Annotated in this window: 90 protein-coding genes (2 of these 90 running past the window's edge); 71 read left to right on the top strand and 19 right to left on the bottom strand. The window is 68.5% G+C overall.

Annotated features, from left to right (window positions below; genetic code table 11):
- The 12 genes from VHAB30_RS06645 to VHAB30_RS06695 form a co-directional block, all read left to right on the top strand.
- Window positions 1–1067: the 3' end of a filamentous haemagglutinin family protein gene (locus VHAB30_RS06645; protein ID WP_159276245.1), read on the top strand. It extends 12589 nt beyond the left edge of the window; the window shows 1067 of its 13656 coding nt (coding positions 12590–13656); its start codon lies off the left edge, out of view; the stop codon is at window positions 1065–1067.
- 258 nt (window positions 1068–1325) lie between these two features.
- Complete coding sequence (locus VHAB30_RS06650; RefSeq protein ID WP_308789333.1) at window positions 1326–2984, top strand: ShlB/FhaC/HecB family hemolysin secretion/activation protein; 1659 nt, start codon at window positions 1326–1328, stop codon at window positions 2982–2984.
- A gap of 80 nt (window positions 2985–3064) precedes the next feature.
- Window positions 3065–4873, top strand: a complete 1809-nt coding sequence (locus VHAB30_RS06655) for a DUF2341 domain-containing protein (protein WP_159276247.1) — start codon at window positions 3065–3067, stop codon at window positions 4871–4873.
- A gap of 12 nt (window positions 4874–4885) precedes the next feature.
- Window positions 4886–5299 (top strand): ExbD/TolR family protein, encoded by a 414-nt coding sequence (locus tag VHAB30_RS06660; protein WP_062474100.1) that lies wholly within the window; start codon window positions 4886–4888, stop codon window positions 5297–5299.
- A 10-nt stretch (window positions 5300–5309) separates the two neighbouring features.
- Entirely contained in the window at window positions 5310–6053 is a 744-nt protein-coding gene (locus VHAB30_RS06665) for an energy transducer TonB (RefSeq protein WP_223301347.1), read from the top strand.
- Entirely contained in the window at window positions 6050–7906 is a 1857-nt protein-coding gene (locus tag VHAB30_RS06670) for a putative porin (RefSeq protein ID WP_235926474.1), read from the top strand. Before VHAB30_RS06665 ends, VHAB30_RS06670 begins: the two co-directional genes overlap by 4 nt.
- 13 nt (window positions 7907–7919) lie before the next feature.
- Window positions 7920–8645 carry a hypothetical protein gene (locus tag VHAB30_RS06675; protein ID WP_235926476.1) on the top strand — a complete coding sequence of 242 codons (726 nt, stop codon included), beginning with the start codon at window positions 7920–7922 and terminating at the stop codon, window positions 8643–8645.
- On the top strand, window positions 8642–9589 hold the full coding sequence (locus VHAB30_RS06680; protein WP_159276248.1) for a peptidylprolyl isomerase: 948 nt from the start codon (window positions 8642–8644) through the stop codon (window positions 9587–9589). Before VHAB30_RS06675 ends, VHAB30_RS06680 begins: the two co-directional genes overlap by 4 nt.
- Before the next feature lie 35 nt (window positions 9590–9624).
- Window positions 9625–10176 (top strand): YbjN domain-containing protein, encoded by a 552-nt coding sequence (locus tag VHAB30_RS06685; RefSeq protein WP_159276249.1) that lies wholly within the window; start codon window positions 9625–9627, stop codon window positions 10174–10176.
- An 11-nt stretch (window positions 10177–10187) separates the two neighbouring features.
- Entirely contained in the window at window positions 10188–10472 is a 285-nt protein-coding gene (locus tag VHAB30_RS31110; RefSeq protein ID WP_070061194.1) for a hypothetical protein, read from the top strand.
- A gap of 68 nt (window positions 10473–10540) precedes the next feature.
- Window positions 10541–11557 carry a phosphotransferase enzyme family protein gene (locus VHAB30_RS06690; RefSeq protein ID WP_235926484.1) on the top strand — a complete coding sequence of 339 codons (1017 nt, stop codon included), beginning with the start codon at window positions 10541–10543 and terminating at the stop codon, window positions 11555–11557.
- A gap of 105 nt (window positions 11558–11662) precedes the next feature.
- Window positions 11663–12121, top strand: coding sequence for a DUF4124 domain-containing protein (locus VHAB30_RS06695; protein WP_159276251.1), 459 nt, complete (start codon window positions 11663–11665; stop codon window positions 12119–12121).
- Between the two features lie 12 nt (window positions 12122–12133).
- On the opposite strand, the gene VHAB30_RS06700 is transcribed toward VHAB30_RS06695, so the two are convergent.
- On the bottom strand, window positions 12134–12817 hold the full coding sequence (locus VHAB30_RS06700; RefSeq protein ID WP_159276252.1) for a class I SAM-dependent methyltransferase: 684 nt from the start codon (window positions 12815–12817) through the stop codon (window positions 12134–12136).
- 110 nt (window positions 12818–12927) lie between these two features.
- Here VHAB30_RS06700 and VHAB30_RS06705 point away from each other — a divergent pair, with 110 nt between their 5' ends.
- Together VHAB30_RS06705 and VHAB30_RS06710 are read left to right on the top strand one after the other, a co-directional pair.
- Window positions 12928–13383 (top strand): GNAT family N-acetyltransferase, encoded by a 456-nt coding sequence (locus tag VHAB30_RS06705; protein ID WP_159276253.1) that lies wholly within the window; start codon window positions 12928–12930, stop codon window positions 13381–13383.
- Window positions 13384–13402: 19 nt separating this feature from the next.
- A complete protein-coding gene (locus VHAB30_RS06710; protein WP_095947043.1) occupies window positions 13403–13939 on the top strand; it encodes a shikimate kinase in 537 nt (178 codons plus the stop codon).
- 47 nt (window positions 13940–13986) lie between these two features.
- Here the strand turns inward: VHAB30_RS06710 and VHAB30_RS06715 are convergent, their stop codons facing one another.
- Window positions 13987–15186 (bottom strand): MFS transporter, encoded by a 1200-nt coding sequence (locus VHAB30_RS06715; RefSeq protein WP_159276254.1) that lies wholly within the window; start codon window positions 15184–15186, stop codon window positions 13987–13989.
- Between the two features lie 411 nt (window positions 15187–15597).
- On the opposite strand from VHAB30_RS06715, the gene VHAB30_RS06720 reads away from it, so the two are divergent.
- Both VHAB30_RS06720 and VHAB30_RS06725 read left to right on the top strand, forming a co-directional pair.
- Window positions 15598–17007, top strand: coding sequence for a DUF2130 domain-containing protein (locus VHAB30_RS06720; RefSeq protein WP_159276255.1), 1410 nt, complete (start codon window positions 15598–15600; stop codon window positions 17005–17007).
- Window positions 17008–17032: 25 nt separating this feature from the next.
- Window positions 17033–17440 (top strand): GNAT family N-acetyltransferase, encoded by a 408-nt coding sequence (locus VHAB30_RS06725; RefSeq protein WP_062474113.1) that lies wholly within the window; start codon window positions 17033–17035, stop codon window positions 17438–17440.
- 18 nt (window positions 17441–17458) lie between these two features.
- Here the strand turns inward: VHAB30_RS06725 and VHAB30_RS06730 are convergent, their stop codons facing one another.
- Window positions 17459–17983, bottom strand: a complete 525-nt coding sequence (locus VHAB30_RS06730; RefSeq protein WP_062474115.1) for an Lrp/AsnC family transcriptional regulator — start codon at window positions 17981–17983, stop codon at window positions 17459–17461.
- 92 nt (window positions 17984–18075) lie between these two features.
- On the opposite strand from VHAB30_RS06730, the gene VHAB30_RS06735 reads away from it, so the two are divergent.
- From VHAB30_RS06735 to VHAB30_RS06750, 4 genes are all read left to right on the top strand, one after another.
- Window positions 18076–21684: an indolepyruvate ferredoxin oxidoreductase family protein gene (locus VHAB30_RS06735; RefSeq protein WP_159276256.1), complete on the top strand. Its 3609-nt coding sequence runs from the start codon at window positions 18076–18078 to the stop codon at window positions 21682–21684.
- An 86-nt stretch (window positions 21685–21770) separates the two neighbouring features.
- Window positions 21771–22127: a hypothetical protein gene (locus tag VHAB30_RS06740; RefSeq protein ID WP_159276257.1), complete on the top strand. Its 357-nt coding sequence runs from the start codon at window positions 21771–21773 to the stop codon at window positions 22125–22127.
- Window positions 22128–22523: 396 nt separating this feature from the next.
- Window positions 22524–23555 (top strand): Lcl C-terminal domain-containing protein, encoded by a 1032-nt coding sequence (locus VHAB30_RS06745; protein WP_235926829.1) that lies wholly within the window; start codon window positions 22524–22526, stop codon window positions 23553–23555.
- Between the two features lie 225 nt (window positions 23556–23780).
- Entirely contained in the window at window positions 23781–24341 is a 561-nt protein-coding gene (locus VHAB30_RS06750; protein WP_159276259.1) for a dihydrofolate reductase family protein, read from the top strand.
- Window positions 24342–24559: 218 nt separating this feature from the next.
- On the opposite strand, the gene VHAB30_RS06755 is transcribed toward VHAB30_RS06750, so the two are convergent.
- Window positions 24560–25357 (bottom strand): IclR family transcriptional regulator, encoded by a 798-nt coding sequence (locus VHAB30_RS06755; RefSeq protein WP_235926486.1) that lies wholly within the window; start codon window positions 25355–25357, stop codon window positions 24560–24562.
- Window positions 25358–25466: 109 nt separating this feature from the next.
- Between VHAB30_RS06755 and VHAB30_RS06760 the strand changes: the two genes are divergently transcribed.
- The 19 genes from VHAB30_RS06760 (at window position 25467) to VHAB30_RS06845 (ending at window position 41305) form a co-directional block, all read left to right on the top strand.
- Window positions 25467–26624, top strand: a complete 1158-nt coding sequence (locus VHAB30_RS06760) for an acyl-CoA dehydrogenase family protein (RefSeq protein WP_159276261.1) — start codon at window positions 25467–25469, stop codon at window positions 26622–26624.
- Entirely contained in the window at window positions 26621–27760 is a 1140-nt protein-coding gene (locus VHAB30_RS06765) for an acyl-CoA dehydrogenase family protein (RefSeq protein ID WP_159276262.1), read from the top strand. Before VHAB30_RS06760 ends, VHAB30_RS06765 begins: the two co-directional genes overlap by 4 nt.
- Window positions 27761–27796: 36 nt before the next feature.
- Window positions 27797–28765: a Bug family tripartite tricarboxylate transporter substrate binding protein gene (locus tag VHAB30_RS06770; protein WP_159276263.1), complete on the top strand. Its 969-nt coding sequence runs from the start codon at window positions 27797–27799 to the stop codon at window positions 28763–28765.
- Complete coding sequence (locus tag VHAB30_RS06775; RefSeq protein ID WP_159276264.1) at window positions 28765–29982, top strand: CaiB/BaiF CoA transferase family protein; 1218 nt, start codon at window positions 28765–28767, stop codon at window positions 29980–29982. Before VHAB30_RS06770 ends, VHAB30_RS06775 begins: the two co-directional genes overlap by 1 nt.
- Before the next feature lie 210 nt (window positions 29983–30192).
- On the top strand, window positions 30193–30339 hold the full coding sequence (locus tag VHAB30_RS30945; protein ID WP_174250211.1) for a hypothetical protein: 147 nt from the start codon (window positions 30193–30195) through the stop codon (window positions 30337–30339).
- 16 nt (window positions 30340–30355) lie between these two features.
- Window positions 30356–30940 (top strand): A24 family peptidase, encoded by a 585-nt coding sequence (locus tag VHAB30_RS06780; RefSeq protein WP_159276265.1) that lies wholly within the window; start codon window positions 30356–30358, stop codon window positions 30938–30940.
- A 33-nt stretch (window positions 30941–30973) separates the two neighbouring features.
- The gene (cpaB, locus tag VHAB30_RS06785; RefSeq protein WP_159276266.1) at window positions 30974–31813 is read left to right on the top strand and encodes a Flp pilus assembly protein CpaB; all 840 of its coding nucleotides are present in this window, start codon (window positions 30974–30976) and stop codon (window positions 31811–31813) included.
- A gap of 88 nt (window positions 31814–31901) precedes the next feature.
- Window positions 31902–33365 carry a type II and III secretion system protein family protein gene (locus VHAB30_RS06790; protein WP_159278292.1) on the top strand — a complete coding sequence of 488 codons (1464 nt, stop codon included), beginning with the start codon at window positions 31902–31904 and terminating at the stop codon, window positions 33363–33365.
- 11 nt (window positions 33366–33376) lie between these two features.
- Window positions 33377–33670: a hypothetical protein gene (locus tag VHAB30_RS06795; protein ID WP_159276267.1), complete on the top strand. Its 294-nt coding sequence runs from the start codon at window positions 33377–33379 to the stop codon at window positions 33668–33670.
- A gap of 140 nt (window positions 33671–33810) precedes the next feature.
- Window positions 33811–34020 carry a Flp family type IVb pilin gene (locus VHAB30_RS06800; RefSeq protein ID WP_056518492.1) on the top strand — a complete coding sequence of 70 codons (210 nt, stop codon included), beginning with the start codon at window positions 33811–33813 and terminating at the stop codon, window positions 34018–34020.
- A 107-nt stretch (window positions 34021–34127) separates the two neighbouring features.
- Window positions 34128–34307, top strand: a complete 180-nt coding sequence (locus VHAB30_RS06805) for a Flp family type IVb pilin (protein ID WP_159276268.1) — start codon at window positions 34128–34130, stop codon at window positions 34305–34307.
- A 105-nt stretch (window positions 34308–34412) separates the two neighbouring features.
- Window positions 34413–34589, top strand: a complete 177-nt coding sequence (locus tag VHAB30_RS06810) for a Flp family type IVb pilin (RefSeq protein WP_159276269.1) — start codon at window positions 34413–34415, stop codon at window positions 34587–34589.
- A gap of 42 nt (window positions 34590–34631) precedes the next feature.
- Window positions 34632–35903 carry a pilus assembly protein TadG-related protein gene (locus VHAB30_RS06815; RefSeq protein ID WP_159276270.1) on the top strand — a complete coding sequence of 424 codons (1272 nt, stop codon included), beginning with the start codon at window positions 34632–34634 and terminating at the stop codon, window positions 35901–35903.
- Window positions 35904–35908: 5 nt separating this feature from the next.
- Window positions 35909–36367 carry a TadE/TadG family type IV pilus assembly protein gene (locus tag VHAB30_RS06820; RefSeq protein WP_159276271.1) on the top strand — a complete coding sequence of 153 codons (459 nt, stop codon included), beginning with the start codon at window positions 35909–35911 and terminating at the stop codon, window positions 36365–36367.
- Window positions 36364–36792 carry a TadE/TadG family type IV pilus assembly protein gene (locus VHAB30_RS06825; RefSeq protein WP_159276272.1) on the top strand — a complete coding sequence of 143 codons (429 nt, stop codon included), beginning with the start codon at window positions 36364–36366 and terminating at the stop codon, window positions 36790–36792. Before VHAB30_RS06820 ends, VHAB30_RS06825 begins: the two co-directional genes overlap by 4 nt.
- A 19-nt stretch (window positions 36793–36811) precedes the next feature.
- The gene (locus VHAB30_RS06830; RefSeq protein ID WP_159276273.1) at window positions 36812–37963 is read left to right on the top strand and encodes an AAA family ATPase; all 1152 of its coding nucleotides are present in this window, start codon (window positions 36812–36814) and stop codon (window positions 37961–37963) included.
- 42 nt (window positions 37964–38005) lie between these two features.
- Window positions 38006–39376: a CpaF family protein gene (locus VHAB30_RS06835; RefSeq protein WP_159276274.1), complete on the top strand. Its 1371-nt coding sequence runs from the start codon at window positions 38006–38008 to the stop codon at window positions 39374–39376.
- 9 nt (window positions 39377–39385) lie between these two features.
- Window positions 39386–40375, top strand: coding sequence for a type II secretion system F family protein (locus VHAB30_RS06840; RefSeq protein WP_159276275.1), 990 nt, complete (start codon window positions 39386–39388; stop codon window positions 40373–40375).
- Between the two features lie 12 nt (window positions 40376–40387).
- Complete coding sequence (locus VHAB30_RS06845; protein ID WP_159276276.1) at window positions 40388–41305, top strand: type II secretion system F family protein; 918 nt, start codon at window positions 40388–40390, stop codon at window positions 41303–41305.
- 42 nt (window positions 41306–41347) lie between these two features.
- Here VHAB30_RS06845 and VHAB30_RS06850 read toward each other — a convergent pair whose 3' ends face one another.
- From VHAB30_RS06850 to VHAB30_RS06870, 5 genes are all read right to left on the bottom strand, one after another.
- The gene (locus VHAB30_RS06850) at window positions 41348–42043 is read right to left on the bottom strand and encodes a response regulator (protein ID WP_159276277.1); all 696 of its coding nucleotides are present in this window, start codon (window positions 42041–42043) and stop codon (window positions 41348–41350) included.
- Window positions 42044–42075: 32 nt separating this feature from the next.
- Window positions 42076–43761: a sensor histidine kinase gene (locus VHAB30_RS06855; RefSeq protein WP_159276278.1), complete on the bottom strand. Its 1686-nt coding sequence runs from the start codon at window positions 43759–43761 to the stop codon at window positions 42076–42078.
- Window positions 43762–44109: 348 nt separating this feature from the next.
- Entirely contained in the window at window positions 44110–45261 is a 1152-nt protein-coding gene (locus VHAB30_RS06860; protein WP_159276279.1) for a calcium:proton antiporter, read from the bottom strand.
- Between the two features lie 8 nt (window positions 45262–45269).
- A complete protein-coding gene (locus tag VHAB30_RS06865) occupies window positions 45270–45452 on the bottom strand; it encodes a hypothetical protein (protein WP_159276280.1) in 183 nt (60 codons plus the stop codon).
- The gene (locus VHAB30_RS06870) at window positions 45449–45658 is read right to left on the bottom strand and encodes a hypothetical protein (protein WP_159276281.1); all 210 of its coding nucleotides are present in this window, start codon (window positions 45656–45658) and stop codon (window positions 45449–45451) included. Before VHAB30_RS06870 ends, VHAB30_RS06865 begins: the two co-directional genes overlap by 4 nt.
- A gap of 468 nt (window positions 45659–46126) precedes the next feature.
- On the opposite strand from VHAB30_RS06870, the gene VHAB30_RS06875 reads away from it, so the two are divergent.
- The 18 genes from VHAB30_RS06875 (at window position 46127) to VHAB30_RS06960 (ending at window position 72514) form a co-directional block, all read left to right on the top strand.
- The gene (locus VHAB30_RS06875; protein WP_159276282.1) at window positions 46127–46351 is read left to right on the top strand and encodes a hypothetical protein; all 225 of its coding nucleotides are present in this window, start codon (window positions 46127–46129) and stop codon (window positions 46349–46351) included.
- 291 nt (window positions 46352–46642) lie between these two features.
- Window positions 46643–49162 carry a type VI secretion system Vgr family protein gene (locus VHAB30_RS06880; RefSeq protein ID WP_159276283.1) on the top strand — a complete coding sequence of 840 codons (2520 nt, stop codon included), beginning with the start codon at window positions 46643–46645 and terminating at the stop codon, window positions 49160–49162.
- A 107-nt stretch (window positions 49163–49269) separates the two neighbouring features.
- A complete protein-coding gene (locus VHAB30_RS06885) occupies window positions 49270–50274 on the top strand; it encodes a DUF4123 domain-containing protein (RefSeq protein WP_159276284.1) in 1005 nt (334 codons plus the stop codon).
- A 3-nt stretch (window positions 50275–50277) separates the two neighbouring features.
- A complete protein-coding gene (locus tag VHAB30_RS06890) occupies window positions 50278–53574 on the top strand; it encodes a metallophosphoesterase (RefSeq protein WP_159276285.1) in 3297 nt (1098 codons plus the stop codon).
- A gap of 86 nt (window positions 53575–53660) precedes the next feature.
- Window positions 53661–54869, top strand: coding sequence for a hypothetical protein (locus VHAB30_RS06895; RefSeq protein ID WP_159276286.1), 1209 nt, complete (start codon window positions 53661–53663; stop codon window positions 54867–54869).
- Between the two features lie 18 nt (window positions 54870–54887).
- Window positions 54888–56189: a hypothetical protein gene (locus tag VHAB30_RS06900; protein ID WP_159276287.1), complete on the top strand. Its 1302-nt coding sequence runs from the start codon at window positions 54888–54890 to the stop codon at window positions 56187–56189.
- A gap of 89 nt (window positions 56190–56278) precedes the next feature.
- Window positions 56279–59446 (top strand): type VI secretion system Vgr family protein, encoded by a 3168-nt coding sequence (locus VHAB30_RS06905; RefSeq protein ID WP_216850699.1) that lies wholly within the window; start codon window positions 56279–56281, stop codon window positions 59444–59446.
- Window positions 59447–59512: 66 nt separating this feature from the next.
- Entirely contained in the window at window positions 59513–64333 is a 4821-nt protein-coding gene (locus VHAB30_RS06910; RefSeq protein ID WP_159276288.1) for an RHS repeat-associated core domain-containing protein, read from the top strand.
- A gap of 3 nt (window positions 64334–64336) precedes the next feature.
- Window positions 64337–64870 (top strand): SMI1/KNR4 family protein, encoded by a 534-nt coding sequence (locus VHAB30_RS06915; RefSeq protein ID WP_159276289.1) that lies wholly within the window; start codon window positions 64337–64339, stop codon window positions 64868–64870.
- A gap of 292 nt (window positions 64871–65162) precedes the next feature.
- A complete protein-coding gene (locus VHAB30_RS06920; protein ID WP_159276290.1) occupies window positions 65163–65582 on the top strand; it encodes a VOC family protein in 420 nt (139 codons plus the stop codon).
- A 25-nt stretch (window positions 65583–65607) separates the two neighbouring features.
- The gene (locus VHAB30_RS06925) at window positions 65608–65874 is read left to right on the top strand and encodes a hypothetical protein (protein ID WP_159276291.1); all 267 of its coding nucleotides are present in this window, start codon (window positions 65608–65610) and stop codon (window positions 65872–65874) included.
- Window positions 65875–66124: 250 nt separating this feature from the next.
- On the top strand, window positions 66125–66400 hold the full coding sequence (locus VHAB30_RS06930; RefSeq protein WP_159276292.1) for a VOC family protein: 276 nt from the start codon (window positions 66125–66127) through the stop codon (window positions 66398–66400).
- Between the two features lie 44 nt (window positions 66401–66444).
- Window positions 66445–66939 carry a pentapeptide repeat-containing protein gene (locus VHAB30_RS06935; RefSeq protein WP_159276293.1) on the top strand — a complete coding sequence of 165 codons (495 nt, stop codon included), beginning with the start codon at window positions 66445–66447 and terminating at the stop codon, window positions 66937–66939.
- Window positions 66940–67002: 63 nt separating this feature from the next.
- Complete coding sequence (locus tag VHAB30_RS06940; RefSeq protein ID WP_159276294.1) at window positions 67003–67485, top strand: hypothetical protein; 483 nt, start codon at window positions 67003–67005, stop codon at window positions 67483–67485.
- Between the two features lie 164 nt (window positions 67486–67649).
- Entirely contained in the window at window positions 67650–68354 is a 705-nt protein-coding gene (locus tag VHAB30_RS06945; protein WP_159278293.1) for a DUF3348 domain-containing protein, read from the top strand.
- A gap of 24 nt (window positions 68355–68378) precedes the next feature.
- On the top strand, window positions 68379–71201 hold the full coding sequence (locus VHAB30_RS06950; RefSeq protein WP_159276295.1) for a DUF802 domain-containing protein: 2823 nt from the start codon (window positions 68379–68381) through the stop codon (window positions 71199–71201).
- A gap of 1 nt (window position 71202) precedes the next feature.
- Window positions 71203–71865, top strand: coding sequence for an OmpA family protein (locus VHAB30_RS06955; RefSeq protein WP_159276296.1), 663 nt, complete (start codon window positions 71203–71205; stop codon window positions 71863–71865).
- Window positions 71858–72514: a DUF2894 domain-containing protein gene (locus VHAB30_RS06960; protein ID WP_159276297.1), complete on the top strand. Its 657-nt coding sequence runs from the start codon at window positions 71858–71860 to the stop codon at window positions 72512–72514. Before VHAB30_RS06955 ends, VHAB30_RS06960 begins: the two co-directional genes overlap by 8 nt.
- 4 nt (window positions 72515–72518) lie before the next feature.
- Here the strand turns inward: VHAB30_RS06960 and VHAB30_RS06965 are convergent, their stop codons facing one another.
- The 6 genes from VHAB30_RS06965 to alkB all read right to left on the bottom strand — a co-directional run bounded on the left by VHAB30_RS06965 (window position 72519) and on the right by alkB (window position 78055).
- On the bottom strand, window positions 72519–72914 hold the full coding sequence (locus VHAB30_RS06965) for a VOC family protein (RefSeq protein ID WP_159276298.1): 396 nt from the start codon (window positions 72912–72914) through the stop codon (window positions 72519–72521).
- Between the two features lie 42 nt (window positions 72915–72956).
- The gene (locus tag VHAB30_RS06970; RefSeq protein WP_159278294.1) at window positions 72957–73334 is read right to left on the bottom strand and encodes a YkvA family protein; all 378 of its coding nucleotides are present in this window, start codon (window positions 73332–73334) and stop codon (window positions 72957–72959) included.
- Between the two features lie 14 nt (window positions 73335–73348).
- Window positions 73349–73684, bottom strand: a complete 336-nt coding sequence (locus tag VHAB30_RS06975; RefSeq protein WP_062474197.1) for a YnfA family protein — start codon at window positions 73682–73684, stop codon at window positions 73349–73351.
- A 29-nt stretch (window positions 73685–73713) separates the two neighbouring features.
- A complete protein-coding gene (locus VHAB30_RS06980; protein WP_159276299.1) occupies window positions 73714–75396 on the bottom strand; it encodes an alpha/beta fold hydrolase in 1683 nt (560 codons plus the stop codon).
- Window positions 75397–75561: 165 nt separating this feature from the next.
- Window positions 75562–77391 carry an ABC transporter ATP-binding protein gene (locus VHAB30_RS06985; protein ID WP_159276300.1) on the bottom strand — a complete coding sequence of 610 codons (1830 nt, stop codon included), beginning with the start codon at window positions 77389–77391 and terminating at the stop codon, window positions 75562–75564.
- Window positions 77392–77398: 7 nt separating this feature from the next.
- Window positions 77399–78055, bottom strand: a complete 657-nt coding sequence (gene alkB / locus VHAB30_RS06990) for a DNA oxidative demethylase AlkB (RefSeq protein ID WP_159276301.1) — start codon at window positions 78053–78055, stop codon at window positions 77399–77401.
- Window positions 78056–78247: 192 nt separating this feature from the next.
- On the opposite strand from alkB, the gene VHAB30_RS06995 reads away from it, so the two are divergent.
- From VHAB30_RS06995 to VHAB30_RS07060, 14 genes are all read left to right on the top strand, one after another.
- A complete protein-coding gene (locus VHAB30_RS06995) occupies window positions 78248–78907 on the top strand; it encodes an STN domain-containing protein (RefSeq protein WP_159276302.1) in 660 nt (219 codons plus the stop codon).
- A 7-nt stretch (window positions 78908–78914) separates the two neighbouring features.
- Window positions 78915–79469, top strand: coding sequence for an RNA polymerase sigma factor (locus tag VHAB30_RS07000; RefSeq protein ID WP_159276303.1), 555 nt, complete (start codon window positions 78915–78917; stop codon window positions 79467–79469).
- Complete coding sequence (locus tag VHAB30_RS07005; protein WP_159276304.1) at window positions 79469–80479, top strand: FecR family protein; 1011 nt, start codon at window positions 79469–79471, stop codon at window positions 80477–80479. Before VHAB30_RS07000 ends, VHAB30_RS07005 begins: the two co-directional genes overlap by 1 nt.
- A gap of 140 nt (window positions 80480–80619) precedes the next feature.
- On the top strand, window positions 80620–93129 hold the full coding sequence (locus tag VHAB30_RS07010; RefSeq protein ID WP_159276305.1) for a filamentous haemagglutinin family protein: 12510 nt from the start codon (window positions 80620–80622) through the stop codon (window positions 93127–93129).
- 90 nt (window positions 93130–93219) lie between these two features.
- Window positions 93220–93966, top strand: coding sequence for a S1 family peptidase (locus tag VHAB30_RS07015; RefSeq protein WP_159276306.1), 747 nt, complete (start codon window positions 93220–93222; stop codon window positions 93964–93966).
- Between the two features lie 32 nt (window positions 93967–93998).
- Entirely contained in the window at window positions 93999–94463 is a 465-nt protein-coding gene (locus VHAB30_RS07020; RefSeq protein ID WP_159276307.1) for a hypothetical protein, read from the top strand.
- Between the two features lie 64 nt (window positions 94464–94527).
- Entirely contained in the window at window positions 94528–95814 is a 1287-nt protein-coding gene (locus VHAB30_RS07025) for a trypsin-like peptidase domain-containing protein (protein WP_095747650.1), read from the top strand.
- Window positions 95815–95921: 107 nt separating this feature from the next.
- Window positions 95922–96644: a TonB C-terminal domain-containing protein gene (locus tag VHAB30_RS07030; RefSeq protein WP_159276308.1), complete on the top strand. Its 723-nt coding sequence runs from the start codon at window positions 95922–95924 to the stop codon at window positions 96642–96644.
- A gap of 10 nt (window positions 96645–96654) precedes the next feature.
- Complete coding sequence (locus VHAB30_RS07035; RefSeq protein ID WP_159276309.1) at window positions 96655–97200, top strand: RNA polymerase sigma factor; 546 nt, start codon at window positions 96655–96657, stop codon at window positions 97198–97200.
- 73 nt (window positions 97201–97273) lie between these two features.
- The gene (locus VHAB30_RS07040) at window positions 97274–98239 is read left to right on the top strand and encodes a FecR family protein (RefSeq protein WP_159276310.1); all 966 of its coding nucleotides are present in this window, start codon (window positions 97274–97276) and stop codon (window positions 98237–98239) included.
- A gap of 139 nt (window positions 98240–98378) precedes the next feature.
- A complete protein-coding gene (locus VHAB30_RS07045; RefSeq protein WP_159276311.1) occupies window positions 98379–110999 on the top strand; it encodes a filamentous haemagglutinin family protein in 12621 nt (4206 codons plus the stop codon).
- A gap of 13 nt (window positions 111000–111012) precedes the next feature.
- Window positions 111013–111570 carry an RNA polymerase sigma factor gene (locus tag VHAB30_RS07050; RefSeq protein ID WP_095745813.1) on the top strand — a complete coding sequence of 186 codons (558 nt, stop codon included), beginning with the start codon at window positions 111013–111015 and terminating at the stop codon, window positions 111568–111570.
- A gap of 60 nt (window positions 111571–111630) precedes the next feature.
- Window positions 111631–111858, top strand: a complete 228-nt coding sequence (locus VHAB30_RS07055; RefSeq protein ID WP_070061133.1) for a hypothetical protein — start codon at window positions 111631–111633, stop codon at window positions 111856–111858.
- Window positions 111859–111996: 138 nt separating this feature from the next.
- Entirely contained in the window at window positions 111997–113622 is a 1626-nt protein-coding gene (locus tag VHAB30_RS07060) for a phospholipase D family protein (protein WP_159276312.1), read from the top strand.
- A 12-nt stretch (window positions 113623–113634) separates the two neighbouring features.
- On the opposite strand, the gene VHAB30_RS07065 is transcribed toward VHAB30_RS07060, so the two are convergent.
- The 4 genes from VHAB30_RS07065 to VHAB30_RS07080 all read right to left on the bottom strand — a co-directional run.
- Window positions 113635–114141 carry a murein hydrolase activator EnvC family protein gene (locus VHAB30_RS07065; RefSeq protein WP_159276313.1) on the bottom strand — a complete coding sequence of 169 codons (507 nt, stop codon included), beginning with the start codon at window positions 114139–114141 and terminating at the stop codon, window positions 113635–113637.
- Window positions 114142–114254: 113 nt separating this feature from the next.
- Window positions 114255–114743 carry a CreA family protein gene (locus tag VHAB30_RS07070; RefSeq protein WP_062480278.1) on the bottom strand — a complete coding sequence of 163 codons (489 nt, stop codon included), beginning with the start codon at window positions 114741–114743 and terminating at the stop codon, window positions 114255–114257.
- Between the two features lie 11 nt (window positions 114744–114754).
- Window positions 114755–115306 carry an NUDIX hydrolase gene (locus VHAB30_RS07075; RefSeq protein ID WP_062480276.1) on the bottom strand — a complete coding sequence of 184 codons (552 nt, stop codon included), beginning with the start codon at window positions 115304–115306 and terminating at the stop codon, window positions 114755–114757.
- A 20-nt stretch (window positions 115307–115326) separates the two neighbouring features.
- A protein-coding gene (locus VHAB30_RS07080; protein WP_159276314.1) for a fumarylacetoacetate hydrolase family protein crosses the window boundary here: on the bottom strand, window positions 115327–115343 show its 3' portion. 685 nt of this gene lie beyond the right edge of the window; only the last 17 of its 702 coding nucleotides appear in the window; its start codon lies beyond the right edge, outside the window; it ends in the stop codon at window positions 115327–115329.

Consider the following 115343-nt stretch of genomic DNA (forward strand, 5'->3'; position numbering starts at 1 on the left):
GCTACCTGCGCGGGCGCGAGGCCATCGCCACGCTGTTCCCCGCGCAGGGCGCCGACGGCGGCGCGCGCCGCTACCAGGGCGACCTGACCATGTTCAGCAGCGCCAACTACTACGCGAGCAGCTCGGACCCGTTCACCAAGCGCCCGCAGGCCGGCAAGAACTATCTGCGGCGCGACGCCTGGACGGCCGCCGGCCGGCCCAGCGACATCGGCGTGTACGACGCGCTCGACGCCGGCATCCACACCAACTTCGGCGGCAACGTGAACATCCTCGTGCCGGGCGGGCGCACGCTGGTGGGCGTGGACGGCGGCTTCGTGCCGGGCGAGGGCTCGGGCGTGCTGACGCAGGGCGCGGGCGAGGTGCAGATCTACTCGCTGGACAGCATCCTGCTGGGCCAGAGCCGCATCTTCACCACCTTCGGCGGCGGCATCCTGGCCTGGTCGGCGCAGGGCGACATCAACGCCGGTCGCGGCTCGAAGTCGACCGTGGTCTACACGCCGCAGCGGCGCCTGTACGACGACGCCGGCAACGTCAGCCTGTCGCCGACCACGCCCAACACCGGCGCCGGCATCGCCACGCTGAACCCGATCCCCGAGGTGCCGCCGGGCGACATCGACCTGATCGCGCCGCTGGGCACCATCGACGCCGGCGAGGCGGGCATCCGCGTGTCGGGCAACGTGAACCTGGCGGCGCTGCGCGTGGCCAATGCCGAGAACATCCAGGTGCAGGGCAAGTCCACCGGCGTCCCGGTGGTGGCGGCGGTGAACGTGGGCGCGCTCACCAACGCCAGCGCGGCCGCCTCGCAGGCCGCCACCGCGGCGCAGGACGCCGTGCAGCGCGACCGCGCGGCCCAGCGCCAGGCGCTGCCTTCGGTGTTCACCGTGCGCGTGCTCGGCTTCGGCAACGAACCCGCGGGCGGCGAGGGCGGTGGCGGTGGTGCCGGCCGCGAGCGCAGCGGCGCGGCCTACGACCCCAAGGGCGTGGTGCAGGTGCTCGGCGCGGGCGCGCTCACCACCGCGCAGATGCAGTCGCTCACGCCGGGCGAGCAGCGGGGGCTGAAACGCTGAGCGGCTGAACCTTTGCGCTACCCGCGCCGGCGGAAAAAACAGAAGGGCCTCCCATGCGGAGGCCCTTCTTCTTATGTGCGCGAAACCCGCCGCGCCGGACCTCGTGCCGATTTCTTGATGAAGTTTTCGTGACAAACGACAGTCGCCGCGCACGCCGTGCGTCTAGGTATCGGTACGCAGCAGCGACATGAAGGCTCTCCACCATGAGCCGCTGCCACGCGAGCTTCATCCTTGAGAACCGAGCTGTAAATGCATGACATGAAGAAGAACGCCCCACCGACCTGCTGGAGAGCGGTGTGGCTGGCGGTGATGGCGATCGGTGCCCCGGTGGGCGCCTTCGCACAAGCACCTGCCGCTGTCTCCACGCCGGCCGCGACCTCGGCCACCCCACCGGCCGCGGGTGCGCCCGCGGCCACCGAACCGGCCCGCAAGGTCGACATCGCCGAATACATCGTGCGCGGCAACACCGTGCTCGACGCCCGCGCCATCGAGAAGGCGGTCACGCCCTTCCTCGGCCCCGAGCGCACGCTCAAGGACGTGGAGGGCGCGCGCGACGCGCTGCTCGCGGCCTACCAGGCGGCGGGCTACCAGTCGGTGTACGTCGACCTGCCCGAACAGCAGGTCACGCAGGGCGTGGTGTTCCTGCAGGTCAACGAGACCCGCGTGGGCCGCGTGCGCGTGGTGGGCGCCGAGTACAACTCGCCGCTCGACGTGCGCGACCAGGTGCCGGCGCTGAAGGAGGGCGGCGTGCCCGACTTCAACAAGGCCCAGGCCGAGCTCACCGCGCTCAACCGCAGCCCCAAGCGCCAGGTGATGCCGCTGGTGCGCCCCGGCGCGATGCCGGGCACGATGGACGTCGACCTGAAGGTCGAGGACCAGAGCCCGTGGCGCGCCAGCGTGGGCCTGAACAACGACTACAGCGCCGACACGCGCAAGCTGCGCGCCAGCGCCTCGCTGGGCCACGACAACCTCTGGCAGATGGGCCACAGCGCCTCCATCAGCTTCTTCGGCGCGCCGCAGGACCTGAACCAGACGCAGGTGTTCTCGGCCTCGTACAACGCGCCGCTCAAGGGCACGAACTGGAGCCTCGAAGCCAACGCCTTCGTGTCCGACAGCAACGTGGCCACCGTGGGCGGCACCACCGTGCTGGGCAAGGGCCACTCGATCGGCCTGAAGGCCACCTACACGGTGCCCAACACCGGCAACTGGTGGCACGCCTTCAGCGTGGGCGTCGACTTCAAGAACAACAAGGAAGCGCTGACGCTCAAGGGCAGCGGCGACACCGTGCCGCTCAAGTACGCACCGATCACGCTGTCGTACTCGGGCTTCCGCCAGACCGACAAGAGCCAGTACGGCGTGGGCGTGTCGCTGGTGGCGGGCACGAGCAGCTCGTTCAAGTACGGCAGCGACTGGGCGGCCTTCGACTACAAGCGCTACAAGGCCTCGCCCAGCTTCATGGTGCTCAAGACCGACCTCAACGGCGCCCACAGCTTCGAGGGCGGCACGCAGGTGGCCTTCCGCGTCAACGCGCAGATGACCGATTCGCCGCTCGTCTCGAGCGAGCAGATCGCCGCGGGCGGCATGAATTCGGTGCGCGGCTACCTCTCGGCCGAGGCCACCGGCGACTACGGCGTGGTCGGCTCGGTCGAGTTGCGCAGCAAGCCGCTCGCCTTCCTGGGAAGCACCGTCGAGAACTGGCGCGTGTACGCCTTTGCCGACGCCGCGCGGCTGCGCCTGAAGAGCCCGCTGCCCGAGCAGGCCGACCGCTTCTCGCTGTATTCGGTGGGCGTGGGCACGACCTTCAAGGTGGGCACGTATTTCTCGGGCCGCGTCGACATCGGCTATCCGCTGGTCGACGGCCCGCGCACCAAGAAGCACGACACGCAGGTGAATTTCAGCATCACCGCGAGCTACTGACCGAACGAACGACCGACGGCAACAGCCATTCCTCTTTTCGATTTTTTTCTCATTCCACGAGCTTTCCGGAGAACCCTGTCATGCGACGACTTCTTTTCATCGCGCTCACGCTGTTGAGCACGCTCCTGCCGGGCCTGGCCCATGCCTGGTGGCAGGCCGAGTGGGCCTACCGCAAACCCGTCACCATCGACGGCGGCCCGCAGGCCGGCGCCATCGGCAGCGATGCCGGCCGCGTGCCGGTGCTGGTGCGCCTGCACACGGGCAACTTCAAGTTCGAGGGCGTGAGCGAGACCGGCGCCGACCTGCGCTTTGTCGCGGGCGACGACAAGACCGTGCTCAACCACCAGATCGAGCAGTTCGATCCGCTGCTGGGCATCGCGCTGATCTGGGTCGACGTGCCCAACGTCTCGGCCGGCACGCCGCAAAAGCTGTGGATGTACTACGGCAACCCCAAGGCCCCGGCCTCGGGCAACGGCCAGCGCAGCTTCGACCCCGACTACACGCTGGTCTACCACTTCGCCGAAGGCGCAGTGCCGCCGCGCGACACCACCGCCTACGGCAACAACGGCCAGACCGCGGCGGTGCCCGTCGAAGGCACGGTCATCGGCAAGGGCGCCCAGCTCGGCAACGGCGCGCTGATGCTGCCCGCCACGCCCTCGCTGGCCGTGACGGCCGGCGGCACGCTGACCTTCTCGGCCTGGATCAAGCCCGATTCGCTCGGTGCGCGCCAGGCGATCTATGCGCGCCGCGACGGCGCCAGCGAGCTCGTGGTCGGCATCGACCAGGGCGTGCCCTTCGTGCAGGTGAACGGCCAGCGCAGCACGCCCGGCCAGCCGGTGCAGGCCGGCCAGTGGTCGCACCTGGCGGTGAAGGCCGAGGGCGACAGCGTCGCGCTGTATGTGGGCGGCCGTCCGGCCGTGTCGCTGGCCGCGAAGCTGCCCGCGCTGAACACCGCGGCCGCGCTCGGCGCCGATGCACCGGCTGCCGCACCCGCTGCACCGGGCGCTGCACCCGTGGCCGGCTTTGCGCCGTTCACCGGTGCGATCGACGAAGTGCGCCTGTCGAAGGTCGCACGCCCCGACGCGCTGCTGCTGGCCGATGCCGTGTCGCAAGGCGCCGAGTCGCGCCTGGCCGCCTTCGGTCCCGACGAGCAGCAGGCCGGCAAGAGCCACTTCGGCTTCATCCTGGCCGCGATGCCGCTGGACGCGTGGATCGTGGTCGGCCTGCTGGGCCTGATGATGGCGCTGTCGTGGGCCATCATGATCGGCAAGGGCCGCAACTTCGGCGCCACCTCGCGCGCCAACGCCACCTTCATCGAGCACTTCCGCGAAGCCGCCGGTGCGCCGCTGGACCGCCTGGCCACCAACAACACCGTGCCGCAAGAGGTGCGTGCCGATTCCTCGCTGTGGCGCCTGTACGAAGTGGCCATCGAGGAGATGCGTCGTCGCCATGACCGCGGCTACGACCTGAACGCCGTGTCGGCCTCCACCATCGGCGCCATCCGCGCCGCGATGGACGGCGTGATGGTGCGCGAGACCGAGCGCATGTCCAAGCGCATGAACTGGCTGTCGACCACCATCGAAGGCGCGCCGTACGTGGGCCTGTTCGGCACCGTGATCGGCATCATGCTGGTGTTCGTGGTGGCGGCCATGGCCGGCGCCGTGGACATCAACTCGGTGGCGCCCGGCATGGCTGCGGCGCTGCTGTGTACCGCCGCCGGCCTGGGCGTCGCGATCCCCGCGCTGTTCGGCTACAACTGGCTGGCCTCGCGCTCGGACGCCATCGGCGCCGACATGGCCGTGTTCGTCGACGAGTTCGTCACGCGCCTGGCCGAAGAGCAGGGCGAGGGCCGCTCGCTGCCGGTGGCCGTGCAGGCGCGCCGCGCCTGAGGACCGCGCACCATGGCAAACACAGCCGCGAAGTTCGCCGTGCGCAAGCGCACGGGCGGCATCAACATCACGCCCTTCGTCGACGTGCTGCTGGTGGTGCTGGTGATCTTCATCCTCACCAGCAACGCCAGCATCCCGGGCATCAAGGTCGACCTGCCCAAGGCCAGCGCCTCGGTGGCGCTGGAGAAGCCCAAGACCAAGGCCATCACGATCGACAACGCCGGCAACGTGTTCCTGGACGCCTACCCGGTCACGCTGCCCGAGCTCGAAGAGCGCCTGCGCACCGAGAAGGCGCTGTCGCCCGACTTTCCCGTGATCGTGCGCGGCGATGCCAGCGTGCAGTACGCGAAGGTGGTCGACGTGCTCGACCTGCTGCGCCGCATCGAGCTGAACCAGATCGGCCTCGTGACCGGCAAGCAGAAGTGAGGACCGGAGCGTGAACCCTCGCGACCCGATTTCTTCTGCCTTGCCTGCGCCGCGCTCCAGTGGTGCAGGTGGAACGGCCGCGCTGTGGCGCCGCTGGGGCGGGGTGGTCATCGGCCTGGCGATCGTCGTGGCGCTGGCGCTGCTCGTGTGGCGGCTCCTGTCCGACACCGCGAGCCAGAAGCGCGTGGTGGCCGACGCGCCCACGCTGATGCTGCCGCCGCCCCCGCCACCGCCGCCCGAACCCGAGAAGCTGCCCGAGCCCGAGCCGGAAAAGATCAAGCCCGAAGTGGTCGAGCCCGAGCCCAAGCCGGTCGAGCCGCTGGAAGCGCCGAAGGACGACGCGCCGCCCAGCCCCTCGAAAGACCTGGGCGACCCGGTGACCATGGACAGCGCCGGCCAGGCTGGCAACGACGCCTTCGGCATCCAGGCCGGCAGCGGCGGCGGCATGAGCGGCACCGGCGGTGGCGGCGGCCTGGGCAGCGGCTCGTATGCGCGCTACGTGTCGAGCATGTTGCAGCAGGCGCTGTCGCGCGACCCGCGCACGCGCCAGCTGGTGTTCGACGACATCCAGATCGACCTGTGGCTCGGCGCCGACGGCAAGACCACGCGCGCCCAGCTGGTGCGCGGCACCGGCACCGAGGACATCGACGAGGCCGTGCTGGCGCTGGTGCGCGGGCTCGATCGCGTCGACGAACGTCCGCCGGCCTCGATGCGCTTTCCGATGCGCGTGTCGATGAAAGGCCGCCGGCCATGACTTTCCACACCTGTACGGCCGACGCCCGGCCCGACTCCTTTCCTCCAGTGAACGAAGCGATGAACACCCTGCACAACACCCTCCCGCGCCGGGGCGCGATGCCGGCCCTCCGCCAGTGCGCGCTCGCGGCGGCCGTGGCCTCCGCCTTCGTGCTGTCGGCCGGCACCGCCATGGCCCAGACCGCCGCGCCCGCGGGCGAATCCGCCATGGTCAAGCTGATCCGCGGCCTCATTCAAAGCGGCACGCTCGCCAAGGACGTGGGGGAAGCGCTGCTGGCCCAGGCCCAGACCGAAGCCATCGCCGCGCAGCAGGCGCAGCGCCAGGCGGCCGTGTCGGCCACCGCTGCGTCGGCCACCGTCGCGGGCGGCATGCGCCTCGAAGCGGGTGACGTGCGCGTGCCCTACATCTCGCAGACCGTGCGCGACCAGATCCGCGACGAGGTCAAGGCGCAGGTCATGGCCCAGGCCAAGGACGAAGGCTGGGCCGCGCCCAACGAGACGCCCGAGTGGAGCAAGCGCATCCGCTTCGAAGGCGACGTGCGCGTGCGCAACGAATCGCGCAGCTACGCCGGCAACAACAGCGACATCGAGATCAACTGGCCCTCGCTCAACCAGGGCAGCGGCTACGACGTCAACCCGAACACCAACCTGTCGCTGCCGTCGATCCTGAACACGCGCCAGGACCGCCGCAACCTGTTCCGCGCCCGCGCGCGCGTGGGCCTGCTGGCCGACCTGTCGGAGAACACCAAGGCCGGCGTGCGCCTGGCTTCGGGCAGCGACGAGAGCCCCGTCTCCACCACCACCACGCTGGGCGGCGGCCTGGGCAAGAAGAGCGTGTGGCTCGACCAGATGTGGATCTCGCACAAGCCGACCGACTGGCTCACCGTGACCGGCGGTCGGTTTGCCAACCCCTTCATGTCGACCGACCTGCTGTATTCGAGCGACCTGAACTTCGACGGCATTGCTGCGCAGTTCGACAAGAAGCTGGCTGCGAACCGCGACCTGTCGCTGTTCGGCACGCTGGGCCTCATTCCGCTCGAGTACTCGGCGGACGGTTCGCCCACGCGCAGCCAGCGCAAGATGAAGAGCGAGAACAAGTGGCTGCTCGGCGCGCAGGTGGGCGCCGACTGGAAGATCAACGAAGACAACCGCGTGCGCGGCGCGCTGGCGTACTACAACTTCCGCAACGTCAGCGGCCAGGTCTCCGAGCCCTGCGCGCTGTACGCGGGCGCCGACGGCTGCAGCACCGACTGGTCGCGCCCGGCCTTCATGCAGAAGGGCAACACGCTCATGCTGCTGCGCGACATCTCGCTCGACCCGCTCAATCCGGCCGGCACGCCGCAGCCGCAGTACGTGGGCCTGGCCTCGAAGTTCCGCCTGATCGACCTGAACCTGCGCTGGGACACCCAGGTGGCCGGCAACAACCTGCGCCTGGACGCCAACTTCGTGCGCAACACCGCCTACGACGCCAACGACATCTGGAAGCGCGGCGGCATCCGCGGCGCCATCGTGAACAACTTCGGCCCGACCGGCGGCACCACCCAGTCCGACTTCAAGAGCGGCGGCAACGCCTACATGCTGCAGGCCACCTACGGCAAGCCGGCACCGGCCGCACGCGGCGACTGGAACGTGCTCGCGGGCTACAAGCGCATCGAGCCCGACGCCATGCCCGACGGCTACAACGATTCGAGCTTCCACGGCGGCGGCACCAACGCGCGCGGCTACTTCCTGGGCGGCTCGTATGCGATCGACAAGAACATGTGGTTCACCGGCCGCTGGATCTCGACCAAGGAGGTCTACGGCCCGCCGCTGTCGATCGACACCCTGCAGCTCGAATTCAATGCGCGTTTCTAAGAAGGAGTCCGCCGTGTCCCGAACGATCTTCCCGGCGCTGGCCCTGGCCGCGCTGGCCGCCACGGCCGGCGTCGCGCAGGCCCAGCAGCCGCAGGGCCAGAGCATGGAGGAGCGGCTGCGCGCGCAGCTGCGCACCACCACCACCCAGCTGCAGCAGGCGCAGAACGAGCTGGCCGCGCTCAAGGCCGGCCAGCCCGCGGGCAAGGCGCCCGCGGCACCCGGTGCGGCGCCGGCCGCATCCGAGCTCGAGACGCTGAAGAAGGAACTGGCCGCCAGCCAGGCCCAGCTCGCGTCCGAGCGCCACGCGCGCGGCCAGGCCAGCGCCGGCAACGCGCAGCTGCGCGAGCAGGCCCAGGTCGCCAGCGAGAAGGCGGGCGCGCAGATCGCGCAGTTCCGCGGCGCGTACGACGAGCTGCTGAAGATGGCGCGCGCCTCCGAGGCCGAGCGCCAGCGCCTGGCCGGCGAGGCCGCCTTGCAGCGCACCGCGCTCACGCAGTGCGAGGCCAAGAACACGCAGCTGTATGCCGTCGGGCAGGAAGTGCTGCGCGCCTACGAAACCATGGACGTGGGCAGCGTGCTCGCCTCGCGCCAGCCCTTCGCGGCGCAAAGCCGTGTCAAGTACGAACAGATCGCGCAGCAGTACGGCGACAAGCTCTACGAGAGCCGCTTCGACGTGCGCGCCGTGAGCGCGCCGGCGCCTGCGGCCGCTGCATCCGCCACGGAAGGAAAGCCCCAATGAACCCCGCACAAACCACTCCCGCAGCCGGGCTCGGCCGCCGCCTGCGCGCGGCAGCCGGCGTGCTGCTCGTCTCGTCGGTCGGCGTGGCCGCCGCCCAGCAACCCGCTGCGCCCGGCCCCGCCGTGGTCGCACGCATCGGCGAAGTGACCATCGGCCAGGACGAGATCGAGAAGCTGTTGCAGACCCTGCCCGAGACCGAACGCGCCGCCGTCAAGGCCGACCGCGCGAGCCTCGACGGCTGGCTGCGCCAGCGCCTCGTGAGCGAAGCGCTGCTGCGCGATGCCCGCGCCAAGGGCTGGGCCGACCGGCCCGACGTGAAGGCGAAGATCGACGCCGCCACGCGCGAGATCACCGCGCGCATCGTCGCCACCAGCTACCTCGAATCCGTGAGCCAGGTGCCCGCGGGCTTTCCGTCGGACGCCGAGGTGAAGGCCGCCTACGACCAGGGCAAGACCGGCTTCAACCTGCCGGCCGCCTACCGCGTGGCGCAGATCTACCTGGCCACGCCCGAGCGCGACCCGGCCGCCATCGCCAAGGTGCGCGACGAAGCCAACCGCCTCGCCAAGCAGGCCCGCAGCGGCGACTTCGCCGCCGTGGCGCGCGCCAGCTCGCAGGACCGCCGCAGCGCCGAACGTGGCGGCGAGGTCGACACGCTGCCGCTCGCGCGCATCCTCCCTGAGCTGCGCGACACCGTGGCCAAGCTCAAGCAGGGCCAGGTCAGCGAGCCGGTGCAGGCCGAGGCCGGCTTTCACATCGTCAAGCTGCTCGACACCCAGCCCGCGCGCACCGCCACCCTCGAGGAAATGAAGCCGCAACTGCAGGCCGCCCTGCGCCAGCAGCGGCAGCAGCAACTCGTGCAGGCCTACATGGCCCAGCTGGCGCCACCGGCGCAACTGAGCATCGACAGCGCCGCGCTCGACGCCGCGCTCAAGAAAACCAACTGAACCCATTCCCCCTTTTCAGAAAGAAGAACCACACCATGAACACCACCGCCACGACCCCGCAAGCCGACGACCAGGCCGCCACGCCGGCGCCTTTCGACATGCTCGACGCCGTCACGCCCGACCAGGTGTCGGACGCCATCAAGGCCGCCGGCGGCGCCGTCACCGCCATCGAACAGGATGGCGTGGTGCGCCTGCACAGCGCCAGCCACGGCATCGGCTTCCAGGTGCTGTGGGGCAACGCCGTCACCACCACCCAGTACACCGACTTCACCCTGAGCTGCCCGCTGCGCGTGCAGGGCGGCACGCTGCCCGAGGCCGTACTCGCCGCCTGGCACCGCAGCAAGCGTTTTGCGCGCGTGGCGCAGCACGGCGACTTCGTCGTGCTCGAGATGGACGTGGTGGTGGCCGGCGGCGTCAGCCCCGCCTACCTGGCTTTTGCCGTGCGGCTGTGGATGCAGATGATGGGCGAGTTCTTCCTGCACCTGCGCAACTACGGCCCCGCCGCCGAGACGCGCGGCGATGCGGCGAATGCCGACGCCGCTGCAGCTGCCACCGCCGCCGTCCAGGGTGTGCCCGCCGCCGCGTGATGCCACTGCCCATGCGCGCCGCATCCGGCCTGTCCGTGGACGACCACCACCATCCCTCGCACGACTCGCCCACGGGCCGCGCCATCCAGGCCGCGGCGCGCCAGGCCCAACGCGCACGCCGCGCCGAGACCGTGCGGCTGCGCCAGCGCGCCGCGCTGCTCGAGCTGCTGGTGCAGACCATGGCGGAGCTGCACATCTCGATGGCCGAGCTCAATGCGGCGCGCAAGGCGCTGGCGCCGGCTTGGCGGCAGGTGGGGGACGGGGGCGCTTCGCTCGATCGCGATCTGGAGCGTTGACGCCACGCGGTGAGGCGGCGCAGGGTAGGGCAGAATCGCGCGCCCCACGCTCCCGAAAGGCCGCACCCGTGACGACGCCCGCCCGCTCTGCCCAGATCGCACAGACCACGCCCACGGGCGCCGCCATCGCAGAGAAGGTGGCGCAGGCCTACGACTTCGGCGAGGTCCGGTCGTGCGAGCTGCTGCGGCGCAGCTTCAACCATGTCTACGGCCTGCAGTTTGCCGACGGCCGCCACGCCGTCGCGCGCCTGAGCGCCGACCGCCCGCGCGGCGCCCCCAACATCGGCTACGAAACGGCGCTGCTCGTGCACCTGAAGGTCAGGGGCGTGCCGGTGGCCGGTGCGCTGGCGGCACGCGACGGCGCACATGCTGTCGCGATGGACCTGCCCGAGGGCGAGCGTCCGCTGATCCTGTTCGAGCACCTCGACGGCGACGTGCCCGGCGACGTGCTGCCCGACGTCGAAGCCACCGGCCGCGGCCTGGCACTGCTGCACGAAGCCGCGCAGGACTACCACGGCCCCGCGAGCCGCTACGGCCTGGAACTGCCCGACCTGCTGCACGCATCGCTCGAGCGCCTGCACGCCGCGCCCACCATGACCGACGCGCTGCGCCCGGAGTTCAGCGCCATCGCACGCGCGCTCGAAGCCCGCATCGCCGCGATGCCGGCCCTGACGCGCGTTCACGGGCATGGCGATTGCCACGGCATGAACAACTTCGTGACGGAGGGGCTGGACGGCGTGCGCGTCGCCTCGTTCTTCGACTTCGACGACGCGGGCCCCGGCTGGCTGGCCTATGACCTGTGTGTGTACCTGTGGGCGATGCACCCGCGCACCGTGGACGGATCGCTCGACGCGACGTCGCTGGCGCGTTGGCGCAGCTACCTGGCGGGCTACCGCAGCGCGCGCCCGTTGCCCTCGGCGGATGTCGACGCCGTCGCCGCCTTCATGGCGGTGCGGCAGTTCTGGCTCATGGGCGAACACGCGGGCCGCATCGCGGTGTGGGGCACGCAGTCGATGCCGACGAGCTGGCTGCGCACGCAAGTGAAGATGCTGACGGCGTGGGCGGAGTTGCGGACGCCGGAGTGAGGCGCGGGTTAGGATTCTTCGCATGTCGCACCGGTTGCCACTCTTGCATCGACTGGCCCTGACATCCGTTTCTCCTTTCGACCCATCACCTGACAGTGGGCAACCATGAAGATTTCAAATCTGGTTCGCGCTGTGCTTGCGACGCTCACGTGCGTGCTGCTTTCATCGCCGGGGCATGCCGAGATCTACAAGTGGGTCGACGCCAAAGGCCAGACGCACTACACCGAGCGCAAGGCCGATGCAGGCGACGCCAGGACCGAGGAACTGAAAGTCTCCCCGCCACCTGACACGTCGAAGACCTTCACGCCGCCCACCAGCGACTGGCGTCCACGTGACCGGTCCGGCCTCCCCACGTCGACGCAGTCGCCTTGGCCCCCTGGCCCACCCGAACGCAAGGGACCCAAGGCCGTTTCAGACGGCATCGACCACGGCACGAATGCCTCGCGATGTGCGCTGGCCCGGGACATCCTCAGTGGTGCCCGAGCGCGCCGCAACAAGCCCACCGACGCCTACGATCGCGAAGTGGCGCAGAACGACATCAAGGCGTTTTGCAACGCGCGCTGATGGAGATGTCGCTCAGGCGTTGGCGACCCAGCCTCTGAACGCCATGCCCGCATAGAACAAGCGGACGTTGGTGAAGCCTGTGTCATCCAGCAGTGCCTCTTCCTGCGCCGGGCTGAGCAGTGTCAACGTCGAGCCGATCGCGGATGCGGCCTTGCGCGCGTTGTCCGGATCGACACCGGAAGCTGCCGCGAAGGCGACGTAGCGCGAGAGCCACAGCTCTCGCTCCCCGTCCGCCTGGGGAAAGCTGAGATGCGCCATGACGAACGGCGCACCGGGCTTCAGTCGGCGACGAATTTCCCTCAGCGTCGACCTGCGTTCATCGAGCGTCAGGAAGTGCATCGTCAGCAGGCAGGTCGCTGCATCGAACGGGCCTTCAGGTGCGGTGTCGGTGTAGCCGTGGTGCAGCGCGACCCGCTCGGCGAGCGCACCGAGCGTTTCCGCGGCGAGGTCGAGCATGGGCTGCGACGGATCGACGCCGACGAAATGCCATCGGGGATGCGCCTGCGCGAGCACCTTCAACTCCATGCCACCACCGGCGCCGATGACCAGCACGTGGGCCGCATCCGGCGCGCGTTCGGCGACGAGCAGGGCTGCCATCGTCTGCAGGTCGTGCAGGCCTGGCACCAGGCGGGCGGTTTTCTCGGCGTAGTTGTTGGTGGTGGACGACGTGCTGAAGGCGGGCGTGGGCTGGGACATTTCCACAGTCTATGTGGGCGTCGCGCGCTTCGCAGGCGCAGGGCTGCGGGAGAATCCAGTCAGAAGCGGGCCTCGCCCGAACCCGACGTCATTTTGCGGAGACCGCCTGCATGCCCATCCCGTCCCTCAGCGTCCGTCGTGCGGTGTCCGACGACGCCGCACGCATCGATGCGCTCTACGGCCAACTGGTCGCAGACGCGGCGCGCTGCGTGCTGCCCGAACGCCTGCAGGCGTTGTCCGAAGACCCGCGGACGGCGCTTCTTGTTGCGGAGATCGACGGTCAGGTGTGCGCCACGGTGCTGGTCTCGCTGTGCGAAGACGTGATGTACAAGCGGCAGCCGTTCGCGGTCGTTGAGAACGTCGTCGTCGACGCGGCTGCTCGCAACCGAGGGGTTGGGGCCGCGCTGATGCGGGAGGTCGAGGCGTTCTGCGCGGCGAGCGATTGCTCGAAGATCATGTTGCTGAGTTCGGTGGATCGCACGGATGCTCATCGGTTCTTCGAGCGCTGCGGCTTCGATGCCTCGATCAAGCGCGGGCTCGTGAAATATCGACGGTCCTTTGCTTGAAGAGCGACCTCGGGATCGCATGACAACGATCCTTCATCTCGTCGGACCCGGCGGGGCGGGGAAAACCACTGTGGGTCCGTATCTGGCCCGGAGACTGGGCTGGGCGTTCGTCGATCTCGACCAGCACTTCATGTCCCGCGAAGGGAACATCGACGCCGTCATCGAGGCGTCTGGTTACTTGGGCTATGCAAGGCGGAACGTGGCCGTCTATCGGGAGGTTCGATCTGCGTTGACCCGTCCCACCGTTCTCGCGCTTTCGTCCGGATTTCTCACGTATCCGGAAGACGTGGATGCGGGGTATCCCACGTTGCGTTGCGCCATCGAGATCGACGCGCTGACCTCGCTGCTGCTGCCAGCCTTCGAACTCGAGGCATGCGTGGAGGCGATCGTGCGACGCCAGCTTTCGCGGCCGTATTTGCGCGGTGACAGCGCGAGCGAGGAGCGGCGGATACGGGAGCGATTCCCAAAGTTCATGGCGATGCCGTGTGCCCGTTTCCGCAGCGACGCTGCGCCAGACGACGTCGCGTCGCAGATTGAACGATTCATGCGCAGGTGACGGATGCCGCTGCCGAAGAGAGAGCCACGCGGCTCTCTCTTGCCGCCTCAGGCCAGCGTCGATACGTGCTCAGCGCGAGACACCCTCGCCAGCCGCCACGTCATCCCGATCCCCACAACCGTCGCGATCAACCCCACCAGGAACACACTGTCGTGACCGTAGTGGTCGGCAATCAGCCCCGCCATCGGTCCTGTGACGCCGTATGCCAGGTCCTGGAACGCCGCGAAGCCGCCGATGGCCGTTCCGCGCAGGTGGGCGGGCACGCGCTTGACGGCCTCCAGTCCCATGGCGGGGAAGACCATCGAGCACCCCATGCCGGTCAGCAGTGCGCCCACCATCGCCACGACGGGATGGGGCGCGAGCCACAGCAGCGCTTGACCCACGGCCTCGATCGCCAGGGAGACGAGCGCCACTTTGATTCCTCCGATGCGGTCGGGCAAGCGACCCGCCAGCAGGCGCACCAGGACGAAGCCCAGGCCGAAGCATGTCAGTCCGTAGCCGGCACCCTGCCAGCCATGGGCCAGGAAGTAGAGGGGAAAGAACGCGCCCAAGGCCGCAAAGCCGACGCCTTGCAGGCCCACGACCGCGCCTTGCTTCCAGATGAGCCCCAGCACATCCGAGAACGGTGCGCGGCGCCCCTGTGCCGACATGGCGGGCGCGATGGACCACAGCATCGCGCCGCTGACCAGCGGCAAGGCGATGCTGCCCGCCATCAGGCCGGCGAAGCCGAGCCGCTCCAGCAGCCAGAGGCCCAGCGGGCCGCCCACCGCGAAAGCACCGTACATGCCGGTGCCGACGAGCGCCATGACCTGCCCGGAACGCGCGGGGCCCATGGCCGCCATGGCCCAGCCCAGCATGCCGACGAGCGCGAAGCTTTCCCCGAGGCCCAGCACGAGGCGCCCCACCAGAAGAACCAGGTACGCGCCGACACCATGGCCCAGCACGGGCAGCGAGGACGCCCAGCACAGGAGCGAAGCCGCCGCATAGAGGACAAGGCCCCGGAACATGGCGACCTTGCCGCCGCGTTCGTCAGCGAGCCGACCCGCCCAGCCGCGACTCAGGATGGTGGACAAGAAAGCAATGCCGACGCCCAGGCCAGACGCGACGTTGCCCATGCCCAGCGTCTGCGACACGTGGAGCGTCACAGCCGGCATCGACATCGCGACAGACAGGTAAGCGAGAAAAAGCGCGAGGGTCATCCAGACCAACGTGCGCAGGGAAGAAGAGTTTGTTTGGACGTTCGTCATCGAGCGCCGCTCCTTGAGTTTTCAAAGGCGGCACCAGCCGGTCGAATGGGCGGGACGATGAGCACCGAAGCGACCCACGCGCACCGCCAGTCGGCATGCGGGTGCCACTGGTGATGCGTTGGTTGACGTAAACGCTTACGGCTGGATGGAGCTCTGAACAGGTCAGAGTCGATTTTTGCAGCGGCGATTCTAGCAACGTGATCGAGACGGGATCGCTCGCTCGCAGACGTCGGCCTCGGTCTTCAAGCGCTTGCCGCTCACCGGCGCTTCCTGTCCGGCTACAGTCGGATGGCTCCATGTCCCTGACCCTATGAACAGCATCACTTCCCGCGATCCCGCCCGAACGGCGCGGCGCTTCGCTGCACCCCTTCTCCTGTCGACGCCCACCCTGACGATGGAGCGCACATAGCCATGCACGAAATCATCTGCCCCCATTGCAGCAAGGCATTCAAGATCGACGAAGCCGGCTACGCGGACATCCTGAAGCAGGTGCGCGACGGCGATTTCGAGAAGCAGTTGCACGAGCGGCTGGAACTGGCCGAGCGCGACAAGCGCGCCGCCGTCGAACTCGCCCAGACCCGGGCCGCCGGCGAACTGCAGAAGGCCGCCGCCGCCAAGGACGGCGAGATCCAGGAACTCAAGGCGAAGCTCGAGGCCGGCGATGTCGCGCGCAAGCTCGCCGTGAGCGAAGCCCTGGGCGCCGTGGAACGGGAGCGCGACGCGCTCGCCAACGAGCTTGAAAAGGCCAAGCAGGACAAGCTGGCCGCCACCGCGCTCGCCGAGGCACGGCACGTGGGCGAGCTGCAGAAGAGCGCCGCCGCGAAGGACGTGGAAATCCAGGAGCTGAAGGCCCGGCTCGACGCCATCGAGGTGGCGAAGAAGCTCGCGATCAGCGAGGCTGTCAGCGTCGTCGAGAAGGAGCGGGACCAGTGGAAGAGCGGCCTCGAGCGGGCGGAGCTCGAGAAGCAACTCGCCGAGAAGTCGCTCAAGGACAAGTACGAAACACAGATCAAGGACCGCGACGACGCGATCGAGCGGCTGCGCGACATGAAGGCGCGCCTGTCGACCAAGATGGTGGGCGAGACCCTGGAGCAGCACTGCGAGACCGAGTTCAACCGCATCCGGTCGATGGCGTTTCCCCGCGCCTACTTCGAGAAGGACAACGACGCGCGCACGGGCAGCAAGGGCGACTACATCTTCCGCGACGTGGACGAGGCCGGCACCGAGATCGTCTCGATCATGTTCGAGATGAAGAACGAGAACGACCGCACGGCCACGAAGAACCGGAACGAAGACTTCCTGAAGGAACTCGACAAGGACCGCATCGAGAAGGGCTGCGAGTACGCGGTGCTGGTGTCGCTGCTCGAGCCCGACAACGAGCTCTACAACACCGGGATCGTCGATGTGTTCCATCGCTACCCGAAGATGTATGTCGTGCGCCCGCAGTTCTTCCTGCCCATCATCACGCTGCTGCGCAATGCGGCGATGAACTCGCTCAAGTACAAGTCGGAGCTGGCGCTGGTCAAGGCGCAGAACATCGACATCACGAAGTTCGAGACCGAGCTGGAGACCTTCAAGGCCGCCTTCGGCAGGAACTACGACCTGGCCCACGGCCACTTCCAGAAGGCGATCGCGGAGATCGACAAGTCGATCGACCACCTGCAGAAGACGAAGGAAGCGCTGCTCGGCACCGATCGCAACCTGCGCCTTGCGAACGACAAGGCACAGGACGTGACGATCAAGAAGCTGACGCGCGGCAACCCGACGATGGCGGCCAAGTTCGCTGAACTCAAGAAGCTCGGGTCTTCCGAGACGGAATGAGCCTGGGAGCTACGCAAAGAAACTCATGAACAACATCACCATCGACTACCGCCAGGACGTGCCCCTGGACCCGGCCGACGTCGCCCGCGTCTTCGACCGCTCCGGCATCAAGCGCCCCACGAACGATCTCGCCCGGATCGCGCGGATGTTCGCCGCCCCCAGCCTCCTGCTGTCGGCCTGGGTCGACAACGAACTGGTGGGGCTGTCGCGGTCGCTGACCGACCATGCGTACTGCTGCTACCTGTCGGACCTGGCGGTGGACAAGAAGTACCAGGGCCATGGCATCGGCCGGGAACTCGTGCAGCGCACGCAGGCGATCATCGGCGAGGAGGTGTCGTTGATCCTGCTCTCGGCGCCCGACGCGATGTCTTACTACCCGACGCTCGGCTTCGAGCTGGCGCAGAACGCGTACGTCATCCGGCGCAAGCGCTAGAGGCCACTGCGCCACGCCTCACGGCGACCGCCGTGACCCCGCCAGCCCGGCCTTCGCATCCAGCAGGTGCCCGAGCGGCAGCGCCGTTTCCGACTTGATCTCGCGCAGCACGATGCTCGAGCGCACGTGCGTCACACCGGGCAGGCTGAACAGCACCTCGTGCAGGAAGCGCTCGTAGTGCTTCATGTCGGGCACGGTCACGTTGAGGATGTAGTCCGCGGGCCCGGTGGCCGACACGCAACGGATGATCTGCGGGCTTGCGGCCACGGCTTCTTCGAAGCGCTGCACCATCGCTTCGCTGTGGCGGTCGAGGTTCACCTCGGCCACGGCCGACACGTGCAGGCCCACGTGCTCGGGGTCAACGAGCGCGGTGTAGCCGCGGATGACGCCAGCCGCCTCCATGTCCTTGATGCGCTTCCAACAGGGCGTAGGCGACAGGCCCACGGCCTCGGAAATCTGCTGCACGGTCTGCCGCCCGTCATGCTGCAGTGCAGAAAGAATCTTGAGGCAATGCTCGTCAAGAGAAACAGAACCGACGTTCATCGTGATTTTCGAGTGAATTCTTCTTCAAACAAGGGTCTGCGCCAGTGTATTGAAGAAACACTTACTTGGGGGGGCGCAGAACAATTCCGGGCATGAACGCCCCACTTGAAGCGACCGCACTCCGACGGCCCGACTACCAGCTTTCCGACAACCTCTGGGCCGATGCCGGCTCGGTCTTCCTCACCGGCACGCAGGCGCTGATCCGCATCCTGGCGATGCAGAAACAGCGCGATGCGGCACGCGGCCTGCACACGCAGGGCTTCGTGAGCGGCTACCGCGGCTCGCCGCTGGGCATGGTCGACCAGGCCATCTGGAAGGCCGGCGAGCGCTTCAAGAAGACAGGCATCCGCTTCGTGCCCGCCGTGAACGAGGAGCTGGCCGCCACGCAGGTGCTGGGCACGCAGCGTGTCGAATCCGACCCCGAGCGCACCGTCGATGGCGTGTACGCCATGTGGTACGGCAAGGGCCCGGGCGTGGACCGCGCAGGCGACGCGCTCAAGCACGGCAATGCGTATGGCTCGTCGCCGCACGGCGGCGTGCTGGTGGTAGCGGGCGACGACCACGGCTGCGTGTCGTCGTCGATGCCGCACCAGAGCGACCACGCCTTCATGGCCTGGCGCATGCCCGTGATGCAGCCCGCGAGCGTGGCCGAGTACCTGGAGTTCGGCCTGTACGGCTACGAGCTGTCGCGCTACTCGGGCGCGTGGGTCGGCATGGCGGCACTGTCCGAAATCGTGGAGAGCGCGGGCACGGTGGACCTCGATGCGGTGAATGCGCGCGTCGCCGCCTGGGAAGACGCCGACGCCGTGCGCGCCGCCACCGGCCACGCCGCGCCGCCCGACGGCCTGCACTACCGCTGGCCCGACCTGCCGTCGCTGCGCATCGAGTCGCGGCTGGAAGACAAGCTCGCGGCCGTGGCCGCCTTCACACAACGCAACAGCATCGACCGCCACGTCATCGTGAGCCCGCATGCCAAGGTGGGCATCGTCACCTGCGGCAAGGCGCACCACGACCTGATGGAGGTGCTGCGACGGCTCGAGCTTTCGCCCGATCAGCTCGCGCGCGCCGGTGTGCGGCTGTACAAGGTGGGCCTGAGCTTTCCGGTCGAGCAGACGCGCCTCAAGGAATTCGCGCGCGGGCTCGGCGAGATCCTCATCGTGGAAGAGAAGGGCGCGGTGGTCGAGACGCAGCTGCGCGACATCTTCTACAACGCCCCACCCGATGCGCGCCCCGTGCTCGTGGGCAAGCACGACCACGCGGGCCAGCCGCTGGTGTCGGCGCTCGGCGAGCTGCGGCCTTCGCGCCTCATCGAGCTGGTCGCGCACTGGCTGGCCGTGCACTTTCCGGAGAACCACGACCTGGGCGATCACCTGCAGCACGTGCGCGACTTCACGCCGCCCGAGCTGCTGGCCAACGCGAGCGATGCGGTCAAACGCCTGCCGTACTTCTGCGCCGGCTGCCCGCACAACACCAGCACCAAGGTGCCCGAAGGCTCGACGGCGCGCGCGGGCATCGGCTGCCACTTCATGGCCAACTGGATGGACCGCAGCACGGCGGGCCTGATCCAGATGGGCGGCGAGGGCGTCGACTGGATCTCGCACGCGATGTTCACGAAGACGCCACACGTGTTCCAGAACCTGGGCGACGGCACCTACTACCACTCGGGCTACCTCGCGATCCGCCAGGCCGTTGCGGCCAAGGCCACGCTCACCTACAAGATTTTGTTCAACGACGCGGTCGCGATGACCGGTGGGCAGCCGGTCGATGGCGTCATCAGCGTGGACGCGATCGCGCGACAGGTGGAGTCCGAAGGCGTCACCAAGGTGGTGGTCGTGAGCGATGCCATCCACCACTACGACGCCATCAAGAACAAGTTTCCGGCGGGCACCGAGTTCCACGACCGCGCCGCGCTCGACGAGGTACAGCGCCGCCTGCGCGAGATGCCCGGCGTGACCGTGCTCATCTACGAACAGACCTGCGCCGCCGAGAAGCGCCGCCGCCGCAAGAAGGGCGAGCTGGCCGATCCGCCCAAGCGCCTGTTCATCAACGAGGCCGTGTGCGAAGGCTGCGGCGACTGCACCGTGCAAAGCAACTGCGTGGCCGTGCTGCCGCACGAAACGCCGATGGGCCGCAAGCGCAAGATCGACCAGACCAGCTGCAACAAGGACTACTCCTGCGCCAAGGGCTTCTGCCCCAGCTTCGTGGGTGTCACCGGCGGCAAGCTGCGCCGCAAGAGCGGGGCGCTGGCGGCCGGGCGCGATGCCTTCCTGCACCGCGTGGGCGCGCTCGCGCATCCCGCGCCGCATGCGTGGACTGGCCCCTACGACCTGCTCGTGACCGGCGTGGGCGGCACGGGCGTGGTGACGGTGGGCGCGGTCATCGCGATGGCCGCGCACCTCGAGGCCAAGTCGGCCAGCGTGCTCGACTTCATGGGCTTCGCGCAGAAGGGCGGCTCGGTACTGAGCTTCGTGCGGCTGGCCGACACGCCCGAGCGGCTGAACCAGGTGCGCATCGACACGCAGCAGGCCGATGCCATCCTCGCGTGCGACGTGGTGGTGGGCGCCTCGGCCGACGCGCTGCAGACCGTGCGGCACGGGCGCACGCGCGTGCTCGCCAACATCCACGAGATTCCCGTGGCCGAGTCGCTGCGCAACCCCGATGCCGACCTGCATGTCGACCTGCTGCTGGAGAAGATGCGCTTCGTCGCGGGCGAGGAACAGGTCGAGACCTTCGATGCGCAGAGCCTGGCCGAGGAGTTCCTGGGCGACACGCTGGCCGCGAACATCGTGGCCACCGGCTATGCGTGGCAGCGCGGCCTCGTGCCGCTGAGCCTCGAGGCGCTCATGCACGCGATCGAGCTCAACGGCGTGGCCGTGGCGGCGAACCAGTCGGCGTTCTCGCTCGGGCGGCTCGCGGCCGGCGACCCCGCGGCACTCGACCAGCTGCGCGCGGCACCGGTCGAGGCGGCGGCGCACCAGGTGGACGACCGCCCGCTGGAAACGCTGCTCGCCGATGCGCGCCGCCATCTCACCGGCTACCAGAACGCCGGGTGGGCCGCGCGCTTCGAGCAGCGCATTCGCGCACTGCAGGCGGTCGAGTCCGCGTTGCCGGGCGGCGACGCGAGCCTGCCCTTCACGCGCAACGCGGCGCGCAGCCTCTTGAAGCTCATGAGCTACAAGGACGAGTACGAGGTCGCGCGCCTGTACACCGATGGTGCGTTCCTGCAGAAGCTCCACGACCAGTTCGAAGGCGACCTGAAGCTCGAGTTCCATATGGCGCCGCCGCTGCTCTCGCGGCCCGCGCACGGGCAGGCACCCGCCAAGGTGCGTCTCGGTGGATGGATGCTGCCGGCGATGAAGTGGCTGGCCCACGGCAAGCGCCTGCGCGGCACGCCCTTCGACCTGTTCGGCCACACGGCGGAGCGCCGCACCGAGCGCGCGTTGATCGATCACTTCGACCGCCTGCTGCAGGAGATGGTCACCGCGCTGACCCCCGACAACCAGCCGACCGCCGCACGCATCGCGGCGCTGCCGCTGTCGGTGCGTGGCTTTGGCCATGTGAAGCTGGCGAACCTGGATTCGGCGCGCCTGCGCGAGGCCGAGCTGCTGCACCGCTTTGCGCCGTCGCGCTACGCAAAGCCGGTGGACGCGCCCGGCGCCGGGCAGATTCGGGGCATCGCCATCGTGGCCAGCGCCCGGTAGTGGGCGCGGGTGGCGCGCGTGAGTTGCTCGGCTACGATCATTGCCGAAGCACTCACGCCCGCCACACCCCGACGATCACAGGACCCATGCGCGCCTTCCTCTACTACGCCCTGATGCTCCTGCTCGGATATGCCTGGTACAGGTACGGACAGAACCTGCTGCGCAAGGGCTATCGCGATGAGAAGGGTGAACTCACCCAGGGGCTCGTCGGGCCCGTCGGATTCCTGCTGACCGCTGGCGTGACCTGCTACCTCTTCTTCGCCATGCTGCGCGCCCTGGTGCGGGGCGAGGTGCCCTGTGTCGGAAAGGGCTGCGTGGGGCAGGTCTACACACTGGCGGCGCATGCGGGCGACTACTGGGCCAACATGTTCTTCCTGGCGTGGTGCGTGCTGGGCCTGGGCTATGCGATGTACGTGACGCTCAGGATCTGGTTCCGGGCTTAGCGCGCGGTGCGCACAGTCGGCTCCCGCGCCATCATCTGACTGGGTACCATCGGCCACGACCGGCCGTTCGCCGGGGGAGGGTTGGGCCGACGATGTTGAAGATGCTCGCAGCAGCTGAAGGACGTTTGCTTGGGTAGCACGCGAATCCCTTTCCACACCACCACGATCCGCGCGCCCGCAGTGGCGGTTCGCGCGGCAGCCGCAGCGGTCGTCCTGCTGGGGCTGGCCGCCGCGCCCGCCGCTGCGCAGTCGCCACCGGCCACGGCCGGACCGACCACAGTGAAGGTACCGCCCACCGGCGCGCGCACGTGCCTGGGCTTGCAGCAAGACGGCAGATCCGCCCCTCAGTCCTGCACGGACGCGGGACCGCTGGCCTTGATCCCCAAGCAAGACGGCATGTTGCGCGCGGGCCCACCCCACTACGAGGCGGTGGCCGGCCAACCCTTGACCTCGTGCGTGCGCGACCGGGTGTCCGGGCTGGTCTGGGAGGGCAAGCCCGACAGCGGCAAGCTGGCGTGGATGAGGACACAGGCCGGTCCGCCAGGCACCGGCAAGCTGATCGACAGCTACGGTCCGCACAACGAGCCAGCGCCCGGCAGCCGGGCCAACACCGACGCCTATTCCTACTACGGCGACGGGCGGCCGGGCGATGCCATGGCCTATGTGGCGCAGGTGAACGCGATGCGCCTGTGCGGCTTCACCGATTGGCGCCTGCCCACGGTGGCCGAGCTGTACGGCCTGATCGATCTGGGGGAGCTGATCAACGAACGGACGGGGCGGTGGCCCGCCGAGCAGGCCGCCGTCGATGCGCGATGGCTGCCCAACACCATGCCGGGCCACTACCTGAGCTCCGAGCCGGACGACCAGACCCGCATCTGGTGCGTGAGCTTCAAGCTCGGGTTCGTCTACAGCTGCAACCGCAGGATGGAGAGAAAGCCGCAGCCGTTGTTCATTCGCCTGGTGCGCGGCCCCGAAGTGCCCGAGACGGGCCGCTGGCGCGAAGTGCCCGACGAGCGCGGCGTGCCCGGCGGCGTGGTCGAAGACCGCCACACCGGCCTGGCGTGGCGCCGCTGCGACGAGCCGCAGGTATGGAACGGCCAGCGCTGCACCGGGACGGCCGGGCGCTACCGCTATGTGCAAGCCCTGCAGCACGCCGCCACACAACCGGGTTGGCGCCTGCCCACCATCAAGGAGGTGAACAGCCTCGCGGAGCGCTGGTTCAAGAAGCTCGACATCCCCGCCGCCGATTTCCCGGCGTCCGGCACGCAGCCGCTGCGCGAAGGGTATCGGTCCTCCACCGTCTGCACCGCCGGCCCCGCGACGCGGGAGGCCCGTGCATGGATCGGCGGATGGGTGCTGGGGGGTGGGGGCGATATCTCTTGCGAGGCGCAGCCCATGCCCCTCGGGGTCCGGCTCGTGCGCGAGTGATGTGCGATGCGCATCTGTCTCGACGCCATACCGTGAAGCTGTGGCACCGGGTCAAGGACGGCAAGCTCGCGCCTCGCTGCCCGTCGTTCCTGGCGTTTCTGTACTTCCTCTTTGGCGAGGCATCAGCTACCGTCTGACGCGGCCTGCTTGCGGCCACGAGCGGTCATTCAGGGTGCCGCCCCGCGCTCCGAAAGCAGCAGGCCGCCCAACCCGGAGGAGACTCGCATGGGACTTCTGACCTTCAGCCTCAACGTCACCCTGGACGGCTGCGTCGACCACCAGGAGGGCATCGCCGACGACGAGACGCACGCCTTCTTCACCCGCCTCATGGACGAGGGTGGGGCGATACTGTGGGGCCGCACCACCTACGAGATGATGGAGAGCTACTGGCCGGCGGTCGCCCGCGGCGATGTGGAGGCGCCGCCGGCGGTGCGCGAATGGGCGGCCAAGCTGGAGATCAAGCCGAAGTACGTCGTGTCGTCGACGCGAACGGACTTCCCGTGGAGCCACAGCCACCACATCGCCGGCGACTTGCGCTCGGGCGTGCAAAAGCTCAAGGACGCGACCCCAGCCGGCGTGCTCCTCGGCAGCGGCAAGCTCGCGACCGCGCTGGACCGTCTGGATCTGATCGACGAGTACAGGTTCCTCGTTCACCCCAGGATCGCCGGCCACGGCCCGACCCTGTACCAGGGCGGGCTGCCTCACACGCGACGGCTGGAGCTGGTCTCGGCGAAGCCGTTCGGCAACGGCGCGGTCGCCATGCATTACCGGCGCGCGCGTGGCTGACAGCCAGCCACGCCCCCGGGCCAACGGAAACAGCACGGTCGTCACCGAGCAGTGCTCCAGCGCGAGGATCACCCTCACACGACGGACCGCGCCCAGCGCAAAGAAGGTGGTCTGCTCGCGAAATGGCTGGGTGTAGGCCGCGCAAAAGGTCAGGGCGAAGCGAGGGGTGGGGAAGAAGTTCTCGGGTACTTTCGCACGGTCCCGCAATCCACGCCCCCTCACCGCAACCCCGACTGCCGATCCGCCGCCTCCACCAGCTGCATCAACCCCGGCCCGATGGTGTCCAGCAGCTGCGCCTTCTTCCAGCGGAACCCCGGCACCGCGCAGTTGAACAGCAGCCGGCGCGGCCCGTAGCGGATGCGTGCGGCGGCGCCTGCGGCGAGCACGCCAAAGCCTGAATCGCCGAGGTTGATGGCGAAGCCGCGCTTGCCGTAGTGCGCCACGCTCTCGCGCACGCCTTCGAGGCAGCGCGCGTGTTCTTCGGGCCGCTCGTGCTTCACGCGGGCCAGGAACTCCTGGCGCTCACCCGCAGGCAGCTGCGCCAGCCACGCACGCCCCATGGCGGTTTCGACGATGCCGCGCACGGCGCCGACACCGGGGCGCTTGAGGGTGCCGCCTTCGTGGGCGCACGTTTCTAGGTAGACCACGTCGAGGTCGCTGGTCACGCCGACCGACACCGCGCCCTCGACGCGGTCGGCCAGTTGCTGCATGGACGGGCGCAGCAGGGCCAGCATCGGCGTGTTGATGACGTAGGGGTAGCACAGCGCCACGGCAGCGGGGCCGATGAAGTAGCGGTCCAGGCGTTCGTCGTGGTCCAGGAAACCCATGGTCAGCAAGGTGCGGCACAGGCGCGAGACGGTGGAGCGCGACAGGCCCAGCTTGGCGGCGAACTCGCTGTTGGCGTGCGCGCGCGGGTCGCCCACGAAGGTCTGCAGGATGAGCAGGCCCTTGGCCAGGGTGCCGGCGATGTACGGGTCTTCGTCCCGCACCCGGCGCAGGTCGTCGGAATGCTTCATGGGCTGGCGGCGATTCTGGACAGGGCGGGGCATGGGAGTGAATTGCAGTTTCAATGATTGAAATTCAGTGCCGGCAATTGTGGACCTGCTTCCTACAGTCGCGGCCACCATGATCCGAGACACTCCCCACTTCGAGGCCCTGCGGGCCGACATCCGCGCCTTCGTTCGCGAACGCTGGCATCCGCTGGAAGAGCAGGTCAGCCGCGACAACGACATCCCGCCCGACGTGGTCGACGAGCTGCGGCGCAAGGGCTACTTCGGCTGGAGCATTCCCGAGGCGTACGGCGGCCTGGGCCTCACGACCGAAGAGCTGGTGCTGTGCGCCATGGAGCTGTCGCAGTCGTCGGTGGCGCTGCGCGCCCGCGTGGGCACCAACACGGGCATCGGCTCCGAAGCGCTGGTGGCCGACGGCACCGAGGCGCAGAAGCAGCGCTGGCTGCCACGCATGGCCACGGGCGAGCTCACCGGCTGCCTGGCGCTGACGGAGCCCGAGGCCGGCTCGGAGGCGAGCAACGTGCAGAGCACCGCGCGCCGCGAGGGCGACCACTACGTGCTCAACGGCAGCAAGCGCTTCATCACCAACGCGCCGGTGGCCGATGTGTTCACCGTCATCGCCCGCACCGAAGACGGCTCGAAGGGCAGCAAGGGCGTGTCGGCGTTCCTGGTCGAGCGCGGGCCGGGCCTGACCACGGGCGCGCCCTATCGCATGATGGGCCAGGCCGGCTCCTTCGTGTCGGACGTGCACTTCGACGAGTGCCGCGTGCATGCCGACCAGCTCATCGGTGGGCGCGAGAGCATGGGCTTCCAGACGGTGATGAAGGTGCTCAACAAGCAGCGCCTGCATCTGGCAGCGCTGTGCACGGGCCCGGCCATCCGCATGCTGGACCTGGCCATGGCGCACACGAGCAGCCGCCATCAGTTCGGCCAGGCCGTGGCCGACTTCCAGCTGGTGCAGGCCATGATCGCCGACAGCCGCACCGAGATCTACGCGGCGCGTTCGATGATCCTCGAGGCGGCGCGTGCGCGCGATCGCGGCGAAGACGTGGCCATGTCGGCGTCGATGTGCAAGTACTTCGCGTCGGAGATGTGCGGCCGCGTGGCCGACCGCGCGGTGCAGATGTTCGGCGGCTCGGGCTACGTGGCCGACTTCAGCCCCATCGAGCGCTACTACCGCGACGTGCGCCTGTTCCGCCTGTACGAGGGCACGAGCCAGATCCACCAACTGAACATCGCCAAGCTGGCATTGCGCGAGGCGGGGGCGCGATGAACGTGCGCACGGACCTCGTCGCACGGGTGCGCGACTTCGTCGAGCGGCATTGCATCCCGCTCGAATCGAATGCCCATGTGCACGACCCGCGGGCGATGGATGCGGCGCTGTCGCAGCTGCGCCCGGTCGCGCGCGAGCTGGGCCTGTACCTGCCGCAGATGCCGGTGGAGGAGGGCAGGCTGGGCCTGTCGTGGGTCGAGCGCGCGGCGGTGTTCGAGGAGGCCGGCCGCAGCTACCTGGGCCCGGCCGCGCTCAACTGTGCCGCGCCCGACCAGCCCAACATGATCAGCCTGCTGCGCCAGGGCACGCCCGCGCAGCGGCAGCGCTACCTGCGGCCCTTGGCCGAGGGCCGCATCCGCTCGTGCTTCGCGATGACCGAGCCGGCGCCCGGCGCGGGCTCCGACCCGTCGATGCTGCGCACCACCGCGCGGCGCGAGGGTGATGGCTGGGTCATCGACGGCCACAAGTGGTTCATCACCGGTGCGGTGGGCGCGGCCTTCTGCATCGTGCTGGCGCAGACGGAAGAGGGGCCCACGCAGTTCATCGTGGACATGGACCACCCGGGCCTTTCGCTGGTGCGCGCCATCCGCGCCATCGACCCCTTCGCCGTGGGCGGCCATGGCGAGCTGCGCTTCACTGCCTGCCGCGTGGGCGCCGACGCGGTGCTGGGCGAGGTGGGCTCGGGCTTCGTGGCGGCGCAGCAGCGGCTGGAGCCCGCGCGGCTGTCGCACTGCCTGCGGCTCATGGGCCGCGCGCGGCGCGCGCTCGAGATCGCGCAGGCCTATGTGAGCGAGCGCACCTCGTTCGGTGATCGGCTGGCCGACCTGCAGCAGGTCCAGGCGATGGTGGCTGACTGCCACATCGACCTGCATGCCAGCCGGCTCATGAGCCTGGACTGCGCGCGCCGCATGGACGAGGGCCTGTCGGCGAAGACCGAGTCGGCGATGACGAAGGTCTTCGTGTCCGAAGCCCTGAACCGCGTGGCCGACCGCGCGGCGCAGATGTGCGGTGCGCTGGGCATGTCGGAAGACGCACCCATCGCCCTCATCGTGCGCGAGCTGCGGCCCTTCCGTATCTACGACGGCGCCTCCGAGCTGCACCGCGCCACGCTCGGTCGCCGCTTCCTCTCGCACTGAAACGCTGAACACACACAGAGAAACTGGAGACTGACGATGACGTCCTTGACCAAAACACTTTCGCACCTGACCGCAGGCTTCGTACTCAGCCTGGCCGGCTCGCTGGCGATGGCCGCTTTCCCCGACCGCCCCGTGAAGCTGGTGGTGCCGTTCCCCGCCGGCGGCAGCACCGACCTGGTGGCGCGCGAGGTGGCGCTGGAGCTGGGCCATGCGCTGGGCCAGCCGGTCATCGTGGAGAACAAGCCTGGCGCCGGCAGCCTCATCGGCTCGGAGCTCGTGGTCAAGTCGGCGCCCGACGGCTACACGCTGCTCATGGCGGGCCTGACCAACATCTTCCTGCCCTACGTGCACAAGGGCCTCACCTGGAACCCGGTGGACGACTTCGTGCCCGTGGGCCTGGTGGCCGACCTGCCCAACGTGATCGCGGTCAACGCGAAGACGCCGTACCAGAAGCTGCCCGAGCTCATTGCCGCCGACAAGGCCAAGCCCGGCCAACTCGCCTTTGGCTCCGCCGGCCCGAGCACGCCCTCGCACCTGGTGTGCGAAATGATCAACCACCAAGCCGGCATCAAGATGCAGCACGTGCCCTACAAGGGGAACGCGCCGGCGGTGAACGACCTGATCGCCGGCCACATCCCGGTGATGTGCAACAACCTCGGCGGCACGCTGCCCTACATGAGCAGCGGGCAGATCCGCATCCTGGCGCAGACCGGCCGCACGCGCTCGCCCTCGGCGCCCGACGTGCCCACCTTCGCCGAGCTGGGCCTGCAGGGCTTCGACAGCGGCCTGTGGGTCGGCATCGTCGCGCCCAAGGGCACGTCCGATGCCGTCATGCGTCCGCTGCGGGCGGCATTGGCCAAGGCCTTGCCCGCGGTGAAGGACAAGCTGGCCAAGCTGGGCGCGGCCGCGCTCGATCCGTCGCTGCCCGCCTACGGCCAACGCATCGCCGCCGACCGCAAGCTGTGGGACCCGGTGCTCAAGCGCGTCGACCTGAAGGGCAACTGATGGGCCAGCCTGCCGACCACGCACCCCTGCACGGCGTGCGCATTCTCGACATGGCGACCGTGCTCGCCGCGCCGTTCTCGGCCACGCTGTGCGGCGACATGGGCGCCGACGTCGTCAAGCTCGAACTGCCGGGCGGCGGTGATCCGCTGCGCGGGCTCACGCCGGTGCACGAGGGCCATCCGCTGTTCTGGAAGACCGCGAACCGCGGCAAGAAGGGCATCTCGCTGGACGTGCGCAAGCCCGAGGGCCGCGCGCTGTTCCTGCGGCTCATCGCCGGCTTCGACGTGCTGGTGGAAAACTTCCGCACCGGCACGCTGGATGCGTGGGGCCTGGACATCGCCACGCTGCACGCGGCCAACCCGCGCCTCATCGTGCTGCGCCTCACGGGCTTCGGCCAGACCGGCCCGTATGCGCGCCGGCCGGGCTTTGCGCGCATCTTCGAAGCGATGAGCGGGTTCACGCACCTGACCGGCGAGCCCGATGGTCCGCCGCAGCACATGAACTACCCGCTGGGCGATGTGGTGGCGGGCCTGTTCGGCGCTTTCGCCATCAGCACCGCGCTGGCCGAGCGCAATGCGTTGCCGCGCGATCGGCAGCGGGGCGCCGAGATCGACCTGTCGGCCACCGAGGCGATGTCGCGCCTGCTCGATCCGCTGGCGGCCGAGCACCGCATCGGCGGCGTGGTGCGTGAACGCACCGGCTCGCGCGCCACCTACACCGCGCCGTCCAACGTGTTCCGCGCGCTCGACGGCGTGTGGTTCACGCTGGTGGGCACGGGCGGGCCGATCTTCGCGCGCATCTGTCGCGCGATCGACCGAGACGACCTGCTCACCGACGCACGCTTTGCCGACAACGCCGCACGCATCCGCCACCTCGAGGCGCTGGACCGCATCCTGGCCGACTGGTGCGCCAGCCTGCCGTTCGCGGACCTGGCCGTGCGGCTGGACCGCGAAGACGTGCCCTACAGCAAGGTGTATTCGATCGCCGACCTGCGCGCCGACCCCCACATGCAGGCACGCGGTGCCTTCATCGACGTGCCCGACGAGCAGTTCGGCACCGTGCCCGCACCGGCGCCGGTGCCGCGCTTCGTGGGGCGCGAAGGCGTGCGCCCGGCCGCCACGGGGCCGCGCACGGGGCAGCACAACGCCCAGGTGTATGGCGAACTGGGCCTGGGCGACGCTCAGCTTGCGGCGCTGCGCGACGCGCAGGTGATCTGAAGCGCGCCCGCGCTTTCGCCTGCCCTGCCGGGTAGGCGTTTTGTCATGCCTGCCCTCGTGCCCTCGCGGGACACCTGACTCCCCCAGAAAAGGGCGCTCCGCTCATGTGCGAAGGCGGTGCGATTCCTACAGTCATCCCCATGCCGAACGCTTCTTCCCACACCGGGAAGGCCAGCGGTTTCGGCCGGCCACGATCACCGGGGAAACCGCATGGAACCGCTCGAAGTTCTGCCGAGAACCGCCCTGAGTCTGCTGCGCGAAGACGCTGGCATGTCGTTCATGGAGTTCGCGCTGATCGGTGCGCTGGTGATGGTCGTGGCCATTTTGCTGGTGCTCGCCCTGCGGCGCAGTGCCTGAACACGGGGAGCCCGCCATGCAGGAATTCAACGCTGTTCTCGAACTGCTCGCGATGCTGGCGACCGACATCCGCATGCTGGCGCTCTTCGCGCTGCTCGGCGTGGCGGCGGTCAGCGACTGGCGTTCCTACCGCATTCCCAACTGGCTGACCTTCGGCGGCGCGTGCTTCGCCCTCATCTACGTCACGATGGCGGCACGCACGCCGGCGTCGGGCGCGGCGAGTGCATTCGGTGGCCTGGCCGTGGGCTTCGCCGCGATGCTGCCGTTCTATGCGCTCGGGATCATGGGCGCCGGCGACGTCAAGCTGATGGCGATGACCGGCGCCTTCCTCGGGCCCCAGCAGACGCTGATGGCCGTGCTCTTCACTTTCATCGCGGGCGGCGTCGCGGCGCTGGCCTTCGCGATCCATCGCCGCCGCCTCGCTCACATGCTCGGCAACGTAAAGGCCACGGCGCAGGGCATGGTCATTTCCACCATCGCAGGCATGCGGCCCGACGGGCGCATGCAGGCGAGCCAGTCCGTGGGCAAGTTGCCCTACGGCGTCTGCATTGCGGTGGGCACGGTGGTCCAAGTGCTGGCGCACCAGCTGGGCTTTGTCTAGCTTCTACATGTTTCACCCCTGGCGGAGGTTCGTATGAAGAACATCAAGGCGATCGGGCTGATCTTTCTGGCCCTGCTGTTCGGGCTGGCGGCCGCGGTCTACGCGACCGGCTGGATCTCGCGACAAAGCGGCATCGCGTCCAACAAGGTCGTGGTGGCCGCCGTCGACATCGACCTGGGCAGCCGCGTCAATGCGCAGATGCTGTCCACGGTCGACTGGCCCAGCGGCTCGGTGCCCAACGGCTCCTTCAGCGACATCAAGGCGCTGAACGACCGCGTGGTGAAGGTCGGCGTGCTGCGCGGCGAAGCGGTCATCGAGGGCAAGCTGGCGCCGGTAGGCACGCAGGGCGGGCTGTCGGCGGTGATTGCCAGCGGCAAGCGGGCCATGACGGTGCGCGTCAACGACGTCGTCGGTGTGGCGGGCTTCGCGCTGCCGGGCAACTACGTCGACGTGATGGTCAACGCCCAGCAGGACAAAGGGCGCGGCGAAGACGCGCTGCAGATCAGCAAGACCGTGCTCGAGAAGGTGCTGGTGCTGGCGGTGGCCCAGGAGGCCAACCGCGACGACACCAAGCCGAAGGTCGTGAGCGCGGTGACGCTCGAACTCTCGCTCGAAGACTCCGAGAAGCTCGACCTGGCGCGCAGCGTGGGCACCCTGTCACTCGTGCTGCGCAACCAGATGGACAAGACCACGGTCGCCACCCTGGGCATCACCAAGGGGCAGCTGTTCGGCGAGAAGAAGGACATCGTGCCGGTCTCCACCGCGGCGGCCCCGGCCCGCCCGCGGGTGCGGCAGGCAGGCCCCGTCACGCCGCGAGCCTCCGAGTGCGTGGAAGTGATCCAGCACGCAGGCCGCTCGCTCACCTGTTTCTGATCGTCGTCAGGAGGAACACCAAGTGCGCCCACTCACAACAACCATCGCCCGTCTGCTGGCGACCCTCGCGACAGTGGCGACCCCCGCCATGGCCGCGGAGGTCGTGGCAGCCGCCCCCACCACGGCCGCCGCCATGCCTGCGCCTGCTGCAGCTGCTGCAACGGTTGCGGCAGCACCCGCGGCCCCGGCCAGCCGGCGCTGCACCGCCATCATTCCGGACTCCGACCCGACCTATGCCGTGCTCGGCAAGTCGGTGGTCATTCCGTTGAAGGCGCGCGTGGTGCGCATCGTGGTCAGCGGCCAGCCCCAGAACCAGGCGGCCGCGCCGGTGGCGGCTGCGCAGGGTGCGGCAGCCATGGCGGCGCCCCCCCAGCCCCGCAGCGATGGCGTCGGTGACATCGAGGTCACACTGCTGAGCCCGACCGACCTGTTCTTCCGAGGCCGCCAGGCCGGCTCGATGAACGTCGTGCTGCAAAGCGCCGACGGCACCTGCTACATCAAGGACGTGATCGTCACCATCGATCCCGGGGCGCTGCAGGCCAAGCTGGCCGAGCTGATGCCGGAAGAGCGCCGCATCCGCGTGCGCAGTGCCGAGCGCTCCATCGTGCTCACCGGCGAGATCAGCGACGCGCTGAAGCTGGACGACGTGATGAACCTGGCCGCGGCTTATGGCGCCGATGGCAAGAAGGTGGTGAACCTGCTGCGCGTGGGGACGCCCCAGCAGGTGATGCTCGAGGTGAAGATCGCCGAGGTCAGCAAGACGCTGCTCGACCGGCTGGGTTCGCGCGTGGGCTACTCGCGCACGAGCGGCGGCGGCCTGCACAACTACTCGCTGATCTCCAACTTCCTGAGCACGGGCGGCGGCCTGGTCGAGGCGCTGCGCATCGGCCGCGGCGTGGTGACCATCGACGGCCAGAAGGACGACGGTCTGGTGCGCATCCTGGCCGAGCCCAACATCATGGCCATCAGCGGCCAGCAGGCCAGCTTCCTGTCGGGCGGCAAGATCTTCATTCCGGTGGCGCAAAGCGGTGGCAGCGGCATCGGGAGCACCATCACGCTGGAAGAAAAAGAGTTCGGCATCGGCGTGAAGTTCATGCCGACGGTGCTCAACGGCGACCGCATCAACCTCAAGATGGTGTCGGAGGTGTCGGACCTGTCGCAGACCGGCTCACCCTTCACCACGGTCGGGGGCGTGACGTCCGTCGTGCCTTCGCTCACGGTGCGGCGCGCCGACACCACGGTGCAGCTGAACGACGGCCAGAGCTTCGTCATCGCCGGGCTCATCAAGAGCAACGCGACGGAGGCGATCAAGCGCTATCCGGGCCTGGGCGAAGTGCCGGTGATGGGGGCGCTGTTCCGCAGCACCGAGTTCCAGAACGAGCAGACCGAGCTGATGTTCGTCATCACGCCGCGCCTGGTGCGCCCGCTGGCCGAGTCGCCGCGCGTGCCGACCGACAACCACGTGCTTCCCAGCCGCGCCGAGATCTACCTCAACGGCGCCCTCGAAAGCAGCACCCCGGCCCCGGCCGCCCCTGCCAGCGAAACCCCGTGAGGAGCCCCGCCATGTTCATCCGATCGACCCCCCTCGTGCTCGCATGCCTCCTGGCTGCAGGCTGCTCGAGCGTCACGCCCCACTACGACGCGCGCTTCGGCGAAGCCGTGCGCGACGCCAGAAAGAAGATGACGCTGAACCCGAACGCCGGCAAGAACGGCGACCCGGTCACGGGCATGGACGGCCGCGCGTCGCGCGAGGCGATGGTGCAGTACCAGGAGTCCTACAAGACACCGCCGCCGGTGACCAACGTCATCAACATCGGCGGCGGCATCGGTAGCCAGGGCGGTGGCTCGGGGAAGTGACGGACCGCGGCACGCGGATTCATTCCACTCGAGAGTGTTCACACGGAAAGGAGGACACGACGAATCGCAACGAAATTTTCCTTTACCACTCATTTTTCAAACCCGATTTCCGACTGTTCAACCCTTGAAAGGAACGAACCATGAAAAACTTTCTGAAGGCCATCGGCCAATCGACACGCGGCTTCATGCTCGAGGAAGAAGGCGCACAGGTCGTCGAGTACGCACTGATCATCGCGGTCGTCTCGATCGCACTGGTCATCGCATTGCGGGCGCTCACCACAGGGGCCACGTTCACGAACTTCATCAGTCGCGTGAACGTGTGCCTGAACGGGCCTGGCCCCTGCGTCTGAGTGGCGTTCGGGGAGGGGAGTGGGTCCGGTTCGCCGGCCCGCTTCGCTCCACCCGTTCATCCGCTTCCGGCTGACTCCTTTTTTCACAACGAATCGAGGTCATCACCATGTTCAAGAAATTCCTGAAAGACGAAAGCGGTGCTCAGGTCGTGGAGTACGCGCTGATCATCGCCGTCGTTTCCATTGCACTGGTCATTGCGCTGCAGATGCTTGGCAGCGGGGCGCCCTTCACGAACTTCATCAATCGCGTGGGCGTGTGCCTGAACGGACCGGGCCCCTGCATCTGAGTGGTGTTCGGGGAGGGGAGCGGGTCGGGCCCTCCGGCCCGTTTCATTCCACCCCTTCATCCGCTTGCGCGTGACTGTTTCTCCCCAAGAGCCGAGGTCATCACCATGTTCAAGAAATTCCTGAAGGACGAAAGCGGTGCCCACGTCGTGGAGTACGCGCTGATCATCGCCATCGTCTCCATTGCGCTGCTGCTCGCGCTGCAGCCGTTGGTGACCGCAGCGGATTTCGGAACCCTCGTCGCCCGGATCGTCGTCTGTCTGAGCGGCTCCGGCTGCGTGTAGGGCACAAGACGTCTTCTTCATCGTCCGACAGGAGGTCCGATCATGAAAGCCCGCCGCTCCCCTCGCCGCCAGCGTGGCGCGATGATCGTCACGGCCGCACTGTTCCTGTTGTTCCTGCTCGGCTTCATGGGCATTGCGCTCGATTTCGGCCATTTGTTCGTCGTCAGGACCGAGCTGCAGACAGCGGTGGACAGCTGCGCGCTGGCCGCGGCGCGCGAGCTCGACAAGACGAGCTCGGCGATCACGCGGGGCAAGAGCGCCGGCCAGACGGCCGGCAACGCGAACCGGGTGAACATGCAGTCGGCCACCTGGGGCGGGCAGGGCCAGATCACGGCCGCTGAAGTCACGTTCCGCGACGCTTCCTATGCGCCCACGAGCGTTCCCACCGCGGCCGTCTACGCCCAATGCGCACACAGCCAGCCCAACATCAGGATGTGGCTGATGCAGGCCGTGGGCGCCTTCTCGGGCGACACCGCCGGCAACCCCGCGACACGCAGCGTGGCGGCAAGCGCCGTCGCCACCCGCGCGAGCGCACAGACCGCATGCCCCATTCCGGTCGCGGCGAAGCCGAAGCCGGGCGGCGCGGCACCGAACTACGGCTTTGTCGTCGGCGAATGGGTGACGCTCATCATGGCGCAGAACGCTGCCGTGGGCGGCCAGATCGGCTGGGCCAACCTCGACGGCAGCAACAGCGCCTCGGAAACCGAAGCAGAACTCAACGGCCGCTGTGGCGCCAGGGTGGGCGACACGATCGGCACCCCCGGCGTGCAGACCTCGGTGGCCGACACCTGGAACTACCGCTTCGGCATCTACAAGAACAGCGGCGATCCGAGCGTGGATCGGCCCGACTACACCGGCTATGCCTACACCTCGCTCAACTGGCCCACGCGGTTCAATGCCTATGCCGGCGCGCCAGGTGCTGGCGCAGATCCGACCGCCCAGAACTTCGTGACCAAGCGGGCCGCCTTCGCATCTTGCGCCGACACCGGCACCAAGGTGAAGGGCGCGAACAGCTGCGAGTCGATCACCGGGTTGTCGCTCAACAGCTTCCAGAAGCTGGCCACGCCCGGCAACGTGGCCGGAGGCCACATGCAGTACGGCATGGACCGCCGCTTCGTCACGGTGCCGGTCATCGATGGCGGCAACCACGTGATCGACTACCTCTGCATGCTGATGCTGCAGCCGCTGAGCATTCCGATGACCGACACGCAACTGGAATTCCTCGGCAACGCGGGAGCCCCCGCAAGCCCCTGCACCACCAGCGGGCTGGCCGGTGGATCGGCAGGCCCGCTGGTTCCGGTCCTGGTGAGGTGAGCATCATGAAAAAGTCCCGTCGCACCCAGCATGGCGCCGCGCTGATCGAGCTGGCGCTCATCACGCCGATGCTGCTGCTGCTGACCTTCATCACCACCGAGTTCGGCCGCGCGGTGTACGAGTACAACGCGGTCGTCAAATCGACCCGCGATGCGGTGCGCTACCTGTCGGTGCAGACACCCAACACGCACATCACCGAGGCGCGCAACCTGATCGTGTACGGCAACACCGCCGGCACCGGAACACCGCTGGCACGCGGGCTGAGTCTTTCGAACGTGCCCGCCGGCAGCTGCTGCACCTGGCAGGCGGCCGGGGCCAACCCGATCATCACCACGGTCACGGTGCGCGTCAGCAGCTACGCCTTTCATTCGATGTTCCCTTCGGTGATGGGTGTCGTTTTCACCGGCGCGAACGGCGACATCGTCTTCAGCGACATCACCGCCACCATGAGGGCTCCGTCATGAGACACCACGTCAAGGGCGCGACCACGGTCGAATTCGCGCTGGGCCTGCTCATCTTCCTGATGCTCGTGCTGGGCATCGTCGATTTCTCGCGCATGCTGTTCATGTGGAGCGCGGCCCAGGAGGCCACGCGCGCAGGAGCCCGCTATGCGGTGGTGTGCGACGACACCGCCTACCAGGCCCAGGTGCTCGCCCGGATGCGGGCGCTGCTGCCACAGATCAACACGGTGTCGGTGGCGTGGGAGCCTTCGGGCTGCACGGCGGCCACGTGCCAGGGTGTCACGGTCGGCATCACCGGCCTGAACTACCAGTGGATTTCTCCCATCGTGGGCGCCGCCGGGCCGCTGATCCCCATGCCCGGGTTCTCCACCTATCTGCCGCGCGAGGTCATGCGCAGGGACCCGAACAGCGCGGCCATCTGTTCCTAGCAGCACACAGGACACGACCATGAAGATCGCCATCGTTTCCCCCAATCCGAACCACCTGCAGGACATGCGCAAGGTGCTGGAGCCGCGCGGCCATGCCGTCTCGCTCTTCGAAGGCGGCAAGAGCCGCATGCAGGCGGTCGTCGACAAGGTCGGGCCCGACCTGCTGCTGGTCGACGGCATGTGCTGCGACCCGCAGGAGCTCTCGCTGGTGGAGGCCCTGACCTTGCGGCATCCGGCGGTGGCGGTGGTGCTGCTGTGCGCGATGCAGACGCCCGAGTTCCTGATCCACGCGATGCGCGCGGGCGTGCGCGAGGTGCTGCCGTCGCCCGCCGACACCGCCGCGCTCGAGGCCGCGGTCGATCGCATCGCGCTCAAGATGGCCGGCTCGCAGGCGCGCAGCCCCGGACGGGTGGTGGCGTTCATGCCCTGCAAGGGCGGCAGCGGCGCGACCTTTCTCGCGACCAACGTCGCGTACCAGCTGTCGCGCGAGCGCTCGGTGCTGCTGATCGACCTGAACCTGCAGTTCGGCGATGCGTTGTCGTACGTGAGCGACCTGCGCCCGACCGCGACGATGGCCGACGTGGCGCGCGACATCGGGCGCCTCGACGCCTCGCTGCTGGCGGCGAGCGTGGTGCGCGTGTCGCCCAGCTACAGCATCCTGCCTGCGCCCGAGGACCTGGCGCGCGCGATGGACGTCAAGGCCGAGCACATCGATGCCATCCTGCAGGTGGCGCTCGCACAGTACGACTTCGTGATCTTCGACCTCGGCACGCGCATCGACACGCTCACGCTGCGCGTGCTCGACCGCGCGGAGCGCATCTTCCCGGTGCTGCAGACCAGCCTGCCGCACATCCGCAACGTGACGCGCCTGGTGCAGGTGTTCAAGTCGCTCGGCTACGCCGCCGGCAAGGTCGAGCTGCTGGTGAACCGCAGCACCGGCGGCGGCGAGATCGGGCTGTCGGACATGCGCCGGTCGCTGCCCGGCGCGACGTTCACGACGGTGCCGGACGGCGGCAAGGACGTCGATGCGTCGATCAACCGCGGCGTGCCGCTGGCGGAGATGTCGCGCAGCAGCGCGCTCGCCAAGCGCCTCGACGAGATTGCCCACACCCTCAGCCCGCGGCCGGAGGCGACGCCCGGCTTCATGGGGCGGCTGTTCCGCCGTGCCTGAGACCACGCAGATTTCCATCCATACCCAGGCGGAGGTGCCAACATGTCATTCAGGGAACAACTCAATGCGATCGACAGCGATGCCAGCGCGCGGCCGGCGGGGCCGGTCGTCGAGCTGACCGCGTCGCCGTTCGCTTCTGACACCTACAAGCTGCTGAAGGAGCGCATGCACCTGAAGCTGCTGGACCGCTTCGACCTGGCGGCGCTCGAAACCCTCCAGCCCGACGCGCTGCGGCAAGAGATCTCGACCATGGTCGGGCGGCTGCTGCAGGAAGAGCCCGAGGCGCTCAACGACATCGAGCGGCGCACGCTGATCCGCGACATCCAGCACGAGATGCTCGGCTTCGGGCCGATCGAGCTGCTGATGGCCGACCCCACGGTGTCGGACATCCTGGTCAACTCGCCGGACCAGATCTACGTGGAGCGACGGGGCCGGCTGGAGCTGACCAACGTGAGCTTCACCGATGAGAAGCACCTGCTGCGCATCATCGACAAGATCGTCTCGCTGGTGGGGCGCCGCATCGACGAGTCCAGCCCCATGGTCGATGCGCGGCTGCCCGACGGCTCGCGGGTCAACGCCGTCATTGCGCCGGTGGCGCTGGACGGGCCGATGATGTCGATCCGCCGTTTCGCGAAGATCCCGCTGCGCATGAGCAACCTGGTGGGCGATCTCAAGTCGCTCACGCCGCCGATGGCGCAGATGCTCGAAGGCCTGGCGCAAGCCAAGGTCAACATGCTGATCTCGGGCGGCACCGGGGCAGGGAAGACCACGCTGCTGAACATTCTCTCGGGCTTCATTCCGGAGACCGAACGCATCATCACCATCGAGGACGCGGCCGAGCTCCAGCTGCAGCAGCCGCACGTCGCGCGCATGGAGACGCGCCCGATGAACATCGAAGGCAAGGGCGAGATCACGCAGCGTGCGCTGGTGCGCAACGCGCTGCGCATGCGGCCCGACCGCATCGTGATCGGCGAGGTGCGCGGTGCCGAGGCCGTCGACATGCTGCAGGCCATGAACACCGGCCACGAAGGCTCGCTCACCACCATCCACGCCAACTCGCCGCGCGATGCGCTGGCCCGGCTGGAAAACATGATCGGCATGGCCAACCTGAACCTGCCGCACCGCACCGTGCGCCAGCAGATCGCCTCGGCGATCACGGTGGTGGTCCAGGTGCTGCGGCTGGTCGACGGGCGGCGCAAGGTCACCAGCATCCAGGAGATCACCGGCATGGAGGGCGAGATCGTCACCATGCAGGAGGTCTTCACCTTCCACCAGACGGGCATGGGCCCCGACGGCCAGGTGCGCGGTCATTTCCACGCGACCGGCGTGCGCCCGAAGTTCATGGAGCGGCTGCACGCGTACGGCGTGGACCTGCCCGACAGCATCTTCGATCCCGAGAAGCACTACGAATAGGAGCGCGCCATGTTCGACAACCTGGGGGGTGACACGCTGATCACGGTCACGGTGCTGGTCTTCGTGACCGCGCTGCTCATGATCGAGGGGTTCTACCTGTTGTGGCGGTCCTACAAGGGGCCCGACGCACGCAAGATCGAGAAACGGCTGCAGGCGATGTCCGCCGCGGTCGACCGCACGCCGCAGGCGCATCTCGCCAAGGAACGCATGCTCAGCGACGTGCCCTGGATGCAGCGCCAGTTGCTGGCGCTGCCGCGGGCGCACCGGCTGGACCGCTTCATCCTGCAGGCGGGGCTGGAGTGGACGGTGTCGAGCTTTCTGCTGGCCTGCGGTGCGCTCGGCGTGTTCGCGTTCTTCGCCGTGTGGCTGGCGCACCAGCCCGCGTGGCTGGCGCTGCTGGCCGGGGCCGTGGCGGCGGCGCTTCCCGTGCTGTACCTGCAGCGTCAGCGCAGCCGCCGGCTCGAGCGCCTCGAAAAGCAGCTGCCCGACGCGCTGGACCTCGTGACACGCGCCCTGCGCGCGGGCCACTCCTTTGCCAGCGGCGTGCAGATGATCGGCGAGGAAATGCCCGACCCGATCGCGACCGAGTTCCGCTTGGTGGCCGACGAAGTGAATTTCGGCGTCTCGCTGCAGCAGGCGCTGACCAACCTCAGCGAGCGCGTGCCGCTCACCGACCTGCGCTACTTCGTGGTGTCGGTGCTGATCCAGCGCGATTCGGGCGGCAACCTGACCGAGGTGCTGGGCAACCTGAGCCGGCTCATCCGCGCGCGCTTCAAGCTGCTGGCGCGGGTGCGGGTGCTGTCGTCGGAAGGGCGGCTGTCGGCCTGGATCCTGGGCGTCATGCCGTTCGCGCTGGCGGCGCTCATGAACCTCTTCAATCCCGAGTTCATGGCGCCGCTGTGGACCGACACGATCGGCCAGACGGTGCTGCGCTACATGCTGGTGCTGATGCTGGTGGGCATCGTGCTGCTGCGCAAGATCGTGAAGATTCGCGTCTGAAGGAGAAGCGTCATGGCCATGCTGTTTCCCGTCCTGGTTTTTCTGTCCGTGTCGCTGGCCGTCATCGGCCTGGCGGTGTGGTTGTCCCCGTCGCGCGCCGCGCAGCGGCTGCAGGCGGTGGCGTTGCCGTCCGGCAAGTCGGCCTGGACCGAGACCGCCGTCAAGCTGGTCGGTCCGTTCGCGCACCTGTCGTCGCCGACCGGCGATGCCGACCTGTCGCCGCTGCGCGTGCGTTTCCTGAACGCCGGCATCCGCCATCCGGATGCGTACCTCGTCTATTTCGGCGTGAAGACGCTGTTGCCGCTGGGCTTGGCTGGGCTCGCGTTCCTCGCGCTGCGCGCGGCAGGGTCGGAGGGCGGCATGACCATGATGCTGTGGCTCGCGCTGGCGGCGCTGGCCGGCTGCTACCTGCCCAACGCGCTGTTGCACCTGCGCATCCGCGCGCGGCGCCGCGAGATCTTCGAGAACTTTCCCGATGCCGCCGACCTCATGCTGGTGTGCGTGGAGGCGGGGCTCGGACTGGACGCCGGGCTGGCCAAGGTCACCGAGGAAATCCAGATCAAGAGCCAGGCGCTCGCGCAGGAGCTGCACTGGACCAACCTGGAAATGCGCGCCGGCGGCACGCGCGAGAAGTCGTTGCGCAACCTGGCGCTGCGCACGGGCGTGGAAGAAATAGGCACCTTCGCCACCATGCTGTCCCAGGCGGACCGCTTCGGCACCAGCATCGGAGAGTCGCTGCGCGTGTTTTCGGACGACCTGCGCCACAAGCGCCAGGTGCGCGCCGAGGAGCTGGCGGCGAAGGTGCCGACCAAGATGCTGCTGCCGCTGGTGCTGTGCATCTTCCCGTGCATCTCGCTCGTGATCCTCACGCCGGCGGCGATCCGCGTGATCCGGATGATCGGGCCGATGCTGAGCGGCGGGCAGCTGTGAGGGAGCGCGCACGCGGCGCGCAGCACGCGCCGCCGCAGCGCTTCAGGAGGCCAGCGCGTCGAGCTGGTGCTTGATCGCGTAGATGTACAGCTCGAGCCGGTTCGTGACGCCCAGCTTCTGGTAGATCGCGCACAGGTGGTTGCGCAGCGTGTGCTCGGTGACGAAGGCACGCTCGGCGAGCGCCTTGTTGGAGGCGCCGCAGCCCGTCGCGACGATGCGGATGATCTCGCGCTCCTTGTGCGTCAGCGTGGCCTGGCGCGCGGTGTCGGGGTCTGCCTTCGGCGGCTTCCTGGCCGACGTGAGTTCGGAGAAGACACGGCCCATGGTCTGCGCGTCGACGCACAGCTCGCCACGGAACACGCGCTCGATGGCGTCGAGCAGCTGCTGCGCCGAGGCGTCCTTGCCCACCACGCCGCGCGCGCCGCGCAGTATGGCCAGGTCGAGCGTGCGTTGTTCTTTCTCGGCCGTCAGCACCATCACGCGCGACACCTCGTTGGCCAGCAGCCGGGGCAGGATGTCCAGCGCGCTGTGGCCGTCCAGGTCGAGGTCGAGCACGATGACGTCGGGTGCGAGGCTTTGCGCCGTGGCCACCGCCTCGTCGCAACAGCTGGCCGTGCCGACCACCTTCATGCGTGGCTGCTCGCCGTCGATCAGCTTCGACAGGCCCCACAGCATGGTCTTGTGGTCGTCCACGAGCAGCACGGCAATGGGATGGTCGGGATGGTCGAGGGTTTGCATGACGGACTCCTTCCTGTGTCTGCGGCGGGCGGTCAGATCGGGATTTCGATCCGTACCGCCGTGCCGCCGTTTGCGCATCGGTCGACATGCGCCTGGCCGCCCAGGGCCGCGGCGCGCTCGGTGAGAGAGCGGGGGTGGAAGGCGGTGAAGCTTTCCTGGCAGGCGTCGTTCTCGATGCACAACGCCAGCTGGCCGTTCTTGCAGTCGATGCGCACGCTGCCGTGGCGCGCATGGGTGTGCTTGCAGATGTTGTTCAGCCCTTCGCTGACCATCTGCAGCAGCTCCGCGGTCACGCGGTCGTCCAGGTGCAGCGGGCCGTCGATGGCCATCACGATGTCGATGTCGATGCCGTACAGGCCCTTGATCCGCGCGGCCTGGCGTTCCAGGTGGGGCCGCACGAGCCCGCCGGGATCGTTCGTGCCGTGCCTGACTTCGCCGGCGTAGCGGCGCAGGTCGGCGATCACGCCGTCGGCCACGTCCGCGAGCTTGTCCAGGTCTTCGCGCAGCGGGTTGTCGGCGGCGGCCCGCTTGCGCAGCGCGCACAGGCCCATGCGCAGGCCGATGTAGGGTTGGATGGCGGTGTCGTGCAGGTTGAGCGCGATCTTCAGGCGCTCCGTCGACGCGGCTTCCGAGGCCATGCGGTCGAGCACCTCGATGGTCTCGATGACGGGGAAGATCTGTTCCATGAGGTGGGCGAGGAACAGCGCGTCGGACTTGCCCAGCCGCCCGTCGCGCGACGAGATGAACACCCGGCCTTCGCCCAGGCGCATCGGCAGCGGCGCGCTGATGAAGGCCCGCGCCTCCAGCAGGGCGGCGATGGTGGTGCAGTGCGCCGCGCCGGCTTCGTCGGCGCTGCGCCAGGCGGTCGTGCCGGCTTCGAAGACACGGTGCTGCGCGCGCAGGTGGTTCAGCGGCCAGGGCAGGCGGCTGCTCAGCACGACGCTGTCGGGCGCCAGGGCCATGAGCGGCGATTCCGCGAGGCGGCCGATGGTCTCGATGCTCACCTGCTCGCAGGTGTCGTCCTCGCGCAGCGTGCGCAGCAGCCAGGTGCCGGTGGCGAGGTCGCGCGTCAGCAGGATGCAATGGCTGGCCCGGAAGAAGGCCAGCGTGCGCTCCATCGTGCGGGCGATGGTGCGTCCGGCGCCGAAGCGCGGGTTCGACAGCTGGCTCACGTCGCCCAGCAGCGCCAGGCGCCGTTGCAGCGCCAGCTTGGAGCCGCCCCAGTACACGATCATGTGCCCGAGCGCCAGCAGGAAGGCGGTGCGCATCAGCAGCTGCGACGTGTCGCCCGTGCACGTGGCCAGCCCGCAGGCGGTGAACGAGGCGACCGAGGCGATCGTCACGCGGGCGCCTTCCTCGAAGCCCCAGCGGAACGAGGAGGTGAGGATGGCGAAGAAGTAGAAAAGGAAGAACAGGCTGTGGGTGCCGTCGGTCACCGCCACGATCAGCGTGAACCACAGCACGTCGGACCAGTGGATGGTCCGGCCCTGGAAGTAAGGCCGGCCCACCGCCGTGCAGACGTGGATCAGCAGGCTGTGAAGGATGTAACCGAGGAAGGCCAGCCAGACCGTGGCGGGAACCTGGTTGTGGCTATCGGCGGCGTCGACCGTGATCGCCAGCAGGGCCGAGATCGACAGCACGAGGCGCATGCGTCCCACCATGAGCGCATCCGCCGCCAGGCTGGCGTCGATGCTGGGGGCGGAGCCGCGCACTTGCATGGGGATGCATCCTGTGCATGGACCATGTCAGGCACCGCGAGAGATCGCGGTACGGACGGAAGCGCTTGGCAGTGACAGTTTGGAATACATTTTTCTTGCCAGAGACCACAACGTGTGACGAGTTCACATTACTACTTTGGTGTTCAGATGCAATTGAAATCTTGTTCCATTAACATTTAGTAACTATATTTGCATTAGATTTCATGCGGATAAATGGGCCACTGCACGAGGGGGGCGAGAGGTCGTGGCGCCGGCAGGGGAGGCCCCGGAGAGGGTGAGGTACCTCAACGGGGGCGTCCGCCCGCCTTGGCAAAGGCGCAGGCCGCGGTGTAACCCGGTTGCGCGGCCTCAGGGCAGGAACAGCAGCATCCCGTACACCGCAAACAGCATCAGGTGCATGAGCCCCTGGATCGGCGAGGTGCGCTGCCCGTTGAAGCTCAGCAGGCTCAGCACCGCCGTCACCGCGAACAGCAGGGTTTCCGCGCCCGAGATGCCCATGAGCACCTGCTTGCCCGTGACCAGCCCGATGACCAGCACGGCCGGCACCGTGAGCCCGACGGTGGAGACGAAGGCGCCCAGGCACAGGTTGATGGCGCGCTGCATCTCGTTGTTCATCGCGGCGCGCACGGCGGTGATCGACTCGGGCGTGAACACGATGATGGCGATGAGCACGCCGCCCACCGCCGCGGGCGCGCCGGCCGCGGCAATGCCGTAGTCGGTGACCACCGCAAGGTAGTGCGCGAGTAGCACGATGGGCAGGATCATCGCGAGCAACAGCAGCGAGCGAACGACCACGGCGCGCTTGTCCAGGGCTTCGTGACGGGCCTGCACCGCAGGCGAGGGCGCGACCGCCCGCACCGACATCCGCCCCGGCGCCGGCTGGATGAAGAAGCGCTGGTGGCTGCGCATCTGCATCCAGAGGAACGCGCCGTACAGCACGGCCGTGAGCACCGACATGCCGATCGCCTGCACCGGCGTGAACTCGCCCGCGCCCGAGGTGTGGTTGGGCAGCACCAGCGCCGTGCCGGTCAGCAGCACGATCATCGACAGGTAGGCACCGGCGCCCTGGGCGTTGTATTCCTGGTCGCCGTGGCGCGCCGCGCCCGCGATCAGGCAGATGCCGATGACGAGGTTCAGGATGATCATCATCACGGCGAAGATCGAGTCGCGCCCGATGGTCGGAAACTCGCCCGGGCCCAGCAGCACCGAGGCGATGAGGATCACCTCGATCGACACGATCGAGAGCGTCAGGATCAGCGTGCCGTACGGCTCGCCCAGCTGGTGCGCCAGGTGGTCCGCCTCGCGCACCACGCCGAACGAGGCGGCCAGGATGGTGACGAACAGCGCCAGGAAGACGCAGCCGGCCACCACGGGGCTGATCGGCGCGGCCAGCCAGCGGTCGCCGAAGGCCACGAAGAGCCCGACCACGAGCCAGGCGGCGGCGATCAGGGCCCAGGTGGCGGGCGGCACGAGGCGGGTGGGGGAGGGTGTTGTTGTCATGGGCGTTGTCACTCCGACATCAAGAGGGAAGCCAGGGCCAAGAGGCCGCTGCCGGCGAGGCTCAGCCCGCTCGCGGTCCACAGGGCCTTCACGTCGCGCGGTTCGCAGCCTTCGCGGCGCGCATGCCATGCAGCGTAGGCCAGGGCCACCGCCATGGTCAGCGCGGGCCAGTGCAGATCAAGACCGTTCATCGCGCGGCCCCCGATGCGGCGCGTGCGCGCGGGCATTCGGCGCGGTAGGACAGCCGGGTCGCGCCCGTGCGCACGTGCAGGCGCACGGCGCCGAGCGTCAGCCGGAAGGCGTCCGGCACGGTGGCGCGAGCGCGAGCGCGAGGAAGGCGGAAACGGGAGAAGAAGCGTTGCGCGGCGAGGCGCCAGGAAGGGAGCAGTGCGGCCATGTCGAAACTTCGCGAGAAGTCAGGAAAGGGCCGTCCCTTGCAAGGTGAAGGTGCAAGACCGAGGTCGTCCTCGGCCCGGTTCGCGCATGGCGCGCGAACAAAAAAATGATAGCAGGGAAATCGGAGCCGACGCCCTCAGCCCCCGCGTGCGCGCACCTGGGCCGCGTGCAGGAGGCGGGCGCTGTCCACCTTCTGCTTGGACAGGAGCCGCATCCTGCTGCAGCTCGAGCAACGGTACAGGCGCAGCCAGGGCAGCAGGCGCATCCACCCTCTGCGCGGCTGGCGGTCCATGTCCTGAAGGTGGCAGGGGCAGGCGGAAACCGAATGAGTCGACGACATTTGTCAGAGTGACCGTGCTGTCCAGATCCCACCCTGACCAAGCTCTGCGGCTCTTCGGCTACTGGGAATTGAAAGTATTCATTCTTACGACAAATGTAAACAAGCACACTCACCTGTTCTGGGTATTCGGTGGACTTCCCCCGCGTGCTTGCCGGCGCGCCACTGGCAGCAGTTCGCATTGCAAAACGCGTTGAAAGTGTGGAGCGCCCCCTTGCGCAACACGTTCTCGTGCGCATCGAGGTCGTGTACAGCTGTCGCTACCAACACGCCCCGCTTTTACAAATTCGGCGAATTAGAAAGTTTGAACTTTTGGCTCAATTTATTTTTCATTTCCATGAATTGCCATCGGTTTGATCTCACACCTTAACAAGGCGTCATTTAAATCGGAGGCAGCCCGTTGCTCGATTGGAAAACGAATGGATTACTCTCAGTTCTCCAGCGCAAACTCCTCTGGCACGCGTGAGAAAATAGAGATCAAATAGAAAGAAAATTAACCTTCACATGATCAGGTAGGGAGCGTGCCTGATGTATTTGGATGCAATTGAGAAAGGCGCGTGATTGCGCGCCTTTCTTGAAAAAAGAATCAAAAGGGGGAGTCCGCGTGAACCACATCGTGGCGAGATTGTTCTTGCACGGTCGCATCCGATGAGCGACCCGTCGAGCCCTCATCTCGCGGAGCTTGTCGCCGACCGGCAGCACAACCGGCTGCTGCGACTGTCGTTCCCCCAGGGCGGGGAGCCCGCAGGTGGCGACCTCGTGGTCAACACACTCTCTGCGTCCGAAGGCCTGTCGCGCGACTTCGATTTCACGGTCGGGCTCCTGAGCAGCAATGCCGATCTGGCACTCAAGGACCTGCAGGGCAAGATGCTTTGCATCGAGCTGGTGCGCCCCGACGGAACGCTTCGCTATTTCACCGGCATCGTCTTCGAGTTCCGGCTCGTGCGCACGGACGGCAACCTGGCCTTCTATGAAGCCAGGCTCGGCCCGTGGTTGAAGTACCTGCGGCTGCGCGCGAACAATCGCCTCTTCCATCGCCAGACGCTGCGCGCGCAGACCGAGGCCATCTTCGGCGACTACGGCGTGCTGCCCCAATGGGAGTGGCTCGTTCGCGGCGACGACGCACCTCACACGATGGCCGTGCAGGGCGGCGGGGCTGGTGGTGAGACCGACCATAACTACCTGCACCGGCGCTGGGAGGCGGCGGGCTACAGCTACTGGTACGAGCATTCGGCCGAGGGTCACATCCTGCATGTATGCGACGACAGCACGCTTGCCAAGGCCGTGGACGGTTCGGTGCCGGAGATTCGGTTCCAGGACGAAGGTGGCGCGCAAGAAGAGGATGGCATCGGCCAGTGGAGTGCGGTGCGCGAGCTGGTCTCGGCGCAAGCAGCCGTCAGCGCCTTCGACTTCAAGAACGCGCGTCCGCAGCATGCCTCTATGCCCAGTAACAACCAGCAGGGGGATGTGCCTCACCTGGAGGTGCATGAGTACGGTGGCGCGCGTCACTTCAAGACGTCGCTCGAAGGCGAAGGTGTGGCACGTCGGCGCATCGGCGAGATCGAGGCGAAGGCCAAACGCTTCGAGGCGCAGGGCAACAATCGATTCGTGCTGCCCGGGCGCTGGTTCCGGTTGACCGACCACTTCGGACGCACGCAAGGCGAAAGCTCTGAAAGCGAATTCCTCGTCCTTTCGGTGGAGCATCGCGCGAGCAACAACTACCTGCAGGAGCCCGCCACCGCGGAGGACAAAACCAAGGGGTCGCGGGCCGAGTACAGGAACAGTTTCGTCTGCAGCCGCCGCTTCGTTCCCTGGCGCCCCGGTCGCGGCTTTCACAGCACGGAGCAGCGCGTGATGGCGCCACAGACGGCGACCGTGGTGGGGCCGTCCGCCGAGGGCAGCATCCACACCGACGAGTACGGCCGTATCCGGGTGCAATTTCACTGGGACCGCGAAGGCCAGAGCGACGAACGCAGCTCCGCTTGGGTGCGTGTGATGAGCCCCTGGGCGGGTGGAGAGACGGGCGCCGTCTCCACGCCCCGCGTCGGCTCGGAAGTCATCGTGCAATGCCTGGACGGCAACCCCGACCACCCGATCGTCATGGGTGTGGTCTACAACGCGCAGCGCATGCCGCCGTGGAAGCTGCCCGAGCAAAAGGCCCTGACCGGACTCAGAAGCCGTGAACTCGCAGGCGCCAGCGGTAACGAGGCCGGCGGCAAGAGCAACCACCTGCTGCTGGACGACACCGAAGGCAAGATCCAGGCACAGCTCAAGAGCGACCATGACAGCAGCTCCCTGAGCCTGGGGCACATCACGCGCATCGAAGACAACACCGGACGCAAGGACGCCCGAGGCCAGGGCTTCGAGCTGCGCACGGACGGCCACGGCGCCATCCGGGCCCAGGACGGGCTCCTGATCAGCACCGAGGCGCGTGCCAACGCGCAGGCTCACATCACCGACATGGGCGAGACGGTGCAGCGCCTGACCCAGGGACGGGAGCTGCACGAGGGCTTGAGCGAAGCGGCGCAACAGGCCAAGGCACACGAGGCCGGCGACCAGGACGAGGTGACCCAAAGCCTGAAGGCGCAGAACGATGCGATCAAGGGCTCGGGCAGCGGCAACAAGGCCGAGGGCGAGTTCCCCGAACTCAACGAGCCGCATGTGGTGCTGGCCAGCCCTTCGGGGATCGAGGCCACCACGGGTGGTTCGATTCATCTGGTGAGCACCGAGCACCATGCGATCACCAGCGGGGCGCACACCAGCATTGCGGCGGGCAAGAGCTTGCTGGTCAGTGCCAAGGACGCGGTGCGCATCGCAGCCTTCGAGAAAGGCATGCGGCTCATCGCCGCCAATTCCGACATCGACATCCAGGCCCTGAAGGACAACATCAACATCCTGGCCAAACTGGACGTCAAGGCCGAAGCCAACAAGATCACGATCACGGCCAAGGAAGAAGTGATCATCAACGGCGGTGCCAGCTACACCCATTGGAACGGAGCAGGCATCGAGAACGGCACCAAGGGCATCTGGCGCGAGCACGCGGCTTCCCACATCACGACGGGCCCTAAGAACCTGCCGGTGCCGGAGATGCATTTACCTCAAGCCGTGTGCAAAGAGTGCATGGCAAAGGCTGCAGCGCGCGCTGCCGCAGTGGCACCTCGGCAGTGACCGTGTCAGCGTATCCAACCCAACAAGCGACGCCGGTCGACGGCGGTCTGCAGCCGCACGAGCCCGCGGCGTTCAACAAGGAAGTCGCGCAGACACTGGTGCATGACATGGGTGTGCTGCTGGCCTGCAGTGCGAGCATGCCGCGCTATGCGTTGGTCGAACTCGGCCAGTGCGAGATGGCCGATCGCGGGGCCATTGCCCTCGGTGTCCAAACGCATGGGCTGGAGGTGGAGCGCTTGTTTGAAGGCACGCCCGAATCCGAACTGGCCGATCAGGGGCCATGGCTGATCCGGTTTCCGGTACAGCCTTCGGGCACTCTGCTGGAGACGCTGGCCCTGCATGCGGGCGTTCATCATGCGTTGAGCATGGTGGCCTCACCCCTGGCGTTGGGCGATCTGGCGAACCACATGAGAAGCTGGTTGGAAGGCCTGATTCCGCCGGACCCGATGATCGAAGGCGACGAATCCTGCGGTGCCGTGCTGCGTTGGTTTGACCCACGCATCGGGCTGGACATGCCCGGCTGCTGGCCTGCAGCGGATCGCCAGCAATTCATGCAGGCATTTCGTTGGTGGGCCGCTTGGCGTGCCGATTTCTCACCGCGCTTGATGCAGGGGCCCAGTTTCAACAGGGCAGCCCCGCGCGCCGAGCCGCTGCCGCTTGACCAGACGCTGCTGCTGGCACTCGACCAACTCAACACGGCAGAAACCATGCTCGCTTCCGTGCGTGAAAACGACATCGAGCCCGGTGAACTCGATCACATGGCGCCGGCGTTGCAACACCGCCTGGCGCATCAGTTGCGTGACGATGCCCGGCGTCTTGGCTTGGAGGACTGGGCCGATCAATACATGTTGCTGGCCATGGGGTTGCGCCTGCACCCCGACATTGCCGATGCACAGGCACTGCAACCCATCCTTGCCGCGGCGGCAACCGGCGAGCGGGGCCTCGGTGCCGCCATCGCGGACATCGACAACGCGGTATGGCAAGACCTGGTCGAAGAGGCGCCGCAGGTGCTTGCGCTGCATTCGCACGCACTGCTCGAACCCCTGCGCCAACGACGTCTCGCTGCCGTATCCGCACACCCCTTTCACATCCCGCGCACCGAAGTTCGCTGAATCATGGCCACCGTTCCCAACCTCGGCAGCAGCGCTGCCAACGCGCAATCCGCCAAGAACCGCATCCCGGGCGTTTGTGATTGCAGTGACCCGGTCGACAAATCGGCGCTCATCCTTTATCCGAGCCTGGGAACGCCGTTGCTGCTCAAAGAAGGGCAGACCAAGTGCAGCATCTTCATCGTCGGCGAGTCGAGCTTGAAGGCGGCCTCGGGTGCAGGCGGCCTCGTCCCCGCGCCTGCGCCCAACCTGCATGTCTTCGTCGACCGCCATTTGCGGCTTTACTCCATCAAGGAGAAGGGCACCCAGACCGACACGACCACCGGCACGCTGTTTGGCGATGGCAATACCTGTGCAACGGCTCCGCAGCACATCAAGGCCTGGCGGGTCGGCCTCTTCGGAGCGGGGGTACTCATCAAGGATCGCCATCGGCGGCCTTTTGCCACCATCGCACCGATGGCGGCCCAGGTCTACAAGGATCTGCAAGGCGGGGACATCTACGAGATCGAGATCGATCTGAAGGCCGCGCCGTTCCAGGGCATCAATTCGGGCAGCTTCATGAGCTTTGCCTGGATGGTCAAGCTCAACGACGCCGGCAAGCAGCTCCTGCCCAACGCCACGCACGCCGAGCCGCAGGACCTGATGATTGCCAAGTTCCTGCGCGAGCAATCCACCAAGGACCCTTTTCACTTCGCGAACCTCCACGAGTTCGACCTGTCCAAGGGCGCCCGCACCACGGCCAACCAGTTGCCGCCGCAAGAAACCGGTGCAGGCAAACGCCTGCAAAGCTGGCACCCCGTGAAGTACATGCCCGCGCGTCCGTTGAAGCTGGGCCACCTGTCCGACGTGCACGTGAATGTTCGCCATACCGCGATGGGCAAGAGCATGGCTCAGGTGCTCGAAGGCGATGTGGCCGACGTGAAATGGAACACGCCAGTCGGCACCAAGGTGTGCAACAGCTTCGATGCGCTGCGCGCGTTGTTCGAGAAGATGGCTTTGGGTGGCGACAAGATCGAGAAGGCCGATGCGGTGCTGCTCACCGGCGACCTGATCGATTTCAACCGCAACCTCAACCCGGCGCAGGTCGCTGCAGGAAAAGCGACGGGCAACAAGGCCATCGGCGAGCAATGGAAAAGCTTCAACCTGCTGGCGAACATCGATGACCCGGCCACCGGCAAGAGGCTGTACCCGCGCGGGCTGGACGACATGCTCGTGTTCAGCCTGGTCCGTGAGATGTACCGCAAGTACAGCCTGCCCATCTTCATGACCAGCGGCAACCATGAGGCGTACCAGGTGCCCTACGGCATCAGTGCGCGGGTGGAGGCCGGAGACATGGCCAACTGGGCATTCAAGCTCGGCGTGCTGGAAACCGCGGCCGACCCCGCGAAACGCAGCGAGATTGCCAGGGCCGCGGTCACTGGCAGTGGCGGTGCCTTGCGCGATCGAGCGGGGACCGTCGTCGACAAGGTATCTGGCTGGTTCAAATCAGCCACCGGCGTTTCTCCAAGCGAGGCGGCAGGTCGGGGCGTAGAAGGTGTCGAGCAGGTCGCCCGCGCTGCCGAGGACAGGCTGGGTGGCCTCAACGAAGGTCTCTCGAAGGCGCTCAAGACGGCACGCGGCACCCTGGACGGCAGCGAACTTGCAGAGCACCGCAAGCAGATCGAAGCGGCCAGCGACTGGACCCGCGGCAAAGCCAATGAAGGGATGAGTCGTGACCACAACATGACCATCTACGAAGCCTGCCTGGCATATGGTCCAACCTACGGGCAGGCTCTGACGGGATTCAATTTCCACAGTGGTCAGTTCGATTGGTTCTACGCGCTGTTCACGCCGTTGGCCGATGTGGTGGTCGCCTATGGTGCCCAGAGCGACGATGACAGTGCGGCAGGAACCCTCCAGGTCATTGCGCCGATGGGTTGGGGCACCGACGAAAACTTCAAGAATCTGGGCGAACTGGTCGACCCCGCCAAATTGCCACATATGGAAGACTTCGGCGGTGTTGACAGGCAAGGCGCGGGCATCTTGCCGCGTGCCACAGAGTCGTGGAGCACAGCGCAATTCGAGTTGCTCTCCCAGGCTCAAAAGTACAAGGCTGCCGGCAGCAAAACAAGCCTTACGGTAGCCAGCCACTTCACCATCGTGAGCTTTGATGAGCCACAGCCGTACAGCAACGTGAAGAAGAGGTTGGTCAAGGCGCGCTTGTGGCCGCACAACAGCGCCACCGGCCTGCCGGATGAGCCCGCGGGTTTCAACCACGTCAATGTGGGGACCTGCGAGCGAGGGCTTGCCCACTACTTTGAACACTACGTGCGCGCGGGCCGGCGCAGACCCAAGGGTGGTGCACAGGTCGACTGGCATTTGTCAGGCCATAGCCATCGCAGCGGCGTCTATCAGGTCGAGTGGCAAAGCGACGGGCCGGATACCAAGCCCTACATCCAGGTCGTATCGGCCAAGGACCCGGGGATTCACGAGGTGCAGACCGTTCCCGCCGATACGCAGACGGCCCTGATCGTCAGCAGTTGCGGTGGTCCGATTGGCTATCAGAACCTGGATGGTGAGCTCAGCGCATGGACAGGGCGGCCACCTGCGGGCACCTTGCTGGAGCCGGCCACAGGCAAGATCAACCAGGTCAGTACGCGCCGCTGCCGCATCGAGGACGGTAAGGCATACAACGAGAAGCCAAGGCTGTGCGTGGCGCTGGACTACCTGCATGTAATGAGCGGCCTGCCGGCGAAGGGCAACATCGACAAGCCGCTCGAGTTTGGCGACATTCCTCAGTTCGCGATGGGCAACACGCAGATCCCGCTTCGACTGAGTCGACAGATGAAAAAGCTCAACTGCATCGTGAGCTTGACACTGTGGGTGTTTGAGGGCGGAAAGGATTCCGAGAAGAACGACGTTCGCAAATGGCATCGCGTTGACACAAAGCTGGACACGCTTGGCTCTCCCGGCAACGCGACGGTCAGCAACGAAGGAATGGCGGCACTCTCAAGAGCCTTTGCAACAGGTGTCGTGGGCAAGCAGGCCGATTCGGCATTCCGGCGCATCCAGGCGACCTTCTGTGAGGTGGGGCTGCGAAAGCCTGAACCGATGAAAGCAGGCGAAGACTGGGCCCTGCACATGCAATGCACCGATCCATGGGTTTTTCCGATCGCTGTGGTGAGCACGAACGCAGGGAGAACGATGGCCGGTCTTGGCCGTGTCGGAGGAGAGAAGGGGGAGGTGCCGGATTGGTATTTCCTGGCCGACCACTTCCCCGCCATGGGATATCCACCGCCGCTCGATGCAATCAGACCCAAGTGATCTCCTACTCAATGAATCGTCGATCCGCTCTGACTGCGCTTCCTGCGCTGTTCATTTCCTCAAGCCCACTCTTGACCGCTTGCAACATGGCTACGTCCAAAAAGAACATCCGCGAGTTTGGAAAGATCTTTCACTACCTCAAGGACCCAGAGCTTCGAAAAAAGGAAATCGGAGACGCCTTACTCACCATTGAGGGCGCGGAGATCAGCGGTGAGAGTTTTCAGTACGTTGACTGGAATCACATCCTGTTCAAGAACTGCGACTTCGTCGGTGCGTATCAGATCAAGATTGGAAACTCCACGGACGTGCGGTATGAAGACTGTCGGTTCTCTGGCATCTTTGGGTACGGCAAAACCAACCGCGTTCACTTCTTGCGATGCGCATGGACGGACGGTTCCATAGGGTATGCCGGCGAAAAGAGTACGGTTCTTGTTTTTGAGTCTTGTCGGTTCGTTGGCACCAATCCCGATCGGAATCATTGGGGAGGCGTCGGCAGCGATGGCGAAGCGGAATTCATTGGCTGCACAGCAAAGTACTTTGTCATTGAAGGACACGCAAAGCTCACGCTTCGGCAATGCGAGTTTGAAGATATGAAGTGCACCCCCCGAAGCAAGGAGTCGGGCGGAGTCTTCGCCGACGTGTTGATCGAAGGCTGCAAGCTGCGTGGCGACTTCAGCATGGTGCCCGCAGACTTCCAATCCCTCACCATCCGCGACACTCTCATCGAAGGCACTTTCAACATGACAAGCGCGACGGTCAACGGCGACATCCTGATGGAGCGAGTGACTGCCGGCGTGATCCTTGGCTACGTCAAGAAAGCCAAAAGTCTTACTGTGCGAGACAGCAAGATCACAGGCAACGGTATGGATGTGTTCGAGGCCTTTGCAGGTGGGATCAGGACCATCGCGATTGAGGGAACGATCTTCGGCGTAGGCTCGATACGAGGAGGTAACGGCACCGACGGGGTCACGATCGCAGGCGGATTTTCTCTTAAGGATCCGACCCGCACCTCGAACGTCAGTCAATCTATTTTGATTCGCGATAGCAAGATTCCCCAACTGCAATCTCAGCATCTCAATACTAAAAATCTTGTACTCAGGAAGGTGGAGATTGGGGAAGCTGATTTCACGAACACTCGCGCGGAGGTGTTGGAACTGGACGATGTGAGTTTCACAAAGTCCGTGAATATGAGCGGAGCTCAGATCAAGGAGTTCAAGCAAAGCGGGATGACCGACCTAAAGAGGTTAGGCCGCAGCTTGAAGCTGGAAGGCTCCAACATCAAGCTGCCACGTTGAGGCGCGAGAAGGCTGCGAATGTCCGATCAGCGCGGTGAGAACGAATGCAAGAAGAACGGTGTCCGATCTGGGGTGTGTCGGCGGGGCACGCTCGCACTGATCGCAGTCGCGCTGATTGTTGTCGGCCCAGTGCTCTGCGGGCTCTGGATCGGGTACCGCCTCTACTACGGGCTCGGTGCCATCGGCGGGGTGCGCGGTGTGCAAATTCCCGACACCTACGATGGGCTGCTGTGGGCCGGCATGGCTGCCATCGCGTATGGCATCTGCCTCGGCGTCGTTGCGGCTCTCAACGTCAAGGCCAGGTGGGCGGCTGTCGCATTCGTTGCGGCCATCGCCTTGTTTCAGGCCTGGGGGATCGGCAACAAGCGGGCATCAGAGCAGTTCGCTGCAGAAAGACTCATGCAAGATGCAGTGGAGATCGCACCGTGGGAGGCTGCCTTTGAGCTGCAGACGTCGAAGATCCGCAAAGCAATCGATGCTGACGACCTCGGCGCACTGTCTGATGCCGGGCAAGCTTGCTTGTCCCTGTACAGCACCATACCGTCACACCTTCAGGGGCGGTTCCATTCAACCCAGTGCCGAGTGGAGGAAGGTCCTGGCGACCTGGCTTACACCGGCTTGCTCGGCGAAGCGTTCACTGCCAACGCATGGCGCGTGATGAACCACTACCTGACCCAGATCGAAGCGCAGGCGTCTGCGAGCGAGCGCCCATCCTGGCGGGGCGATTCACCTGACCTGGAGCAGCCCCACTGCGTGGTGCGGCTCGCGCAGCGGGACGATCTCACGCCATGGCTGATGCCGCCGATCGACCTGCGCCGAGTCGATCAGTTGCGAGCCGTCGGCGCCGAGGAGGAGGTTCAGAAGCCCCTGCGGACGGAAATGCTTGACGTGCTCGCCAAGCATCGGGCCCCTCCCTTTCGGGTTGGAGAGGAGGCGCTGCAACATCTTTTTGTCTATGCCCTGAGCCAGCGCCGGATGGATATTGCCCAGGCCATCCTGGAGCGGGCGAAAGGACGGTTCGGGTGGTGCGTGGGAGGAATGCGCGCCATAGATCTCGTCGCTGCGGTCGCGCCAAAAACAAGAGGGGATCCGATTTGGGCAAGGGGTGAGAGAGCGGTGTTCAGTGCCATTGCTGGCTGGCCCAAAGAAAAATGGCAGGAGACAGCAAGTGATTACCTGCGTGCTGTGAAAACCATAGATCAAAACGATGCCACACCAGACAAGCCAAATCTTGCCGAATGCCAGAAGGTCGCGGGGCGCATCGCAAGCATGAGACCTGCGAAGGAACGAAAGGCCCTCATCACGACCTGTGCGATCTGAGGCGTTGTGACGAGCATGGCAGATACCAGCAGGCCACCACCCGATGGCGGCGGTCTTCAACCAGTTTTCTTGTAAGGGAGTAGAGCCAAATGGCCGAAGGTATCCAGAGCGGAGGGGCACTTCTCGACCGCCAGCACGACCGGCTGCTGCGCCTGTCGTTTCCCCAGGGCGGCGAACCTGCGGGTGCGCGGCTGGTCATCAATCGGTTGGAGGCCAGCGAAGGCGTGTCGCGCGACTTCGAATACACGGCCGAACTGCTCTCGAGCAATGCCGACCTGGCGCTCAAGGATCTGCAGGGCAAGATGCTGTGCATCGATCTCGTGCGTGCGGACGGCAGCCTGCGCCACTTCACCGGCATCGTCTTCGCCTTCCGTCTCGTCAAGACCGACGGCAACCTTGCCTTCTACGAAGCCCGACTTGGTCCGTGGTTGAGATACCTGCGCCTGCGCTCGAACAACCGCCTGTTCCACCGCCAGAACCTGCAAGAGCAGACTCAGGCCATCTTCAACGACTACGACACCTTGCCTCAATGGAAGTGGCAAGTCCGCAGCGAAGACCTCCCCATCACCATGGCCGCCCAAGGCGGCGGTGCCCAAGGCGAGAGCGACCACAACTACCTGCACCGGCGCTGGGAAGCCGCCGGCTACAGCTACTGGTACGAACATACAGCCCAAGGCCACACCCTCGTTCTCGCAGACGACACCACACTGGCCGAAGCCGTGGACGGGGCGACGCCCGACATCCGCTTCCAGCGCGAAGGTGGCGCCCAGGAAGAAGATGCCATCCACCAGTGGAGTGCTGCACGCACCCTCGTGTCCGGGCACACGGCCGTCAGCGCCTTCGACTTCAAGAACCCGCGAGCCCAGCACGCCGATACCCCCAGCGGCAACCAGCAAGGCGACGTCCCTCAGCTGGAAGTGCACGAATACGGCGGCCACCGGCACTTCAAGACCAGCCGCGAAGGCGATGCGCTTGCCAAGCGGCGCGTCGAAGAGATCGAAGCAGTTGCGAAGCACTTCGATGCGCGCGGCAACAACCGGCAAGTACTGCCCGGGCGCTACTTTCGCCTCACCGATCACTTCGGGCGCACCCAGGGTGCAGGCCCCGAGAGCGAATTCCTGATCCTGGAGATCGAGCACAGCGCGAGCAACAACTACCTGCAAGGCGCAGGCGAGCTCGCCCAATACAGCAACCGATTCACCTGCAGCCGCCGCTTCGTCCCGTGGCGCCCCGGTCGAGGCTTTCACAGCGTGGAGCAGCGCGTCATGGCGCCGCAGACAGCGACCGTGGTGGGGCCGTCCGCCGAAGGCAGCATCCACACCGACGAGTACGGCCGTATCCGGGTGCAATTTCACTGGGACCGCGAAGGCCAGAGCGACGAACGTAGCTCCGCCTGGGTGCGTGTGATGAGCCCCTGGGCGGGTGGCGAGACGGGCGCCGTCTCCACGCCCCGCGTCGGCTCGGAAGTCATCGTGCAATGCCTGGACGGCAACCCCGACCACCCGATCGTCATGGGTGTGGTCTACAACGCGCAGCGCATGCCGCCGTGGAAGCTGCCCGAACAAAAGGCCCTCATGGGGCTCAGAAGCCGTGAACTCGCAGGCGCCAGCGGCAACGAGGCCGGCGGCAAGAGCAACCACCTGCTGCTGGACGACACCGAAGGCAAGATCCAGGCACAGCTCAAGAGCGACCACGACAGCAGCTCGCTGAGCCTGGGGCACATCACGCGCATCGAAGACAACGCAGGACGCAAGGACGCCCGGGGCCAGGGCTTCGAGCTGCGCACGGACGGTCACGGTGCGATCCGGGCCCAGGACGGATTGCTGATCAGCACCGAGGCGCGTGCCAATGCGCAGGCCCACATCACCGACATGGGCGAGACGGTGCAGCGCCTGACCCAGGGACGGGAGCTGCACGAGGGCTTGAGCGAAGCGGCGCAGCAGGCCAAGGCACACGAGGCCGGGGACCAGGACGAAGTGACCCAAAGCCTGAAGGCGCAGAACGATGCGATCAAGGGCTCTGGCGGCGGCAACAAGGCCGAGGGCGAGTTCCCCGAGCTCAACGAGCCGCATGTGGTGCTGGCCAGCCCTTCGGGGATCGAGGCCACCACGGGGGGCTCGATGCACCTGGTGAGCACCGAGCACCACGCGATCACCAGTGGGGCGCACACCAGCATTGCGGCGGGCAAGAGCTTGCTGGTCAGTGCCAAGGACGCGGTGCGCATTGCAGCCTTCGAGAAAGGCATTCGCCTGGTGGCGGCAGCGGCGGACATCGATATCACGGCCCTCAAGAGTTGCATCAATGTCATCGCCAAGCTCGACATCAAGATGGAGGCCAATCGCATCACCATCACTGCCAAGGAAGAGGTCCTGGTCAATGGCGGCACCAGCTACACGCGCTGGAACGCGAGCGGCATCGAGAGTGGCACCAATGGCATCTGGCGCGAGCATGCGGCCGTGCACAGCCTGGTCGGTCCCAACAGCAAAGGGTCGCCCAAGCTGCCGGAGCCGACTCAGCTGCCGAAAGGGCAACTGGATCTGCACAACCACTACATCAAGAGCGATGGCACGCCGCGACAGGCCGTGAAGCAGGGCGAGTACACCGTGGTGGATTCGGAAGGCGGTACCCACAGCGGCAACCTCGATGCCAAAGGTTTCGCGACGGTGTCGGGCTTGCCGATCGGTGGCGCCAAGATCACTTTTGGTCCGGACCCGCGCGATCCCTGGGACGAGGGCAGTTACTTCGGGCCACCGCACGAATGGCCACCCAAGCCGCTGGACGAGAAATCGACGACGAGCCCTGCAGGCGATGCAGGGGCCTTGCCTGCAGCGAGCCTGCTGTCGGCCAAGGGCGTTCTGGGCGGGGCCAAGGGCGCGTTGGGACAGATCGGCCAGATGGCCGGAACGGTGCAACAAGCCGTAGTGGCGGTCCAGGCCGTGCAGCAAGGCGGCGCGCAGGCATTGCTGGGACAAGTGGGGCAGTTGGCCTCTGGCGCAGCGACCCAGGCTATTGGCAAGGCCGTTGGCGGCGCGCTCGGCCCGATGGGTGCGCCTGCAGCAGGCGTGGCCGGCAGTGTGGTGGCCGGTGGCATGAATGGCGGGCTGGCGGGTGCAGCTGCCGCGGCGCAGAGCAGCGTGAGCGGTGCGGTGGCGTCGGTCGTTCCCAAGCTGCCTGGCGCATTGCCCAGCCTGCCGTCCTTGGGCGGCGCGAACCCTGCGATAGCCATGACCGGCAGAACGCCCGGCTTCGCAGGTTGATGGCGACACAGGCCGGCCGGTTGCGAGGGCCTGAAGAGAACAAATCAGATCGAGGAAGCACAAAAAATGGCAACGCAGGGACCGCAGGAAACCAAGCCGCGCGAGAAGCAGACCGCAGTCGCGCCGCTCAACGCCATCGCGCCGCAGGACATCGGTGCCGGCGCGGCGCGCTTCGACAAGTGGTTGCGCGACATCAGCAACGACTACGTCACGCTGGAACGCTTGAGCACCGTGGCCGGCAGCTTGCCTGTCATCGGCAACATCATGGCGTTGATCGACGTGATCATGGACATCGTCCTGATCAGCGGACGATTCATCAAGAAAGAGGCTGTTGATTTCCTTGCGTGGGTCAACCTGGGCATCAACCTGATCGGCATCATTCCCGCACCGCCGAGCATGGCGGCTGCCCGCATGAGCCTGCGCCCGGCGCTGCACCTCGTCAAACAGCAACTCAAGCACAGCGCCTCCAACATCGGCGACGCGTTGATCTCCGTGCTGGTGATGCACCTCAACGACAAGATCGCCGGCGAGATCGAGAAGTTTGTCGACGGTGCGATGAGCAAGCTCTCGGGCATCCTGAACAATTGCGCGGACAAGGCCGATGGCGTCGTCGACGACCTCATCAGCGTGCTGCGTCGCTGCACCGGTGGCGAAGACCTGTTCAAGATTGCGGGTCCCAAGCCGGAGAGGAACACCTACAACCCGAAGAAGGAGAGCATGTGGAACCGCATGCTCGCCGCAGCGGACCGCTATGCCAAACAGGCGGCCAACTACGCCGTCAAAGTGGCGGCCGCACGCCTGCCCGATAAGGCCAAGGCGGTGGTCAACATCGTCATCGGCAGCCTGACCGACTTCAAGGGAGCGCTGCGAGCCAAGTTGATGGCGCTGGCTAGCGCCGAGACCGAGCGCTCGATCATGTGGCTGCTCAAACGCCTGTTTGCCGCTGTGAAGAAATTCAAGGCCAAGCGTGCCGCTGTGGTGCCGCCAACCAGGGGTACCCAGGCGCAGGCGGCCAGGCCGGGTCACGAACTCGGCGCCGTGAACACCCAGGCTGGCGCCACCGGCAGCGGCAACTGTTGCAAGCAGGGTGCTGCCAAGGCCAAGACCCGCAAGTCCATCAGCTTCGCCACAGGAAGCGAGAGCTTCACCCACACGGATTTCGTGTTGCCGGCCACGCTGCCCATCGAATGGAATCGCACCTACAGCAGCGACCTCGACGCCTATGACCAGGGCAGCTTCGGTGCGCGCTGGCTGATCCCGTACACGACGCGCATCGACGTCGTCGAGTCCAGAGGGCGACGCGCACTGGTCTACCGTGCCGCCGACGGTCGCAGCCACGACATCCCCTGGCTGGCCGTGGGCCAAAGCCATCGCAACGCCATCGAGGAATTCAGTGCCACGCGTTTGAGCGACACGCTGCTGGTGCTCGACTTCGGCAAGCCGTTGCCCGCCGGCGAGCCGGCCGACTGGCGCGAGAGCTACGAACTCGTCGACACGGTCAGCAGCAAGGCCGCCACCCAAGGCACGCAGCACTTCCGCCTGGTGGCTCAACATGCCAAGGACGGCGCCGCGATCGGCCTGCGCTACGACCATGCATTGCCTTCCGGCGAGCAGGTGCTGAGCGATGTCGTCAGCAAGCAGGGCGACGTCACGCTCGCGCATGTCGGCATCCGGCCGCATGCGATCTCGGGGCGCATCGAATCCGTGTGGGAGCTGAAAGACGGGCAGGTCGTTCGCCAACTCGCCGCGTACACGCACGACGAAGCGGGCGATCTGGTCGCGGCGCAGGACGAGAACGGCGCCGCCTGGGCCTACCGGTACAGCCACCACCTCATCACCCGCTACACCGACCGCACGGGCCGCGGCATGAACCTGGCCTACGACGGCACGGGGGCGCAGGCCAAGGCAATTCGTGAATGGGCGGACGACGGCAGCTTCGACACCCGCCTGGAGTGGGACGAGAACATCCGCCTGACCTATGTGACCGATGCGTTGGGCCAGGAAACGTGGATCTACTACGACATCCTCGGCTACACCTACCGCGTCATCCACCCAGACGAGAACGAGGAATGGTTCTTCCGCGACGATGCCAAGAACATCACCCGTCATGTGCACGCGGACGGCACGACCGACGACTACGTCTACGACGACGCCGGCAACCTGCAAACCCACACGCAGGCCGATGGCAGCCAGGTCCACTTCGAGTACGACAAGCTCAGCCGCCTGACCGGCGTGCGCGATGCCGAAGGCGGCGCCTGGCGGCACGACTACAACCCGCAGGGTCACCTCACCGAGGAAACCGACCCGCTCGGCCACAAGACCCAGTACGCCTACGACAAGGCCGGGCGGCCGGTGCAGATCACGGACGCCAAGGGCGGTGTCAAGAAGCTCGCTTACACCCCGACAGGCGAACTCGCCAGCTACACCGACTGCTCGGGCAAGACGACCACCTGGACCTACGACCCTCAAGGCCGCCTTGCCCAAAGCACCGACGCCGCCGGCCAGGTCACCAGGTACCGCTACACCACGCTCGACGAGCAAACGCTGACGGCAGCCCAGGCGGGTGCCAATCACCCGGGTCAGCTCGAAGAAGTGACCCACCCCGATCAGACCAGCGAGCGCTTGGCCCACGACGCCGAAGGCCGCCTGCTGACGCACACCGACGCCTTGGCGCGCAGCACCCATTACCGCTACGCCGATGCGGGACTCATCGCTGGGCGCACTGACGCTGCAGGCCACACGCTGAGCTACCAATGGGACAAACTGGGGCGCCTCACTCAGCTCGACAACGAGAACCGCAGCCACTACAGCTTCAAGTACGACCCCGTCGGTCGCCTGCTCGAAGAAACCGGCTTCGACGGCAAGGTGACCCAGTACCGCTACGAAGCAACCAGCGGCGTGCTCACCGAAGTGGCAGAAGCAGGGCAGGTCACCCGACTCGCCTTCGACCCCTTGGGTCGACTTGTCGAACGCGAGGCCGCAGCCCAAGCCGAAATCTTCGCCTACGACGGCAACGGCCGCCTTGTCGAAGCCCGGAACCAGGACGCCAAGCTCCAGTGGTTCTACGACCCCGCCGGCAACCTCACCCGTGAGCACCACGCCGATCTCGCCAGGGGGCACACCGCCATCTGGCAGCACCGCTACAACGAACTCAACCAGAGAGTCGGCAGCACCCGCCCCGACGGCCACACCCAGGAGTGGCTCACCTACGGCAGCGGCCACGTGCACGGCCTGCTGCTCGACGGCCAGGACATCCTGAGCCTGGAGCGCGACGACCTCCACCGTGAAGTCGGCCGCCAGCAGCACAACGGCCTGGCCCAGACGCAAACCTACGACCCCGCCGGACGGTTGCTCGAGCAGCAGATCACCCACACGAAACCAGCCCCTGGCACCACAAGCACCACCGCCGTCGGCATCCGTCGCAGCTACCGCTACGACAAAGCCGGCCAGCTCACCGGCATCGGCGACAGCCGGCGCGGGCGCCTGGACTACCGCTACGACCCGGTCGGGAGATTGCTCGAAGCCCAGAGCCAACTGGGCAAGGAAGTGTTCGCATTCGACCCTGCTGGCAACATCGCCGACCCGGTACTGAAGGAGCCCGGCACGGCAGCACTCGCGCGCGAACAGGGCGTGGCCCCCGGCAAGCTGTTGGACAACCTGCTCAAAGAGTACGCCGGCACGCGCTACAAATACGATGCGCACGGCAACCTCACCGAACGGACGAAGAACGGGCGGAAGACCCTCTTCAGCTGGGACGGCTTCAACCGCATGGTCAGCGCAAAGAGCGAGGAGGGCACCACGACCTTCCGCTACGACCCGATGGGCCGGCGCATTGCCAAGACAAGCGGATCGAGAGAGACCCTCTTCGGTTGGGACGGCGACAACCTCGCCTACGAAAGCGCAACGCCGCTGGACCCCAGGGCCCGAGAGCAGGCGCACACCGTGCACTACGTCCACGAGAAGGACAGCTTCGTGCCGCTGGTGCAGGTGCGCAGACAGCGCTTCCTTCAGCTGAGCCCCACCACCGACGTGAAGGCGCTGATGCAGGCCAACGGCGGGGCCTACGACATCGAGCAGGACCCGTTGTGGAGCGGACAGGGGCTGCAGCAAGCCAGCGCCGAGCCGTTCAGGCCTGAAGAGATCGCTTTCTATCAGTGCGACCACTTGGGCACGCCACAGGAGTTGACCGACTCGGAAGGCCAGGTCTGCTGGAGCGCGAACTACAAGGCCTGGGGCGAGGCGAAGCAGGCGATCAGCAAGGCGGCAGGGGTCGCGGGGATCACGAATCCGATTCGGTTCCAAGGGCAGTATTTCGACGAGGAAACGGAGCTGCACTACAACCGGTATCGCTACTACGATCCGCACAGTGGGAGGTTTGTATCGAGTGATCCGATTGGATTTTTCGGGGATTCGAATTTTTACGCATATACGAAAAACCCAGTTGAATGGCTTGACCCGCTTGGATTAAAGCCGCGCCGACCGCAAACAGGAGCACCGACACACGCAGGAGCACACGTCCGTCCAGTGAACGGCAGAAGGCCGCTTAATTACTGTTTCGCGGGCAAAACCATGACCGGCTCCGATCTGCCGGCCAGTGTTCGTGGCAAGTATCCGCATGGCGTCCCGTTTAATATGTTGGGGTTTCCCGATTTTTCCAGATATGCGGTGAAAAAAGTGAATGTTGGAAGTTTCAATAACGACGATGCAGACTTCAGGGCTGCAAATGATGCAGCATTTGGTGCAAATAACGGATTTGGATCAAAAGCGCCGCCAGGCTACCGCTGGCATCATACGCAGTATGATGGGCGCCTCCAGCTTATTCCCGCCGATATTCATGACGCGGTTCGGCACACCGGAGGTGCCGCTGTTTGTGGTACCAGGAGATAATTCATGGTCAATTTTAAATCGCTGGGCCTCAGTGAGGCTGAACTTTCAAAGTTTGAAAAACTTGGAATTCCGTATAAAAAATCTCTTAAAAAAGAGCTTCTTGCCGCATCGAAAATAGGGCCGGCGAGCGAGGCTGAAATAAATGAACTTGAAGCCGATTTTGGCCGTTTGCCAGAAGATTATCGAGAATTTTTGTCTACGGTTAACGGCGGGGTGCCAGATAGAAATGAATTTGTTTTGAATGGAAAAAAGATTTCACTGAGCGAATTTTTTGCTGTTGATGGTCCAAAAAATATCTCTCAAACCATTCGATCGAAGCTTGTCGGGTATGAAAATCGAATACCGTCAAATTCGATTCCTATTGGAGGAACGGTTGGCGGGGATTTGATTTTGATGTTTGTCGGAGGGCATGGTGGGTTCTCCGGAATATATCTTTGGAGACACGAAATCGAGGCGGAAAATGCAGGCAATGAATTTTATGGAAATGTCGAAAAATTGACGGAAGATTTTTCGTCCCTATTGGCCTCCTTGGTTTGAATTAAATGGGGTGAATCTGTTATCGATCCGAGGGGCGGGAACACGTGGTTCTGAGGGGATGCAAGCTGCGGTGGAAGCCTCTGCTGCGTCTATGTGCCTCAATTTCTTGCGCAACGAATTCAGGATGTTAGGAAGTATCGAAATTCCGTGACTCAAGCTTTTGGGCGCTTCGATGGAGAGGTGCGGAGTAGGGCCAGCGGCATGACATGCAGAGACAATCAGTGTGCGGCCGTGGCTGCTAGAGATAGTCGAAAGAAAGCTCTCGCCCCAAAGCAAAAGGACGATACGGAAGATGACGAAACCATTCACTATTCATATTCCGATGCTCCGGGAAAAAGGAATGCTCGATAGGATGAATGATTTCTATGAAGGCATTCTGGGTTATGAACGAGATTTGGAATTGAATATCCTGCGAGTGCCGAATCATTCAAATTTGGCAATTTGCTTTAAATATTCAAATTTTTCTAAAGGAGGGGGTAGAAAAGATAAAGAGTCGCTCTATGAGTTTTTCATTGAGAAGAATTTTCCCAGCCTTTGCCGAAACTTAAAAGAAAAAGGGATTGAGTTTGATATGCTCGCACGCACTCCTGGGTTCTATTTTGCGAGAATCATGGATCCTTCTGGAAATTTAATAGAAATAATCTCGGAGAGCTTCGAGGACGATCTAAATTTCGACATCTCGAGTTGGAGCATCCATCAGGATGTCGGCTGAGATTTCGCGTTGATGGCGAATTAACTTGCAAGCTGAGGCGCCTATGATGAGGGAATTCCATGCACTTACGATTGAGGAAGTTGAAGAATCAATTGATCGATTAAAAGCCGAAGGTCTTCTTCTTGAGGAGATGGTTTCTATTGCAGAGGCAGATGTGCTGCGTTGCCGATTTTTGGGGAGGCGTATTAATATTAAGATTGATCTTGCATATGGTGCGGAGATCGATCCGGTTGATTCGTTTTCTAGCAAGGAAATCGATGAAATTTCAAATCTAATATTGACGAAGTTGTGATTTGAATTTTTCAAAAATCGCTAGGAAGGCCTCCGATTTTGCGCGACATTCAGTGTGAATGATATCGGGGCTGTGTTGCTGATGGGAATTCCGTCGTCCTGTGTCGAAGGGGTGTTGAGAGATTTAAATGGCTAGGGTATTGATCCATCTTCATGCAAGCGACATTCCGGGCAGCATTGAGTTCTATAGGAATTTCGGATTTTCCCTTGCGACTGATGATGTTGATGGATCTGGACTCAGAATCGCAAGAATGACTCACAGCTCCGCACCGTCTCTGGTCCTGAACTTTCGTGACAACAACTCTTTGTTGCGCGCCTACAAAGAGGTCGATGACGCGGACCTTCCCGTGGTGGCATTCGGTCTGATTTCTTCTTGGGATGAAGAGTTTTTCGGTTGGCAGGACTTGATATTCAAGAGCTTCAGTGATCTTGTTATAAGAAACGTTTCTCAGCCATACGGAGAGTGGATTTATTTGAAAGATCCTGCTGGAAATAACATCTTGTTTGCCAATTCTGATTTTTATTGAAATTCCAAATGTCTTGATGTGTTGCCATCAATGAGCCCAAGACCATGCCCTCCCAAGTGATCATCCAAAACCACAATCTCTGGCGCAAAGGCGCCGGTGGTGCCCCCGCAGGTCTTGCCGGCATGGCCGACAGCTATGCCTATGCCGGACTGGACCTGAACCTCGCCCAGTTCGCCACCACTGTCTTCACCGGCACCAGCTTTGCTGCGTGCACGTTCAAGCAGGCCGGCTGGACTGGATGCCAGTTCTCAGGCTGCACCTTCACCGCGTGTGACTTCGAGGGCATTTCCATCTCTGGGTGCACGTTCTCCAACTGCACCTTCTCGCAGTCACAGTTCCAGCAAAGTCGGCTCAGTGCCTGTCAGTTCAACAACTGCCAGTGGAACGGCTTGAATTTCGATGGGGGGCACTGGTCCGATGTCGCGGTGCTGGGATGCACGGGCACCACGGTTCAGGCCGATGGCCTGCGCGGGGAACAAGTGGACTTCACTGGCAGCTACTTCGAGCACTTGGAGATGCGCAACGCGCAAATCAATTGAGGTCGACAGGCGGCGCGAACTTTCGGAGCATCCATGCCAAGAGGCACCCCCAACCCCAATCCCATGTACGGAATCTACGGCTACGACGACTATTGGAGCGTCGATATTCGCCGTAACAAGGTGCGCATGGTCAAGGCGTTCTACTTCAACACCCACGGCGGTCGCGAGGGTGCATTGGCGCATGCCCAGGCGCATCGGGATCAATTCGTGCGCGAACACTTGCCGGTGCTGAAGCGCGAGATCGCCCAGCGCGTGCGGCGCGACAACAAGAGTGGTGTGGCGGGGGTGTATTTTCGGGAGGAGCCGGGCGGGAAGAATCCGATGTGGATCGCGATGACCAGAGTCAGCCCGGAGAAATCGGTCAGCAAGGCTTTTTCGGTCGGACGGTATGGCCCTCGCGCGCGAGAACTGGCGATTGCCGAACGACAAAAGCAACTGGAGCAGATGACGGGGTATGCCTCGCGTCATCCGGCGGATGGGTCGACATCACCTTCGATCGCAAGGCCCCCGTCGAGCCCGACCGCGGCCAGCCCAAATCGCTCATAGACCGCCCAAAAAAGGGCAGAAGGAACGGGTCGGGAAGGCCCGGATTTCCTCGACTCCTGTCACACCCCGTTTCACTTCTCCCGCGCTTCCTGTGCACCAGTTCACAGAGGGAAAGTCGCCAGTTGACCGGTGTAAACTGCCCGGTTTTCTCCCTCTCTCGCGGTATGGTGCAAGTGTCACGGCGCACAGGCTTCACCGGCTCGGCGCTCACTCGCTTGCTCGCTCAATTGAGCGACATCGACGTTCCCGAATCCAGGCAAGCCCTCGCGGATCGTTTGAGTCAGTGGTTCAGTTGGACCGACGCCATCTCCTTGTCTGCAGCTTTGGATTCCGATCTGGGCGTCGCCGTGTCCGGCGTCCGGGCGTCCGAGGGCGCCGAGGAGGCGCAGGAGTGCGCGCGCCTGAAGGCTGCGCTGGCCAAGGGCAATGCCGACGGCGGCGTGGCCTCGGTGCTGCCGGGCGCGAACGACGACTTTCCGCCGTACCGCCGCCGCTACTTCGCGCGGCAGCAGGCCATGGAAACGGCCATCGAACCGCTGCGCGCGCGTCTGCGGGCCCGGCTCGCCACCCGCTCGCCCGAGCTGGCCCGGCTGGCCGCGGTGGACGCCATCCTGGAACAAGTGGTGGGCGCGCGCGAACGCAGCCTGCTGGCGACCGTGCCCACGCTGCTGGAGAAACATTTCAAGCGCCTGCGCGAGGCCCATCAGGCCGCGCAGGACACCACCCCCGACAACCCCCAGCCGCCACCGACCGCCGCCGCCGGCTGGCTGGACGTGTTCGGCCGCGACATGCAAAGCGTGTTGCGGGCCGAGCTGGACATTCGCATGCAACCGGTCGAAGGCCTGCTAGAAGCCCTTCGCGATCGCTAGCCCCATAAGAGACAACAAGCTTCCATGAACAGATTTTTCCATTACGCCGTCTTCCTCGTGGGCCTGGCCGTCGTGTGCTGGGTCGGTGCCAGCTATGTCGGCCACAACCCGCTGGCCCTGGTGATCACGGCGCTGATCGGCGCGTTCTACCTGATGGGCGCGCTGGAGCTGCACCGCTTCCACCAGGCCACCGGCACGCTGTCGCACGCGGTGAACGACCTGTCGGCGCCGCCGACGAGCCTCGGCGACTGGCTCGCCGGCCTGCATCCCTCGCTGCGAAACGCGGTGCGCCTGCGCATCGAAGGCGAGCGCGTCGGCCTGCCGGGCCCGGCGCTCACGCCGTACCTCGCGGGCCTGCTGGTGCTGCTGGGCATGCTGGGCACCTTCCTGGGCATGGTGGTCACGCTCAACGGCACGGGGCTGGCGCTCGAAAGCGCGACCGACGTGCAGGCCATCCGCAACTCGCTGTCGGCGCCCGTGCGCGGCCTGGGCCTGGCCTTCGGCACCTCGGTGGCGGGCGTGGCCGCATCGGCCATGCTGGGCCTGGCCTCGGCGCTGTGCCGGCGCGAACGCCTGCTGGCCGGGCAGTCGCTCGACACGCTCATCGCCACGTCGCTGCGCGGCCATTCGCTGGCGCACCGCCGCGAAGAGTCGTTCAAGCTGATGCAGCAACAGGCCCACGCGATGCCCGCGCTGGTCGACCAGCTGCAGGCCATGGTGGCCGCGATGGACCGCCAGAGCCAGTCGATCAACGAACGCCTCGTGGCCAGCCAGGACCAGTTCCACCAGAAGACCGAAGCCGCCTACACGGGGCTCGCCGCCTCGGTCGACCGCTCGCTCAAAGACAGCCTGGCCGACAGCGCCCGCATCGCCGGCGAAACCATCCAACCCGTGGCGAAGGTGATGCCCGAACTGGTCGGCCAGCTGCAGACCATGATGGCCGCGATGGAGCGCCAGACCCAGGCGCAGAACGACCGGCTCGTGGCCAGCCAGGACAGCTTCCACCAGAAGGCCGAAGCCGCCTACACGGGGCTCGCCGCCTCGGTCGATCGCTCGCTGAAGGACAGCCTGGCCGACAGCGCCCGCATCGCCGGCGAAACCATCCAACCGGTGGCGAAGGTGATGCCCGAGTTGGTCGGCCAGCTGCAGACCATGATGGCCGCGCTGGAACGCCAGGGCCAGGCACATAACGAGCGCCTCGTCGCCAGCCAGGACAGCTTCCACCAGAAGGCCGAAGCCGCCTACAGCGGCCTGGCCGCCTCGGTCGATCGCTCGCTGAAGGACAGCCTCACCGACACCGCCCGCATCGCCGGCGCAACCATCCAGCCCGTGGTCGAGGCGGCCATGCTCGGCATCGCGCGCGAAGCCGCTTCGTTGCAGGGCGGTATGGCGCAGGCCGTCGAACGGCAACTCGAAGGCCTCACGGGCCGCTTCGAGGCCTCGACCGCCGGCGTGGCCGACACCTGGAAGGCCGCGCTGGCCGAACACGAGCGTGCGAGCGGCGCGCTGTCGACCGACCTGCGCGGCACGCTCGAACGCTTTGCCGAAACCTTCGAGCAGCGCTCGGCCGCGTTGGTCGACGGCGTGTCGGCCCGCCTCGAAAGCACCGTGGGCAGCGTGTCCGACACCTGGGGCAGCGCGCTCGCGCAGCACCAGCGCGTCAGCGAAAAACTGTCCGGTGATTCGCACCAGGCGCTCGCCGCCGCTGCCGCCACTTTCGAACAGCATTCGGTCGCGCTGCTGCGCACCGTGGGCGAGGCGCACACCAGCCTGCAGACCGAACTGGCGGCGCGCGATGCGCAGCGCCTGTCGGCCTGGAGCCAGTCGCTCGAAGCCATGGCCGCGTCGCTGCAGAAGGAATGGCAACAGGCCGGCGCGCACACGCTGAGCCAGCAACAGCAGCTGAGCGACACGCTGGCGCAGGCCGCGCGCGACGTGTCGGCGCAGGCCGAGGCGCATGCCAAGCAGACCGTCGCCGAAGTCGCGCAGCTGCTGCAGGCCGCGTCGGACGCACCCCGCGCCGCCGCGTCGCTGCTCGACACCGTGCGCGAGGCGCATGCCAACCTGCAGACCGAGCTCGCCACGCGCGATGCGCAGCGCCTCGCGGCCTGGAGCGGCTCGCTCGAAACCATGGCCGCCTCGCTGCAGAAGGAATGGCAGCAGGCCGGCGCGCACAGCCTGAGCCAGCAGCAGCAGATGAGCGAGACGCTGGCGCAGACCGTGCGCGACATGTCGGCGCAGGCCGAGGCCAATGCGAAGCAGACCGTGGCCGAAGTCGCGCAGCTGCTGCAGGTGGCCGCCGAGGCACCGAAGGCCGCGGCCGATGTGATCGCCGAGCTGCGCCAGAAACTGTCGGACGGCATGGCGCGCGACAACGACATGCTCGAAGAGCGCAGCCGCATTCTCGGCACGCTCGAGACCTTGCTGGGCGCGGTGAACCATGCCTCGACCGAGCAGCGCAGCGCCATCGACGCACTCGTCACGGCCTCGGCCGACATGATGGAGCGCGTGGGCAGCCGCTTCACCGAGAAGGTCGAGAGCGAGACCGAGAAGATGGCCGGCATCGCCGCGCAGATCACCGGCGGCGCGGTCGAGGTGGCGAGCCTGGGCGAAGCCTTCGGCTTTGCCGTGCAGCGCTTCGGCGAATCGAACGACAAGCTGGTGGCGCACCTGCAGCGCATCGAAGGCGCGCTGGGCAAGTCGCTGGCGCGCAGCGACGAGCAGCTGGCCTACTACGTGGCGCAGGCGCGCGAGGTGATCGACCTGAGCATCATGTCGCAGAAGCAGATCGTCGAAGACCTGCAGCAGTTCGCCAGCCGCCAGACCGCCGTGACCAGCGAGGCCTGAGATGGTGCGCGACGAGATCGACCTCGACGCCGGCCTGGAGCCGACCGTCCCCGTGTGGGCGGTGTTCGGCGACCTGATGGCGGGCATGCTGGGTGCGTTCGTGCTGATCCTGGTGTGCGTGCTCGGCATGCAGCTGGACCTGGCGAGCCGCCTCGAAACCGAGGTGCAGCAGCGCCGCGCCGAATCGCAGCGCCGAGAGGCGCTCGAACAGGCGCTGGCCGGTCCGCTCGCGGCGGGCCGCGTGACGCTCAACAACGGCCGCATCGGCATCAGCGGCAGCGTGCTGTTCGCCTTCAATTCCGCCGACCTGCAACCCGGCGGGCGGCAACTGCTGAAAAGCCTGGCCGGCCCCCTGGGCGCCTACCTGAAGGCGCGCGACGAGATCCTGATGGTGAGCGGTTTCACCGACGACCGGCAGATGCGCGACGGCGCGCGCCTGTTCGCCGACAACTGGGAGCTGTCGGCCCAGCGCGCGCTCACCGTGACGCGCGCGCTGATCGAAGAGGGCGTGCCCTCGTCGGCGGTGTTCGCCGCCGCCTTCGGCGCCGAGCAGGCCGTGGCCTCGAACAGCGACGCCGAGGGCCGCGCGAAGAACCGGCGCGTGGAAATGGCGCCGACGCCCCGGCCCAAGAACGCACCCGACGCTGCGAAGCCCCGTGAGTAACGACAGCGCACCGGACGATCAGGTCGACGCGGTGGCCGCGCTCGACGCCTGGCGCGCGCGCGGCGACGACCGCTTCGACCCGGTGCGCTTCCGCTTCATCGAGGCGATGGCACAGCGCGCGGCGGCCCACGAGGGCGAGGCACGGCGCCTGCTCGATGCGCGGCTGGCCAGCCTCATGGCGACCTACCGTGCCGATCTGGAGAAGGGCGCACCCGAGGCCGAAGTACCGGCCGATGCGCCGCTGCACACCGCACTCGCCGAGCTGATGAACCACATCGCCCAGCTCGCGCCGCTGCCGCCCCCGCCCGACGCGGAGGCGACCGACGGTGACACCGTGCCCAGCCTGTCCACGGCGCCCGAGCTCAAGACGCTGAGCTATTTCCGCGGCACATGGTCCAGGCTCGCCGCCGACCAGCGCGTGACGCAGTCGCTCGCCAAGGTGCCGAAGAACGCCGGCCCGCTCAACACGCACCACCTCGTGCAGCGCGCGCTCACGCTGATGCGCGACCTGTCGCCGCAGTACCTGCAGCGCTTCATGGCGCACGTCGATGCGCTGCTGTGGATCGAGCAGGTGAACGCCGCCGCCGAGGCCGCGCGCGTGGCGCGCACCGAGAGCCCGCGCAAGAGTTCGCGCAGCCGCGCGAGCTAGAAGCTCAGCCCGCCGCGTCGTGGCACACGACGCACAGCTTGTTGCCGTCCGGGTCGCGGAAGTACGCGCCGTAGTAGTCGGGGTGGTAGTGCGCGCGCAGCCCCGGCGGGCCTTCGCAGCTGCCGCCGTGCGCGAGCGCGATGCGGTGCACCGCGTCGACCATCGCTCGCGTGCCGGCGGTGAACGCCGCCATCTGGCCGTTGCCCGCGTCGTGCGGCCGGCCGTCGTGGGGCTTGCAGATCACGAAGAAGGGCCGTGCGCGCCCCGCGCTGTGCCAGCCCGCCCAGGGCTTGGCCGGCTCGCAGAAGCGGCGCTCCAGGCCGAGGCCGTCCATCACCGCGTCGTAGAAGGCCAGCGCGCGGTCGAAATCGGAGACGCTGAAGAAGACATGAGAGAACACGTCGGCTCCTTGTAAAGAGGATGAACTTCCAGCGGATTGTCGTCAGCGCGGCCAGAGCCACCAGGCCAATCCGGCCGCCACCAGCACCCAGATGCCGATGACCAGGGCCATGCCGGTTTTGCTCGTCGGCTTGCTGCCCGTGCGCGCCATCCATTCCTCGGCCCGCGCGCGGCCGCGCACGATGACCTCGGGCGGCAGCAGGCGCACCGCGAGCCAGATCAGCGCGGGCAGCAGCAGCACGTCGTCGAGGTAGCCGAGCACGGGAATGAAGTCGGGAATCAGGTCGATGGGGCTCAGCGCATAGGCCACGGTGAACCAGCACAGCGCCTTCGGCAGCCATGGCGTGGCCGGGTCGCGGCAGGCGAACCAGAGGGTGACGGCGTCGCGCTTGATGCGGCGCGCCCAGTCGCGCAGGTTCATCGTGGCCACGCGCCTCAAGCCGCGCTGCGCGGCCCGAACATGATGATGCCCATGCCGACGAAGCACACGGCCACGCCGACCCAGTCGCTGGCCGAAGGCGTCACCTTGTCCACGGCCCACAGCCACAGGATCGCCACGCCGATGTAGACCCCGCCGTAGGCCGCATACACGCGGCCGGCAGCCGTCGGGTGCAGCGAGAGCAGCCAGGCGAAGAGCGCCAGGCTCAGCGCGGCGGGCAGCAGCAGCCAGGCCGACTGGCCCTGCTTGAGCCACAGGTAGGGCAGGTAGCAGCCGACGATTTCCGCGAGCGCGGTCGCGATGAAGAGGCCGAGGGTCTTGAGCAGGTCCATGCCGCCATTGTGGCGGCCGACCGTTGATGTCAGGGCTGTCGTCCGGGTCCGGTGCCCGGGCGCGACGACGGCTCCCACACATCGGGCGTGGTGGCGACCAGCGACTTGAAGTCCTTCCACGGCCGCGCGCCCGGCACCGTGCGCCCGCCGACGATCGCCACCTTCGCGTAGGCCACCATGCGCTCGCGCAGGTAGCGGCGCTCGGACTCGGGCCAGGTCTCGATGGCGTGCGGGCCGCGCGACAGCACGATCTCCTTCACGCCGCGGATGCGGTTGTAGGCGGCCACGGTGCCTTCGAGCGATTCGGCGCGGTCCCACAGGCCCTTGCCGAAGAAGGCGGCGGGCCAGCGGTCCATGCCTGCGAGCGTGGCGGAGTTCGGATAGAACAGGATGTGGTGGTCCGCCGCCATGCCGCCCAGGAACAGGTTGCGGTCGGCCAGGTCGGGCGCGTCGGGCAGGTAGCCCGCGCCGCTGGCGAACGACGACAGCAGGATGGCGCCGCGGATGTTGCGCCAGCCGCGCGCCGGCGTGCAGTTGGGCACGGGCATGTCGAAGCTGCAGGCGGCCACGTAGTTGCGCGTCATGGCCCAGGCGGTCGACATCGACCCGCGCGAGTAGCCGCCCAGCACCAGCGGAATCTCGCTGGCCTTCTGGCCCGCCAGCAGCCGGCCGCGCGCGGCGTTGCCTTCGAGCAGCTGGCCCGCCGGCGTGAGCACCCGCAGGCCCTGGCCGTGCTCGAGCTGCGCGAGCACGCGGAACACGTCCTCGCCTTGCTCCAGCGTGTTGGTGTCGCTCACGCCGCCCGACAGGCCCTCGCCGCGCCGGTCGTAGGCCAGCACGTCGAAGCCGGCCTGGTTCAGCGCGTGCAGGTTCTCGCGCCACCAGCGCTGGCCCATGGCCTCGGTGGTGCCGTTGGGGAAGGACACCGGCACGGCCTTGCCGCTGGCGCCCTCGATGCGGTAGGCCACTTCGTCCGGGTGCTGGAGGGCCGTGAGCTGCCCGCCGCCGCCCGCCGCCATGACGGCGAGGGCGCGCACCTTGCGGCCGCGCCCGTCGTCCACGCCCGCGCCTTCGAGGTACCAGCCGCGCAGCTTGATCGGGTCGGCGAGCTTCAGGTCGAGCCGCTCGAAGGTGTCGCGCGGCACGGTGAACTCGACGATGTGGGTGCGCGCGTCGGCCTCGGCAATGCCTTCGCGGTAGGGCGCTTTCGCGAAGAAGGCGGGGCGGCGGATCTGTTTCAGGTCGACGTTCGGGCTGTCGGCATCGATGCGCCCGGCCGGATCGACCGCACCCGTCACGCGCGTGGCGCGGGCCTTGTTGGGCGGCAGCCAGCGCTGCATCTGTGCGTTCACGCGCTCGAAGCAGTCCGGCTCGGCCTTGCAGGTGCGCCAGCGCGCCTTGAGCTGGTCGTCGGTGAACGCGCCCACGTGGTAGTCGCCGCCCGCATAGTTGGTGGGCACGGGGTAGGCGCTCATGAGCACGGGCACGCACACGCGCGGGCCGCCGGCGTTCACCGCGGTGCCGGCCTGCGGCAGCAGGTAGCCGCCCACCCGCGCGTTGCGGTCGGCACCGACCCAGGCCGTGCAGTCGGTGGGCGGCGGCTTGCTGGCGGCGGCCTGGCGCTGTTCGGCGGTGGTGCCGGTGGTGCAGGCGGACAGGCCCAGCAGGGCACCGAGCAGGGCGAGCGGAAGGGTGGCGCGGGAGGAACGCATGGGGCGGGAAACGCTCGCGGAATGAAGAACCATGTGACTGGAACGCAGCCGGGGCGCAAAAAAGGGACTGCGCAGGCCAAGCGTGAACAAATGGATGCCGATACTGTTGCAGAAGGCATGCCAGCGCGGCGGGTGTGAACGCCGCGTTTGGGCGCAGGAGGGGTCCTACTGCTTGTGACCGGACACGGTCTCCCGAAGCATGGGCTGGCGCGCCAGCACGTCGTCGCGCGGGCCGTGGTCGCGCACATGGCCGGCCTCCATGAGGATCACCGTGTCGAAGCGCTCGAGCAGGCTCAGCCGGTGCACCGAGGCGATCACACAGGCCTGCGGAAACGCCGCTGCAATGCGCCCCAGCACGCGCGCCTCGGTGGCGGCGTCGAGCGCGCTGGTCGGCTCGTCGAGCAGCAGCAGCGAACTGCCTTCGGCCGCGAGCACGCCGCGCGCCAGGCACAGCCGCTGGCGCTGGCCGCCTGACAGGTTGAAACCGCGTTCCGAGATCGCGCTGTCCAGGTCGCCGTGCGTGGCCTGCAGCACCTCGTCGAAGGTGCTGGTGTGCAGTGCGGCGCGCAGCCGCTCGTCGTCGCAGGGGCGACCGAAGGCCAGGTTCTCGCGCACGCTGGCCTCGAACAGCTCGGTCTCCTGCGGGATCAGCGTGGCGAGCTGGCGCAGCCGGGCCCAGTCGGTTCGCTCGCCGTCGAGCGAGAGCGTGCCGCCGTGCGGCGCATACAGGCCGGCCAGCACGCGCAGCAGCGTGCTCTTGCCGCCGCCGCTGGGGCCCACGAGCGCCACGCGCTGGCCCCGGCGCAGCGTGAGCGCCACGTCGTGCAGGCCGCTGCGCGCGGGCGCGGCCGGATCATCGGCGACGGTGACGGCGACGACGCCGCGCGGGGCGTAGCGCCATTGCAGCTGCGCGACCTGCAGCTGCGTCCACGGCGCCTGCGCGTCGATGCGTTCGTGCGCCGGCACGGCTTCGGGCGGGGCCTCGAGCGTGGGGCTCGTCGGCGCGTGCCAGATCGGTTCGGCGCTGCTGTAGTCGGTGTGCATGCGCGCAAAGAAACTGAAGTTGGCCGCCACCGAGGTGACCACGCCCGCCGCCTGCTGCGCGTACTGGTAGATCATGAACACCGCGCCCAGCATCACGGCCTGGCCCGGCGCGCGCGCCTGCCACACGTAGATCACCACCAGGCCCCAGGTCAGCGCCAGCCCCATCAGGTCGACCGCGAACCACTTGCCCTCGTTGAGCACCACGGTGCGCTTCAGCGGCAGCGACACGGCCGCCATGCGACGGCGCAGCAACAGGCGCGACGCGCCCTGCAGCCGCAGGCCGATCACCGTGGAGGCGTTGCCCAGGAAGTCGAGCAGCGCGGCCACGTAGCGCCGGTCGGCGTCGTTCTCGGCGCGCGCGAGCTTCATGAGCGCGCGGTCGATGCGCACGATCACCACGCCGATCAGCACATAGCCCGCGAGCGCCGTCACGCCGCTGGTGCGCGACAGCAGCGCCAGCGCCACCAGCGGCCCGACGAAGTTCACGGCGTTGGTGAGCCAGATGAACTGGTTCTGCGCGAAGTCGGCGAGCGCGCGGCTGGCCTGGTGCACGCGGTGCTGCAGCTCGCCCGAGTGGTGGCTGTCGTGCCAGGCGAGCGGCGCGGCGGCGATGCGCGCATAGAGCTGGTCGGCCAGCGTCTCGCGCACCTTCAGGCCCACGTTGCGCTCGAGGATGCGGCCCGGCCCGTGCAGCGCCCACGCGCCGACGTACACCCCCGCGAGCGTGGCGATCCAGCGGCCCGCCGCGGGCAGGTCGCCGCGTTGCAGCGCGTTGATGGCCTGGCCCGCGAGGTAGGGCAGCGTGAGGCGGATCAGCTGCGAGCTGGCGAGCAGCGCGGTGGCGGCCAGCAGCTGCGCACGCGCGCCGGCCGCGAAGTGCCACAGCGCGGCGTAGAGCGCGCGGATGGCGCGGCCAGGGGATTCGGTGGAGGAGGTGGTCGAACTCGTCATGCGCGCATCAACCGGCCTTGCGGAAGGTGAGGTTGATGCGCTGCGCGCCGAGCCGGGCCTGCAGCGGATGCGGCGCGTCCTTGAGCGGCAGCACGCCATGAAAGCGCAGCCGGTCCACGCCGCCCCACACCACCACGTCGCCGTGCACCAGCGGAATGCGGGTGGTCTTGTCGGCGCGCGCGAGCCCGCCGAACTGGAACACCGCCGGCATGCCCAGCGACACCGACACGATCGGCGCGCCATGGTCGCGCTCGTCGCGGTCCTGGTGCAGCGAGAGCCGGCTGCCCGGCTGGTAGCGGTTGACCAGGCAGGCGTCGGGCGCAAAGCCCTCGAAGCCCGCCAGCGCCGCCGCGTCGCGCGCGAGCAGCGCAAAGGCATCGGGCATCGCGGGCCAGGGCGCGCCGCTGTCGGGGTCGACCGCGCTGTAGCGGTAGCCGCGCCGGTCGCTGGTCCAGCCGAGCGCGCCGCAGTTGGTGAGCGCGACCGACATGGTGAAGCCGCCCGGCGTGACCAGGTGGCGAAACGGCGCGCGCGCCGCCACGTCGTCGATGGCGTCGAGCAGCGCGTCGGCGCGCGGCAGCGCAAAGCCCGGCAGCACGAAGGCGGCCGGGCCGATCGGCTCGCGCGCGGCGCGCGGCGGGGCGTCGAAGAGGTCGAACGTCATGGGGGCATTGTCGCCAGCGACAGGGGCGCTTCGGACTGTGGGCGGCGCCTGCAATGCATTCAAGCTGTCACAAAGCGTCACTAGCATTCCGAGCACCAAAGCAGTACGCGGCACCGGCCCGGCGCCTGCGATTCCTCCTTCGTCACAGGACCCGGCATGTCTCGCGTTGCTCGGTCACGGTGGGTGTGTGTCTTGACCCTGATCCTCGGAATTCTGTCCCTCGCGGCCGTGTCGCATGCTGGCGAACCTGCGCCTTCGCCCGATGCGGCGGGGCGCATCGCCTTCGACCTGCCGGCCCAGCCGCTGGCCACGGCCGTGCAGGTCTACGCGCAGGCGACGGGGCAGTCCGTGTTCTTCGACGGGCAGCTCACCGCCGGCCTCGAATCCGCCGCGTTGCACGGCCTGTTCACCCCGCGCGAGGCGCTGCAGCGCCTGCTGGCCGGCACGCGGCTGGCCGCACGCCACACCGACGCGCGCACCTTCACGCTGGTCGAGGCCGAGGCACCGCCGCCCGTGGTTGCGCCGGCGCCCCCCGTTCCCGCCATGTCCCCGCGCGACGCGCGCGTGGTGCAGCAGGCGCTGGAGCGCACGCTGTGCCGCTGGCCGCATGCGCGCCCCGGCACCTACCGCGCGCTCGTGCAGCTGTGGGTCGGGCCCGGCGGCCATGTGCGGCGCACGCGGCTGCTCAGTTCCACCGGCCTGGCGCAGCGCGACGCCGCGCTCGAAGCCGCGATGAACACGCTGGTGCTCGACCGTCCGCCCGAAGGCGAGGCCGACCAGCCGCTGACCGTGCTGCTGCTGCCGCGCACCGGCGACCGCCCCGACGTCTGCGACGCAGCGGTTTCTCCCTGAGCACGCCGTGGAACAGGACACCCCCGGCTTCCTGCGCAGCCTGCTGACCAGCCGCTACGTCGACTTCCGCAACCGCCTGCGCCGCCGCCTGGGCTCGGAAGAGCAGGCCGACGACGTGCTGCACGAGACCTGGCTGCGCGTGCAGCGCATGAGCGACCCCGGCCCGGTGCAAAGCCCCATGGCCTACCTGCTGCGCATCGCGTCGAACGTGGCGGAAGACCGGCGCATCTCCCACGGGCGGCTGCTCGACTTCGTCGAGGTCGAGGAGCTGCTGCATTTCTCGGACGACAGCCACGACCCGGCCCGTGTCTCGGAGGCGCGCAGCGAGGTGCAGGCGCTGGAGCGCGCGCTCGAGGAGCTGCCGCGCCGCCGCCGCGACATCTTCATCGCCTCGCGCGTGGACGAGACGCCGCATGCCGACCTGGCGCGGCGCTACGGCGTGTCGGTGCGCATCGTCGAGCGCGAAGTGAAGGCCGCGCTGGTGCATTGCGCCGGCCGTTTGGGGCGCGATGTGATCCAGCGGTTCGGTCCCGGCGCCGGAAAACAGTCTGAGAAGACATGATGGCCGCACCCCCTCCAATCGACCGCGAACGCGCCGCGCTGGAAACGCAGGCGCACGACTGGCTCGTGCGCCTGACCTCCGGCCGCGCCACCACCGGCGACGCGCAGGATTTCCGCCGCTGGTGCGCCCGCAGCCCGCAGCATGCGCAGGCCATGGCCGAGGCGACGCGCCTGTGGGACCTGACCCGGCCCGCTGCCGAAGCGGTGGCACGGCGCATGCCCGCGATGGACACACCGCCGCGCGCGGCCATCGCCGTGTCGCGCCCGCCGATGTTCGGCCGCCGCCAGTTCCTCGGCGCCGCGCTCGCGGCCGGTGCCGCCGCCTTCGTGGTGGTGCGCCCGCCGGCCGGCCTGTGGCCCGCGCTGTCCGACATGACGGCCGACTACCGCACCGGCACCGGCGAGCAGCGCCGCGTGGTGCTCGCCGATGCGGCGGCGGTGGTCGAGATGAACACGCAGACCAGCCTCAACCTCGCGCGCGGCGCCGAGGGCGAGGCGCCCGTGCTCGACATGCTCGGCGGCGAGGCGCAGGTGCAGCTCGACGCGGCGCGCCGCGCGCCCTTCACCATGACGGTGGGCGGCGCGCGCCTCGTGGCCGCGGCGGCCAGCCGCTTCAACGTGCGCGCCACCGGCGGCGAGGTGTGCGTGACCTGCTTCGCGGGCTCGGTCGAGCTGCGCGACGGTGAGCGCGTGCTGGTGGCGGGCGAGGCGCAGCAGATCCGCTACGGCGGCCGGCGCGAGGCCGAGGTGGCGCGCGCGCCCGACCTCGCGGCGGTGGCCGCCTGGCGCGAGCGCGTGCTGGTGTTCGACGACACGCCGCTGGCGGCCGTGGTCGACGAGATCAACCGCTACCGGCCGGGCCGCCTCATCGTCACGCGCGCCGAACTCGGCCGCCGCAAGGTGCAGGCGCGGCTGCGGCTGGATGAGCTGCCGCATGTCGAGACGCTGATCGCCGTGAGCTACGGCGCGAAGCTCACGTCGCTGCCCGCCGGCATCGTGCTGTTGGGCTAGCCGCGCTGTGTGACGCGGCTGTGAAAAAAGCAGTGCGTCGTCTTCGTTCGCAAATTCTCCCGAACTTTTGCAGCGCGCGTGTCGGTCGCATCCGGTGAGCCCGGTCTCTTCTCCAGAACGGTTTTTCTCTGGGGTATGACATGAGCAACAAGACATTCCGCCGCGCGCCGGTCGCGCACGCCGCCGCCCTCGCGCTGGCCATGGCGGGCCTGGCGGGCAATGCACAGGCGCAGCGCGCCTTCAGCGCCGCGTGGATGGCGCAGAAGAACGTGGCGCAGGGCACAGCTGCGGTCACGGGCTACCTGCCCAACGGCACGCCGGCCTCGATGCTGACGAACCCGCTGGCGCAGCAGCAGAAGGCCAACGAGCAGCTGCGCCAGTCGCTCGGCAACCTGGGCCTCGCGGCGCAGGCCATCGCCGCGCAGCAGGCCGCGCAGGCCGCCGCACGCGCCGCGGCGCAGAACGATCCCTCGGTGCCCGACGGCATGGCCGACGGCGGCCTGAAGGTCGACACGAATTCGCTCAGCGCCGGCTGGCTCAATGCCCGCGCGCTCAACCGCGATTCGCAGAAGCAGGTCGACGGCCGCACCGTCGTCACCGTGGAGCAGACCGGCGACAAGGCCATCCTGAACTGGGAGACCTTCAACGTCGGTCGCAACACCACGGTCGATTTCAAGCAGCAGGCCGACTGGGCGGTGCTCAACCGCGTGAACGATCCGAAGGCGCGGCCTTCGCAGATCCAGGGCCAGATCAAGGCCGACGGCACGGTGCTCATCGCCAACCGCAACGGCATCGTGTTCAGCGGCACCAGCCAGACCGACACGCGCAACCTCGTGGCCGCTGCCGCCCACATCGGCGACGACCAGTTCAAGGCGCGCGGCATCTACTCGAACGACACCGCGCCGAGCTTCACCACGCGCAAGGAAGACCAGGGCAAGGTCGAGGTGCAGGCCGGCGCACGGCTGGCGACCAAGGAGCCCGCCTCCGTCACGCAGGGCGGCGGCTACGTGCTGCTGCTGGGCAAGGAGGTGGCCAATGCCGGCGAGATCGCCGCGCGCAAGGGCCAGGCACAACTCGCCGCGGGCGACAGCTTCGTGATCCGCAAGGGCATGGGCACCGAGGCCAATGCCTTCTCGACCACGCGCGGCAACGAGATCGCACCGCAGTTCGCGGCCGACAGCACGGCGGGCACGGTGCGCAACACCGGCCTCATCGTGGCGCGCGAAGGCGACATCACGCTGGCGGGTCGCGACGTGCGCCAGGACGGCGTGGCGCTGGCCACCTCCACCGTCGCCGTGCGCGGCACGGTGCACCTGCTGAACTCGGCCGCCGACACGCGCGGCAATGTCGCTGTCGGCAAGGGCGCGGTCACGGCCGTGCTGATCGAGGACGACGGCAAGGCCAGCGCGCTCGACAGCCAGCGCGACGCGCTCATCAAGGAATCGGCCGCGCAGGACGCCGCGCGCGCGCTCGTGCCGCCCGCGCTCTTCGACAACCTCTCGCGGCTGTCGGACCGGCGCGACCAGTCGCGCATCGAGATCGTCTCGGGCGGCGACATCCGCTTCGAGGGCGAGTCGCTCACGCTGGCCACCGGCGGGCAGATCGCGGCCAGCGCCGCGCGCCGCAGCTTCGTGGCCGACAAGGCGCACCTCGATGTGTCGGGCGCGGTGGGCGTGAACGTGACGATGGAATCGAACAACGTCAAGGTCAACGTGCAGGGCAACGAGATGCGCGACGCCCCGCGCAACCGCGAGAGCGGCAAGCTCTTCAACAATGACGTGTGGATCGACCGGCGCAAGCTCGTGCGCGTGGCGCCCGGCGTGGGCGGCTACGAGGGCGAGCGCTGGTACGCGGCGGGCGGCCTGCTGGAGGTCGGCGGCTACCTGGGCAACCAGGGCCACGGCATCGGCGAATGGGCCGCGCAGGGCGGCACCGTGGTGCTGGGCGGCAGCGAGGTGGTCACGCAGGCGGGCTCGAAGGTCAACCTGTCGGGTGGTTCGCTCAACGTGCAGACCGGCAAGATCTACCAGACCTGGCTCAAGGGCAGCGACGGGCGGCTGTACAACCTGAACAGCGCGCCGTCGGACCTGCTGTACGACGGCGTCTACAAGGGCTTCGAGGCCGAGCACGTGCGCTGGGGCAAGGCGAACACCGACTATTTCTACAACCCGCTGATCGGGCCGCAGCGCAAGCTGGAGAACGGCTACACCGTCGGGCGTGACGCCGGCCGGCTGGTGGTGAGCGCGCCCACGGCGGTGCTCGAAGGCGACATCGTGGCCGAGGTGTTCAACGGCGCGCAGCAGACGCGCGCCCGCGACGCCGCGCTGGACGACGGCTACCGCCAGTCGCAGACGGCGGTGGCGCGCGGCGGCGTGCTGGCGGTGGGGCGCTACGGCGCGCTCGGTCGCATCGACCTGTTCGACACCGACGTGCGCTTCGGCGACGTGGCACCGGTCACGCAGCAGATGGCCGCGGCCGACGCACTGGCCGACGAGCGCATCGGCACGCTGTGGCTCGACGCGGCGCACCTGAATGCGCAGCGCCTGTCGGTGCTGGACATCGGCACGCGCGGCAGCATCAACATCGAGAAGGCGCTCACGCTGGCCGACGGCGGACGCATGGCCCTGCTCGGCGCGTTCATCGACATCGGCGCCGACGTCACGGTGCGCGGCGGCGCGCTGGAAGCCGGCAATGTCTTCATGTCGCCGGTGGCGGGCGCCCAGCCGCGCGTGCTGGCGAAGGACGCCGATTCGTCGCTCACCGTGCGCGACGGCGTCACGCTCGACCTGCGCGGGCGTCGCGTCGACATCGGCACGGCGCCTGAGGACTCGGCCACGCTCGCGGTCATCGACGGCGGCACGGTGCGCCTCGAATCGACGCACGGCGTGACGATCGGGCAGGGCAGCCTGATCGACGTGTCGTCGGGCGCGGCGCTGCTGGCCAAGGGCAAGCAGAAGGGCGGCAAGGGCGGCAACGTGACGCTGGTGGCCGACTCGGCCGCGTCGCCCACCGATGCGAAGGGGCGCCTGTCGCTCGGCGGCGAGATCCGCGGCCATGGCGTGACCGGCGGCGGCACGCTGAAGATCGAAACGGGCCACGCGCTGCTCATCGGCCCCGACCCGGCGCTGTCGGACGCGACGCAGCTCGTGCTCGACGCGTCGCGCCTGCAGTCGGGCTTTTCCACCTACGACTTCAACGGCCACGCGGGCCTCACGGTCGCGCCGGGCGCGCAGCTCGACGTGCTCATGCCGGTCTACCGCATCGCGCCCGGGGCCGGTGCCGACCATGAAGCCGGCATCGCATTGCAACTGTGGACGCCGCCGCTGCTGCAGCAGGACACGGTGAACCGCCAGGCCGTGCAGCGCCAGGGCGCCGACCTCGTGCTGCGTTCGCAGCGCCGCATCACCGAAGGCGGCAACCTCGCCATCGGCGCGGGCGCGGTGGTGACGGTCGATCCGGGCCGCTCGATCCAGCTGCTCGGCGGCGGCCTGAGCAGCTTCGTGGTCGATGGCCGGCTCAACGCCTGGGGCGGGCGCATCGCCATCGACATCGAGGCGCCGGCCTTCAACTCGCCGCTGAGCACGTCGCTGCAGCCGCACAACCGCTCGGTGTGGATCGGCGAGGGCGCGGTGCTCGACGTGGCGGCGCGCGCGCAGACCGGCATCGACGACGACGGCCGCCGCTACGGCACGGTGCGCAACGGCGGCACCATCTCCATCGGCGGTGGGCTCGACTGGGAAGCCAAGGGCGCGGCCAACGCACCCGACCTCGCGATCGTCATCCGCCCCGGCGCGCTGCTCGATGCCTCCGGCAGCCATGCGCGCATCGACGTGCCGGCCGTGGGCGGCCTGTGGCGCGAACTCGACGTGGCCAGCGACGGCGGCAGCATCGTGCTCAAGTCGGCGCACAGCCTGTACCTGGACGGCACGCTGCGCGCCCACGCGGGCGGCGCGAATGCGGCGGGCGGCACGCTCGCGGTGGCGCTCGAGGCGCCGGTGTTCTCGAAGATCTACACCGTCGACGACGCGGTGCGGCAGGCGCGCGAGCTGGTGATCTCGCAGGCGCAGCAGCCCAGCGGATTGCCGGCCACCCTCAAGCCGGGCCATGCCGATGCGGCACTGGCCTACGGCAAGGGGCGCCTGAGCGCGGACCAGGTGCGCGACGGCGGCTTCGGCAACCTCTCGCTGCTGGTCAACGGCCTGCTGAGCTTCGACGGCGACGTCGACCTCACGACCGCGCAGAGCCTGCGCCTGTACGCCGGCAGCTTCGCGTTGGCCGACAGCGCGGCCACCGATTCGAGCGTACGGCTCGCCTCGTCCTACCTGCGGCTGGCCGGCGTGACCGGTGCGCCCAAGCAGGACAACGAGGTGATCTACACCACCACCTGGCGCCACGGCGCATCGACCCGCGCGAGCGAGGCCACCTTCACGGCCGAGGCCGACCTGATCGACATCCGCGACCGCGTGGGCTTCGGCGCGCACGGCGAGATCGCCATGAAGACCGGCCCCGCACAGGTGGTGGACCGCCGCGGCTTCGACGCCGTGCACATGACCAGCCGCGGCGACCTGCGCCTGCTGGGCGGCACGCCCACGCTCGGCCTGCTCGGCGCGACCACGACCGAGCTGGCGACGCTGGGCGACCTCACGCTCACCGCCGCGCAGATCTACCCCGCCACCGGCGCCAACGCGCAGATCCGCGCGGGCTACGACGAGGGCCGCGTGCTCGACATCCGCCGCCAGGTCGAGGGCGACGTGGCCATGCCGCAGTCGGCATTCGGCACGCTCGCGCTCGGCGGCGGCACGGTGCGCCAGGGCGGCATCGTGCGCGCGCCGCTGGGCAACCTGATCGTGGGGCAGGACGGGCGCAGCACCTTCGAGGCGCGCGCCAGCGTGGTCGACCTGCTGCCGGGCAGCATCACCTCGGTCAGCGGCGCAGGGCTGCTCATGCCCTATGGCGGCACGACCGACGGCATCGGCTACAGCGTGGCCGGCGCGCCCATCGACAAGCGCGCCATCGGCAGCAGCGGCATCCTGCTCACCGGCGACAGCGTGGTCGGGCACCAGGGTGCGCTGCTCGACCTGTCGGGCGGCGGCGAGCTCACGGGCGCGGGCTTCGTGAGCGGTCGCGGCGGTTCGGTGGACGTGCTGCGCACGCCGCTGGCCAATGCCAATCCGGCCAACACCTTCAGCAAGGCGGGCAACGGCGTGTACGCCATCGTGCCGGGCTTCCAGGGCGGCTACGCGCCGGTGTCGCCGGACGCGGGCGCAGGCGAGCCGGCCATCGGCCGGCAGGTCACGCTCGATCACGACGTGGGCGGGCTCAAGGCCGGCACCTACACGCTGCTGCCTTCGACCTACGCGCTGCTGCCCGGTGCCTTCCGCGTGGAAGTGGGGGCGCAAGGCGCGCTGCCCGCGACGCCGCTGCCGGCCGGCTACGGCTCGTACGTGGCGAGCGGCTACCTCGGCGTGGCGAACACGGCGGTGAAGTCGTCGCTGGCCAGCCAGCTGGTCGTCACGCCGGCGGCGCTGGTGAAGCAGCACGCCAGCTACAACGAGATGGGCTACGACGCCTTCGTGGTGGCCGACGCGGCACGCCGCGGCGGCGTGCGCGGCGAGATCGCGGCCGATGCCCGCAACCTGCTGCTGGACTACTTCTATTCCAAGCCGAAGGACGGCGTGTCGATGCTGCAGTTCGACGGCCAGGCGCTGTTCAACCCGGCGGCCGGCAGCGCGGGCTTCGGCGGCACGTTGTCGGCGAAGGGCATCGCCATCGAGGTGACGGCGCCGGGCGCGCAGCGCACGGCCGGGTTCACGGGCGCGTCGCTGCAGGCCGACCAGCTCAACGCCTTCGGCGCGCCACGGATGATCCTGGGCGGCCAGATCGATCTGCCGTATGCCGACAACTACGCGACCTTCAAGTCGAACACCGGCCATGTCGTCGTGCGGAGCGGCGCGACCTTGCGCGGCGCCGAAATCTTCCTCGTGGCCGGCGGCTACGGCGACGGCATCCAGGTGGAGCAGGGCGCGTCGCTGAACACGCTGGGCGCCGGTGCGCCGGCCTACGATTCCACCGACGGCGTGGTGTTCTCGGCGGGCTTGGGCGGGGTGCTGGGCCTGTCGAACGGCTGGATCAACCTGCTGCCGCCCGTCGCCGGGGGGATACCCGCCACGGTCCAGATCGGCGCGTGCGCGAGCGGCGCCTGCACCGGCCACACCACGCTGTACGGCGAGGGCACGCTGGCCGTGGCCACGAACCGCTCGTTCACGATGGCCGACAACGTGCGCTACGGCGCGAAGAACCTGTTGCTGGCGGTGTCCTCGGTCAACCTGGGCAGCGACGCGGCGCTGCAGCAGGCGGCGGCCAACGGCCAGCTGCCGTCGGGCCTGTCGATGAACCAGGTCATCCTGGCGAACCTGCTGGCCGGCAACAAGGGCGAGGGCGTGCCCGCGGTCGAGACGCTGGTGCTGAACGCGCGCGAGTCGGTGAACATCTACGGCGCGGTGTCGCTGGACACGCTTGACCCCGCCACCGGCGTGTCGTCGATCGAGCGGCTGGTGCTGGGCACGCCCGCCATCTACGGCTACGGCGGCGCGGGCGACACCGCGAAGATCACGACCGGCGAATTCATCTGGACCGGCCTCACGCCGCGCCCGCCCGGCAACGACGAGATCTTTCCCGGTGGGAACGCACCGGGTGGCGCCATCGGCAGCCTGCTGGGCCACGGCACGCTCGACGTGTCGGCCGCGCGCATCGTGCTGGGCCACGCGCCCAACACGCAACCCGACGCGGGCTACTCGGCGGACCGGCTCGCGCTGGGCTTCGGCACGGTCAACCTGAACGCGAGCGAGCGCATCACCGCCAACGGCAAGGGCACGCTGGGCGTGTACCACCAGCAGGGCGCGTACGTGACGGGCAAGGGCTACGACCACACGGGCGGCCAGCTGAACCTGCGCACCCCGCTGCTCACCGGCGAGGCCGGCTCGAACAACCGCATCACGGCGGGCGGCGACATCGTGGTGAGCGCTCCGGCGGGCGCGCAGCCGGCCGGCGATGCGGCGCTGGGCGCGCAGCTGGCGCTCACCGGCCGCAACATCACCATCGACGGCACGGTCGGCCTGCCCTCGGGCAAGCTGCAGCTCACGGCCAGCGGCGACGTGACGCTGGGCGCCGCGTCGCGCATCGACCTCGCGGGCCGCGCCGTGAAGTTCTTCGAGCAGACGCGCTACAGCCGCGGCGGCGACCTGGAGGTGACGAGCACGGCCGGCAACATCGCGCAGGCGGCGGGCTCGGTGATCGACCTGTCGGCCACGCACAACCGCGGCGGCACGCTGCAGGCGACGGCGCTGGGCGCCGGCGCGGGCCGCATCGACCTGGGCGGGCGCATCCTCGGCACCGCGAGCGGCACGTACGACGCGGGCGGCACCATCGTGCCCTACGACGCGGCCGAGATCAGCGTGCGCGGCCAGACCGTGGCCGACTTCGCGGGCCTGAACACGCGCCTGAACGAAGGCGGCGTGACCGGCGCACGCCGCTTCCAGATCAAGCAGGGCGACCTCGCCATCGGCGACGAAGTGAAGGCGCGCGTGGTCGAGGTCACGCTCGACGGCGGCAGCCTCACGGTGAACGGCCGCATCGACGCCAGCGGCTTCCAGGTGGGCGCGATCCGCCTCGCGGCCAAGGGCGACCTCACGGTGAATGGCACGCTCGACGCGCACGCCACCGGCCTGCGCGTGGACAGCTACGGCAAGATCATCGACAGCCCGAACCGCGCCATCGTCGACCTCACGAGCACGCACGGCACGCTGACGCTGGGCGGCGGCGCGGCCGTCGACCTGCGTGCCGGCACGGCCGTGGGCGCGGCGCAAGGCAACGACGGCATCGCGCGCGGCACGCTCGCGCTGAACGCGCCGCGGCGCGGCGACAACGACGTGGCGGTGAACGTCGACGGCACGCCCGCGATCCAGGGCGCGAAGACCATCGCGGTCAACGCCTTCCGCACCTACAGCGACGCACCGCTGGCGAGCGCGCCCGACGTCACGGGCCACGTGCCGCAGCTCATCACGCAGAAGTACCTCGACGAGATCGACGGCCACAGCAGCGCCTTCATCGACAAGGCGCTGGCCAACACCTCGCTGTCGGCGCGCCTGGCGGGCCTGGGCAGCTACCACCTGCGCCCCGGCGTGGAAATCGTCAGCAGCACCGGCGAGGGCGACCTCAGCGTGGTCGGCGACATCGACCTCTCGGGCTACCGCTATGGCCCGGGCGCGAACCGCAACGACCCGGCGCGGCGCGGCTTCGGCGAGCCCGGCGTGCTGGTGATCCGCGCGGGCGGCAACCTCAACGTGTACGGCAGCATCAACGACGGCTTCGCGCCGCCGCCGGCCACGCCCGACGACAAGGGCTGGTACCTCACCGAGCAGCGCACGAAGTTCGGCACGCCGTTCACGCCCGACGGCGGCGACATCGTCGTGCCGATTGACGGCGTGGTGCTCGACAAGGGCACCGTGTTCCCGAAGGACGCGCTGCTCAACTACGACGTGCCCGCCGAAGCCATGGCGCTGCCGGCCGGCACGGTGCTGCCGGTAACCGTGACGCTGGGCGCGGCCTACACGCTGCCCGCCGGCACGGTGCTGCGTGCCAACGTCTACAACGCCGACGGCAGCGTGCGCCTGAAGGCCGGCACGGTGCTGGGCGAGGCCGTGGTGCTGGACAGCGGCATGAAGCTGGGCGCGGGCACCGCGCTGCGCGCCGAGGCCAGCGTGCAGGCGATGGTGTGGCCCAAGGGCGTGCGCCTGCCGGTCGCGATGAAGGCCGACGGCACCATCGCGCTGGCGCGCGGCGCGGTGATTCCGTCGCTGACCGACGTGCAGCTGCCGAACGACGCGGCCGTCAACCTGCGGCCCGAAGTCGACGGCGTGCAGGGCCGCAACTGGGCCGTGGCGCCGATGCTGGGGCAGGGCGCGACGAGCTGGAGCCTGCAGCTCACGGCCGGCGCCGACCTGGACTCGGCCGACCGCCGCGCGGTCGATCCGGCCAAGCACGGCGCGCTCATCCTGGCCGACAGCCACGCGATGTACAACGTCAAGCTCACGCCGGGCGGTAGCGGCTTCCTGTGGGGTCCGAACGGGCCCATGTGGGGCCACGACGAGGGAACGCCGATGGACCCGCTGGATTTCGAGGCGGGCTACTGCGACTGGGGTGGTGAGGGCACCTGCGTGGTCGACCCGGCGCGCCTTTCCTACTTCTGGGGCCCCAACGGCGACGACTGGGACCCGAGCTTCGTCGAGGGCACGCCGGTGCTGCCCGAATACGTCACCATCTGCGAGTGGGGGCCGGGCATCTGCACGACGGTCATCAACCCCGTCAAGGACGTCACCAAGTACACGCCGCTGTCGCCGATGTTCAGCGTGCTGCGCACCGGCACGGGCGACCTGGGCCTGGCGGCGGCGGGCAACTTCGTCATGGAGTCGCCGTTCGGCGTCTACACGGCCGGCACGCGCTCGGCGCCGCTGCTCGACGCCAACGGGCTCGACCCCTTCAACCTCGCACGCGGCAAGGCCGTCGGCGGCTCGGTGATCGGCCCGCAGACGGCGGACTACAGCGCCGCGCTCGCGGCCTACCAGGCCTGGTACCCCGAGCAGGGCGGCAACCTCGACATCACGGTGGGCGGCAACGTCGTCGGCGACGTCTGGGGTCATTTCGGGGGCGAGCGCGGACAGGCGCCGAGCGCCGCGGTGGGCAACTGGCTGTGGCGCCAGGGCTCGGGCACGGCCCTGGCCGGCAGCGACCGCATCGCGACGTCGTGGTGGATCAACTTCGGCACCTACGCACTGCCGGCCGGTGCGCAGGTCAGCACCGACAGCAGCCCCGAGCCCTTCCTGGTGGGCTTCACCGGCATGGGCACGCTGGGCGGCGGCAACCTCACGCTGCGCGCGGGCGGCGACGCGGGCCTCACCACGCGGCTGGGCAACGGCCAGGTCTGGCAGCGCAGCGAGGCCATCGTGGCGGCGGTCGGCAGCACGGGCCGTGTCGATGCGAACGGGCAACTGACGCTCACCGGCGGCGGCGACCTGCAGCTGCGCATCGGCGGCGTGGTCAATCCGAACCTGGCCGCGGCGCAGTACGGCAGCTCTGGCACCAATACGCAGTACCAGGACCTCAACGGCGCCCTGGTCAACCTGCGCGGCGCGGCCACCGTGTCGGCCTCCGCCATCGGCGGCGTCGAGGTGCGCTACCGCAAGTACGCGTTCTCGCTGCCGGGCCAGGAGGGCGATGTGAAGGACACGCGCCCCATCGACCCCTTCACCCCGACCATCGGCGTCGGCAATGCCGGCATCGTGCTCGTGCCGGGCGATTCGGCGATGTACCTGGACACGCCGGGCGACCTGGTGCTCACCAGCGTGGCCGATGCGGGCCGCGCGCGGGTGCCGAACAGCTCGGCATTCAAGTTCGGCGGCACCGAGTACGGCATCGGCCAGGGCTGGTTCACGCTGTGGACCGACCGCACCGCGATCAACCTGTTCAGCGCGGGCGGCAACCTCACGCCCGGCACCGACCTGGCGAACCGGGAGGCCGCCGGCCGGTACCTGGGCAGCATCAACATGAGCGACAACGTCACGGTCTACCCGTCGATCCTGCGCGCGACGGCGGCCTCGGGCAGCCTGTATTTCGGCTTCTCGGCCACGCCCGCCACGCAGGCGCCCGGCCGCGCGCTGGTGCTCGCGCCGTCGCCATCAGGGGCGCTCGAGTTCCTGGCGGGCAACTCGCTGTTCGGCGGCGGCTATCCGGTGGGGATGTCGGGCGCGGTCACGCCGCTGCCCACGCCCTGGGCGCCCGCCTTCGTGGGCTACAACTCGCGCCAGCAGCCGGTGGTCTACAACACCAGCCCGGAGGGCTCGATGGTCGGATCGCCCGGCGTGCCGAACTACGGGGTGGTCGACAACCACCCTCTGTTCGCCTTCGGACCGGACACGCTGGGCGCCCGCGCGCTGCACCCGGCCGATGCGCCGCCCTCGCTGTTCTATGCCGTGCGCGGCGACATCCTGGGCCTGGCCAGCGGCACGGCGCGCAAGGTGCAGGCCAGCGGCGAGCCCGCGCCCGAGACCTGGTACCGCTCGGCCGCGCCGGCGCGCATCCGCGCGGGGCGCGACATCGTCGGCACCGAGGCGCTGATCGTGAACAACGACCCGCGCGACGTGTCGCTGGTGCAGGCCGGGCGCGACATCCTGTACGCGAACCTGCAGGTGGCGGGCCCCGGCACGCTGGAGGTGTCGGCCGGCCGCCACATCACGCAGGACGACCGCGCCAGCGTGGTGAGTCGCGGCGCACTGGCCGAGGGCGACACGCGCCCCGGCGCGAGCATCGCGATGATGGCCGGCATGGGCCCGATGGGCGTGGGCGGGCCGGACTTCTCGGCCATCGCCGACCGCTACCTCGACCCCGCGAAGCGCGCCGAGTCGGGCCCCGGCCAGTCGCTGGCGAGCCAGCCGGGCCGCGTGGTGAAGACCTACGACGCCGAGCTGGCCGCATGGCTCAAGGAACGCTACGGCTTCGTCGCCACCAGCGCCGACGCGAAGGACCCGGGCAGCGCGCTCGCGTATTTCAAGGCGCTGGCGCCCGAGCAGCAGCGCGTGTTCCTGCGCGGCGTGTACTTCGCCGAGCTGCGTGCGGGCGGGCGTGAGTACAACGACGTGGACGGCCCGCGCTACGGCAGTTACCTGCGCGGGCGCGGCATGATCGCCACGCTGTTCCCCGACCTCGACGCGGCGGGCCAGGAGATCGTGCGCACCGGCGACATCATCCTGTACGGTCCCTCGGGCGTGCACACCGACTTCGGCGGCGACATCCAGATGCTCGCGCCGGGCGGGCAGATCGTGGTGGGCGTGCAGGGCGCGGTGCCGCCGGGCAGCGCGGGCGTGATCACGCAGGGCATGGGCCACATCCAGCTGTTCAGCGAAGGCAGCCTGCTGCTGGGCCTGTCGCGCGTGATGACCACCTTCGGCGGCGACGTGCTGGCCTGGTCGGAGCAGGGCGACATCAACGCCGGCCGGGGCTCCAAGACCACGCTGGTCTACACGCCGCCCAAGCGCGTGTACGACAACATCGGCAACGTGAAGCTGTCGTCGCAGGTGCCCAGTTCGGGCGCCGGCCTGGCCACCTTGGCGCCCATCGCCGAAGTGCCGGCGGGCGACATGGACCTGATCGCGCCGCTGGGCACCATCGACGCGGGCGAGGCCGGCATCCGCGTGTCGGGCAACGTGAACCTCGCGGCCCTGCAGGTGGTGAACGCGGCCAACATCCAGGTCAAGGGCGAGTCGGCCGGTCTGCCGGTGGTGGCCTCGGTGAACGTGGGCGCGCTCACCAACGCCAGCGCGGCGGCCTCGCAGGCCGTGGGCGCGGCGCAGGAGGCGATGCAGCGCGAACGCGCGGCGGCGCGCCAGGCGCTGCCGTCGGTGTTCTCGGTGCGCGTGCTGGGCTTCGGCAACGAGGCCGCCGACGGCGCCGCCGCGCCGGCCGACGCGGGCCGCGCCACGGCGCGCCCGGTGGGCTACGACGCGCACAGCCCGGTGCAGGTGCTGGGGCGCGGGCCGCTGGGCGATGCGCAGAAGACGAAGCTCACGGCGCAGGAGCGGCGTCTGCTGGGACAGTGAGGAGGAAGGGCGGCAGATGAAATTTTTGTGACAAACGACATTCCGGGGCGCGCAGTTCCGTCTTTGTCTCAGAGCTTTCGTGACTGTCCGATGCCCCCTCTGCTGTTGTCTTCTGCCGGCCCCCGCCCGTGGGCGTCGTTCCTGCTGGCCACGGCGTTCGCCGCCCTGGCCGGCGCGGCCCATGGCACGCCGCCCGAGGCCAATGCCAGCGGCGTGTTCCTCAACGCCGCCGGCGACGTGCTGACCGCGCGCCATGCGGTGGCGGACTGCCGCTCGCTTTTCGCCCTCAAGGACGCGCAGGTGGCGCAGGCCCGGGTGATCGCCGAGAGCGCCGAACTCGACGTCGCGGTGCTGCGCACCACCCTCACGCCTTACCTGCACGCCACGCTCGCGGCGGACGCGCGCGCGCCGGCCCCGGGCAGCGTGGGCGTGTTCACCGAGGCCTACGCGGTGCTGCAGCGCATGCCCGATCGCGCGGCGTTGCTCAGCAACGCCATGACCGTGCCTGGCGTGGAAGGCCTGCAGTTGCTGTCGGGCGTGCAACCCGGCGCCAGCGGCAGCGCGGTGCTGGGCGCCGACGGCCTGTTGCTCGGCGTGGTGGTCGAGCGTGTCGCCGCTGCGCCGCATGCGTCGGGCATGGTGCTCAGCCGTGCGGCATCGGCCGCGGGCGTGGCGGGCGGCGTGACGCGGGTGCGTGCGGTGCCGGCGGCGCGCCTGCGCGACTTCCTGGACGCCCACGGCATCGCCTACACGCACAGCCGCGAACCGCAGCTCGGCCCCCAGCAGTCGCCCGCCGCGCGGGCCTCGACCCTGTCGGTCGGCGTGCTGTGCGGGTGAGCGTCCTTCTTCGACTTTTCATTGGAACTCCCATGACCTTTTCTTTCGGCAAAACCCTCGGCTGGCGCCGCCTGCGCCTGGCGCTCGGCGGGCTCGGCCTCGGGCTGTCCGCCGCCGCCGCGCCCCTGGGCGCATCGGCGCAGGCCCAGCCGCAGGTGCCGCAGCACTGGATCAGCTACGCCAACCTCGCCAGCAACCAGCTGCAGTCGTCGCTCAGCGACCCGGCCAGCGACACCGTGGTGCGCCTGCACACGTGGATGCAGGAGCGCATGCTGAAAGAAGGCCAGCCCGTGCCGCCCGCGCCGGTGGTGGTGCGCGTGTGGGTCGCGGGCAGCGGCAAGGTCGAGCGCGTGGCCTTCGATTCGCTGGGCGATGCGCAGGCCGACACCGACCTGCGCGCGCTGCTCACCGCGCAGCCGCTGGCCGAGCCGCCGCCGCGCGACATGCGCCAGCCGATGGTGCTGCAACTCACGCTGAGCTTTGTCGCGCGCACCTGACCGATCGCGGCGCCTTTGCGTGGCGCTGCTGGGCCTTGCGGCTGCAGTACCGCTGCACGCCGCCATGCCCTGGCCCGTGCCGGGGCTTGCGGCACTGGTGAAGGCCTTCGGGCCGGCCGTGGTCCACATCGGCGTGGAGCGGCCGTCGGTGCCGGCGCGCCGCTTCAGCGACCGCTGGCTGCTGCGCGCGCCGCCGGCCGAGGCCGACGAAAGCAGCCTGGGCAGCGGCTTCCTCGTGAGCGCCGACGGGCTCATATTGACCAACGCGCACGTGGTCGCGCACGGCACGCAGATCCGCGTGAAGCTGCCCGACCGGCGCGAGTTCCGGGCGCGGCTCATCGGCCTCGACGCACTGGCCGACGTGGCCTTGCTGAAGATCGACGCGACCGGCTTGCCCACGGTGCGCATCGGCGACCCGGCGGACGTGGAGCCCGGCGACGGCGTGGCCGCCATCGGCTCGCCCTACGGTTTCGGCAACTCGGTGACGGCCGGCATCGTCAGCGCCAAGGGGCGGCTGCTGCCGGGCGCGGAGTCGATGCAGTTCCTGCAGACCGACGTGCCGATCAACCCCGGCAATTCGGGCGGGCCGCTGTTCAACCTGCGCGGCGAGGTGATCGGCATCAACTCGCGCATCTACAGCCGCAGCGGCGGCTACCAGGGGCTGTCGTTCGCCATTCCCATCGACGCCGCCATGCGCATCAAGGACCAGCTGCTGGCCACCGGCACCGTCACGCGCGGGCGCATCGGCGTGTCCGTGCAGGAGGTGGGGCAGGCGCTGGCCGACACCTTCCGCCTGCCGCGCCCGGCCGGCGCGCTGGTGACCGACGTGGAGCCGCGCGGCGCGGCGGCGCGCGGCGGGCTGAAGACCGGCGACGTGATCCTGTCGGTGCAGGGCCGCGAGGTGGTGCAGGCGGCCGACGCGCTGGGCTTCATCGCCGAGCAGGTGCCGGGGCAGCGCGCGCGCCTCATGGTGTGGCGCGACCGCGCCGAGCACGTGGTCGAGGTGAAGGTGGAGGGCTACGACACGCCGCGCCTGCAAGGCGATGCGGCGGCGGCGGCCTCGGTGCCTTCGCGCCTGGGCTTCGCGGTGCGCCCGCTGGCGCCGGCCGAGCGGCAGTTCCTGCGCGTGGAGGGCGGGCTGCTGGTGCAGCGCGTGAACGTGGCGGCGTCGCGCGCGGGCGTGCAGCCGGGCGACGTCATCCTGGCGCTCAACGGCCAGCCGATCGACAGCGCCGAAGCCCTGGCCCAGGCGCTGGAAGGGGCCGACGGCACGGCGGCGTTGCTGGTGCAGCGCGCGGGGGCGCGGATCTTCGTGCCGATCTGCGCGCAGGCCGGGTCGCCGAAGTGCTGAGAAGGCCTCGCGCTGACCGGCCAAGTCATCCGAACGTCATGCAGCGAACCTAGCATCCGCTTCGACATGCCCCCCGGGCCGTGGCTTTCGCCGGGCGTATCGAACTCATGCGGCATGCACCTCCTTCCTTTCCTCTCGTCTCCCTGGCCGGCATCGCGCTGGTCGCCTGCATGACCGGGCCGTGGATGAGCGCCCGCGCGCAGTCCGACGCGGCGCCGCTTCGGCCGCAGGCCGCGCGCATCGCCTTCGACATCGCGGCCCAGCCGCTGGCCGCCGCGCTGGAGCAGTACGGCCGCGCGACCGGACTGCCCGTGTTCTTCGATGCCGAACGCGTGGCCGGACGTCACGCCGCGCCCGTGCACGGCCTGTTCGATGCGCAGGCCGCCCTCGATGCGCTGCTCGCGGGCACGGGCCTGGTCGCCGACGACGCCGGCGTGGGGGCCACGACCGCCTTCGTGCTCCGACTCGCTCCGGCAGTGCCCGCGCCGGCACGCCCGGCTGATGCGGTGCAGGCCGCGCCCGCCACCCCGCACCGCGGCTACGACGGGCTGGTCCAGACCCGCGTCTGGGAAGCCCTGTGCGCCCACCCGCGCGCAGCACCGGGCGGCTACCGCGCCGCGATGCGCTTCGTGATCGACGGCACCGGCCGCATCGCCCATGCCTTCCTGCTGCACACCAGCGGCGAGCGCGCGCGCGACGACGCCATCCTCGACACGCTGCGTCAGCTGCGCATCGACCGCGCGCCGCCGCCGGACATGGCGCAGCCGCTCACGATGCTGATCCTGCCGCGCTCGCAGACGCCCGGGCTCGAGTGCCCGGTGCGCCACTGACGCCACCGCCATGCCCGAGAACGCGCTGCCCGCGTTGCGCGACTTCCTGGTCGCGCGCTACGACGAGCTCAAGCAGCGGCTTGCGCGGCGGCTGGGCAATGCCGAGCGCGCCGGCGATGCGCTGCAGGACACCTGGCTGCGCCTGGAAAGCCGCGACGACATCGACGGCGTGCACGACCCCGCCGCCTACCTGCTGCGCGTGGCCGTCAACCTGGCCTACGACCAGGTCGCGAAGCAGGGGCGCCTGGCCACGTCCGACGAGATCGAGGCGCTGCTCGACGAAACGCCCGACCCCGCGCCGGGGCCCGCGCAGATCGCGCAGGACCGCGCGGAGCTGGCCGCGCTGCGCGCGCTCATCGAGCGGCTGCCGCCACGGCGCCGGCAGGTGCTGGTGATGGTGCGCTGGCAGCACCTGCCGCAGCGCGAGGTGGCGGCGCGGCTCGGCATCTCGCTGCGCACGGTGGAGAAGGAACTCAAGGAGGCGCATGACCACATCGCCGCCCGCATGGGCCGCGCGGACCACATGCCGCAAGGGAGGGAGCCGCATGAAAAATAAAGTGCGGTTCACCGCGTCGAGAGCCGTCTCATGGGTATGCGACATCTTTCAGCGCGCACGGGTTGAAGCCCCGATGACCCCGCCCGATGCACACGCCCAGGCCTTGCGCGAAGCGCAGGCCTGGCTGCGCCGGCTGTCGTCCGGCGCGGCCACGCAGCACGACGTCGAGGGCTTTCGCCGCTGGCGCGATGGCAACCCGCTGCACCAGCCCGCGCTGGCGCAGGCCCGACGCCTGTGGCAGGCGCTCGACCCGGCCATCGGCGGCATGCCGGCCGAAGTCCAGCGAGCTCCCGTGTTGTGGGCGCGGCCGGTGGCAGCGCGCCGCGCGTTCCTTGGCGCGGCGATGGGTGCGGCTGGCGCCGCGGGCGTGGCGGTGGTCTCTCCGCCGCTGGGCCTGTGGCCGTCGCTCGGCGAGTGGAACGCCGACTACCGCACGGCCACCGGCGAGCAGCGCGCGGTGCAGGTGGCCGAGGGCGTGGACTTGGTGCTCAACACGCAGACCAGCGTGCAGCGCCGCAGCGTCGAAGGTCGCGTCGTCGGCATCGACCTGATCGCGGGCGAGGCGGCCCTCGACCTGGTGGCCGGGCCGCAACCCTTCGGCATCGTGGCGGGCGCGGCCCGCAGCGAGGCGCAGGCCGGCCGCTTCGAGGTGCGCTACCTCGCGGGCCGGGGCTGCGTGACCTGCCTCGAAGGGCGCGTGCGCGTCACGCACGCGAGGGGCACGCGCGACCTGCAGGCCGGCGAGCAGGTGCTGTACGACGCGGGTTCGCTCGGGCCGGTGGCGGCTGTGGCCACCCGCGAAGCCTCGGCCTGGCGCAGCGGCGTGCTGGTGTTCCGGCAGACGCCGCTGGCGCACGTGATCGAGGAGATCAACCGCTACCGGCCTGGCCGCGTGGTGTTGCTGGCGCAGCGCCTGGCCGGGCGCGAAGTCAGCGGGCGTTTCGCCATCGCCTCGCTCGACACGGTGCTGGTGCAGATCCAGCGCTCGTACGATCTCGAGGCGCGTGCGCTGCCGGGCGGCGTGCTGCTGCTTAGCTGATGAATGTGACAGCCTGATTGGCCCTCGCGTGCGCTCAGGATTGGTCCAGAAACTTAGCGGTTTTGTTTGCGTCTGTCGGTCTGTCCAGTAAGGGGCACGGATTACGTGCCGGTGCATGTCATTCTTTACTGGGCGTCAGATGAACACACACGAGGGACACCGCAGCCGCCGCCAGGGCGCTGCCGTGCAGGCGAGGAGTTTCCGGATTTCGCCACTGGCACAGGCCATGGCGCTGGCGCTGGCCGCCGGTGCGGCTGCCGCGCCGGCCCATGCGCAGCGCGCCTTCAGCCCGACCTGGTTCAACGCCAAGGGCGCGGCGCAGGCCACCGCCACGGCCACCGGCCTGATGCCCAACGGGTCGCCGGCGGCGCAGCTCACGGGTCCGCTCGCGCAGCAGCAGCGCGCCAGCGAGCAGCTGCAGCAGTCCATCGGCAACCTGAACCTGGCGGCGCGCGGCATCGCGGCGCAGCAGGCCGCACAGGCGGCCGCGCGGCGCGCCGCGCAGAACGACCCCTCGGTGCCCGACGGCCTGGCCGAAGGCGGCCTGAAGGTCGATACGAATTCGTTGACCGCCGGCTGGTCGAATGCGCGCGCACTGACCGGTGATTCGCAGAAGCAGGTCGACGGCCGCACGGTCGTCACCGTCGAGCAGACGGCCGACAAGGCGATCCTGAACTGGGAGACCTTCAACGTCGGGCGCAACACCACCGTGGCCTTCGCGCAGCGCAAGGACTGGGCGGTGCTCAACAAGGTGAACGACCCGCAGGCGCGGCCTTCGCAGATCCAGGGGCAGATCAAGGCCGACGGCACGGTGATGGTCGCCAACCGCAACGGCATCGTGTTCAGCGGCAGCAGCCAGGTCGACACGCGCAACCTCGTGGCCGCGGCAGCGCAGATCGACGACGCGCAGTTCCAGGCCCACGGCGTGTACGCCAACGGCAGCGCGCCCAACTTCAAAAACGCGCAAGGCCGTGTCGAGGTGCAGCCCGGCGCACGCCTTTCCACGCCCGCGCCGGGCTCGGCCACGCAGGGCGGCGGCTATGTGCTGCTGCTGGGCGCCGAGGTGCACAACGCCGGCGAGATCGCCACGCCCGGCGGGCAGACGCTGCTCGCGGCGGGCGACCACTTCACCATCCGCAAGGGCGTGGGCACCGACGGCAATCAGACCTCGACCACGCGCGGCAACGAAGTCGCGGTGACGCTGGACACGAACAGCCCGGCGGGCACGGTGCGCAACACCGGGCTGATCCAGGCGACCACCGGCGACGTCACGCTGGCCGGGCGCGAAGTGGTGCAGGGCGGCGTCGTCCTTTCCAGCACCTCGGTCAACACACGCGGCACGGTGCACCTGAACGCGACCGGCGCCACGGGCCAGGTCCGGTTCGGCGAGGGCAGCACCACGGCCATCGTGCTCGACACCGGCGGCGCGACCGCGCTCGACAGCCAGCGCGCCGGGCTCATGGCGCCGGCGGTCCAGCTGGGCACCGGCAGCATCGTGCTGGCGGGCAACGACCGCCGCGACCTGTCGCGCGTCGAAGTCGCCAGCGGCGGCACGGTCGAGTTCCAGGCCGGCTCGCTCACGCTGGCCACCGGCGGCCAGGTGGTGGTCGACGCGAAGCAGCGCAGCCTCGTGCGCGAGGGCGCACGCATCGACGTGTCGGGCGCGGTGGGCGTGAAGCTCGCGATGGAATCCAACAACATCAAGATCAACGTGCAGGGCAACGAGCAGCGCGATGCGCCGCTCAACCGCGACAGCAAGAACCTCAACAACAACGACCTGTGGATCGACCGGCGCTCGCTGGTCTTCGTGCCCGGCGGCACCGGCGGCTACCAGGGCGAGCGCTGGTACACCGGCGGCGGCCTGCTCGAGGTGGGCGGCTACCTCGGCACGCAGGCGCATGGCGTGGGCGAGTGGATGGCGCAGGGCGGCGTGGTGGGCTTCACCGGCGGCGAGCTGGTCACGCAGCGCGGCGCGAGCATCAACATCTCGGGCGGCACGCTCGACGTGCTCACGGGCAGGCTCAACCAGAGCTGGCTCAAGGGCGCGGACGGGCGGCTCTACGAAGTGTCGAAGGCGCCGGGCGACCTGCGCTACACGGGCGTCTACAAGGGCTTCGAAGACGAGCACGCGCGCTGGGGCAAGAAGACGACGGGCTTCTTCTACAACCCGCTGATCGGCCCGCAGACGCGGCTGGAAAGCGGCTACACCGTGGGCCGCGATGCCGGCCTGCTCATCGTCGGCACCCAGGCCGCGGTGCTCGAAGGCGAGATCGTCGGCGAGACCTTCCAGGGCGAGCGCCAGACGCAGGCGCGGCAGGCCGGGCTCGACGGCTACCAGCAGTCGACCGGCGCGGCGGCGCAGCGCGGGCAGCTCGTCGTGGGCCGCTACGACGCCTACTACGACAAGACGGGCGGTGCGATCCACCGGCGGCTCGATGCTGCGGGCATCAAGAACGTGGTGCTCGGCGACACGGCCGAAGGCATTGCGGCGGGGCTCGACCTCTCGACGGTGTTGCCCGCGGAGCGCCGCGACACGCTGGTGCTCGATGCGGCGCAGCTCAGCGGCTTTCGCCTGGGCGCGGTGCGCATCGCGGCCACCGACAGCATCGCGGTCGACAAGGCGCTGCAGGTCGGCGATGGCGGCCACCTCGTGCTGTACAGCCCGAACGTGAAGGTCAATGCCGACCTCGTCGCGCGCGGCGGCGGCATCCATCTGGGCAACGTGCTCGAACAGATCAGCCTCAACTACCTGAAGGACACGAGCACGCTCACCGCGCCCGACGGCGGCACGAGCTCGGTGGTGCTCGCAGGCGGTGCGACGCTCGACACCCGCGGCCTGTGGACCCATCTGCCGAAGAACCCCGCCGACGCGGGCGGCGTGGCCTACCGCAACGGCGGCAGCGTGTCCGTGCGCAGCACCGGCGACGTGGTGCTGGGCACCGGCAGCGTCATCGACGTGTCGTCCGGCGCGGCGCTGTTGTCGAAGGCCAAACAGCAAGGCGGCAAGGGCGGCAGCGTCACGCTCGAGGCGGATGGCTTCAACACGGGCAGCGGCCATATCGCGCTCGACGGCGCGGTGCTGCGCGGCCACGGCGTGGACGGTGGCGGCACGCTGACCGTGCAGACGATGCGCGTCGCCATCGGCGACACCTCGGGCACGGCGCAGGCCGACACGTTGATGCTCGACGCCGGCTTCTTCGACAAGGGCTTCAGCCGCTATGCGCTCATCGGCAACCACGGCCTCACGGTGGCCGACGGCGCGCAGATCGACGTGACGATGCCGGTGTACCGCTTCGGCGCCCACGCGCAGGACGTCGCCACCGGCAGCCGTCCGGCCGACGCGCTCGAGGTGTGGACGCCGCCGCTCTACCAGGAAGACGCGACCAAGGCCGTGCTCACGCAGCGCAAGGGCGCGAGCCTGTCGCTGCAGGCCGGCACGACGACCACGCTCGCCAAGGAGCTGCCGACGGTGCAGGCCGTGGTGGGCAAGGGCGCGGCGATCCATGTCGACCCGGGCCAGGCCATCGAGGTGCGCAGCGCCGGCCAGCTCACGGTGGACGGCACGCTGCGTGCGAACGGCGGGCGCATCGTGCTGAAGACGGTGGACATCACCGACCTCGAGGCCGATATTGCCAATGCAACGGCTCATGCCCGCTCGATCTGGATCGGCGGGCAGGCGGTGCTCGATGCGTCGGCGCACGCGGCCACCGCCACCGACACCACCGGCAAGCGCTACGGCCTGGTGCGCGACGGCGGCAGCATCGTGGTCGGCGGCGAGATCGATCCGATCGGTAGCAAGGCCACCGCGTCGCAGAACTTCGTCGTCGTGCGCCCCGGCGCGTTGCTCGATGCCTCGGGCACGCATGCGGTGCTCGACGTGAACGGTATGGGCGCGACCGATGTAAGCAGCAATGGCGGCAGCATCTCGCTCGCGTCGTACAACGGGTTGCAGCTGGACGGCACACTGCGCGCCGTCGCGGGCGGCGCGGGCGGCGAGCGCGCGGCCGGCGGCACATTGGCCGTGGTGCTCGGCACGCCGGGCCTGCGCCTGCACCTGGACCCGCTGCAGCAGGCGGAAGACCGCGTGCGCCGGCACCGCGTGCTGGTGCTGGGTGTGGAACAGGGCGCACCGCTCGCGCCCGACACCCTGCAGGCCGGCGTCGACGACGGTGCGCTCGCCTACGGCCAGGCCCGGCTGAGCACCGACACGGTCCGGCGCGGCGGCTTCGACAGCCTCTCGCTGTTTGCCGGCTCCACGCTCGCGTTCGAAGACGGCGTCGACCTGCGCATGCGGCAGGGCCTGCAGATCTATGCCGGTGGCCTCGCGCTCGGCACGAACGCGCCCGACGACGCGCACGTGGCGCTGTCCGCCGCGCACGTGCGGCTGGCCGGCGCGATGCCGTCGTTCACGCGTGAAGTCCTGAGGGCACCCGTCGCCGAAGGCGGTGTGGTGCGCGTGCCGTCCGGCAGCCGCCTCGATGTGGCAGGCGACCTGATCGACATCCGCGACGGCATGGGCTTCGGCGTCAACGGCAAGGTCCCGATGCTCGACAGCGCGAGCGAGTCGCCCACGGTCGACCTGGCCGCCTTCGGCCATGTCACGCTGGCCAGCAGCAGCGACCTGCGCTTTCTGCAAGGCCGGCAGGACGTCGGCGTCTCCACGAGCCTGGTCGTTCCCGGCAGCCTGACCCTGCGCGCCGCGCAGATCTACCCGGCCACGGGTGTGGTGGCGCTGGTGTCCGCGGGCCTGGCGCCGGACGGCACCTACCGGCCCGACACGGTGCTGCGCATCGAGGGCACGGGCGCGATCCCGCAGGTGCCGTACTCGGCCTTCGGCGACCTGTCGCTGCGCGCCGGCGTCATCGAGCAGGGCGGCGTGGTGCGGGTGCCGCTCGGGCAGCTGACGCTCGGCGATGCGCTCACCACGCAGGTCAGGCTGCTGCCCGGCAGCCTCACGTCCGTGAGTGGAGAGGGGCTGGACATGCCCTATGGCGGCACGGTCGACGGCATCAACTACCTGTACGACGGCAAGCAGGTCAAGCTCACCGGCGTGGGCGCGGGCGACACCTACAAGCGCAACCAGACGATCGGCCTCACGTTCATGGGGGCCAGCGTGCAGGGCCAGGAAGGCGCCACGCTCGACCTGTCGGGCGGCGGCAACCTCACCGGCGCGGGCTTCGTGAGCGGACGCGGCGGCTCGACCGACGCGCGCTTCAGCCCGCTGATGCAGGTGGGCGCCCGCGGCGGCTTCACGCTGCCGGGGCTCGCGACCAACCCCGTGTATGCCATCGTGCCCGGCGTGCAGCCGGCGGTGGCACCCACCGGCGCGGAGAAGGGCGCGGTCGATCCGCTCGTGGGTCAGCACATCACCATCGGCGCCGGCGTGCCGGGCCTGCCCGCGGGCACCTACACGCTGATGCCCTCGACCTATGCGCTGCAGCAGGGCGCCTTCCGCGTGGAGCTGAACGGCGCGGCCGGCCTGGGCGCGCCCACCGGCACGCTGGCGATGCGCAACGGTTCGTGGCTCACGGCCGCGCAGCTGGGCGTGGACCGCACCGGCATCGGCGACACGCTGTTCCGTCAGGCCATCGTGACTTCGGGCGAGGTGCTGCGCAGCTACTCGCAATACAACGAGATGGGCTACGGCGACTTCGTGCGCGCCGACGCGCTGCGCGTGGGCGTGCCGCGCGCCATGCTGCCGGCGGACGCGCGCAACCTGCACCTGAAGCTCGCGCCCGGCGCGGGCGCCGAGGCCTTGCGCTTCGACGGCACGGCGCGCTTCCAGGTGGGCGAGGGCGGGCGGGGCGGTTCCGTGGTGGCCACGAGCAGCGAGGAGCAGCTCGGTCTCGAGATCGTCGCGGCCGGCGCGTCGGCGACGGCGGGCTTCCAGGGGGTCACGCTGGATGCGGGCGCGCTCAGTGGCATGGGCGCGTCGCGCCTGGTCATCGGCGGGTTGCAGGGCGCCGACTATGGGCAGAGCGGCAACGTCATCCAGACCGGCGACGGCGGGCAGAGCGTGGTGCTTCGTCAGGGGGCGGTGCTGTCCGCACCCGAGGTGTTCCTGGCCGCGGTGGGTGCGACCGAGGGCACGCCGCTCAGCGTGGTGGTCGAGCAGGGCGCGCGCATCCACACCCTGGGCCGTGGCAAGGCCGCCTACGATGCCGGCGACGGCTTCGTCTACGCCGCGACCGGCCAGATGCTGATGGTCTCCAACGGCCGGGTGAGCACGCTGCCGGTGCCGCAGACCCAGGCCACGTCGGACAACCGCAGCCTGCAGATCGGCGTGTGTGCCAGCGCGTCGTGCAGCGGACAGACCGAGCTGTATTCCGAAGGCACCATCGCCATGGTGACACCCGACCGCTTCGAGATGAACGAGGCGGTGCGCTACGGCACGCGTCACCTTACGCTGGCGGTGCGCGGCATCAACGTGGGCGACAGCGCCGCGCTGGCCGCCGCCGCGCAGAACCACACGCTGCCGCCGGGACTGGCCATGAGCCAGGCCCTGCTCGACCGCCTGCTGCGCGGCGACCGGCAGTACGGCGCGCCCGCGCTCGAAACGCTGGAGTTGAGCGCCAGCGGCGGCGTCAACTTCTTCGGCACCGCGGCGCTGGACACCATCGACCCCGCCACCGGCAAGGCGACGATGGCGCAACTGGTGCTGGCCACGCCTGCCATCTATGGGCAGGGTGGCGCGGACGACGTGGCCACCATCCGCACCGGCCGCCTGGTGTGGCAGGGCGCGACCACGGCGCCGTCGGCCGTGGTGCGTGGTGGCGCGGGCACCGGCAGCGGCACGCTGAACATCGAGGCCGAGCACATCGAGTTCGGCTACGGCCCCCACAGCCAGCCGAGCGGCCTGGAAGACGCGGGTCGCCTGGTGCTGGGCTTTGCCGACGTGAACCTCAAGGCCTCCGAGCGCGTGAGCGCCAACCACAAGGGCAGTCTGTCGGTCTACCAGTCGCAGGGCACGTACGAAGCAGGCAAGGGCTACGCGTACAGCGGCGGCGACCTGAGCATCGTCTCGCCGCTGCTGACGGGCGAGGCGGGCTCGGTGAACCGCATCACGGCGGGCGGCATGTTGCGCGTGGCCGCACCCGCGGGCGCGCCGGCGGCGGCCACCGGCGATGTCGCGCTGGGCGCCGAGCTGAGCCTGCGCGGGCGCGAGTTGACGCTGGACACCGCCGTGGCGCTGCCCAGCGGCAAGCTAACGCTGAGCGCCGAACGCGACCTCACGCTGACCGACCGCGCGGTGCTCGACCTGTCGGGCCGCGAGGTGGTTTTCAACGACCTGAGCAGGTACAGCGCCGGTGGCGACGTGGTGCTCGAAAGCCTGCACGGCAACCTGCGGCAGGCGGCGGGCTCGGTGATCGACATCTCGGCGCAGAACAACCGCGCGGGCGCGCTGAAGGCGATGGCGCTCGACGATGCCGCCGGCACGGTCGACTTGCAGGGCCGCATCCTCGGCGCGAGCAGCGGCCACTACGACGCGGGCGGCACGCGGGTGCCGTTCGCGGCCGGCAGCGTGGACGTGCGCGCGCGGCAGCTCGGCGATGCCGAATTCGCGGCGCTCAACCAGCGGCTGAACGACGGCGGTGTGTTTGGCGCGCGCAGCTTCCAGCTGCGCCAGGGCGACCTTGTCATCGGCGACGGCCTGAAGGCCGGCGAGGTGAACGTGTCGCTCGACAACGGCAGCCTTACCGTGACCGGCACCATCGACGCGAGCGGCGAGCGCGTGGGCCGCATCAGCCTGGCCGCGAAGCACAACCTCACGCTGGCCGGCAGCGCGGTGCTCGATGCGCACGGCCGCACGCTGCGCGTGGACAGCCACGGCCAGATCATCGATTCGCCGAACCGCGCGATGGTCGAACTCACGTCGAACGACGGGCAGCTCACGCTGGCCTCGGGTTCGCGCATCGACCTGCGCCACGGCACCAACGCCCAGGTGGGCGGCGAACCGGGCCAGAACGACGGCAGGGCGCGCGGCACGCTGGAACTCAACGCGGGCCGCACCGGCGAGACCGTCGGCGACATCCGCATCGATGCCAGCGGCACCCTCGCCATCGAGGGCGCGCGCTCCATCGCCGTGAACGGCATGTGGCGCTACGACGATGCACGCTTCGGCACCGACGCCGCGGCCACCGGCCGGCCCTACCAGGTCATCGACCAGGCGTACCTCGACGCCAAACACCTGCAGAGCACGGCCTTCATCGACCACGCGCTGGCCAACGGCGCGCTGATGAACGGCAAGCTCGCGGGCCTGAACAACGCGCGCTATGCCGACGCCTTCCACCTGCGCCCCGGCGTGCAGATCGTCAGCAAGACGCCCGACGGCGACATGGTGGTGCAGGGCGACATCGACCTGTCGGGCTACCGCTATGCGAGCGCCAACCCGCACACACCAAAGACCGGCGTGTACGGCTCGGGCGAGGTGGGCGCGCTGGCCCTGCGCGCGGGCGGCAACCTCGACATCTTCGGCAGCATCAACGACGGCTTTGCGCCACCGCCCGCCACGCCGGACGACGGCGGCTGGCTGCTGCTGCCGGGCGTCAACCTGCTGCGCGGCGACACCGTGCTGCCGCGCGGCGGCGTGGTGCTGGCCGACGGCACGACCTTCGAGGGGGGCGCCGGCACGCTCAACTACGACCTGCCGATCAAGTCGACGGCCTTCGGGGCCGGGCAGGTGATGCCGGTGGCCAGCGTGCTGGCCAAGGCGCTCGAACTGAAGGTGGGCACGGTGCTGAGCGCCGACGTGCGCGACGCCTCGGGCGCGCTGCTGTTCGCGGCGGGCAGCATCGTCAGCGGCGCCAAGGTGACGCTGCCGGTGGGCACGCGCCTGGGAGCCGGCATGCGCCTGCCGTCGGCAGCCACGCTGTCGGGCGTGGTGTGGCCCAAGGGCGTGCCGCTGCCCGGCGACGGCAAGAAGTTCGTGCTCAACGGCGCCCTCACGCTGCCGCTGGGCGCGCTGCTCCCGGCCGCGACCAACATCAAGCTGCCCGGCGGGGTGACTTCGGTGAACCTGCGCCCGGACGGCGCCGGCAGGCTGTGGGCCGCGGCGGCGATGCTGCCCGAAGGTTCGCAGTCGTGGTCGGTGCGGCTGGCCGCGGGTGCAGACCTGAACGCGGCGGACAACCGCATCGTGCAGGTGCATCCGGCGGCGGGCCGGGGCAACCTGCGGCTGGCGGACAGCCACTACGGGATGTTCGGCAAGCTGAAGCCCGGCGGCGAGTTGTGGAGCGTGGAAGGGTCCATCAACTTCGTGGGCGACGAGAGCATGGCTGGCAAGCCCATCGATTTCGCGGACATCCAGTACCCGGAGCTTTGCGTGGACCTTCCCAGCTATTGCGTCATCGCCGCCCCGGAGTACAGCTACCTGCCGGGCAGCACGCGCTTCAGCGTGGTGCGCACCGGCGCGGCCGATCTCGACCTGCTGGCCGCCGGCAACCTGCGCATGGATTCGCTGTTCGGCGTGTACACCGCCGGCGCCTCGTCGCAGGCCACGCGGGCCGGCGACCCTTACAACCTGCCGCGCGCGGTGGGCGCCAAGGGCACGGTGCTCAACGACGCGAGCGGTGGCTACGAGAAGTTCGTCGATGGCGGCACGCAGAACCTGGCACGCGCCTGGTACCCCGCCTCCGGCGGCAACCTGACGCTGAAGGCCGGCGGCGACCTGACCGGCGACACGATGCTGGTCGCCGGGGGCAGCGGTGCGGGGCGGCCGAATCCCGCGGACAAGGGCTTCAGCAGCGGCGCCATCGGCAACTGGCTGTGGCGCCAGGGCACGGGCGACAGCTTCGGCGGCGCGCAGGACCAGCCCACGGCGTGGTGGATCAACTTCGGCTCGTATGTCGGCACGACCGGGGCGGCCGACAAGTTGCTCGGCTTCACCGGCTTCGGCACGCTGGGCGGCGGCGACCTGCGCGTGGACGTGGGCGGCAACGCGGGCCTGCAGGGACGGCGCGGCGCCAAGACAGATTCGTACGCCGACAGCCGGCGCAGCCAGGGCCTGGTGCTGGCGGTGGGCGGCACCGGCCGTGTGCTGGCCGACGGCAGCCTGAGCCTGACGGGCGGTGGCGACGTGCTCGTGCGCGTGGGAGGCGCCTTCAATCCGCTCCACACGCCCTACGTCGAGGGTGCCGGTGGTGACTCCGACGCCGGGCTCAACGGGGCCATCGTCAACCTTCGGGGCGACGTGCAGCTGCAGGCAGGCACCCTCGGCAGCCTGCCCCGGGTCTATGGGCTCTCCGAGCGGGCGCAGTCGCCCCGCGAGACCCGCGCCTACGACCTCTACACGGCAACCCGCGGCATGGCGCAAGGCGGCATCGTGTTGGCCCCGGGCGATGCGAACTACACGCTCGCCACGCGTGGCGACCTGGTGGTCAAGGGCGTGATCGATCCGACGCGCGTCGACCTCCCCAATGCCACGCCGTTCAGCGCCAACGGCCTGGAAGGACGGGGCCAGAGCTGGTTCACCCTGTGGACACCGCACACGGCCATCCGCCTCTTCGGCGCAGGCGGCAACCTGGTGCCGGTGACGGGTGGCGCGGGCGTGCCCGTGACCGACTCGGCCTTCGTGTACCCCTCGATCCTGAGTGCGGTGGCCGCCAGTGGCAGCCTGTTCTATGGCGATGCGGCGACCTTCGACAACACCGGCACGGGTACGCCGCTGGTGCTGGCGCCCTCGGCCCACGGCATGCTGGAGTTCCTGGCCAGCGACTCGATCTATGCGGGAGGCAACACCGTGAGCCCGTCGGGCGCGGCCGCCTCGGCGCTGGCGACGCCGCGGCGTCCGGCGTTCCAGGGCACCGCCAGCAACGGCACGGTGCTCGGCAACCTGTCGGGTGGCAACAACCTGGACGGCGGCGGCGTGCGTCCGCTGTTCGCCTTCGGCCCCAACACGGTGTCGGGTGAAGCGGTGGGCACGCAGCCGGCGCGGTTCTACGCCGTGCACGGCGACCTGGTCGGCGTGAGCAGCGGGCGCATCCTGCGCTTCGCGCCGGACGACGCGACGCGTGCCGGCCAGACCTGGTACGAGGGCGCGCAGCCGGTGTGGATGATGGCTGGGCGAGACATCGTGGCGAGCGGCACGCCCATCGGGCAGGCCGAGGATTCGGGCGGCATTGCACAGGCTTACTTCGCGAGCAGCGGCAACCTGTTCGTGCACCAGAAGCCGGGCGACATCTCGGTGGTTTCGGCGGGGCGCGACATCCTGTTCAGCACCTTCAACGTGGCCGGCCCCGGCACGCTGGAGATCACGGCCGGGCGCGACATCCGCATGGAGAACAGGGCCTCGGTCAGCAGCCTCGGCGCGGTGGTGCCGGGCGACAGCCGGCCCGGTGCGGGCATCGCGATGTTGGCCGGCGTGGGCGCCCACGGGCCCGACTACGCGGGCTTCGCGCAGCGCTACCTCGACCCGGCCCACCTGATGCAGAGCGGCCAGCCGCTGGCCGACCAGGCCGGCAGGGTGGTGAAGAACTACAACCGCCAGCTCACGCTGGGCGACTGGCTGCGCGCCGAGCTTGGCTACAGCGGCGACGACAACGGCGCGGCGGCCTGGATGGCGCAGCGGCAAGCCCGCCTCGACGCGGAAACCGGCACGCCGCGCCGCGTGCTCGCCAACGACTACCGGCAGGCGAGCCAGCTGTACCTGGTGAACTGGCTCGAAGCCTCGCAGGGCTACGGCGGCAAGGGAGGCGCACAGGAGGCGCTGGCCTTCTTCAACGCACTGCCGCCGGAACAGCAGCGCAGCTACCTGCGCGGCGTGTACTTCGCCGAGCTGAAGGAGGGCGGGCGCGAATACAACGACGAGAGCGGCGTGCGCTACGGCAGCTACCTGCGCGGGCGCAACGCCATCGCGTCGCTGTTCCCGGGAACGAGCTACAGGGGCGACATCACGATGTTCGGTGCGGCCGGCATCAACACGCTGTTCGGCGGCGACATCGCGCTGCTCACGCCGGGCGGACGCCAGGTGTTCGGCATCGAGGGCGCGGCGCCCAAGGCCGTGGGCACGCTGATTCCGGGCGTCATCACGCAAGGTGCGGGCGACATCTCGCTCTATGCGCTGGGCAGCATCCTGCTGGGCCAGAGCCGGATCATGACCACCTTCGGCGGCAGCGTGCTGGGCTGGTCGGCCGAGGGCGACATCAACGCCGGTCGCGGCTCGAAGACGACGGTGGTCTACACGCCGCCCAAGCGCGTGTACGACCATTGGGGCAACGTGGTGCTGTCGTCGGACGTGCCGAGCACGGGCGCGGGCATTGCCACGCTGAACCCGATTCCGGAGGTGCCGGCCGGCGACATCGACCTGATCGCGCCGCTGGGCACCATCGACGCGGGCGAGGCGGGCATCCGCGTGTCGGGCAACGTGAACCTGGCGGCGCTGCAGATCGTGAATGCCGACAACATGGCGGTGCAGGGCAAGAGCACGGGGCTGCCGGTGGTGGCGTCGGTGAATGTCGGAGCCCTGACCAACGCCAGCGCCGCGGCGTCGCAGGCCACGGCGGCGGCGCAGGACGTGATGCAGCGCGAGCGCGCGGCGGCGCGTCAGAGCCTGCCGTCGGTGTTCTCGGTGCGCGTGCTGGGCTTCGGCAACGAGCCCGCGTCCGGCGCGCCCGAGGCCCCCGAGGTGCGGCGCAGGCCGGCGGAGCAGGCGAGCTACGACCCGTCGGGCTTCGTCCAGATGGTCGGGCACGGTGCGCTCACCGACGCGCAGCTGACGCGCCTGAACGAGCCCGAACGGCGCGGCCTGCCGCGCGGCCGCTAGGCGGCGACGCACCATGTCGCACGCCTGCCTGCTGCCCCGCGGCGATGCCGCGGGGACCGCCCCTGCGCCGCCGGACGTCCAGCAACTGCTGGTGGCGCACTACGCGCAGTTGCACCGGCGGCTGTCGCTGCACCTGGGGTGTGCCGACGCCGCCACCGAAAGCCTGCACGATGCCTGGCTGCGTCTGGCCGAGGCCGCCTTCACGGATGCCTTGCACAACCCCGTGGCCTACATCTTCCGCGTGGCGTGCAATGCCGCCATGGACCGCCTGCGCGCCGAGCGTCCCTGGCAGTACACCGGCGAGGCGGACGACACGCTGGCCCAGGTGGCCGATCACGCACCGGGGCCCGAGCTGATCGCCGAGGCGCGCTCCGACCTGAAGGCGGTCGAACGCGCGATGCAGGGGCTGCCGCACCGCCATCAGGACATCTTCGTGGCCTTGCGCGTGCACGAGCTGACGCGGCACGAGGTGGCGGTGCGGCACGGGCTGTCGCTGCGGCGGGTGGATTCCACGCTGCGCCAGGCGCTGCAGCGCCTGCCGACCGGTCGCCGCTCGGACATGCACGCCTGAGCCGTTGCTTTTGTATGCAATGTTTGCAAATGAAAACTAAAGGCCTATGATGAATTCATCATGGACTCCGCCCGACTCGATCTTCACGTGCCAGGTGGCTGGACGGGATGGTTCGAACTCACGCGCACCCCGAAGGGCACCTACGCCGGCATCGCGGCGCTGAGCCTGGACGGCATTCCGCGCTGCGCGCTGGTCATCACCCAGCAGCTGTCGTGGGACTCAGCCGTGGCGCGCGCGAACGTGCGCGCGGAGCACTTCGTGCGGCAGTGGTCCGAGCGCGCGCACTGACGAAGGCATTGGCTGCGCGCTCGCGCCGCGCGTGGTAGAAACCGCCACCCGTGGGCGCGGTCGTGCACCGCGCCGCGCGGCAGCGGCGTTTTTTCTCCTTCGCTCCCGTGCCCTTGCCCTCCCTCTTTTCTGTCGTTCATGCGCAACCTGTCCCCCCGGGCTGACGTGCCGCGCGCCCGGTGGTTCGCCTGGCTGCTGTGCAGCCTGGCGATGCTCGTGCTCGCCGGTTGCGCCGGCTTGCCGACCGAGGTGGTGCGCAAGCCCTCGAGTGCCATCACCGACGGCGCCGACACCGCGCTGGGCCGCCTCGTGCGTGCCGCCGCGCCGCCGGGCGAGCCGCTCAGCGGCTTTCGCCTGCTGCCGATGCCGCAGTTCTCGCTGCACGCGCGCATCGAGCTGGCGCGCCGCGCGCAGCGCTCCATCGACGTGCAGTACTACCTCGTGCAGAACGACGAGACCGGCCGCTACCTGCTGCGCACGCTGCGCGACGCGGCCGACCGCGGCGTGCGCGTGCGCCTGCTGGTGGACGACCTGTACACGGCGGGCGCCGACCCGCTGTTCACCAGCTTTGCGTCGCACCCGAACGTCGAGGTGCGCCTGTTCAACCCGTTTCCGGCCGGGCGCTCGCGCTTCGGCACGCGCTGGGCCTGGTCGATCCTGGACTTCGACCGCGTGCACCGCCGCATGCACAACAAGCTGTTCGTGGTCGACAACACGATGGCGGTCATGGGCGGGCGCAACATCGCCAACGAGTATTTCCTGCGCGACGGCGGCTCCAACTTCATCGACATCGACACGCTGGTGGCCGGAGCCGTGGTGCCGCGGTTGTCGTCGCTGTTCGACATGTACTGGAACAGCCCGTACGTGTACCCCATCGAGTCGCTGGTGCCGCGCGGCAGCGAGTCGGCGCAGGCGCTGCGCGAGCGCTTCGACCGGCTCACCACGGGGCCCGAGACGCTGCACCCCGAAGAACCTGAATCGACCGACCTGCTGGGCCACAACCCGCTGGCCAAGGACCTCAACGCCGGCAAGCTCGCGCTGAGCTGGGCGCGCGCCGAGGCGTACGCCGACGCGCCCGCCAAGGCGCTGGCGCCCACCGACGAAGGGCGCGGGCTGCCGGCCGACCAGGCCGCCGACAGCGTGCTCTACAACGTGCAGCGCTACCTGCGCGGCGCACAGCACGGGGTGCTGCTGACCACGCCTTACCTGATTCCCGGGCGGGGCGGCATGGAGACGATGCAGATCGTGCGCGGCAACGGCGTGGGCTACACCATCGTCACCAACTCGCTGGCGGCCACTGACGAGTCGCTGGTGCACATCGGCTACCGCCGCTACCGCGCGCAGATGCTGCGGCTGGGCGTGGAGCTGTACGAACTGAGCCCCAAGCGCGTGGAGCAGACCAAGCGCTTCGGCATCTACGGCTCGGCCAGCGGGCGGCTGCACGGCAAGTCGGCCGTGATCGACGGGCAGGTGGTGTTCGTCGGCTCGATGAACTTCGATCCGCGCTCGGCGCTGCACAACACCGAGATCGGCCTGTTCATCTTCAGCCCGCAGATCGCGCAGCAGCTCACGAGCCTGATCGGTTTCATGCGCCTGGACGGCGCCTACCAGCTGCAGCTGGGGCCGCGCGGCGGCATCGAGTGGGTGAACCCGGCGTCGGGCGACGGGGCGGACACCATCCTGCACACCGAGCCCGAGACCCATTTCTGGGCCCGCTGGCGGCTGGAGCTGCTGGCGCCCCTGGTGCCCGAAAGCCTGCTGTAACGGCTTTTACGTTTACTGCTGCAAACGGCCGTTGAGGTACGGCTCGGGATCGACGGCGGTGCCGTTCTTGCGGATCTCGAAATGCAGCTTCACGCGGTCGGATTCGCTGTTGCCCATTTCGGCGATCTTCTGGCCCTGGCGCACCACGGCGCCTTCCTTCACGAGGATGGTCTTCGCGTGGGCGTAGGCCGTGAGGAAGGTTTCGTTGTGTTTCACGATGACCATGTTGCCGTAGGAGCGCAGTTCGCCGCCCACGTACACCACGCGGCCATCGGCCGAGGCCACGATGGGGTCGCCCAGGTTGCCCGCGACGTCCAGGCCCTTGTTGCGCACGCCGTCGAAGCGGCCCACGGTGGTGCCGGCGGCGGGGCGGATGAAGAGGGCCTGGCGCGGTGGCGGCGGCGTGGCGCCTTGAACAGGCTGCTGCGGCGGCGTGGGGCCGGGCGTGGTGCAGGCGGCAATGCCCCCAGCCACGAGCAGCGTGGCGGCGGTTCGGAAAACAAAAGTCTGAAGGTGCATGACGCTGTTGGAACGGATTCGTTGCGGAGGGTTCCGTCAAAGGCCGACACCTCGGTGTCGGCCGCTCGGACGATGCTAGCAAACTCGCATCGCCGAGCCCTTCAGCAGCCCCTTCACTTGAGCGGAATCGGCGTGCCGCGATCGACCGGCACCGCCGTCACGCTGTTCTTGGGCGAGCCGTCGATGAGCAGGTCGGAGTAGGTCAGGTAGACCAGCGTGTTGCGCTTGGGATCGACCATGCGCACCACGCGCAGGCGCTTGAAGAGCACCGACAGGCGTTCGCTGTAGACCTCTTCGCGCTTGGGCAGCGGCTGCGTGATGCTCACCGGGCCGACCTGGCGGCAGGCGATGGAGGCCTCGGCCTTGTCCTCGGCCACGCCGAAGGCGCCAGCGATGCCGCCGGTTCGCGCGCGCGAGACATAGCAGGTGACACCGCTGACCTTGGGGTCGTCGTAGGCCTCGACCACGATCTTGTGGTCCGGGCCGATGAGCTTGAAGGCGGTGTCGACCTCGCCGACCGTGTCGGCCTTGGCCGCCGAAGCCGCGAGGGCGAAGCCGAGGCTGGCGCCACAGAGGAGGGTGGCGCGCAGGGTCTTGAGCATGGGGAAATTTTTCAAACGATGCTGAGTTCGTGGACGCGGTCGAAGCTGCCGCGCTTGCGGTCTTCGAAGTAATGTTCGAGCGCCTGGCGCACGGTGCGAAAGGCGATCTCGTCCCAGGGAATCTCGTCCTCGGTGAACAGGCGCGCCTCGATCGTCTCGTGGCCCGGGTCGAAGCGGTCGTCGAGCAGGCGGGCGCGGTAGAACATGTGGACCTGGCCCACGCGCACCACGCTGATCACGGCGAACAGGCCCTCGATCTCGAAGTTCGCGCCGGCCTCCTCGTCGGTCTCGCGGGCCGCGCCCTCGGCGGTGGTTTCCTCGAGCTCCATGAAGCCCGCGGGCAGCGTCCACTTGCCCCAGCGCGGCTCGATGTTGCGCTTGCACAGCAGCACCTTGTCGCCCAGCACGGGGATGGTGCCCACCACGTTCAGCGGGTTCTCGTAATGGATCGTGTGGCAGGCCGGGCACACCGCGCGCTGCTTGGTGTCGCCGTCGTCCGGCACGCGGTAGACCACCGCCGTGCCGCAGTTCTTGCAATGCTTGATGGGTACGCGAAGGAGCATGAAGAGGGACCGCGCGGGCGTCAGACGATCTTGACGG

Origin of the sequence: Variovorax boronicumulans, from assembly GCF_009811375.1 — a bacterium.
GTDB lineage: Bacteria > Pseudomonadota > Gammaproteobacteria > Burkholderiales > Burkholderiaceae_C > Variovorax > Variovorax boronicumulans.

Bases quoted from the DNA above. Each gene is read 5' to 3' on its own strand.
- VHAB30_RS06935 (WP_159276293.1), top strand. From the start codon at position 66,445: ATGCCCTCCCAAGTGATCATCCAAAACCACAATCTCTGGCGCAAAGGC.
- VHAB30_RS07010 (WP_159276305.1), top strand. From the start codon at position 80,620: ATGAGCAACAAGACATTCCGCCGCGCGCCGGTCGCGCACGCCGCCGCC.
- VHAB30_RS06655 (WP_159276247.1), top strand. From the start codon at position 3,065: ATGCGACGACTTCTTTTCATCGCGCTCACGCTGTTGAGCACGCTCCTG.
- VHAB30_RS06780 (WP_159276265.1), top strand. From the start codon at position 30,356: ATGCAGGAATTCAACGCTGTTCTCGAACTGCTCGCGATGCTGGCGACC.
- VHAB30_RS06705 (WP_159276253.1), top strand. From the start codon at position 12,928: ATGCCCATCCCGTCCCTCAGCGTCCGTCGTGCGGTGTCCGACGACGCC.
- VHAB30_RS06920 (WP_159276290.1), top strand. From the start codon at position 65,163: ATGACGAAACCATTCACTATTCATATTCCGATGCTCCGGGAAAAAGGA.
- VHAB30_RS31110 (WP_070061194.1), top strand. From the start codon at position 10,188: ATGCGCGCCGCATCCGGCCTGTCCGTGGACGACCACCACCATCCCTCG.
- VHAB30_RS06915 (WP_159276289.1), top strand. From the start codon at position 64,337: ATGGTCAATTTTAAATCGCTGGGCCTCAGTGAGGCTGAACTTTCAAAG.
- VHAB30_RS06810 (WP_159276269.1), top strand. From the start codon at position 34,413: ATGTTCAAGAAATTCCTGAAGGACGAAAGCGGTGCCCACGTCGTGGAG.
- VHAB30_RS06650 (WP_308789333.1), top strand. From the start codon at position 1,326: ATGAAGAAGAACGCCCCACCGACCTGCTGGAGAGCGGTGTGGCTGGCG.
- VHAB30_RS06770 (WP_159276263.1), top strand. From the start codon at position 27,797: ATGACGTCCTTGACCAAAACACTTTCGCACCTGACCGCAGGCTTCGTA.
- VHAB30_RS06685 (WP_159276249.1), top strand. From the start codon at position 9,625: ATGAACACCACCGCCACGACCCCGCAAGCCGACGACCAGGCCGCCACG.
- VHAB30_RS07005 (WP_159276304.1), top strand. From the start codon at position 79,469: ATGGCCGCACCCCCTCCAATCGACCGCGAACGCGCCGCGCTGGAAACG.
- VHAB30_RS06670 (WP_235926474.1), top strand. From the start codon at position 6,050: ATGACTTTCCACACCTGTACGGCCGACGCCCGGCCCGACTCCTTTCCT.
- VHAB30_RS06855 (WP_159276278.1), bottom strand. From the start codon at position 43,761: ATGCAAGTGCGCGGCTCCGCCCCCAGCATCGACGCCAGCCTGGCGGCG.
- VHAB30_RS06955 (WP_159276296.1), top strand. From the start codon at position 71,203: ATGGTGCGCGACGAGATCGACCTCGACGCCGGCCTGGAGCCGACCGTC.
- VHAB30_RS06825 (WP_159276272.1), top strand. From the start codon at position 36,364: ATGAGACACCACGTCAAGGGCGCGACCACGGTCGAATTCGCGCTGGGC.
- VHAB30_RS06830 (WP_159276273.1), top strand. From the start codon at position 36,812: ATGAAGATCGCCATCGTTTCCCCCAATCCGAACCACCTGCAGGACATG.
- VHAB30_RS07075 (WP_062480276.1), bottom strand. From the start codon at position 115,306: ATGCTCCTTCGCGTACCCATCAAGCATTGCAAGAACTGCGGCACGGCG.
- VHAB30_RS06725 (WP_062474113.1), top strand. From the start codon at position 17,033: ATGAACAACATCACCATCGACTACCGCCAGGACGTGCCCCTGGACCCG.
- VHAB30_RS07070 (WP_062480278.1), bottom strand. From the start codon at position 114,743: ATGCTCAAGACCCTGCGCGCCACCCTCCTCTGTGGCGCCAGCCTCGGC.
- VHAB30_RS06930 (WP_159276292.1), top strand. From the start codon at position 66,125: ATGACTCACAGCTCCGCACCGTCTCTGGTCCTGAACTTTCGTGACAAC.
- alkB (WP_159276301.1), bottom strand. From the start codon at position 78,055: ATGACGTTCGACCTCTTCGACGCCCCGCCGCGCGCCGCGCGCGAGCCG.
- VHAB30_RS06660 (WP_062474100.1), top strand. From the start codon at position 4,886: ATGGCAAACACAGCCGCGAAGTTCGCCGTGCGCAAGCGCACGGGCGGC.
- VHAB30_RS06730 (WP_062474115.1), bottom strand. From the start codon at position 17,983: ATGAACGTCGGTTCTGTTTCTCTTGACGAGCATTGCCTCAAGATTCTT.
- VHAB30_RS06895 (WP_159276286.1), top strand. From the start codon at position 53,661: ATGGCTACGTCCAAAAAGAACATCCGCGAGTTTGGAAAGATCTTTCAC.
- VHAB30_RS06900 (WP_159276287.1), top strand. From the start codon at position 54,888: ATGTCCGATCAGCGCGGTGAGAACGAATGCAAGAAGAACGGTGTCCGA.
- VHAB30_RS06850 (WP_159276277.1), bottom strand. From the start codon at position 42,043: ATGCAAACCCTCGACCATCCCGACCATCCCATTGCCGTGCTGCTCGTG.
- VHAB30_RS06845 (WP_159276276.1), top strand. From the start codon at position 40,388: ATGGCCATGCTGTTTCCCGTCCTGGTTTTTCTGTCCGTGTCGCTGGCC.
- VHAB30_RS06820 (WP_159276271.1), top strand. From the start codon at position 35,909: ATGAAAAAGTCCCGTCGCACCCAGCATGGCGCCGCGCTGATCGAGCTG.
- VHAB30_RS06870 (WP_159276281.1), bottom strand. From the start codon at position 45,658: ATGGCCGCACTGCTCCCTTCCTGGCGCCTCGCCGCGCAACGCTTCTTC.
- VHAB30_RS07015 (WP_159276306.1), top strand. From the start codon at position 93,220: ATGCCCCCTCTGCTGTTGTCTTCTGCCGGCCCCCGCCCGTGGGCGTCG.
- VHAB30_RS07050 (WP_095745813.1), top strand. From the start codon at position 111,013: ATGTCGCACGCCTGCCTGCTGCCCCGCGGCGATGCCGCGGGGACCGCC.
- VHAB30_RS06835 (WP_159276274.1), top strand. From the start codon at position 38,006: ATGTCATTCAGGGAACAACTCAATGCGATCGACAGCGATGCCAGCGCG.
- VHAB30_RS07035 (WP_159276309.1), top strand. From the start codon at position 96,655: ATGCCCGAGAACGCGCTGCCCGCGTTGCGCGACTTCCTGGTCGCGCGC.
- VHAB30_RS06695 (WP_159276251.1), top strand. From the start codon at position 11,663: ATGAAGATTTCAAATCTGGTTCGCGCTGTGCTTGCGACGCTCACGTGC.
- VHAB30_RS06840 (WP_159276275.1), top strand. From the start codon at position 39,386: ATGTTCGACAACCTGGGGGGTGACACGCTGATCACGGTCACGGTGCTG.
- VHAB30_RS07060 (WP_159276312.1), top strand. From the start codon at position 111,997: ATGCGCAACCTGTCCCCCCGGGCTGACGTGCCGCGCGCCCGGTGGTTC.
- VHAB30_RS07025 (WP_095747650.1), top strand. From the start codon at position 94,528: ATGCCCTGGCCCGTGCCGGGGCTTGCGGCACTGGTGAAGGCCTTCGGG.
- VHAB30_RS06745 (WP_235926829.1), top strand. From the start codon at position 22,524: ATGTTGCGCGCGGGCCCACCCCACTACGAGGCGGTGGCCGGCCAACCC.
- VHAB30_RS06775 (WP_159276264.1), top strand. From the start codon at position 28,765: ATGGGCCAGCCTGCCGACCACGCACCCCTGCACGGCGTGCGCATTCTC.
- VHAB30_RS06760 (WP_159276261.1), top strand. From the start codon at position 25,467: ATGATCCGAGACACTCCCCACTTCGAGGCCCTGCGGGCCGACATCCGC.
- VHAB30_RS06890 (WP_159276285.1), top strand. From the start codon at position 50,278: ATGGCCACCGTTCCCAACCTCGGCAGCAGCGCTGCCAACGCGCAATCC.
- VHAB30_RS06905 (WP_216850699.1), top strand. From the start codon at position 56,279: ATGGCCGAAGGTATCCAGAGCGGAGGGGCACTTCTCGACCGCCAGCAC.
- VHAB30_RS06765 (WP_159276262.1), top strand. From the start codon at position 26,621: ATGAACGTGCGCACGGACCTCGTCGCACGGGTGCGCGACTTCGTCGAG.
- VHAB30_RS06735 (WP_159276256.1), top strand. From the start codon at position 18,076: ATGAACGCCCCACTTGAAGCGACCGCACTCCGACGGCCCGACTACCAG.
- VHAB30_RS06720 (WP_159276255.1), top strand. From the start codon at position 15,598: ATGCACGAAATCATCTGCCCCCATTGCAGCAAGGCATTCAAGATCGAC.
- VHAB30_RS06680 (WP_159276248.1), top strand. From the start codon at position 8,642: ATGAACCCCGCACAAACCACTCCCGCAGCCGGGCTCGGCCGCCGCCTG.
- VHAB30_RS06805 (WP_159276268.1), top strand. From the start codon at position 34,128: ATGTTCAAGAAATTCCTGAAAGACGAAAGCGGTGCTCAGGTCGTGGAG.
- VHAB30_RS06970 (WP_159278294.1), bottom strand. From the start codon at position 73,334: ATGAACCTGCGCGACTGGGCGCGCCGCATCAAGCGCGACGCCGTCACC.
- VHAB30_RS06985 (WP_159276300.1), bottom strand. From the start codon at position 77,391: ATGACGAGTTCGACCACCTCCTCCACCGAATCCCCTGGCCGCGCCATC.
- VHAB30_RS06800 (WP_056518492.1), top strand. From the start codon at position 33,811: ATGAAAAACTTTCTGAAGGCCATCGGCCAATCGACACGCGGCTTCATG.
- VHAB30_RS30945 (WP_174250211.1), top strand. From the start codon at position 30,193: ATGGAACCGCTCGAAGTTCTGCCGAGAACCGCCCTGAGTCTGCTGCGC.
- VHAB30_RS06880 (WP_159276283.1), top strand. From the start codon at position 46,643: ATGAGCGACCCGTCGAGCCCTCATCTCGCGGAGCTTGTCGCCGACCGG.
- VHAB30_RS07020 (WP_159276307.1), top strand. From the start codon at position 93,999: ATGACCTTTTCTTTCGGCAAAACCCTCGGCTGGCGCCGCCTGCGCCTG.
- VHAB30_RS06940 (WP_159276294.1), top strand. From the start codon at position 67,003: ATGTACGGAATCTACGGCTACGACGACTATTGGAGCGTCGATATTCGC.
- VHAB30_RS07065 (WP_159276313.1), bottom strand. From the start codon at position 114,141: ATGCACCTTCAGACTTTTGTTTTCCGAACCGCCGCCACGCTGCTCGTG.
- VHAB30_RS06790 (WP_159278292.1), top strand. From the start codon at position 31,902: ATGGCCGCGGAGGTCGTGGCAGCCGCCCCCACCACGGCCGCCGCCATG.
- VHAB30_RS07045 (WP_159276311.1), top strand. From the start codon at position 98,379: ATGAACACACACGAGGGACACCGCAGCCGCCGCCAGGGCGCTGCCGTG.
- VHAB30_RS06710 (WP_095947043.1), top strand. From the start codon at position 13,403: ATGACAACGATCCTTCATCTCGTCGGACCCGGCGGGGCGGGGAAAACC.
- VHAB30_RS07030 (WP_159276308.1), top strand. From the start codon at position 95,922: ATGCGGCATGCACCTCCTTCCTTTCCTCTCGTCTCCCTGGCCGGCATC.
- VHAB30_RS06700 (WP_159276252.1), bottom strand. From the start codon at position 12,817: ATGTCCCAGCCCACGCCCGCCTTCAGCACGTCGTCCACCACCAACAAC.
- VHAB30_RS06975 (WP_062474197.1), bottom strand. From the start codon at position 73,684: ATGGACCTGCTCAAGACCCTCGGCCTCTTCATCGCGACCGCGCTCGCG.
- VHAB30_RS06885 (WP_159276284.1), top strand. From the start codon at position 49,270: ATGGGTGTGCTGCTGGCCTGCAGTGCGAGCATGCCGCGCTATGCGTTG.
- VHAB30_RS06910 (WP_159276288.1), top strand. From the start codon at position 59,513: ATGGCAACGCAGGGACCGCAGGAAACCAAGCCGCGCGAGAAGCAGACC.
- VHAB30_RS06860 (WP_159276279.1), bottom strand. From the start codon at position 45,261: ATGACAACAACACCCTCCCCCACCCGCCTCGTGCCGCCCGCCACCTGG.
- VHAB30_RS06815 (WP_159276270.1), top strand. From the start codon at position 34,632: ATGAAAGCCCGCCGCTCCCCTCGCCGCCAGCGTGGCGCGATGATCGTC.
- VHAB30_RS06865 (WP_159276280.1), bottom strand. From the start codon at position 45,452: ATGAACGGTCTTGATCTGCACTGGCCCGCGCTGACCATGGCGGTGGCC.
- VHAB30_RS06755 (WP_235926486.1), bottom strand. From the start codon at position 25,357: ATGAAGCATTCCGACGACCTGCGCCGGGTGCGGGACGAAGACCCGTAC.
- VHAB30_RS06945 (WP_159278293.1), top strand. From the start codon at position 67,650: ATGGTGCAAGTGTCACGGCGCACAGGCTTCACCGGCTCGGCGCTCACT.
- VHAB30_RS06750 (WP_159276259.1), top strand. From the start codon at position 23,781: ATGGGACTTCTGACCTTCAGCCTCAACGTCACCCTGGACGGCTGCGTC.
- VHAB30_RS07040 (WP_159276310.1), top strand. From the start codon at position 97,274: ATGACCCCGCCCGATGCACACGCCCAGGCCTTGCGCGAAGCGCAGGCC.
- VHAB30_RS06950 (WP_159276295.1), top strand. From the start codon at position 68,379: ATGAACAGATTTTTCCATTACGCCGTCTTCCTCGTGGGCCTGGCCGTC.
- VHAB30_RS06715 (WP_159276254.1), bottom strand. From the start codon at position 15,186: ATGACGAACGTCCAAACAAACTCTTCTTCCCTGCGCACGTTGGTCTGG.
- VHAB30_RS06740 (WP_159276257.1), top strand. From the start codon at position 21,771: ATGCGCGCCTTCCTCTACTACGCCCTGATGCTCCTGCTCGGATATGCC.
- cpaB (WP_159276266.1), top strand. From the start codon at position 30,974: ATGAAGAACATCAAGGCGATCGGGCTGATCTTTCTGGCCCTGCTGTTC.
- VHAB30_RS07055 (WP_070061133.1), top strand. From the start codon at position 111,631: ATGGACTCCGCCCGACTCGATCTTCACGTGCCAGGTGGCTGGACGGGA.
- VHAB30_RS06795 (WP_159276267.1), top strand. From the start codon at position 33,377: ATGTTCATCCGATCGACCCCCCTCGTGCTCGCATGCCTCCTGGCTGCA.
- VHAB30_RS06980 (WP_159276299.1), bottom strand. From the start codon at position 75,396: ATGCGTTCCTCCCGCGCCACCCTTCCGCTCGCCCTGCTCGGTGCCCTG.